At 69.8% G+C, this 112,121-nt stretch carries 112 protein-coding genes and 2 pseudogenes (2 of these 114 running past the window's edge); 44 read left to right on the top strand and 70 right to left on the bottom strand.

Going from position 1 to position 112,121, the window contains the following annotated elements; genetic code table 11:
* On the top strand, positions 1–598 hold the 3' end of the coding sequence (gene aceE, locus ACTWOL_RS11255) for a pyruvate dehydrogenase (acetyl-transferring), homodimeric type (RefSeq protein ID WP_474296490.1). It extends 2,150 nt beyond the left edge of the window; 598 of the gene's 2,748 nt are visible here — the last part of the coding sequence; the start codon falls outside the window, past its left edge; its stop codon occupies positions 596–598.
* A gap of 101 nt (positions 599–699) precedes the next feature.
* Positions 700–1,563 (top strand): potassium channel family protein, encoded by an 864-nt coding sequence (locus ACTWOL_RS11260; protein ID WP_474296491.1) that lies wholly within the window; start codon positions 700–702, stop codon positions 1,561–1,563.
* On the opposite strand, the gene ACTWOL_RS11265 is transcribed toward ACTWOL_RS11260, so the two are convergent.
* Complete coding sequence (locus ACTWOL_RS11265) at positions 1,544–2,029, bottom strand: peptidase inhibitor family I36 protein (RefSeq protein WP_474296492.1); 486 nt, start codon at positions 2,027–2,029, stop codon at positions 1,544–1,546. The two genes, ACTWOL_RS11260 and ACTWOL_RS11265, sit on opposite strands and share 20 nt — an antisense overlap.
* A 346-nt stretch (positions 2,030–2,375) precedes the next feature.
* Here ACTWOL_RS11265 and ACTWOL_RS11270 point away from each other — a divergent pair, with 346 nt between their 5' ends.
* From ACTWOL_RS11270 to ACTWOL_RS11290, 5 genes are all read left to right on the top strand, one after another.
* A complete protein-coding gene (locus tag ACTWOL_RS11270; protein WP_474296493.1) occupies positions 2,376–3,587 on the top strand; it encodes an alpha/beta hydrolase in 1,212 nt (403 codons plus the stop codon).
* Positions 3,588–3,671: 84 nt separating this feature from the next.
* Entirely contained in the window at positions 3,672–4,541 is an 870-nt protein-coding gene (locus tag ACTWOL_RS11275) for a DUF4429 domain-containing protein (protein ID WP_474296494.1), read from the top strand.
* Between the two features lie 181 nt (positions 4,542–4,722).
* Positions 4,723–6,102: a sensor histidine kinase gene (locus ACTWOL_RS11280; protein WP_474296495.1), complete on the top strand. Its 1,380-nt coding sequence runs from the start codon at positions 4,723–4,725 to the stop codon at positions 6,100–6,102.
* A 7-nt stretch (positions 6,103–6,109) separates the two neighbouring features.
* Complete coding sequence (locus ACTWOL_RS11285) at positions 6,110–6,754, top strand: response regulator (protein ID WP_474301142.1); 645 nt, start codon at positions 6,110–6,112, stop codon at positions 6,752–6,754.
* An 89-nt stretch (positions 6,755–6,843) separates the two neighbouring features.
* The gene (locus ACTWOL_RS11290; RefSeq protein WP_474296496.1) at positions 6,844–7,665 is read left to right on the top strand and encodes a serine hydrolase domain-containing protein; all 822 of its coding nucleotides are present in this window, start codon (positions 6,844–6,846) and stop codon (positions 7,663–7,665) included.
* A gap of 104 nt (positions 7,666–7,769) precedes the next feature.
* On the opposite strand, the gene ACTWOL_RS11295 is transcribed toward ACTWOL_RS11290, so the two are convergent.
* From ACTWOL_RS11295 to ACTWOL_RS11315, 5 genes are read right to left on the bottom strand one after another with little or no spacing between them, the layout of a single operon-like run.
* Entirely contained in the window at positions 7,770–8,435 is a 666-nt protein-coding gene (locus ACTWOL_RS11295; protein WP_474296497.1) for a hypothetical protein, read from the bottom strand.
* Positions 8,432–9,991, bottom strand: a complete 1,560-nt coding sequence (locus ACTWOL_RS11300; RefSeq protein ID WP_474296498.1) for a sensor histidine kinase — start codon at positions 9,989–9,991, stop codon at positions 8,432–8,434. The genes ACTWOL_RS11295 and ACTWOL_RS11300 overlap by 4 nt, the downstream gene beginning before the upstream one ends.
* Positions 9,988–10,671, bottom strand: coding sequence for a response regulator (locus ACTWOL_RS11305; protein WP_474296499.1), 684 nt, complete (start codon positions 10,669–10,671; stop codon positions 9,988–9,990). Before ACTWOL_RS11305 ends, ACTWOL_RS11300 begins: the two co-directional genes overlap by 4 nt.
* A gap of 25 nt (positions 10,672–10,696) precedes the next feature.
* Positions 10,697–12,610 (bottom strand): murein biosynthesis integral membrane protein MurJ, encoded by a 1,914-nt coding sequence (gene murJ, locus ACTWOL_RS11310; RefSeq protein WP_474296500.1) that lies wholly within the window; start codon positions 12,608–12,610, stop codon positions 10,697–10,699.
* Positions 12,607–13,803 (bottom strand): lipid II:glycine glycyltransferase FemX, encoded by a 1,197-nt coding sequence (locus ACTWOL_RS11315; protein WP_474296501.1) that lies wholly within the window; start codon positions 13,801–13,803, stop codon positions 12,607–12,609. The genes murJ and ACTWOL_RS11315 overlap by 4 nt, the downstream gene beginning before the upstream one ends.
* 214 nt (positions 13,804–14,017) lie before the next feature.
* Between ACTWOL_RS11315 and ACTWOL_RS11320 the strand changes: the two genes are divergently transcribed.
* The 4 genes and pseudogenes from ACTWOL_RS11320 to ACTWOL_RS11335 all read left to right on the top strand — a co-directional run.
* Entirely contained in the window at positions 14,018–15,211 is a 1,194-nt protein-coding gene (locus ACTWOL_RS11320) for a L,D-transpeptidase (protein ID WP_474296502.1), read from the top strand.
* A 150-nt stretch (positions 15,212–15,361) separates the two neighbouring features.
* A complete protein-coding gene (locus ACTWOL_RS11325) occupies positions 15,362–16,210 on the top strand; it encodes a helix-turn-helix domain-containing protein (protein ID WP_474296503.1) in 849 nt (282 codons plus the stop codon).
* Positions 16,188–16,235 (top strand): annotated as a pseudogene (locus tag ACTWOL_RS11330) (DUF397 domain-containing protein); the annotation flags it as partial. The gene ACTWOL_RS11325 and the pseudogene ACTWOL_RS11330, both read left to right, overlap by 23 nt.
* A 30-nt stretch (positions 16,236–16,265) precedes the next feature.
* Positions 16,266–16,436 (top strand): annotated as a pseudogene (locus ACTWOL_RS11335) (DUF397 domain-containing protein); the annotation flags it as partial.
* A 25-nt stretch (positions 16,437–16,461) separates the two neighbouring features.
* On the opposite strand, the gene ACTWOL_RS11340 reads toward ACTWOL_RS11335, so the two are convergent.
* Positions 16,462–17,118 carry a pirin family protein gene (locus tag ACTWOL_RS11340; protein ID WP_474296504.1) on the bottom strand — a complete coding sequence of 219 codons (657 nt, stop codon included), beginning with the start codon at positions 17,116–17,118 and terminating at the stop codon, positions 16,462–16,464.
* A gap of 204 nt (positions 17,119–17,322) precedes the next feature.
* Here ACTWOL_RS11340 and ACTWOL_RS11345 point away from each other — a divergent pair, with 204 nt between their 5' ends.
* The 6 genes from ACTWOL_RS11345 (at position 17,323) to ACTWOL_RS11370 (ending at position 23,869) form a co-directional block, all read left to right on the top strand.
* Positions 17,323–18,519: a PucR family transcriptional regulator gene (locus ACTWOL_RS11345; RefSeq protein ID WP_474296505.1), complete on the top strand. Its 1,197-nt coding sequence runs from the start codon at positions 17,323–17,325 to the stop codon at positions 18,517–18,519.
* A gap of 89 nt (positions 18,520–18,608) precedes the next feature.
* On the top strand, positions 18,609–19,547 hold the full coding sequence (locus tag ACTWOL_RS11350) for an ACP S-malonyltransferase (RefSeq protein ID WP_474296506.1): 939 nt from the start codon (positions 18,609–18,611) through the stop codon (positions 19,545–19,547).
* An 18-nt stretch (positions 19,548–19,565) separates the two neighbouring features.
* The gene (locus ACTWOL_RS11355; protein WP_474296507.1) at positions 19,566–20,567 is read left to right on the top strand and encodes a beta-ketoacyl-ACP synthase 3; all 1,002 of its coding nucleotides are present in this window, start codon (positions 19,566–19,568) and stop codon (positions 20,565–20,567) included.
* A gap of 80 nt (positions 20,568–20,647) precedes the next feature.
* Positions 20,648–20,896 carry an acyl carrier protein gene (locus ACTWOL_RS11360; protein WP_010987188.1) on the top strand — a complete coding sequence of 83 codons (249 nt, stop codon included), beginning with the start codon at positions 20,648–20,650 and terminating at the stop codon, positions 20,894–20,896.
* A 79-nt stretch (positions 20,897–20,975) separates the two neighbouring features.
* Complete coding sequence (gene fabF / locus ACTWOL_RS11365; RefSeq protein WP_474296508.1) at positions 20,976–22,262, top strand: beta-ketoacyl-ACP synthase II; 1,287 nt, start codon at positions 20,976–20,978, stop codon at positions 22,260–22,262.
* Positions 22,263–22,660: 398 nt separating this feature from the next.
* Positions 22,661–23,869, top strand: a complete 1,209-nt coding sequence (locus ACTWOL_RS11370; RefSeq protein ID WP_474296509.1) for a hypothetical protein — start codon at positions 22,661–22,663, stop codon at positions 23,867–23,869.
* 183 nt (positions 23,870–24,052) lie between these two features.
* On the opposite strand, the gene ACTWOL_RS11375 is transcribed toward ACTWOL_RS11370, so the two are convergent.
* On the bottom strand, positions 24,053–24,736 hold the full coding sequence (locus ACTWOL_RS11375) for a hemerythrin domain-containing protein (RefSeq protein WP_474296510.1): 684 nt from the start codon (positions 24,734–24,736) through the stop codon (positions 24,053–24,055).
* Positions 24,737–24,837: 101 nt separating this feature from the next.
* Here ACTWOL_RS11375 and ACTWOL_RS11380 point away from each other — a divergent pair, with 101 nt between their 5' ends.
* On the top strand, positions 24,838–25,287 hold the full coding sequence (locus ACTWOL_RS11380) for a MarR family winged helix-turn-helix transcriptional regulator (protein ID WP_474296511.1): 450 nt from the start codon (positions 24,838–24,840) through the stop codon (positions 25,285–25,287).
* Between the two features lie 68 nt (positions 25,288–25,355).
* On the opposite strand, the gene ACTWOL_RS11385 is transcribed toward ACTWOL_RS11380, so the two are convergent.
* Positions 25,356–25,850 (bottom strand): DUF3145 domain-containing protein, encoded by a 495-nt coding sequence (locus ACTWOL_RS11385; RefSeq protein WP_474296512.1) that lies wholly within the window; start codon positions 25,848–25,850, stop codon positions 25,356–25,358.
* 446 nt (positions 25,851–26,296) lie between these two features.
* Here ACTWOL_RS11385 and ACTWOL_RS11390 point away from each other — a divergent pair, with 446 nt between their 5' ends.
* Both ACTWOL_RS11390 and ACTWOL_RS11395 read left to right on the top strand, forming a co-directional pair.
* Complete coding sequence (locus tag ACTWOL_RS11390; protein ID WP_474296513.1) at positions 26,297–27,022, top strand: SGNH/GDSL hydrolase family protein; 726 nt, start codon at positions 26,297–26,299, stop codon at positions 27,020–27,022.
* Positions 27,023–27,303: 281 nt separating this feature from the next.
* The gene (locus ACTWOL_RS11395) at positions 27,304–28,611 is read left to right on the top strand and encodes a hypothetical protein (protein WP_474296514.1); all 1,308 of its coding nucleotides are present in this window, start codon (positions 27,304–27,306) and stop codon (positions 28,609–28,611) included.
* A gap of 24 nt (positions 28,612–28,635) precedes the next feature.
* Here the strand turns inward: ACTWOL_RS11395 and ACTWOL_RS11400 are convergent, their stop codons facing one another.
* Positions 28,636–29,529, bottom strand: a complete 894-nt coding sequence (locus ACTWOL_RS11400) for an EI24 domain-containing protein (protein WP_474296515.1) — start codon at positions 29,527–29,529, stop codon at positions 28,636–28,638.
* A 152-nt stretch (positions 29,530–29,681) separates the two neighbouring features.
* On the opposite strand from ACTWOL_RS11400, the gene ACTWOL_RS11405 reads away from it, so the two are divergent.
* Positions 29,682–32,270, top strand: coding sequence for a M14 family zinc carboxypeptidase (locus tag ACTWOL_RS11405; protein WP_474296516.1), 2,589 nt, complete (start codon positions 29,682–29,684; stop codon positions 32,268–32,270).
* Positions 32,271–32,348: 78 nt separating this feature from the next.
* On the opposite strand, the gene ACTWOL_RS11410 is transcribed toward ACTWOL_RS11405, so the two are convergent.
* Positions 32,349–33,368: an NADP-dependent oxidoreductase gene (locus tag ACTWOL_RS11410; protein WP_474296517.1), complete on the bottom strand. Its 1,020-nt coding sequence runs from the start codon at positions 33,366–33,368 to the stop codon at positions 32,349–32,351.
* A gap of 92 nt (positions 33,369–33,460) precedes the next feature.
* Here ACTWOL_RS11410 and ACTWOL_RS11415 point away from each other — a divergent pair, with 92 nt between their 5' ends.
* The gene (locus ACTWOL_RS11415) at positions 33,461–33,895 is read left to right on the top strand and encodes a MarR family winged helix-turn-helix transcriptional regulator (RefSeq protein WP_474296518.1); all 435 of its coding nucleotides are present in this window, start codon (positions 33,461–33,463) and stop codon (positions 33,893–33,895) included.
* Between the two features lie 72 nt (positions 33,896–33,967).
* Here ACTWOL_RS11415 and ACTWOL_RS11420 read toward each other — a convergent pair whose 3' ends face one another.
* Positions 33,968–34,981, bottom strand: coding sequence for an SCO2400 family protein (locus ACTWOL_RS11420; protein ID WP_474296519.1), 1,014 nt, complete (start codon positions 34,979–34,981; stop codon positions 33,968–33,970).
* Between ACTWOL_RS11420 and ACTWOL_RS11425 the strand changes: the two genes are divergently transcribed.
* On the top strand, positions 34,961–35,509 hold the full coding sequence (locus ACTWOL_RS11425; protein WP_474296520.1) for a hypothetical protein: 549 nt from the start codon (positions 34,961–34,963) through the stop codon (positions 35,507–35,509). The two genes, ACTWOL_RS11420 and ACTWOL_RS11425, sit on opposite strands and share 21 nt — an antisense overlap.
* Positions 35,510–35,758: 249 nt before the next feature.
* Positions 35,759–36,796: a rod shape-determining protein MreB gene (gene mreB / locus ACTWOL_RS11430; RefSeq protein ID WP_474296521.1), complete on the top strand. Its 1,038-nt coding sequence runs from the start codon at positions 35,759–35,761 to the stop codon at positions 36,794–36,796.
* A gap of 78 nt (positions 36,797–36,874) precedes the next feature.
* Here the strand turns inward: mreB and ACTWOL_RS11435 are convergent, their stop codons facing one another.
* Complete coding sequence (locus ACTWOL_RS11435; RefSeq protein WP_474296522.1) at positions 36,875–37,303, bottom strand: Lrp/AsnC family transcriptional regulator; 429 nt, start codon at positions 37,301–37,303, stop codon at positions 36,875–36,877.
* Between the two features lie 70 nt (positions 37,304–37,373).
* On the opposite strand from ACTWOL_RS11435, the gene ACTWOL_RS11440 reads away from it, so the two are divergent.
* The 6 genes from ACTWOL_RS11440 to ACTWOL_RS11465 all read left to right on the top strand — a co-directional run bounded on the left by ACTWOL_RS11440 (position 37,374) and on the right by ACTWOL_RS11465 (position 43,459).
* Positions 37,374–37,997, top strand: coding sequence for a LysE family transporter (locus tag ACTWOL_RS11440; RefSeq protein WP_474296523.1), 624 nt, complete (start codon positions 37,374–37,376; stop codon positions 37,995–37,997).
* Between the two features lie 228 nt (positions 37,998–38,225).
* The gene (locus ACTWOL_RS11445) at positions 38,226–39,668 is read left to right on the top strand and encodes an acyl-CoA synthetase (protein ID WP_474296524.1); all 1,443 of its coding nucleotides are present in this window, start codon (positions 38,226–38,228) and stop codon (positions 39,666–39,668) included.
* Positions 39,661–41,235: a carboxyl transferase domain-containing protein gene (locus ACTWOL_RS11450; protein ID WP_474296525.1), complete on the top strand. Its 1,575-nt coding sequence runs from the start codon at positions 39,661–39,663 to the stop codon at positions 41,233–41,235. The genes ACTWOL_RS11445 and ACTWOL_RS11450 overlap by 8 nt, the downstream gene beginning before the upstream one ends.
* A gap of 183 nt (positions 41,236–41,418) precedes the next feature.
* The gene (locus ACTWOL_RS11455; protein ID WP_474296526.1) at positions 41,419–41,706 is read left to right on the top strand and encodes a DUF6400 family protein; all 288 of its coding nucleotides are present in this window, start codon (positions 41,419–41,421) and stop codon (positions 41,704–41,706) included.
* Complete coding sequence (locus ACTWOL_RS11460) at positions 41,690–41,938, top strand: hypothetical protein (RefSeq protein WP_474296527.1); 249 nt, start codon at positions 41,690–41,692, stop codon at positions 41,936–41,938. The genes ACTWOL_RS11455 and ACTWOL_RS11460 overlap by 17 nt, the downstream gene beginning before the upstream one ends.
* Positions 41,939–42,205: 267 nt before the next feature.
* The gene (locus ACTWOL_RS11465; protein ID WP_474296528.1) at positions 42,206–43,459 is read left to right on the top strand and encodes a S8 family serine peptidase; all 1,254 of its coding nucleotides are present in this window, start codon (positions 42,206–42,208) and stop codon (positions 43,457–43,459) included.
* A gap of 138 nt (positions 43,460–43,597) precedes the next feature.
* Here the strand turns inward: ACTWOL_RS11465 and ACTWOL_RS11470 are convergent, their stop codons facing one another.
* Positions 43,598–44,872, bottom strand: a complete 1,275-nt coding sequence (locus ACTWOL_RS11470) for an MFS transporter (RefSeq protein ID WP_474296529.1) — start codon at positions 44,870–44,872, stop codon at positions 43,598–43,600.
* A 241-nt stretch (positions 44,873–45,113) separates the two neighbouring features.
* Here ACTWOL_RS11470 and ACTWOL_RS11475 point away from each other — a divergent pair, with 241 nt between their 5' ends.
* Positions 45,114–45,467, top strand: coding sequence for a UBP-type zinc finger domain-containing protein (locus ACTWOL_RS11475; RefSeq protein WP_474296530.1), 354 nt, complete (start codon positions 45,114–45,116; stop codon positions 45,465–45,467).
* A 55-nt stretch (positions 45,468–45,522) separates the two neighbouring features.
* Here ACTWOL_RS11475 and ACTWOL_RS11480 read toward each other — a convergent pair whose 3' ends face one another.
* The 3 genes from ACTWOL_RS11480 to ACTWOL_RS11490 form a co-directional block, all read right to left on the bottom strand.
* The gene (locus ACTWOL_RS11480) at positions 45,523–46,491 is read right to left on the bottom strand and encodes a DUF5996 family protein (RefSeq protein ID WP_474296531.1); all 969 of its coding nucleotides are present in this window, start codon (positions 46,489–46,491) and stop codon (positions 45,523–45,525) included.
* Positions 46,492–46,622: 131 nt separating this feature from the next.
* Positions 46,623–47,615 (bottom strand): arsenic resistance protein, encoded by a 993-nt coding sequence (locus ACTWOL_RS11485; protein ID WP_474296532.1) that lies wholly within the window; start codon positions 47,613–47,615, stop codon positions 46,623–46,625.
* A gap of 242 nt (positions 47,616–47,857) precedes the next feature.
* Positions 47,858–48,379: a DUF4396 domain-containing protein gene (locus ACTWOL_RS11490; protein ID WP_474296533.1), complete on the bottom strand. Its 522-nt coding sequence runs from the start codon at positions 48,377–48,379 to the stop codon at positions 47,858–47,860.
* A 170-nt stretch (positions 48,380–48,549) separates the two neighbouring features.
* Here ACTWOL_RS11490 and ACTWOL_RS11495 point away from each other — a divergent pair, with 170 nt between their 5' ends.
* Positions 48,550–49,335 (top strand): LamG domain-containing protein, encoded by a 786-nt coding sequence (locus ACTWOL_RS11495; protein ID WP_474296534.1) that lies wholly within the window; start codon positions 48,550–48,552, stop codon positions 49,333–49,335.
* A 130-nt stretch (positions 49,336–49,465) separates the two neighbouring features.
* On the opposite strand, the gene ACTWOL_RS11500 is transcribed toward ACTWOL_RS11495, so the two are convergent.
* A complete protein-coding gene (locus ACTWOL_RS11500) occupies positions 49,466–50,128 on the bottom strand; it encodes a DUF305 domain-containing protein (RefSeq protein ID WP_474296535.1) in 663 nt (220 codons plus the stop codon).
* Between the two features lie 323 nt (positions 50,129–50,451).
* The gene (locus ACTWOL_RS11505; protein WP_474296536.1) at positions 50,452–50,895 is read right to left on the bottom strand and encodes a DUF6153 family protein; all 444 of its coding nucleotides are present in this window, start codon (positions 50,893–50,895) and stop codon (positions 50,452–50,454) included.
* A gap of 188 nt (positions 50,896–51,083) precedes the next feature.
* On the opposite strand from ACTWOL_RS11505, the gene ACTWOL_RS11510 reads away from it, so the two are divergent.
* The 3 genes from ACTWOL_RS11510 to ACTWOL_RS11520 all read left to right on the top strand — a co-directional run bounded on the left by ACTWOL_RS11510 (position 51,084) and on the right by ACTWOL_RS11520 (position 56,976).
* Entirely contained in the window at positions 51,084–55,376 is a 4,293-nt protein-coding gene (locus ACTWOL_RS11510; protein WP_474296537.1) for a molybdopterin-dependent oxidoreductase, read from the top strand.
* Between the two features lie 253 nt (positions 55,377–55,629).
* A complete protein-coding gene (locus ACTWOL_RS11515; protein ID WP_474296538.1) occupies positions 55,630–56,469 on the top strand; it encodes an SCO2400 family protein in 840 nt (279 codons plus the stop codon).
* Between the two features lie 99 nt (positions 56,470–56,568).
* The gene (locus tag ACTWOL_RS11520; protein ID WP_474296539.1) at positions 56,569–56,976 is read left to right on the top strand and encodes a nuclear transport factor 2 family protein; all 408 of its coding nucleotides are present in this window, start codon (positions 56,569–56,571) and stop codon (positions 56,974–56,976) included.
* 13 nt (positions 56,977–56,989) lie between these two features.
* Here the strand turns inward: ACTWOL_RS11520 and ACTWOL_RS11525 are convergent, their stop codons facing one another.
* Positions 56,990–58,726 carry a SpoIIE family protein phosphatase gene (locus ACTWOL_RS11525; protein ID WP_474296540.1) on the bottom strand — a complete coding sequence of 579 codons (1,737 nt, stop codon included), beginning with the start codon at positions 58,724–58,726 and terminating at the stop codon, positions 56,990–56,992.
* Between the two features lie 164 nt (positions 58,727–58,890).
* Between ACTWOL_RS11525 and ACTWOL_RS11530 the strand changes: the two genes are divergently transcribed.
* Positions 58,891–59,130, top strand: coding sequence for a DUF6480 family protein (locus ACTWOL_RS11530; RefSeq protein ID WP_474296541.1), 240 nt, complete (start codon positions 58,891–58,893; stop codon positions 59,128–59,130).
* Positions 59,131–59,176: 46 nt separating this feature from the next.
* The gene (locus ACTWOL_RS11535; RefSeq protein WP_474296542.1) at positions 59,177–60,037 is read left to right on the top strand and encodes a hypothetical protein; all 861 of its coding nucleotides are present in this window, start codon (positions 59,177–59,179) and stop codon (positions 60,035–60,037) included.
* Here the strand turns inward: ACTWOL_RS11535 and ACTWOL_RS11540 are convergent.
* From ACTWOL_RS11540 to ACTWOL_RS11560, 5 genes are all read right to left on the bottom strand, one after another.
* Complete coding sequence (locus ACTWOL_RS11540; RefSeq protein ID WP_474296543.1) at positions 60,034–60,306, bottom strand: hypothetical protein; 273 nt, start codon at positions 60,304–60,306, stop codon at positions 60,034–60,036. The two genes, ACTWOL_RS11535 and ACTWOL_RS11540, sit on opposite strands and share 4 nt — an antisense overlap.
* A gap of 119 nt (positions 60,307–60,425) precedes the next feature.
* On the bottom strand, positions 60,426–61,133 hold the full coding sequence (locus ACTWOL_RS11545; protein ID WP_474296544.1) for a hypothetical protein: 708 nt from the start codon (positions 61,131–61,133) through the stop codon (positions 60,426–60,428).
* 451 nt (positions 61,134–61,584) lie between these two features.
* Positions 61,585–62,277 carry a hypothetical protein gene (locus tag ACTWOL_RS11550; protein ID WP_474296545.1) on the bottom strand — a complete coding sequence of 231 codons (693 nt, stop codon included), beginning with the start codon at positions 62,275–62,277 and terminating at the stop codon, positions 61,585–61,587.
* 272 nt (positions 62,278–62,549) lie between these two features.
* Positions 62,550–62,903 (bottom strand): DoxX family protein, encoded by a 354-nt coding sequence (locus ACTWOL_RS11555; RefSeq protein ID WP_474301143.1) that lies wholly within the window; start codon positions 62,901–62,903, stop codon positions 62,550–62,552.
* A gap of 177 nt (positions 62,904–63,080) precedes the next feature.
* Positions 63,081–63,575 carry a cupin domain-containing protein gene (locus ACTWOL_RS11560; protein ID WP_474296546.1) on the bottom strand — a complete coding sequence of 165 codons (495 nt, stop codon included), beginning with the start codon at positions 63,573–63,575 and terminating at the stop codon, positions 63,081–63,083.
* 81 nt (positions 63,576–63,656) lie between these two features.
* On the opposite strand from ACTWOL_RS11560, the gene ACTWOL_RS11565 reads away from it, so the two are divergent.
* Both ACTWOL_RS11565 and ACTWOL_RS11570 read left to right on the top strand, forming a co-directional pair.
* Positions 63,657–64,517 carry a LysR family transcriptional regulator gene (locus tag ACTWOL_RS11565; RefSeq protein WP_474296547.1) on the top strand — a complete coding sequence of 287 codons (861 nt, stop codon included), beginning with the start codon at positions 63,657–63,659 and terminating at the stop codon, positions 64,515–64,517.
* Positions 64,518–64,641: 124 nt separating this feature from the next.
* Positions 64,642–65,205: an isochorismatase family protein gene (locus ACTWOL_RS11570; RefSeq protein ID WP_474296548.1), complete on the top strand. Its 564-nt coding sequence runs from the start codon at positions 64,642–64,644 to the stop codon at positions 65,203–65,205.
* A gap of 215 nt (positions 65,206–65,420) precedes the next feature.
* Here ACTWOL_RS11570 and ACTWOL_RS11575 read toward each other — a convergent pair whose 3' ends face one another.
* Positions 65,421–65,567, bottom strand: coding sequence for a CBS domain-containing protein (locus ACTWOL_RS11575; RefSeq protein ID WP_474301144.1), 147 nt, complete (start codon positions 65,565–65,567; stop codon positions 65,421–65,423).
* A gap of 704 nt (positions 65,568–66,271) precedes the next feature.
* On the bottom strand, positions 66,272–67,276 hold the full coding sequence (locus ACTWOL_RS11580) for an STAS domain-containing protein (RefSeq protein WP_474296549.1): 1,005 nt from the start codon (positions 67,274–67,276) through the stop codon (positions 66,272–66,274).
* A gap of 134 nt (positions 67,277–67,410) precedes the next feature.
* Here ACTWOL_RS11580 and ACTWOL_RS11585 point away from each other — a divergent pair, with 134 nt between their 5' ends.
* A complete protein-coding gene (locus ACTWOL_RS11585) occupies positions 67,411–67,749 on the top strand; it encodes a helix-turn-helix transcriptional regulator (protein ID WP_474296550.1) in 339 nt (112 codons plus the stop codon).
* Positions 67,750–67,880: 131 nt separating this feature from the next.
* Here the strand turns inward: ACTWOL_RS11585 and ACTWOL_RS11590 are convergent, their stop codons facing one another.
* A complete protein-coding gene (locus ACTWOL_RS11590; RefSeq protein WP_474296551.1) occupies positions 67,881–68,555 on the bottom strand; it encodes an HAD family hydrolase in 675 nt (224 codons plus the stop codon).
* A 422-nt stretch (positions 68,556–68,977) separates the two neighbouring features.
* On the opposite strand from ACTWOL_RS11590, the gene ACTWOL_RS11595 reads away from it, so the two are divergent.
* Complete coding sequence (locus tag ACTWOL_RS11595) at positions 68,978–69,268, top strand: GvpL/GvpF family gas vesicle protein (RefSeq protein WP_474296552.1); 291 nt, start codon at positions 68,978–68,980, stop codon at positions 69,266–69,268.
* Between the two features lie 689 nt (positions 69,269–69,957).
* Here the strand turns inward: ACTWOL_RS11595 and ACTWOL_RS11600 are convergent.
* From ACTWOL_RS11600 to ACTWOL_RS11645, 10 genes are all read right to left on the bottom strand, one after another.
* The gene (locus ACTWOL_RS11600; protein ID WP_474296553.1) at positions 69,958–71,562 is read right to left on the bottom strand and encodes a PepSY-associated TM helix domain-containing protein; all 1,605 of its coding nucleotides are present in this window, start codon (positions 71,560–71,562) and stop codon (positions 69,958–69,960) included.
* 222 nt (positions 71,563–71,784) lie between these two features.
* Positions 71,785–72,447 (bottom strand): hypothetical protein, encoded by a 663-nt coding sequence (locus tag ACTWOL_RS11605; protein WP_474296554.1) that lies wholly within the window; start codon positions 72,445–72,447, stop codon positions 71,785–71,787.
* 628 nt (positions 72,448–73,075) lie between these two features.
* Complete coding sequence (locus tag ACTWOL_RS11610) at positions 73,076–73,717, bottom strand: superoxide dismutase (RefSeq protein ID WP_474296555.1); 642 nt, start codon at positions 73,715–73,717, stop codon at positions 73,076–73,078.
* Positions 73,718–73,908: 191 nt separating this feature from the next.
* Positions 73,909–75,252, bottom strand: a complete 1,344-nt coding sequence (locus ACTWOL_RS11615) for an MATE family efflux transporter (protein ID WP_474296556.1) — start codon at positions 75,250–75,252, stop codon at positions 73,909–73,911.
* Positions 75,249–76,271, bottom strand: coding sequence for an LLM class F420-dependent oxidoreductase (locus ACTWOL_RS11620; RefSeq protein ID WP_474296557.1), 1,023 nt, complete (start codon positions 76,269–76,271; stop codon positions 75,249–75,251). Before ACTWOL_RS11620 ends, ACTWOL_RS11615 begins: the two co-directional genes overlap by 4 nt.
* A gap of 48 nt (positions 76,272–76,319) precedes the next feature.
* Entirely contained in the window at positions 76,320–77,735 is a 1,416-nt protein-coding gene (locus tag ACTWOL_RS11625) for a YcaO-like family protein (RefSeq protein ID WP_474296558.1), read from the bottom strand.
* Between the two features lie 115 nt (positions 77,736–77,850).
* Positions 77,851–77,976 carry a hypothetical protein gene (locus ACTWOL_RS11630; protein WP_474296559.1) on the bottom strand — a complete coding sequence of 42 codons (126 nt, stop codon included), beginning with the start codon at positions 77,974–77,976 and terminating at the stop codon, positions 77,851–77,853.
* A 269-nt stretch (positions 77,977–78,245) separates the two neighbouring features.
* A complete protein-coding gene (locus tag ACTWOL_RS11635) occupies positions 78,246–79,094 on the bottom strand; it encodes an ABC transporter ATP-binding protein (protein WP_474296560.1) in 849 nt (282 codons plus the stop codon).
* On the bottom strand, positions 79,091–80,194 hold the full coding sequence (locus tag ACTWOL_RS11640) for a FecCD family ABC transporter permease (protein WP_474296561.1): 1,104 nt from the start codon (positions 80,192–80,194) through the stop codon (positions 79,091–79,093). The genes ACTWOL_RS11635 and ACTWOL_RS11640 overlap by 4 nt, the downstream gene beginning before the upstream one ends.
* Positions 80,191–81,180: an ABC transporter substrate-binding protein gene (locus tag ACTWOL_RS11645; protein ID WP_474296562.1), complete on the bottom strand. Its 990-nt coding sequence runs from the start codon at positions 81,178–81,180 to the stop codon at positions 80,191–80,193. The genes ACTWOL_RS11640 and ACTWOL_RS11645 overlap by 4 nt, the downstream gene beginning before the upstream one ends.
* Before the next feature lie 162 nt (positions 81,181–81,342).
* Between ACTWOL_RS11645 and tsaD the strand changes: the two genes are divergently transcribed.
* Positions 81,343–82,419: a tRNA (adenosine(37)-N6)-threonylcarbamoyltransferase complex transferase subunit TsaD gene (gene tsaD / locus ACTWOL_RS11650; RefSeq protein ID WP_474296563.1), complete on the top strand. Its 1,077-nt coding sequence runs from the start codon at positions 81,343–81,345 to the stop codon at positions 82,417–82,419.
* 5 nt (positions 82,420–82,424) lie between these two features.
* Positions 82,425–82,880 (top strand): GNAT family N-acetyltransferase, encoded by a 456-nt coding sequence (locus ACTWOL_RS11655; RefSeq protein WP_474296564.1) that lies wholly within the window; start codon positions 82,425–82,427, stop codon positions 82,878–82,880.
* Between the two features lie 571 nt (positions 82,881–83,451).
* Here ACTWOL_RS11655 and ACTWOL_RS11660 read toward each other — a convergent pair.
* The 3 genes from ACTWOL_RS11660 to ACTWOL_RS11670 are packed head-to-tail and all read right to left on the bottom strand — an operon-like array spanning position 83,452 to position 87,981.
* Positions 83,452–84,279, bottom strand: a complete 828-nt coding sequence (locus ACTWOL_RS11660; protein ID WP_474296565.1) for a hypothetical protein — start codon at positions 84,277–84,279, stop codon at positions 83,452–83,454.
* Positions 84,279–87,065: a CHAT domain-containing protein gene (locus ACTWOL_RS11665; RefSeq protein ID WP_474296566.1), complete on the bottom strand. Its 2,787-nt coding sequence runs from the start codon at positions 87,063–87,065 to the stop codon at positions 84,279–84,281. The genes ACTWOL_RS11660 and ACTWOL_RS11665 overlap by 1 nt, the downstream gene beginning before the upstream one ends.
* The gene (locus ACTWOL_RS11670) at positions 87,055–87,981 is read right to left on the bottom strand and encodes a hypothetical protein (protein ID WP_474296567.1); all 927 of its coding nucleotides are present in this window, start codon (positions 87,979–87,981) and stop codon (positions 87,055–87,057) included. Before ACTWOL_RS11670 ends, ACTWOL_RS11665 begins: the two co-directional genes overlap by 11 nt.
* A gap of 877 nt (positions 87,982–88,858) precedes the next feature.
* Here ACTWOL_RS11670 and ACTWOL_RS11675 point away from each other — a divergent pair.
* Positions 88,859–89,227 carry a tyrosine-type recombinase/integrase gene (locus ACTWOL_RS11675; protein WP_474296568.1) on the top strand — a complete coding sequence of 123 codons (369 nt, stop codon included), beginning with the start codon at positions 88,859–88,861 and terminating at the stop codon, positions 89,225–89,227.
* Positions 89,228–89,873: 646 nt separating this feature from the next.
* Here the strand turns inward: ACTWOL_RS11675 and ACTWOL_RS11680 are convergent.
* The 29 genes from ACTWOL_RS11680 to ACTWOL_RS11820 all read right to left on the bottom strand — a co-directional run.
* Positions 89,874–90,998 carry a hypothetical protein gene (locus ACTWOL_RS11680; RefSeq protein ID WP_474296569.1) on the bottom strand — a complete coding sequence of 375 codons (1,125 nt, stop codon included), beginning with the start codon at positions 90,996–90,998 and terminating at the stop codon, positions 89,874–89,876.
* Between the two features lie 245 nt (positions 90,999–91,243).
* The gene (locus ACTWOL_RS11685; protein ID WP_474296570.1) at positions 91,244–91,990 is read right to left on the bottom strand and encodes a hypothetical protein; all 747 of its coding nucleotides are present in this window, start codon (positions 91,988–91,990) and stop codon (positions 91,244–91,246) included.
* A gap of 69 nt (positions 91,991–92,059) precedes the next feature.
* Positions 92,060–92,248 (bottom strand): DUF4314 domain-containing protein, encoded by a 189-nt coding sequence (locus ACTWOL_RS11690; RefSeq protein WP_474296571.1) that lies wholly within the window; start codon positions 92,246–92,248, stop codon positions 92,060–92,062.
* Positions 92,249–92,338: 90 nt separating this feature from the next.
* Positions 92,339–93,391, bottom strand: coding sequence for an N-6 DNA methylase (locus ACTWOL_RS11695; protein ID WP_474296572.1), 1,053 nt, complete (start codon positions 93,389–93,391; stop codon positions 92,339–92,341).
* Positions 93,392–93,472: 81 nt separating this feature from the next.
* Entirely contained in the window at positions 93,473–94,072 is a 600-nt protein-coding gene (locus ACTWOL_RS11700; protein WP_474296573.1) for a hypothetical protein, read from the bottom strand.
* 45 nt (positions 94,073–94,117) lie between these two features.
* Complete coding sequence (locus tag ACTWOL_RS11705; RefSeq protein WP_474296574.1) at positions 94,118–94,462, bottom strand: hypothetical protein; 345 nt, start codon at positions 94,460–94,462, stop codon at positions 94,118–94,120.
* A gap of 111 nt (positions 94,463–94,573) precedes the next feature.
* Entirely contained in the window at positions 94,574–94,729 is a 156-nt protein-coding gene (locus tag ACTWOL_RS11710; protein ID WP_474296575.1) for a hypothetical protein, read from the bottom strand.
* A 51-nt stretch (positions 94,730–94,780) separates the two neighbouring features.
* Entirely contained in the window at positions 94,781–95,113 is a 333-nt protein-coding gene (locus ACTWOL_RS11715; RefSeq protein ID WP_474296576.1) for an HU family DNA-binding protein, read from the bottom strand.
* Positions 95,114–95,151: 38 nt separating this feature from the next.
* A complete protein-coding gene (locus ACTWOL_RS11720; protein ID WP_474296577.1) occupies positions 95,152–95,541 on the bottom strand; it encodes a hypothetical protein in 390 nt (129 codons plus the stop codon).
* Between the two features lie 20 nt (positions 95,542–95,561).
* Complete coding sequence (locus ACTWOL_RS11725) at positions 95,562–96,014, bottom strand: hypothetical protein (RefSeq protein ID WP_474296578.1); 453 nt, start codon at positions 96,012–96,014, stop codon at positions 95,562–95,564.
* Positions 96,011–97,507, bottom strand: a complete 1,497-nt coding sequence (locus ACTWOL_RS11730; protein ID WP_474296579.1) for a DNA cytosine methyltransferase — start codon at positions 97,505–97,507, stop codon at positions 96,011–96,013. Before ACTWOL_RS11730 ends, ACTWOL_RS11725 begins: the two co-directional genes overlap by 4 nt.
* A gap of 70 nt (positions 97,508–97,577) precedes the next feature.
* On the bottom strand, positions 97,578–98,060 hold the full coding sequence (locus ACTWOL_RS11735) for a hypothetical protein (RefSeq protein ID WP_474296580.1): 483 nt from the start codon (positions 98,058–98,060) through the stop codon (positions 97,578–97,580).
* A gap of 59 nt (positions 98,061–98,119) precedes the next feature.
* Complete coding sequence (locus tag ACTWOL_RS11740; protein WP_474296581.1) at positions 98,120–98,275, bottom strand: hypothetical protein; 156 nt, start codon at positions 98,273–98,275, stop codon at positions 98,120–98,122.
* Positions 98,276–98,279: 4 nt separating this feature from the next.
* Positions 98,280–98,432 (bottom strand): hypothetical protein, encoded by a 153-nt coding sequence (locus tag ACTWOL_RS11745; RefSeq protein WP_474296582.1) that lies wholly within the window; start codon positions 98,430–98,432, stop codon positions 98,280–98,282.
* Positions 98,432–99,085 (bottom strand): hypothetical protein, encoded by a 654-nt coding sequence (locus tag ACTWOL_RS11750; RefSeq protein WP_474296583.1) that lies wholly within the window; start codon positions 99,083–99,085, stop codon positions 98,432–98,434. The genes ACTWOL_RS11745 and ACTWOL_RS11750 overlap by 1 nt, the downstream gene beginning before the upstream one ends.
* Positions 99,086–99,163: 78 nt before the next feature.
* Positions 99,164–99,592: a hypothetical protein gene (locus ACTWOL_RS11755; RefSeq protein ID WP_474296584.1), complete on the bottom strand. Its 429-nt coding sequence runs from the start codon at positions 99,590–99,592 to the stop codon at positions 99,164–99,166.
* Between the two features lie 98 nt (positions 99,593–99,690).
* Positions 99,691–100,671 carry a helix-turn-helix domain-containing protein gene (locus ACTWOL_RS11760; protein ID WP_474296585.1) on the bottom strand — a complete coding sequence of 327 codons (981 nt, stop codon included), beginning with the start codon at positions 100,669–100,671 and terminating at the stop codon, positions 99,691–99,693.
* 77 nt (positions 100,672–100,748) lie between these two features.
* Positions 100,749–101,879 carry a PD-(D/E)XK nuclease family protein gene (locus ACTWOL_RS11765; protein WP_474296586.1) on the bottom strand — a complete coding sequence of 377 codons (1,131 nt, stop codon included), beginning with the start codon at positions 101,877–101,879 and terminating at the stop codon, positions 100,749–100,751.
* 31 nt (positions 101,880–101,910) lie between these two features.
* Entirely contained in the window at positions 101,911–103,002 is a 1,092-nt protein-coding gene (locus tag ACTWOL_RS11770) for an AAA family ATPase (RefSeq protein WP_474296587.1), read from the bottom strand.
* A 23-nt stretch (positions 103,003–103,025) separates the two neighbouring features.
* Entirely contained in the window at positions 103,026–103,370 is a 345-nt protein-coding gene (locus tag ACTWOL_RS11775; RefSeq protein WP_474296588.1) for a hypothetical protein, read from the bottom strand.
* Between the two features lie 217 nt (positions 103,371–103,587).
* The gene (locus ACTWOL_RS11780; RefSeq protein WP_474296589.1) at positions 103,588–104,151 is read right to left on the bottom strand and encodes a hypothetical protein; all 564 of its coding nucleotides are present in this window, start codon (positions 104,149–104,151) and stop codon (positions 103,588–103,590) included.
* Between the two features lie 176 nt (positions 104,152–104,327).
* Positions 104,328–104,582 (bottom strand): hypothetical protein, encoded by a 255-nt coding sequence (locus ACTWOL_RS11785; RefSeq protein ID WP_474296590.1) that lies wholly within the window; start codon positions 104,580–104,582, stop codon positions 104,328–104,330.
* 25 nt (positions 104,583–104,607) lie between these two features.
* Positions 104,608–105,459 carry a peptidoglycan-binding protein gene (locus ACTWOL_RS11790; RefSeq protein ID WP_474296591.1) on the bottom strand — a complete coding sequence of 284 codons (852 nt, stop codon included), beginning with the start codon at positions 105,457–105,459 and terminating at the stop codon, positions 104,608–104,610.
* A 35-nt stretch (positions 105,460–105,494) separates the two neighbouring features.
* Positions 105,495–105,815 (bottom strand): hypothetical protein, encoded by a 321-nt coding sequence (locus ACTWOL_RS11795; RefSeq protein WP_474296592.1) that lies wholly within the window; start codon positions 105,813–105,815, stop codon positions 105,495–105,497.
* Between the two features lie 67 nt (positions 105,816–105,882).
* Complete coding sequence (locus ACTWOL_RS11800; protein WP_474296593.1) at positions 105,883–107,214, bottom strand: glycoside hydrolase family 6 protein; 1,332 nt, start codon at positions 107,212–107,214, stop codon at positions 105,883–105,885.
* 19 nt (positions 107,215–107,233) lie between these two features.
* Positions 107,234–109,525, bottom strand: coding sequence for a hypothetical protein (locus tag ACTWOL_RS11805; protein ID WP_474296594.1), 2,292 nt, complete (start codon positions 109,523–109,525; stop codon positions 107,234–107,236).
* Between the two features lie 2 nt (positions 109,526–109,527).
* Positions 109,528–110,619 carry a hypothetical protein gene (locus tag ACTWOL_RS11810; protein ID WP_474296595.1) on the bottom strand — a complete coding sequence of 364 codons (1,092 nt, stop codon included), beginning with the start codon at positions 110,617–110,619 and terminating at the stop codon, positions 109,528–109,530.
* Positions 110,619–111,548 carry a hypothetical protein gene (locus ACTWOL_RS11815; RefSeq protein WP_474296596.1) on the bottom strand — a complete coding sequence of 310 codons (930 nt, stop codon included), beginning with the start codon at positions 111,546–111,548 and terminating at the stop codon, positions 110,619–110,621. Before ACTWOL_RS11815 ends, ACTWOL_RS11810 begins: the two co-directional genes overlap by 1 nt.
* Positions 111,549–111,561: 13 nt before the next feature.
* Positions 111,562–112,121: the 3' portion of a phage distal tail protein gene (locus tag ACTWOL_RS11820; RefSeq protein ID WP_474296597.1), read on the bottom strand. The gene runs 340 nt beyond the window's last position; the window shows 560 of its 900 coding nt (coding positions 341–900); its start codon lies beyond the right edge, outside the window; the stop codon is at positions 111,562–111,564.

Raw genomic sequence — 112,121 nt, forward strand, 5'->3', positions numbered from 1 at the left:
GATCCAGCACCCGGCCGAGCCCGCCGACGTCGACGTGGACGGCATCCTCAAGGGCATCCACCGCTTCAAGGCGGGCGAGGCGGGCCAGATCCCGGCACAGATCATGGCGTCCGGTGTCGCGGTGCCGTGGGCCGTGGAGGCGCAGCGGATCCTCGCCGACGAGTGGGACGTACGGGCCGACGTCTGGTCGGCGACGTCCTGGAACGAGCTGCGGCGCGATGCCGTGGCGGTGGAGGAGCACAATCTGCTCCACCCGGAGGAGGACCAGCGCGTCCCGTACGTGACGCAGAAGCTCGCCGCGTCCGAGGGCCCGTTCGTGGCCGTGTCGGACTGGATGCGTTCGGTGCCGGACCAGATCTCGCGCTGGGTCCCGGGCCGCTACACCTCGCTCGGCGCGGACGGATTCGGCTTCGCCGACACGCGCGGCGCCGCCCGCCGCTACTTCCACATCGACGCGCAGTCGATCGTGCTGGCGGTGCTCACCGAGCTGGCCAGGGACGGCAAGGTGGACCGTTCGGCGCTGAAGCAGGCCGTGGACCGCTACCAGCTGCTCGATGTGGCGGCGGCCGACCCGGGCGCGGCCGGCGGCGACGCGTAGGTCCCGGGTGGGACCCGCGGTCGCGGGATACGACGGTGGGGGGACGGTGCCGGGCACCGTCCCCCCACCGCGTGCCCCGACCGCCGCTTACGATGCGCGGCATGAAGGAACGAACGGCGCAGATGCGCTGGGAAGCGCGCGCACAGGGACCCCTGCTGGGTCTCGCGCTGGCGTTCGGGCTGGCGTACGCGGTACCGATCGTGGCACCGGACGCCCGGCCATGGGTGCACACGCTCTGCCAGACGGTGGAGTGGGTGGTGTGGGGCGCGTTCGCCTGTGACTACCTCGTACGGCTGACGCTGGCCCCGCACAAGTGGCTGTTCGTCCGCAAGCACCCGGTGGATCTGCTGGCGGTGGTGCTGCCGCTGGTACAGCCGCTGCGGCTGCTGCGCGTGGTCTCCACACTGCTGCTGGTCGGGCGGCGGGCCCGGATGGCCCCGCAGATCACGCTGACCACGTATGTGGCCGGTGCGGTGGTGGGGCTGATGATGTTCGGCTCGCTCGCTGTGCTGCACGTCGAGCGGGACGCACCCGACGGGAACATCAAGACGCTCGGCGACGCCGTGTGGTGGTCGTTCACGACGATGACGACCGTCGGGTACGGCGATCACGCGCCCACGACGGGCCTCGGGCGGGTCCTCGCGGTCGGGCTGATGCTGTCCGGCATCGCCCTGCTGGGTGTGGTGACGGCGAACATCGCTGCCTGGTTCATCGCCCGCTTCGACCGGGACGACGCGGAGGAACGCCGCCAGACCGCGCTCCTCGAGGCCCTGACCAGGGAGGTCGGCCTGCTGAGGGCGGAGGTGGCGCGGCTGTCGAAGACGGGGACGGGGACGGGGGCGGCCGCCCCGGTGATGCCGGTCCAGGCACCCGAGCCGGCACCGGTCCTGGAAGACGTCGGCACGCTTGGGACGGCACTGGCGCCGGATGGCGTCCGGACAGGACCTAGTTCTCCCACACCTTGAACGCCCGTACCCGGTAAGGCGATTGGGGCACCCAGGTCCCGCCGCCCGGGTACGTCTCGAACTCGCCCGTCTCGGCGCACTCCGCCGACTGATAGGTGGTGACGGGGCGTCCGGTGCGGTTGGCGAGGGCCTGGGCCGTGCCGGCCGCGGGTAGCGGGACGCAGGACTCGATGTCGATGCCGGACAGCTCGTGGACCTGCCGGGTCCCGGCGAAGTCCGGCCGCTCCCACAGGCAGAGCTCGCCGGACGCGCAGACGCCGAGTCGCGGCGGCCCGACGGCAAAAGCGGAGACGGGGGAGGCGGCGGAGGCGGGGGAGGCCGGAGATGGCCCGGCTGCGGAGGGCACCCGCGGGGCCCCGGGAGCGGCGGCGGCCGCCGGTACCACGGCCGGGGCCCGGCCGAAGGCGGCAGCGAGGGCCACGCCCGTGGCGAAGGCCAGGGCGGTGGCAAGAACGGTCGTACGCATGGATCAACCCCCGTGTCGGTGCGTGTGCCGGTGCGCGCGCGTGCGCTGTCGTGCGTGCGCCGTCGTGCATGCGGTGCCGCACGCGTGGTCCGCACCTTGGCCGGTGGTGTCGGCGTGGCGGAAGACCTTCCATACCGGTTCATCCTGATAGGCGGCAGTTGCGTGAGGCACCCCGACCGCAGCGGCACTACGGATGCTCCGGAGCCCGTACCACCCCCGCGGGCGCCGCAGCGTACGACTCGCGCATACGGAACGTAGCCGTGGACCGCGCTCCCCCCACGCGAACGCGTGATCTCTCTCACGGTGTGCACGACGCCCGTCGGACGGCCCCTAGGCTGTCCCCTCAGTGACTGCTCTCGACTCCTCTCCTCCACTGAACGTCTGGCGCGCCCTGCTCGCTCTTGCCGTCGTGTTCGTGCTGCTCGCGACCACCGGTTGGACCGCTGTACGACATCAGCGCAGTCCCGGCGAGCCCAGGGACATCGCACTCGCCGCCTGGAAGACGGACCGGATCGGGACGCACGGGCTGCCCGACGCCGGTGCGCCGCCCGCACGGCTGGCACGGTTCTTCGACTCCATAGGCGCGCGCGAGGCAGCCACACTCGCGGACCGCCACCCCCTCGTGGTGGGCAACCTCAACGGCGCCCCGGTCACGCTGCGCTACCGTGCCAACAGGGTCGCGCTGGCCCAGGCGCTGCGCACGGAGAAGGCACGGAGGAAGGACCCCCGGCTCTCCGCGGTCGGCAGGGACGAGGCCGTGCGGCGGATGCACCGCTTCGAGTCGCTGCTACAGCCCGGCCGGCAGATCCTCGCCTTCGACCCGTCGGGCAAGGGCCGCGCGGCCGAGGTCCTCGGGGACCTCGAGGGCGCACAGCGGGTCTCGGTCGTCGTCCCGGGCGTCGACACCAACATCCTGACGTTCGAGAAGAGCCGGCGCAGGTTCACGGCTCCGGTGGGCATGGCACGGTCGCTGTACGACGCCGAGCGGACCGCGTCCCCCGCCACCCGGACCGCGGTCATCGCCTGGGCGGACTACACCTCACCGACCGGTGTGGGCCTGGACGCCTCGACCGGCAGGCTCGCCGCGACCGGCGCCGACCGGTTGGTGGCCCTGACCAAGGCGCTGCCCGGCGCCGCGAGGGTGTCGCTCTTCTGCCACAGCTACGGCTCCGTGGTCTGCGGTGTCGCCGCCCGTGAACTGCCCGGGCGCGTGGGCGATGTGGCGGTCGCGGGCAGCCCCGGAATGCGGGCTGACAGCGCGGCACAGCTGAGGACCGGCGCCCGGGTGTGGGCGACGCGCGACAGCGACGACTGGATCCAGGACGTGCCGTATCTGGAGGTCGGCGGGCTCGGCCACGGCGCCGACCCGGTGTCGCCCGAGTTCGGGGCACGCGTGCTGTCCGCGGCCGGCGCGATCGGCCACGCCGGGTACTTCGAGCCGGGCACCGAGAGCCTCGCCAACTTCGCCGAGATAGGCGTCGGCGCCTACGGCGCGGTGACCTGCGCGGACGGAGTCGGCGCCTGCCGCCGTGGGCTCCAGGGCCTGAACACGGCCTGACGGGCGCCGATGCAGCCGGGCAGTGCACGACGACGACCCCGGGGAGGGGCGACGCGCGGGCGCACGCCGCCTACGATGAGGCACATGGGTGATGTTCTGGCCGGAAATCATGCCGCCTGGGAGTTCGAACCGGACTCCGTACTCATCCGCTTCTCACGGGGGGCCCGAGGCGCACCGAAGCTGTTCCAGGTGCTGGGTGAACGGCGCATCCCGCTCGAAGCGCTGGAGTCGGTGACGCTCTCCCCCGGCAAACGCGGCACGGTCGTACTGCACGCGGTGCCGAGACCGGGCGCCGATCCGCTGATGGACGCGGCCGACGGCCAGCTGCCGGAGAACTGCGATCCGTACCGGCTGGTGCTGCCGGCGGACCGCGAACTGCTCGCCGAGTACTACGCGGACCAGCTGCGCGCCGCCCTGCCCGGAGAGGACGCGGGGCCCGCCTCCTCGTACCTGGTCTCGTCGGTGGAGGCGCCGCTGCAGTTCAAGGCGTACGACGGGAAGGCCGTGTTCGACGGCGAGAAGGTGTCGTTCCGCTGGTCCTGGACGGGGGCCTCGTCCACCAAGTGGAAGGCGGGCGACCAGACCTTCGGCGTCGCCGAGCTGACCGGTGTGGAGTGGCGCTCCCCCGATGTCTTCGACGGGTATCTGCGCCTGCTGCGTCGCGGCGGTGACCCGGCCGCGGACGACGGTGCACCGCACGCGCAGCCGGACAAGGACCCGGCGGCGGTCGTGTTCGGCCTCGGCTACGGCCCGGTACACGAGTCACTGCCGTTCGCGGCGGCGGTCCTGGAGGCGGCCCGCAGTGCCTCGTCCTCGGTTTCGCCCCTGCCGTCCTCGCACGACCCGGCGGGAGTGGCGGAGCGCATACGGCATCTGGGAGAGCTGCACAGTGCGGGCCTGGTGACGGACGAGGAGTTCCGGGCGAAGAAGGCGGAGCTCTTGGCGGAGCTGTAGCCGCGCGGAGTTGTCGCGGCGCGGAGTTGTCGCGGCGCGGAGCTGTAGCCGCGCGGAGTTGTCGGGGCGCGACAGAGACTTCTGTACACGGCGAGGTGCGATGTCATACCGGGGTATGACATCGCACTCGGCTCCGCGGTATGACGCCCCCGCAGGGCCCGCGGCCTAGGCTGACCGGGCCATGTCCCAGATACCCACGCCTCCGTCCCCCGCGCAGTCGCCGACGCCTCCGCCCTCCGTGCGCCGGTACGCACGGGAGGCCCTGCGCGGCCTCGCGCATCCCTCGAACCCCGCGACCGCGCTGTTCGCCGACTCTCCGAAACGATGGCGGCGCAAGATCCCCTATGTCGTCGTGTTCGTGATCACCGTCATCCTGGTGCCCACGACGGCCTTCCACTTCATCGAGGTGTACGGGGCCAATCGCCGGCTCGCCGAAGTGCTCGCCGTCGGAAGCGCGGGCCCGCTGGTGCTGCTCGCACACCGGCCGCTCCAGGCCTGGTGGATCATCTTCCCCGTCGACATCATCTGTGCGCTGAACCTCGCCGGTACCGAGGATCAGACCATCTGGCCGTGGCCGCCGCCCGTCATCATCGGCTACCTCTTCCTGATGCTGGCTCTCGCACTGCGCGAACCGCGCCGCACCCTGGTCGCGGTCTGGCTGCTGACCGGTGTGATCGGTTTCTTCCTGGCTGCGACCGGCCCGACGTCGTCGAGTCCGGCCGCGGCCGGGGCGCCGTCGGGGGGACAGGTCGACAGCGCCGCAGACGTGCTGCTCTTCGTGCTGAGCGGGGTGGTGCTGTTCATCGGCGCGGCCCTGCGCGAACGCCGTGACGTACAGCGCAGGCTGGCGGAACAGGAGACCATCAGCGAGGCCGAGCGGGCGCAGCGCACCCTCCTGGAGGAACGTGCCAGGATCGCCCGGGAGTTGCACGATGTGGTGGCCCACCACATGTCGGTGATCACCGTGCAGGCCGACTCTGCGCCGTACCGGATCGAGGGTCTGCCCGACACGGCCCGCGAGGAGTTCTCGACGATCGCCTCCAGCGCCAGGGAGTCGCTGGCCGAGATGCGCCGGCTGCTGACCGTGCTGCGCAACGACGGCTCGGAGGGCGAGCGCGCGCCGCAGCCCGGACTCGACCGGATCCAGCAGCTGGTCGAGGCGACGGTAAGGGCCGGTGTGCCGGCCCAACTGTCGCTCCCCGCGGGGCTCGGCGACGTCCCGCAGTCGGTGGACCTGTCGGCGTACCGCATCGTGCAGGAGGCGCTCGCGAACGTCGTACGGCACGCACCCGGCGCACCGGCGCGGGTGTCGGTGACGGCCGACGACGCCCATCTGACGGTCCTCGTGGTCAACGGCCCGGCCTCCGAGTCGCTGTCCCTGCTGGAGACTTCGGGAACGGGGCACGGTCTGGTCGGCATGCGGGAACGCGTACGGTTGACCGGCGGCACCCTGGACACGGGACCGCTGCCGGACGGCGGCTTCCGGGTCGCCGCACGGATGCCCCTGACGACGAGCACGAAGGACGACCCCGTTGACCATCCGCGTGATCATCGTCGATGACCAGGCCATGGTGCGCGCGGGGTTCGCCGCGCTGCTGTCGGCGCAGACGGACATCGACGTCGTGGGGGAGGCACCGGACGGCCGCGAGGGTATCGCCGTCGCCCGCTCCACCCACCCGGACGTGGTCCTGATGGACGTACGGATGCCGGAACTCGACGGACTCGCGGCGGCCCGGGAGATCCTCTCGCCGCCGCCGGGCGTGGTCCATGTGCCGAAGGTGCTGATGCTGACCACCTTCGACGTGGACGACTACGTCTACGAGGCGCTGCGCGCGGGAGCTTCGGGCTTCCTGCTCAAGGACGCACCGCCGGCGGACCTGATCTCGGCGGTGCGGGTGGTCGCGGGCGGCGAGGCGCTGCTGGCGCCGTCGGTCACCCGCCGGCTGATCGCCGACTTCGCGGCGCAGCGGCCCGCACCCCGCGGGGGCAGCGCCGCGCTGCGTCTCGGCGGCCTCACGCCGCGCGAGACGGAGGTGCTGGAGCGGATCGCCCGCGGGCTGTCCAACCAGGAGATAGCGGAGCAGCTCGTGGTCGCCGAGCAGACGGTCAAGACCCATATCGGGCGGGTGCTTTCGAAGCTCGGGCTGCGTGACCGGGCGCAGGCGGTGATCTTCGCGTACGAGTCGGGACTCGTCACCCCGGGTGACCGCTGAGGGTCGCGCGTGGTCCCGGACACGGGCCCGGCAGGGCACCGCAGGACCGCGGTGAGGCTCCCCGGCGGCCGTACTTTAAGGTCATAGGCATGCAAAGCCTGGCGCTGACCGAGAACTGGCCCGTCACCACCGCGGCCGCCGCCGTGGTCCGCGCGGACGGCACCGTCGCCGGGACGTACGGTCCCACGACCCGGCACTTCCCGCTCGCCTCGGTCACCAAGCCGCTCGCCGCGTACGCCGTGCTCGTCGCCTACGAGGAGGGTGCGGTGGAGCTCGACGAGCCCGCCGGGCCCGAGGGGTCCACGGTGCGCCATCTGCTGGCCCACACCAGCGGTCTCGCGTTCGACGAGCATCGCGCGATGGCCGAACCCGGCACCCGCAGGCTGTATTCGAACGCGGGCTTCGAGGTGCTCGGCGACCATGTCGCGAAGGCGACCGACATCCCGTTCGCGGAGTATCTGCGGCAGGCGGTGCTGGAACCGCTCGGCATGACGTCGACGACGCTCGACGGCTCGCCCGCGAAGGACGGCGTCTCCACGGTCGACGACCTGGTGAGGTTCGCCGCGGAGGTGCAGGCCCCGCGGCTGCTCGATCCGCGGACCGTTCTCGAGGCGATGTCCGTGGTCCACCCGGGGCTGTCGGGAATCCTGCCGGGTTACGGACACCAGAAGCCCAACGACTGGGGACTCGGCTTCGAGATCCGGGACGCCAAGTCCCCGCACTGGACGGGGGCGTCCTCCTCGCCGCGGACCTTCGGGCACTTCGGCCAGTCCGGCACCTTCCTGTGGATCGACCCGGATGTGCGCGCGGCGTGCGTGGCTCTGGCCGACCGGGCCTTCGGCCCCTGGGCGGTCGAGGCCTGGCCGCCGTTCACCGACGCGGTCCTGGCGGAACTGCGCGGGACGGCCTGAGCCACCTCGCACCGCCCGAGCCCCCGGCTCCGGAGCCACAGCCGCGCCTCCCGGCACACCCCGAGCCGCGCCTCCCGATCCACAGCCGCAGCCGCGCCGTACGGCTATCCGCCCCCGCCGGACGGTCCTGCGCCGCCGTCCTGCGCCGGCTGCACGGTCCCCACACCGGCTCCGGCCGGGATCGGCAGCGATTCGCTGCCGGAATGGATGTCGAGGCCGCAGGTACCGGGCGTCATCGATCTGTCCTGTCCGACCAGCTGCACCGTGACCTCGCCATCGGGATCCTCGGCGTAGGCGATCGTGCAGATCAGCTGGCGCAGCGCCGTCTCGTCCAGCCCGCCCAGGGCGATCGGCACCGTGGCCGTGACATCACTCTGCTGCGAGGACTGGACCTGCACGGACCCGCCGCGGGAGGCACGGGGCAGGCTGGTGCCGAGCCCCGCCGCCCGTTCCTCCTTGCCCGGTCCGCCGAGCAGGGTCACGATCGCTTTCGCCGTCGTCTTGGGGGGCAGACCCGAAGGACTCTCGTACCCGGGCCCGAAGCCACTCCCGTTTTCCCGGATCACGGGAATCAGGTGCCCGTCGGGAGAGCGGAAGAAGAGCAGCGTATCGATGTCGCGGTTCAGGAAGCCCAGCATGGTGGCAGGACCGCCGGCCTCGATGACACCGGTCTCCTGGACGCCGCAGCCGGCGAGCAGCAGCGCGGCCGGCACCACTGCGGCGGCCCATCGGGACCGCACGGGTGCACGTCCCGCTCGCGTACGTCTCATCCGGTGGCCTCCTCCGGGCAGAGCGGAATCCCGACGGTGAAAACGGCGCCGCCACCAGGCAGGTTCCCCGCGCGGACGGTCCCGCCGTGCAGCCGGACGTTCTCCTGGGTGATCGCCAGTCCCAGGCCGCTGCCCGCCGAGCGGGTACGGGCCACGTCGGCCTTGTAGAAGCGGTCGAAGATATGCGGGAGGACCTCGGGCCGGATACCGGGGCCGCTGTCGCAGACCTCGGTGATCAGCACGGGCACACCGTCGGAGCGCACCTCGGTGCGCAGCCGTACGGTGACGGGCGCGCCGCCGTGCCGCAGGGCGTTGCCGACGAGGTTGGCGACGACGACGTCGAAACGGCGCGGGTCGAGCCGGGCGCGGATGCCGTCGGGCAGTTCGGTACGGACCCGCTCGTCGGTCCAGTGCCGGTTCTGCAGGGTCTTGCGGATGGCCTCGGCGGCGTCGACCTCGTCGGTGTTCAGCTCGGCCGCGCGGGCGTCGAAGCGCGAGATCTCCATCAGGTCCTCGACGAGCACGGCCAGTTTTCCGGTCTCGGTGCTGATCAGACGGACGGCCCGGGCGGTGTCGGGGTCCAGGCCGCCCGCGTCCTCGTCGAGTACCTCGGTCACGGCGAGCATTCCGGCGAGGGGCGTGCGCAGTTCGTGCGAGACGTCGGAGGCGAAGCGGCGGGCACGGGCCTCTGCCTGCCGCAGTTCGTGTACGGACCGTTCGAGCTCGCCCGCGGAATCGTTGAAGGTGTGGGCCAGTTCGGCGAGCTCGTCGCTGCCCCGCACCTGAATGCGGGTGTCGAGCTTGCCGCTGCCCATGCTCTGGGCCGCCTTGCGCAGTTCGCGCACCGGCCGCAGCACACTGCGGGCGGCGAGCAGCGCGGGCAGCAGGGCGATGGCGAGGCCGGGCAGGGCGCCGTCACGGGCCGCCGTGACGAGTGCGTCGACGTTGACCTGCTCTTCGCTCATCCGCATGACGGCGTAGAGGACGAGCCGGCTGGGGAGGACCCCGGCCGGGCCGGTCTTGAACACGACGGGCATGCCGATGGTGAGGTAAGGGACCCCGTCCTTGATCACCCGTTGGAACACCCCGTGGGGGGTGTCCGCGGCGGCACGGCGCAGCTCGGGTGTGATCACGGTGGAGACGGGGCTGGTGCCCGACGATACGCGGATCGAGCCGTACTCGGCGAAGACCACCCAGGGTCGGGGTTTGCCCTTGCGTGCGATCTCCCGGAGGGCTTCCTGGAACCCCTCGGGCCGGATGGGCAGAGTCGTACCCATCAGCTGCACCTGATCGCGGAACGACGAGACGGCGGTGTCCTGGGCCGTCACCAGCAGGGCGTTGCGGGCCTCTCGGTAGGTCAGGGCGGCGGTGGTACCCGCGCTGACCACGGCGACCAGCAGGAACGCGAGCACCAGCCGGGTGCGCAGCCCGAACGCCGCGGTCCGCGCCCGGTGCACCCGCAGACGGTCCGTACTCGGCGCGAGGGACGCACCGGCACGCGCGGGCGCCGCGCCGCCGTCGCCACCGGACCTGCCTGTGGCACCGCGCGTGCTCACAGCGGTCCGAAGCGGTAGCCGAAGCCCCGCAAGGTCTGGATGTAGCGGGGAGAGCCCGCCTCGTCCTCGATCTTGTTGCGGAGCCGTCTGACACAGGCGTCGACGAGCCGGGCGTCGGCGTGGTACTCGTGCTCCCAGACGTGCTCCAGCAGCTGCTGTCTGCTGAACACCTGCTCCGGCGCGGCCGACAGATGCAGCAGCAGCTTCAGCTCGGAGGGTGCGAGCGGGACCCGCTGTCCGGCCTTGGACACGGTCAGCCCGGCCCGGTCGATGGCCAGGTCGCCGTGCGTTTCGACGGCCGCCCGGCCCTGGCCGGAGACCTCGATACGGCGCAGTACGGCCCGGATCCGGGCCTCGATCACCTCGGGGCGGGCGGGCTTGACGATGTAGTCGTCCGCGCCCGCCTCCAGCCCCACGACCACGTCGAAGTCGTCGCCGCGCGCGGTCAGCATGATGATCGGAAGCTGGCTCTTCTCCCTCACCCTCCGGCAGACCTGTACACCGTTCATCCCGGGCAGCATCAGGTCCAGCAGCAGCAGATCGGGGCGGAAGTCGCTCAGCGCGGCCAGCCCGGCCTCACCCGTGGCGGCGGACCGTACGTCGTGGCCGCGGCGGCGCAGCCCGAGCTCGACCCCTTCGCGCACGGAGGGGTCGTCCTCGATGAGGAGCACGCGGGGCATCAGGATCTCCTGGAGGGTGGTGTGGTCAGCGCCGGGTCAGCCGCCGGCGTACACCGGTGAGCAGCGCGTCGAGTTCGGTGAGCCGTAGCGGGCGGGCGAGCAGGGCGAAGACGAGCACGATGGCCGCCGCTCCGGCCGCGGTGGCGGCCAGGGCCCCCGCGGGTGCGCTGCCGAGGGCCGCGAGATGGCCGAGTGCGGCGGCGGGCACCGCGGCGAGCAGCAGCCGGGCGTGTGCGGCGGCGGCGGATGTCCGCAGCGGCCGGGTGACGGCGAGCCGGCGGCCGAGGACCCGGGCCGTCACCGCCCAGCCCGCGCACAGCGCCAGCGAGTACGCCGCGGCCATGCCGGTCACGGCCCATCGCGCGGAGAGCAGCTGGCAGGCGGCCAGGGAGAGGCCCGCGTTGAGGCCGGCGATCACCAGGTTGAGCAGGAAGGGGGTGCGGGTGTCGGAGAGCGCGTAGAAGGTGCGGGAGAGGACGTACTGGCCGGACATGGCGATGAGCCCGGGCGCGAAGGCCATGAGGATTCCCGCCATGGCCGCGGTGTCGTCGGCGCTGGTCCTGCCGTGGCCGAAGACCAGGGCCATCACCGGCTGGGCGAGGGCGAGGAGCATGCAGGCGGCGGGGACGACCGCGGCGGCGGCGCCCCGCAGCGCGGAGGAGACGTCGGCGCGCACGGCCGCGGTGTCCGCGTCGGCGGCGGCCGCGCTCATCCTCGGCATCAGTGCGGTGACCAGGGAGACCGTGATGATGCCGTGCGGTACGACCCACAGCACGTAGGCGTTGTTGTAGGCGCTGAAGCCGGGGCCGCCGTCGAGGCCCGCGGTCGTGGCCAGCCGCGTCGTGACCCAGTAGGCGGCCTGGTTGGCGAGCACCAGCAGCACCAGCCAGCCGGCCGAGCGCAGCGGGCGGGTCAGCCCGCTGCCGCGCCAGTCGAAGCGGGGCCGCCAGCGGAAGCGTGCCGCGCGCAGGGCGGGGACGAGAGCCAGTGCCTGGACGGCGATGCCGGCGGTGGTGCCCCAGCCGAGCAGGGCGGTCTCCCCTGCGGTGAGCGTGCCTCCGCCTCCGCTTCCGTCTCCGTCGCCCAGGGCCAGGGCCAGATAGAGGCCGAAGACGGCGATGACGACAACGTTGTTGAGGACGGGGGTCCACATCATCGCGCCGAACCGGCCGCGGGCGTTGAGCACCTGCCCGAGCAGCGTGAACAGTCCGAGGAAGAAGATCTGCGGCAGGCAGTAGCGGGCGAACGCGACCGTCATGGCGGCCTGCCCGCCGGTGTAGTCGGTGTACGCGTCGACGATCGCGGGCGCCGCCCACACCGCGATCGCCGTGATCGCCAGCAGGGCGACGGTGCAGACGGTGAGCAGCCGGTCGGTGTACGCGGCCCCGCCGTCCTTGTGCTCCTTGGCGGCCTTGACCAGCTCGGGCACGAAGACGGCGTTGAGCGCACCGCCGAGGAGGAGCATGTAGACGATCGTGGGGAGGGAGTTGCCGACCGCGTAGCCGTCGGCGACCGGTCCGATGGTGCCGATCGCGGCGGCGATCACGGCGGACCGGGCGAAGCCGGTGGCGCGGGAGACGATGGATCCGGCGGCCATGACGGCACTGCTGCGCAGGGCGGAGTCCGGTTTCGCCCCGTCACCGGGCGCGTGGCCGGCGGTTCCGTCACGGTCACCGCCGCGGTCACCGTCACGGCCTGCGGCTGCGGGGGTGGCGAGCCGCTCGTGGTCCGTTCCGGCGGGGTACGGGTCCGCGGCGCTGCCGCCCGGGTGCCCGCCGCGCGGAATCTGCCGGGGGACCGTGCCGCCCGTCCCGGAGTGCGCGGTGCCCACGCCCCCGTGGCCCACACTCCCCTGACCCACGCCCCCGTGCCCCACGTCGCCGTACGCCCCGGATCCGACGCTCCCCGGCTCCTGGCCGGGGTTCGGCGTCGTCGTCATCGGCGGGCCAAATACGCCTGGAAGGCGCGGTACAGCGTGTGGTTGGCGGTGCCGCCCAACGGTTTCTCCCATTCCCCCAGCGTCTCGACGACCTGTCCGCCGGTGCCGAGCTTCCACCGCAGCAGTCCGTACGCACGTTCGTCAGGGTCGAGTGTGGAGGGTACCCCGCGCATGTCGTAGACGTCGGCGCCGACCGCGTGGGCGTCGAGCAGCATCCGCCACTGCAGGGCGTTGGAAGGCCGGACCTCGCGGCGGTGGTCGGCGGAGGCGCCGGTCTGGTACCAGACGCGCCGGCCCACCGTGATCATGGTGTGGGCGGCCAGGATCTCCCCGCCGTGGCGGGCGAGGTACAGCTTCATCCGGCCCGGCTCCTCGGCGTTGAGGGCCGCGTGCTGGCGCTCGAAGTACGTGAGCGAGCGGCCGAGCCGGAAGCCGTCGCGCTCCTCGGTGATCCGCAGCAGCCGGTAGAACTCGGGGAGATCGGCGGCGCTGCCCACCACCACGTCCACGCCTTCCTTCTGCGCGCGGCGGATGTTGCGCCGCCACTCCTGGTTGAGCCCCGACCACAGATCGTCACGGGAACGCCCCGCGAGCGGCACCTGGAAGACATGGCGCGGCTGGGCGTCCCCGTCGCCGCCCGCCCCGTCTCCGCCGCAGCGCCGCCAGTGGCGGGCGCGCAGCCGTTCGGTGACCGCGGTGCCGAGCGGGTCGACCTCGCTGGCGAGGACGTCCGGCAGGCGTCTGCCCGGGCCGGTGAGCGGCTTGAGCAGGGCGGCGTCCCAGCGCCGGTACGCGGGCGAGGGGCCGATGCGTACGGCGAAGGCACCCGCGGCCCGCAGATGATCCAGCAGCGGGGTGAGCCAGCCGTCGACGTCCGGGTCGCTCCAGTCGGCGACGGGCCCTTCGGGAAGGTACGCGAAGTACTTGCGGGTGCCGGGGAATTGCCGGAGCAGGACCAGGGCGACGCCCTCCAGCTCTCCGGCTTCGGGGTCCGGTCCCCAGCCGAGCAGCTGGGCCCGCCAGCCGTCCTTGACCTGCGCCCAGGAGGGGCACTGCAGGAATCCTGCGCCGAGGGCGCCACCTGCCGGGGACGCGAGGAAGGCACGGTAGGTCTCGGCGGTGACGGATGCGAGGCGGTGTGCCCGGTCCCGTCCTTCGTGACCGCGACCGGGCGGCACCAGCAGTGCTGACACAGTGTGAGCCTCTCTTCCTCCCCGGCCCTTCTGCGGGGACACCGAGATGCTCACAGCCACCCGTGACCGTCCCGCTCGGCGAATGTGACGGGACCATGACCGTTCCTCACCAGTCACCGTCACACTGCGCTCGGGGAACCCTCCTGGAAATTTCCGGCTCTACAGTCACAACAACCGCCTTGTCGCGGACTCGATTTCAGCCACGGAGGTCCTGTTGCCCCGCAACCGTGTACGCGCCCACGCCCGGGGTCGGCTGCAAGCTGTCGCCGCCGCTGCCCTGCTGGCGCCGCTCGCCGCCTGCTCCTCTTCCGGCACCGCCCCCGCGTCGGACGGCAAGGCGGCGGACGACCGTCCCGTCACCGTGTCCGTCACGCCGAAGGGAAAGCAGGCTCCCGCGGGTGAGCCGGTCAAGGTCACCGCGGCGGGCGGCAGCCTCACCTCGGTGACGGTCGCCGACGCCAAGGGCCACAAACTCACCGGCAAGGTCTCGTCGGACGGCCGGACCTGGACCTCGGACCGCAAGGCCGCGCCCGGCACGGCGTACGAGGTCACGGCGGCGACCAAGACCGAGGGCGGGACCACGGGCACGGCCAAGTCCTCGTTCGCCACCGCCGAGGCGGAGAAGGTCAACAAGGTCGACTGGCGGCCGGGAGCGGGCGCCACCGTCGGCATCGCCCAGCCGATCTCGCTCGTCTTCGACAAGCCCGTCAAGAACAAGGCCGAGGTCGAGAAGCAGCTCAAGATCACCACCTCGAACAACACCGAGGGTTCCTGGGGCTGGATGCGCGACCGGTCCGGCCAGGACCGGGTGGACTGGCGGCCGAAGACGTACTGGAAGTCCGGCACCAAGGTCACCCTCAACGCCGAGCTGAACGGCACCGACTCGGGCGGCGGCTGGTTCGTCCGCGACTACACGACGACCTTCACCGTGGGCGCGCAGCAGATCGTCAAGGTCGACCTCGACAGCCACCAGCTCACGCTGATGCGCGACGGCAAGTCCGTACGGCAGATCCCGGTGTCCGGCGGTACGCCCGGCGGCGACAAGCGCTCCTGGCGCGGCACCGCGGTGCTGATCGCCAAGGAGGGCACGATCAACATGAACTCGGAGACCGTCGGCCTCGGCGACGCCTACGACAAGATGGTCGACTACTCGATGCGGCTGACCTGGTCGGGGATGTACGCACACGCCGCCCCGTGGAACGCCGACTACTTCGGCAAGGCCAACCACAGTTCGGGCTGCATCGGGATGAGCACCGAGAACGCGTCCTGGTTCTACTCGCAGGTGCGTCCCGGCGATCCGTTCGAGATCAAGGGCGAGGAGACCAAGGGCACGGTCGCCCCGGAGAACGGCTACGGCGCGTGGAACCTGTCGTGGGAGGAGTGGCGGCAGAAGAGCGCGCTGCGCTGAGGCCTTGCCCCTGGCGGCTGTCGGCCGCGGCTCCTGTCCCCCGTACGGGGTCTTCATGTGATTCACGCCACCCGCGTGCGACGGCCCGACTACGCTCGGCTACGTCCCGAGGAGAACGCCGCGAGGCGTGACAGGCCGGAGGTGCCCGCCGTGGTCAACATCCAGTCGCTCGATCCGAGCGCTTCCCCGCTGGACTACTACGGCGGGGAGCTGCGGCGCCTGCGAGAGGCCCACGGTCTCCGACAGGCCCAGTTGGGCGAGATCATCTTCTGCACCGCCTCGCTGATCGGCCAGATCGAGACGACGAAGAAGGTCCCCACGCGCGACTTCTCCGAGCGCGTGGACGCGGCACTCGGCACGGACGGGTTCTTCTCACGGCTGATCGGCCTGGTCCTGCGCAGCCAGCTGCCCAACTGGTTCCAGCCGTACGCGGACATGGAGTCACGCGCCACGTACATCTCCACGTACCAGGCGCAGGTCGTGTACGGGCTGCTCCAGACCGAGGAGTACGCGCGGGCGGTGCTGGCCACCGGTCTGCCCGACGACCTGGACAAGCTGGTGGCGGCGCGCATGGAGCGCCAGCGCATCCTGGGGCGCGAGCGGCCGCCGCTGGCCTGGGCGGTCCTGGACGAGGCGGTGCTGCACCGGCCGGTCGGCGGCCCCGAGGTCATGCGGAGGCAACTCGCCCACTTGCTGGACTTCGTGAGCCAGCGCTGGATGCGTATCCAGGTGCTGCCCTTCTCGGCAGGTGAACACGCCAGTCTGGACGGGTCGTTCAACCTCCTGCGCTTCGACGACAACCCGGACATCATCTACACCGAGGACCTCATCTCCGGCCATATGACCGCCAACCCCGAGACGGTCAGGGAAGCCGCGCTCCGTTACGCTCACTTGCAGGCCTCCGCCCTCTCCGTCGAGGATTCGGCGGCACTGATCACCCGTGTGATGGAGGAACGCTATGGCGACCGGCACCGAACTGACGAACGCGCAGTGGCGTAAGTCGAGTTACAGCGGAAGCACCGGCGGAGACTGCGTCGAATGCACCGTCACCGACGGCGCGGCATGGCGCAAGTCCAGCTACAGCGGAAACACCGGCGGCGACTGCGTCGAGGTGGCCGACGGATCCTGCGGCTCCGTCCCCGTCCGCGACAGCAAGAACCCGGCCGGCCCCGTCATGGTCGTCGGGGCCGGCGCCTGGCAGACGTTCGTGGACGGACTCCGCTAGGACCTGGTCCGGGCGGGAATGGGCCTTAGAGAGTCAGCTCCCACACCAGCACCTCCGCCGCGGCCCCGGCGATGAGCTCGAGGCCCGCCTCGTCCGTGATCCGCGCGGCGTCGCCCGGGGCGAGTTCCTCCCTGGCCAGCCGCACCACACCACGCACGACGTGCACATACGTCAGAGGCGCGTCCGGGATCGCGGTGCGCTCGTCCGCGGCGAGCCGGCGCACGTGCAGCATCGCGCCCGCCTGCGGGAGGGCGTAGGGCGTGGAGTCGGCGATCCCCCGTACGACCTCGTAGGACGGCTCACCGCCGGGCGCCAGCGGCGAGAGCCACATCTGCACGAAGGTCAGCGGTGCGGCGGTGTCGTTGCGCTCGACGTGGCGCACCCCGCCCGCCGCACTCAGCCGCTGCACATCGCCTGGGCGCACGACGGTGGCCCGGCCGGTGGTGTCCCGGTGGGTCAGCTCGCCCTCCACCACCCAGGTCACGATCTCGGTGTGGCTGTGCGGATGCTCGTCGAAGCCCGCGCCCGGTGCGAGCCGCTCCTCGTTGCAGGCGATGATCGCCCCGAAGCGCAGATTGTCCGGATCATAGAAATGTCCGAACGAGAAGGCGTGCAGCGATTCGACACCGGTGGAGTCGTCCCCACCCCGGTAGCGCCCTCCGGCGCGCCGTACGGAAATCACACGTTCCACGGTAGACCGCCGCCGGGCTTCCCGTGACCCGTCCGCCCGTCCCGGCACCCCGGCCGGGAGCCGCCCGGCCCGTGCGGTGTCCGGGGCGGAGCCCGTCGGGCGGGCGGGAACGGGGCCGGAATGCGGTAGGCGGACGGAGTCCGCCCCGGACCCCACTTCTCCGCATGGGCGTCCTGATGAGGCACTCTTGTCCCCGTGCCCCATCCCGAACCGGCTCTGCCCGCGAACGCCGCCCATCCGCACTCCGCGACCCTGAAGCGACTGGAGCAGTCCTCAGGGCGGCTCGCCGCGAACGCCATCGCCCGCATGGACGAGACGCTGCCGTGGTACCGGGCGATGCCCCCGGAGAACCGGTCGTGGATCGGCCTGGTCGCCCAGGCCGGTATCGCCGCGTTCACCGAGTGGTTCCGGCACCCCGAGACCCCTCAGGCGATCTCGACCGACGTCTTCGGCACGGCACCGCGCGAGCTGACGCGTGCGATCACCCTGCGGCAGACGGTGGAGATGGTGCGTACCACCATCGAGGTCATGGAGGTGGCGATCGAGGACGTCGCCGCGCCGGGTGACGAGTCGATTCTGCGCGAGGCGCTGCTGGTGTACGCGCGGGAGATCGCCTTCGCGACCGCGCAGGTCTACGCCCAGGCCGCCGAGGCGCGGGGGGCCTGGGACGCCCGCCTGGAGTCGCTGGTGGTGAACGCGGTGCTGTCCGGCGAGGCCGACGAGGGCGCCGTCAGCAGGGCCGCGGCGCTGGGCTGGAACTCCCCGGAGCATGTGTGCGTGGTGCTCGGCACCGCCCCCGACGGGGACAGCGAGCTCACCGTGGAGGCCATCCGGCGCGCCGCCCGGCACGCCAAGCTCCAGGTGCTCACCGGTGTGCTCGGCGACCGGCTGGTCGTCATCGCCGGCGGCAGCGACAGTCCGCTGCATGTCGCCAAGGCCCTGATCGGCCCGTATGCCGCCGGTCCCGTGGTGGCAGGACCGGTGGTGCCCGATCTGCTGGCGGCGACACGCTCCGCACAGGCCGCCGCCGCGGGGCTGAAGGCGTGTGCCGCGTGGCAGGATGCCCCGCGTCCGGTTCTGGCGGACGATCTCCTGCCGGAACGCGCCATCGCGGGCGACCCTGCAGCACGCGAGCAGCTGGTGGAGGAGATCTACAGACCACTGGAAGAAGCCGGCTCGGCACTGCTGGAAACCCTCAGTGTCTATCTGGAGCAGGCCAGCAGTCTCGAGGGGGCGGCCAGGATGCTCTTCGTCCACCCCAACACCGTTCGCTACCGGCTCCGACGTGTGACTGACGTCACCGGCTGGTCACCCTCCGATGTCCGCTCGGCGTTCACTCTCCGGATCGCACTCATCCTCGGGCGTCTGGTAGACGGCGATCTCCAGCTCTAGTCTTTTGTCGAACACCAACAATTCCCCTGACGGTTCTTGGTCCCTGTCCCCACGGGCGGCCCGGACCGTCCACAAGAGAGAGTGTGAGGGTGCTCGTACTCGTCGCTCCCGGCCAAGGCGCTCAGACGCCCGGCTTCCTGACCCCCTGGCTCGAACTCCCCGGTGCCGCCGACCGCATCGCGGCCTGGTCCGACGCCATCGAACTCGACCTCGTCCACTACGGCACGAAGGCCGACGCGGACGCGATCCGCGACACGGCCGTGGCACAGCCCCTGCTCGTCGCCGCCGGTCTGCTGTCGGCTTCCGCGCTCGGTGACATCGCACCCGGCGCCGTGGCCGGCCACAGCGTCGGCGAGATCACGGCCGCGGCGTTCGCCGGTGTCCTCGACGACGCCGCGGCGCTGCGTCTGGTGCGCACCCGCGGGCTGGCGATGGCCGAGGCCGCAGCCGTCACCGAGACGGGTATGTCGGCGCTGCTGGGCGGCGACCCCGAGGTGAGCGTCGCGCATCTGGAGAAGCTGGGTCTGACCCCTGCGAACGTGAACGGCGCGGGCCAGATCGTGGCCGCCGGCACCAAGGAGCAGCTGGCCGCGCTGGAAGCGGACAAGCCCGAGGGCGTGCGCAAGATCGTGGCACTCAAGGTGGCCGGGGCGTTCCACACGCGGCACATGGCCCCCGCGGTCGCGAAGCTGGAAGAGGCCGCCAAGGCGCTGGCCCCCATGGACCCGAAGGTGCCGTACGTCTCGAACAAGGACGGCGCCGTCGTCACGGCGGGCGACGAGGTCGTCTCCCGCCTCGTCGGCCAGGTCGCCAACCCGGTGCGCTGGGACCTGTGCATGGAGACGTTCAAGGAGCTGGGGGCAACCGCGATCATCGAGGTGTGCCCGGGCGGCACCCTCGTCGGTCTCGCCAAGCGCGCCCTGCCGGGTGTGCAGACACTCGCGCTGAAGACCCCCGACGACCTCGAGGCGGCCCGCGCGCTCATGGCGGCCTCCGCCGCTGACGCGGCCGGCTCGCACAGCGCCTGACGAAGGAGCCGTAAGCGCATGTCGAAGATCAGGCCCAGCCAGGGCGCCCCCTATGCACGGATCATGGGTGTCGGCGGCTACCGCCCCACCCGGATCGTGCCCAACGAGGTGATCCTCGAGACGATCGACTCCTCGGACGAGTGGATCCGTTCGCGTTCGGGCATCTCGACCCGGCACTGGGCGAACGAAGAGGAGACCGTCACCGCCATGTCGGTCGAGGCGGCCGGCAAGGCGATCGCCGATGCCGGGCTGACCGCTGAGCAGATCGACGGCGTGATCGTCTCCACCGTCTCGCACTTCAAGCAGACCCCGGCCGTCGCCACGGAGATCGCGGACAAGATCGGGGCGGGCAAGCCGGCCGCGTTCGACATCTCCGCGGGCTGCGCGGGCTTCGGCTACGGGCTGACCCTGGCCAAGGGCATGGTCGTGGAAGGTTCCGCGGAGTACGTGCTCGTCATCGGTGTCGAGCGGCTCAGCGACCTGACCGACCTGGAAGACCGTGCGACGGCCTTCCTGTTCGGCGACGGCGCGGGCGCGGTCGTCGTCGGCCCGGCGAACGAGCCGATGATCGGCCCGACCGTCTGGGGCTCCGAGGGCGACAAGTCCGAGACCATCAAGCAGACCGTGCCGTGGACGGACTACCGCGACGGCTCCGTCGAGCGGTTCCCGGCCATCACGCAGGAGGGCCAGGCGGTGTTCCGCTGGGCCGTCTTCGAGATGGCCAAGGTCGCCCAGCAGGCCATGGACGCGGCCGGCATCACGGCCGACGAGCTGGACGTCTTCATCCCGCACCAGGCGAACATGCGGATCATCGACTCGATGGTGAAGACTCTGAAACTGCCGGAGCACGTCACGGTTGCCCGCGACGTGGAGACCACCGGCAACACCTCGGCCGCCTCGATTCCGCTCGCGATGGAGCGGCTTCTGGCGACCGGACAGGCGAAGAGCGGCGACACCGCGCTCGTCATCGGCTTCGGGGCGGGTCTCGTCTACGCCGCGTCGGTCGTTACCCTCCCCTAGGCAAGCATCCGGATCTTCCGGATATCCGGGCATCCGGGCAAGCCAGTTCAACCCTCAGCTACACACCGAAGGAGCGCCACATGGCCGCCACTCAGGAAGAGATCGTCGAAGGCCTCGCCGAGATCGTCAACGAGATCGCCGGTATCCCGACGGAGGACGTCCAGCTCGACAAGTCCTTCACCGACGACCTGGACGTCGACTCGCTGTCCATGGTCGAGGTCGTCGTCGCCGCGGAAGAGCGCTTCGACGTCAAGATCCCGGACGAGGACGTCAAGAACCTCAAGACCGTCGGCGACGCCGCCGACTACATCCTGAAGCACCAGGCCTGATCCAGGCCGATCAGGTACGCCACCCAGCGGTGGCGCCGCTGATTCACGCAACCGCTTAGACCGTGGAGAAAGAATTCCTGTGAACTCGACCAATCGCACCGTGGTCGTCACCGGTATCGGCGCAACCACACCGCTGGGTGGCGACTCCGCATCGACCTGGGAAGGTCTGATCGCGGGACGCTCCGGCGTCCGTCGGCTGGAAGACGAGCGCTTCGCCGACCTGCCCGTCCGTATCGCCGCCCCGGTGGCGGTCGACCCGTCCGAGGTACTGCCCCGGCCGCTCGCCCGCAAGCTCGACCGCTCCGCCCAGTTCGCACTGATCGCCGCGCGTGAGGCGTGGGCCGACGCCGGCTATGCCGGCCCGGCCGGTGCCGAGTCCACCGACGGCGATGAGCAGGGCGCGCGCGTCGCCCCCGAGCGGCTCGGCACGGTCATCGCCTCCGGCATCGGCGGTGTGACCACTCTGCTGGACCAGTACGACGTGCTGAAGGAGAAGGGCGTACGCCGTGTCTCCCCGCACACCGTGCCGATGCTGATGCCCAACAGCCCCTCCGCGAACGTCGGTCTGGAGGTGAACGCCCAGGCGGGCGTGCACACTCCGGTCTCCGCCTGCGCGTCGGGCGCCGAGGCGATCGGCTACGCCGTCGAGATGATCCGTACCGGCCGCGCCGATGTCGTGGTCGCGGGCGGCACCGAGGCGGCGATCCACCCGCTGCCGGTCGCCGCGTTCGCCAACATGATGGCGATGTCCAAGAACAACGACGAGCCCGAGAAGGCCTCGCGCCCCTACGACAAGGCCCGTGACGGCTTCGTCCTCGGCGAGGGTGCCGGTGTGGTCGTCCTGGAGTCGGCGGAGCACGCCGCCGCCCGCGGCGCCCGCGTCTACTGCGAGGTGCTCGGCCAGGGGCTGTCCGCGGACAGCCACCACATCGCCCAGCCGGAGCCGAGCGGCCGCGGTATCGCCGCCGCCCTGCAGAACCTGCTGGACTCGACGGACCTCAAGCCGGCGGAGGTCGTCCACCTCAACGCCCATGCGACGTCCACTCCTCAGGGTGATGTCGCGGAGATCAAGGCACTGCGCAAGATCCTCGGCGACGACCTCGAGCATGTCGCGGTCTCCGCGACCAAGTCGATGACCGGGCACCTGCTCGGTGGCGCGGGCGGCATCGAGACCGTCGCGACGGTCCTCGCCCTCCACCACCGGCTCGCCCCGCCGACCATCAACATCGACGAACTCGACGACGAGATCGACGCAGACATCGTCCGCGGCGAACCCCGGACGCTGCCCGAGGGCACGATCGCGGCGATCAACAACTCGTTCGGCTTCGGCGGTCACAACGTGGTGCTGGCCTTCCGTACGGTCTGACGCACCACCGGACCGGCGCACCGGACCACGAGAACGGGGCCCGACTCTCTCAGGGGAGTCGGGCCCCGTTCTCGTGGTCCGTGGGATCCCGTCTCATGGCCCATGGGATCCCACGCCGCTTCCGCGGGAATTCGGGCGGGCTGATGGGGCACCAGAGGCGGACTGCGGCATCGGTGTGGCGCTGCCCTGTCCATGGGGCGTGTTGAGGGCGGGGTTGCCCGGCGGTCCCTACGGTGCTCGTGATCCCTCGCCTCTGGAGATGTCATGAGATTCGTTCCGAGAGCGGGCGGTGCCTGCGCTCTCTGGCCTTCGGCCTCGTCGTCGTGCCGGCCCCTTCAGCGCAGGCCGGGCCTTCCCGGCCGCCATCCGTGGCCATCGGCTGCAGTGTCGCGGCCCTCGTGGACGCCATCGACGACGCCAACGCCGCTGGGGGCGGCACCATCCGGCTGGCTCCCCGGTGCACCTACCTGCTCACGCAAGTGAACAACATCGGTCCCGGCGGCGAAGCCAACGGCCTGCCGCTCATCACCACCCCCATCACCCTCATCGGCGGCAGGGACACCGTCATCGAACGCTTCTCCGCCGCACCCGAGTTCCGCATCTTCGAGGTCACCGGTCCGGCAGGCGCCCTCACCCTCGACGGTTCGGGCAGCGGCCGGGACCACGGCAAGGGCCGCGACCGCCCGGGCCGCGGTGACGGCCGGGACCACCGCCCGGGCAGGGGCGACGGCCCGGGCCGCGGTGACGGCTGGGGCCTCGCCACCGCACTCCTCAGCGGTACCGACCGCTACGACCGCTACGACCGCGACCGAAGCTGCCGGAACGGCCCGGGACTGACCATCCGCGGCGGCAGCAGCACGGACGACGGGGGTGCCGTCTTCGTCGACGCCGACCGCAGCCTGACCCTCGAGTGCACCACCCTGACCGGCAACCACGCCGACGACGACGGCGGCGCTGTCCACGCGGAGAACAGCACCGGGATCACCGCCACGTCCAGCCGCATCAACAGCAACACCGCCACCGGCAACGGCGGCGGCATCAACATCTTCGCCCTCCTCGAGGGCGACCGGCGCACCTTCAGCCTGAACCTGAAGTACACCGAAGTGAACAGCAACACCGCCGGCGACTTCGGCGGCGGCATGTTCATCGCCGCCGGCGTCGAGGGCGACGCGCACGCCTTCACCATCAACCTGAAGAACACCAAAGTGAACAACAACACCGCCGGTGACAACGGCGGCGGCATGAACAACGTCGCCAACGCCCAGATCGGCAGCACCCTCGGCATCAGCCTCGAGGACACCAAGGTGAACAACAACACCGCCACCACCGGGGACGGGGGCGGCGTGAACAACCAGACGAGCAACGGCGTTCTCGAGATCGACAGAACGACCCTGACGGAGAACCGTGCCGGATCGCGGGGCGGCGGTCTGTTCCACAGCGGTGGAAGCGCCACGCTGACCGACTCCACGGTCACCCTCAACACGGCCGCAGACGGCGGCGGCATCTACGAAGCCGCAGGCGACGTCATCCTCAACCAGACCGCCGTCACCAACAACGCCCCCAACAACTGCGCACCGCCCGGAACCGTCCCCGGCTGCGTCGGCTGACGCCGATGCGCACCTGACCGGGCATCCCGTCACAGATCACCCCGGCCGGCACGGGCTGACCCCGGTCAGCCCGTGCCGGCCGGGCACGTCCTCGGCCGAGGACGTGCCCCCGACGCCGCGGCCCCGGCTGATGCTGCACAGGCGTCCGGGACGACACGGCACGGCATGCCGGTCCGTAGGCGATCAGCACACGGCCCATGCCTCGGCGACGCACAGGTCCCGGTAGAGCCGGGCGCGCTGGCCGGGGGCGAGTGTCGTGGACAGCGCGACGAGGGTGCCGCCCGCCTCCTCGTCGGACACGGCGGCGAGTGTGGCGCGGGCGATGGCGGCCCGGGCCGCGGGCGGCAGGGCGGGCAGCATCCTGCGCAGATCGGTCATGCCCTCCTCGGGGGTGCGGGAGGCGCGGAAGGCGCCGAACACGCCGTTCAGCGCGTCGTCGTCGCAGTGCTCCCACAGGGCGGGCATCGCGACGGTCTCCTCGGCGTGCAGATGCGCGAGATAGGCGCTGATCAGTTCGTTCAGGGCGAGATAGAGCGTGTGCTGCGTCTCGGAGCGCCGCCCGGCGGGCACCTCGGGCAGCGCCCGTGCCCGCCGGTCCAGGGCGGTGAGCGCCGCGTCGAGCCTGACGTGTTCGGCATCGAGCGCGTCGGCCGCAGCGGGTGCCCGGTCCCGCAGCAGCGGGTGGATGAACGTGTCCTCGTGGTCGGCGTGCTCGCGCAGCTCCCGGGTCATGGCCAGACAGCGCCCGGCCAGTGCCTCAACCGCGCCCTGCTCCGCGCTGTCGGCGGCACCGAGCTCGACGGCGAGCGCGAACAGCCGCTCGCGCTGGCCCATATGAACGTTCCGGTAAAGATCGACTCTGGGCATGGTGTCCTCCTGGAGGCCCCCCGAACGAAGGCTAGAATGACAACAGATTTACAGACAGACAATATATTGTCAATGTGCGCCGTGCGGACCCTGGAGGAGCGTTGCCCACCGACGAGATGGCCCTGCTGGTGGCCGATGTGTTCGAAGCCGCGGGAGCGCTGCGCCGGCTCGGCGAGCGGACCGCGCAGACCGAGGGCCTGACCCAGGCCCGCTGGCAGGTGCTGAGCGTGGCCTCGGCGGAGGCACTCACCGTGCCTCAGGCGGCGCGCCGGCTCGGGGTCACCCGGCAGAACGTGCAGCGCGTCGCCAACGACCTGGTGGAGCTCGGGCACGCCGTCTACGCCGCCAACCCCGAGCACCGGGGCTCACCTCTGCTGACGCTCACCCCCGGCGGCCGGGAGGTCCTCGCGAGCGTCACGGAGCGGGCGGCGGCACGGCACCGTGCGCTGTTCGAGACCCTGCCGGGACGGGAGGTCGCCGCCACGCGGGCGTTCCTGAGAAAGCTGCTCACCGAGCTCGACCGGCAGGAGGAGGCACCCGGGAAGCGCTGACGGCGCGAGCCGAACCGGCGGCACGAACCGAACCGGCGGACAAGCGGACTTGACCGGATACCTCGGCGTCAGACGACCTGATGGAGCCAGCGGACGGGGGCACCCTCGCCCGCGTACCGGAACGGCTCGAGCTCGTCGTCCCAGGGCTTGCCCAGGAGGCGTGAGATCTCTGCCTCGAGCTCCGTCTCACCCTGCACCGAGCGGGCGAGGGCGGCGCGCAGCCGGTCCTCGGGGATCAGGATGTCACCGTGGATGCCGGTGACGGCGTGGAAGATACCGAGGCCGGGGGTGGCGCTGTAGCGCTCGCCCTCGGCGGCGGCCGAGGGCTCCGCGGTGACCTCGAACCGGAGCATCTGCCAGCCGCGCAGTGCGGACGCGAGTTTGGACGCCGTGCCCGCCTCGCCCTGCCAGGAGAATTCCGCTCTCCACGTGCCCGGCGACGCCGGCTGCCTGATCCAGTCGAGCTGGACCCGCACGCCGAGTACGCCCGCAACCGCCCATTCGACGTGCGGGCACAGCGCGCGCGGTGCGGAGTGAACGTACAGAACGCCGCGTGTCGTCACCGGGACCTCCAGTGTGGGACGAGGTTCGCCTTTCGCCAGGGGCCTCAGTAAACAGCATCAGGCGCGAAACTCCGCAAAACGGACAGCATGTGACGTGATGTAATTTACCGGAGCCAGTGGGCCAGGTGCCTCTGGTTCGACGGGGGCAAAGCTACCGTGCGCCGGGCGACCCGGGGTGTCGTGGCGACCGGCGGAAGTGCCGGACACACAGAGCTTTCACCCGGCAGGACGCCGAAGCGGGGGGCAGGATGCGTGAAAACCGGCGGAACGGGCGACGGACACGTCGCCCGAATGCCGTCGTCGCCGTATTGACGGCGGCGGTGCTCGCCGGGGCCGCGGTGGTGACGGGCTGTGATGCTCCGCCCTCCGCGCCACCGAGCGGCCGGCCCGAGGCACCCCGCCCGTCCCCCTCCCCCACCCCGGTCTGGGACCGCACACCCGCCTCGGTGGCCGCCGTCGGCGACTCGATCACCCGCGGTTTCGACGCCTGTGCGCTGCTGACGGACTGCCCCGAAGTTTCCTGGGCGACCGGAAGTGGCACCGGGGTACGCAGCCTCGCGTCGCGGTTGCTCGGCCCGGCCGCGGCGGAGCGCAGCTGGAACCACGCCAGGAGCGGGGCGCGGATGGCGGATCTCCCGGCGCAGATGACCCAGGCGGCGGCGCGCCGCCCCGAGCTGGTCACGGTGATGGCAGGCGCCAACGACGCCTGCCGCGACTCACCCGATCTGATGACCCCCGTTGCGGAGTTCACCGCGTCGTTCGAGGCGGCGATGGCCGCGCTGCGGCGCACCGCGCCCAAGGCGCAGGTGTATGTGTCGAGCGTGCCGGACCTGAAGCGGCTGTGGTCGGCCGGACGCACCGATCCGCTCGTGCGGCAGGTCTGGAAGCTGGGCATCTGCGCCTCGATGCTCGGTGACGCCGAGGACATGGGCGGGGCCGCCGAGCGGCGCAGGGCACGGGTGCACGCGCGGGTGGTGGCGTACAACCAGGCGCTGAAGGGCGTCTGCGCGAAGGACCGGCGCTGCCGGTACGACGGAGGGGACGTCTTCGACTACCGGTTCACGGGCGAGCAATTGAGCCCCTGGGACTGGTTCCACCCCGGCAGGGACGGCCAGGAGCGGCTGGCGGAGATCGCCTATCGGAACGTGACCGCCGAGAAGCCGCCGACGTAGTCGTCCGGGCGACGGGGCCCGAGGGAAACCCCGGGGCGGCTGTCAGGGGACCGCCCCGGGGTCGCACAGGGTGCCTCACACTGCCGGGCAAGAAGGTCCAGGATGCCGCTTGCCCGCCATGGATCCCGAAGGCGCGCCGGAGCGGGGACGACCGATGTGCTCGGCGCCGCTCCAGGATCCCCGGGGCACTCCCCGTGTCCCGTGAGACGCTCTGTTCACGGCCGAACTCCTTTCCGATACTGGCGACTTCAGGTTGAACAGTACCGGCGAAAGGATCTCGCGTGCGGCGAATACGGACCTCGGCAGCGCTGGCCGTCTCGGCGGTTGTGGTGGCGGGCGCGGTGCTCGGCACCACGCCCGCCTCGGCGTCTGCCTCTGCCTCGACCAAGCCTGCGGCTGCGGCGCCCGGGGAGGGTGCACCGTGGCCCGTCACCGTGGAGGAGCGGCGACTGGAGTCGGCCGTACCGCAGGAGATCCTGCGGCGCAGCGGATTCGACTCCCGAACGAGCGCGTTCACACGTGCGCTGCGCGCGGCGGACTCGTACGGGGAGGCGTGGCGGGCCGTCACCCGGCACGGCACCGGGCTCTGGCGCGGCGCCGTCGACCGCGCCCAGGGCAGAGGCCCGGCGACGGGCGATCTGAGCCGGGACGACGACAGGCCGCTGTACTGGGCGCGGCTGGCGATGACCAGGGAACTGCGCCGGTGGCAGCCGGAGTTCGGCATCGGCGACACCGCACGGGCCGCGCTGCTGGACCGGCTGGAGCGGACCTCACGCGGCCAGGACGACATGGACTTCCCGCGCGGAAAGGGCGTCAGGCGCATCGTCATGACGGGCTTCGACCCGTTCACGCTGGACCGCGACATCCGGATCAGCAACCCGAGCGGAGCGACGGCGCTCGCCCTGGACGGCACCTGGGTGCGCACCGCCGACGGACGCCCGGCGCGGATCGAGACGGCGGTCTTCCCGGTCCGCTGGTCCGACTTCGCGGCCGGTACGGTCGAGCGGACGCTGGTCGGGCGGCTCCCGCAGGCCGACCTGTTCACGACCGTGAGCCAGGGCAGGGTGGGCCGGTTCGACATCGAACGCACCAACGGCGCCTGGCGCGGCGGCTTCCCCGACAACGAGAACCTGTCGCGTACCGAGACGATCCCGGTCACCGCCCCGCTCACACAGCCCCAGTGGACGTCGACGACCCTGCCGTACGTGGCCGTCGTCGCCGCACATACGGGCCGCTTCCCCGTCTACGACAACACCTCGGTCACCGAGATACCGGCGGGCGGAGCCGGTCCCGTGGTGCGTCCCGACGGCCCGACGCCCGGTTCCACGGCCCGCGCGGGTGGGGGCGGTGACTACCTCTCCAACGAGATCGCCTACCGGGCGACGCTGCTGCGCGACCGCCTCGGTCTGCACGACACACTTCCGGGCGGGCATGTCCACACCCCGGTGCTCCAGTTCGGCTCGGGCAACACCGACCCTGCGAAGGGCACCGTCACCGACCCCGAGTTCGTCCGGAACCGGCTGGACATCATCGCCCAGGTCAGGTCGATCATCACGGTCGCTGCGAGCGATCGGGAACGACGGGACTGACCGAAGCCGGCGGCGCGGTGGGCGTCACTGACCCTTGCCGAGGCCGTACGGGGCCCCGGGGGCATACGGTCCCTGGGGCTGCGGCGCATAGGGGCCCTGCGGTGCGTACGGGCCCTGCGGTGCCGACGGAGACGGCGACGGAACGGGGTGTCCCGCTCCCGCCTGCGCCTCCGGCTCGTCAGGGGCGCCCGTCAGATCCCGTACCAGCAGCGTCGCTCCCGCCACCGCGCCCGGCATCAGGAAGACCGCGACGAACGGCACCACGAAGGCCAGGGCGAGCGGGACACCGAAGCCGAGGGTGAGCATGCGGCGGCCGCGCAGCAGGGCGAGGCGTTCCTTCAGTTCGACGCGGCGCCGCTGCAGCGCCACCGCCGTGAGCTCCTCGGCGAGGAAGAACCCGGAGACCAGGAAGCCGATCACCGGTACGACGGTCTGCCCGATGACCGGGACGAAGCCCAGGGCGAAGAGCAGCACACCGTAGAGGGCGACCCTCAGGACCACCTTCAGGCTGTCCCGGGCGGAGATCCACAGCTCGCGCCAGAGCGGCAGCCCGGACTCGGGCACCTCGCCGCCCTCGGTACGGTCGACCTGTTCGGAGAGGGACTCGTAGAAGGGCTGTCCGACGAGCAGGGTCACGGCGGTGAAGGTGATCACGGCCAGGAAGAGCCCGAAGACGAACAGCAGCGCGGTGAGGAAGCCCCGGAACAGCGTCAGCCACGCGGACGACCAGTCGTCGGCGAACGGTGTCGCCCACGCCACCAGGTCGTCCGCTCCGTAGGCGAGGCCGACGAGCGCACCGGCGTACAGCACGAGGGTGACCAGTCCCGGCAGCAGTCCGAAGCCGAACCACCGGCCGTGCCTGCCGACCCACTTCTGGCCCTTCACCATGTAGCCGAAGCCCGCCCCGAAATCACGCATGCCGCACAGCTTATCGGGTGGCCTGAACACGCCGGCCGTGACCCGCACAGGAGCCCCGAGTGCCTCAGGGGGCCCTCAACCCCCTCTTGTTGTTCGGGAGTTGAGCAGGTAGACCTGCGTACCGATCATTTCCGACCCGGAGGTCGCTCCGTATGGCTATGTCCCGAACCGCCCTGGCCGCCACCGCGGGCAGCGCTGCCGCCGCCGTCCTGGGCGCGCTGCTGCTGGCCCCAGGCCAGGCCGTCGCCGCCCCCGGCCGCGACGGCGCGGACCCGAGGCCCCACCCGGTCCGGGAGGGCGGCGGGCGGGACACCGGCGAGACCGCCGCGCCCGCTCCGGCCGGGAGCTCCGCGCTCCGGGCGCTGGAGGACGCGGCCCCCGCGCTGCGCAAGGAAGGCGGCTATCCGCGCAGGACGGTGCTCAAGGCGCCGCCCGCCAACCCCTCGGACAGCGCGATCAAGCTGGGCCTCGCCCCGTACCACGCCCTCGCTCCGCGTCTGAACACCCTGCAGAGGCTCGGCGACCGGGTCAGTGTGGAGGTCGCCGGACGCTCGGCCGGAGGGCACGAGCTCTACCTCGTCACCGTCACCGCTCCGGAGACAGCCCGCCAGGCCCGTGACCAGGAGCGGATGCGCGAGCTCATCGAGAACCGGCCCGCGGTCGCGGCCGGGGACCGGCACATCAAGGCCGCGTACAAGACTCCGGTCTTCATCAACAACAACATCCACGGCAACGAGTGGGAGGGCACGGACGCCGCCCTTCGGCTGATCGAGGAACTGGCGAAGGCGAAGGACGCCAGGACCACCGGACTGCTCGCCCGCAACCGCGTCTACTTCAACGTGACGGCGAATCCGGACGGGCGGATCGCCGGGACGCGTGCCAATGCGAACGGCTTCGACCTCAACCGCGACTTCGTCACCGCCTCACAGCCCGAGACCCGCGCGATGCGCCGCATCGCCATCGACAAGCAGCCCGCGGTGATGCTGGATCTGCACGGGTACGTCAACGGCACGCTGATCGAGCCGACGACCCCGCCGCACGGCGAGAACTACGAGTACGACCTCTTCCTCAAGAACGCCTACGCCAACGCCCTGGGCATGGAGAAGGCCGTCAACGGTCTCGGCTACACCGAGGCGAAGGACGGGGTGAAGCCGGCGACGATCCCGTTCCGGGACGAGAAGGAGGGCTGGGACGACTGGCCGCCCGTCTTCACCCCCCAGTACATGCCGTTCCAGGGCGCGGTCGCCTCGCACACCATCGAGATCCCGATGGCGGTGAACAACGAGGAGTACGCCTCCCTGCCCGTCGCCGAACTGCGCCGCCGGGCCACGATCAACACGCGGGTCGCGGGTGCGGCGATGCGCGCCGCGCTCGACTACACCCACACCCGTCGTACGTCCGTGCTCGCCGACCAGATCGAGACGTTCCGGCGGGGCGCGGCAGGCGAGGCGCAGCGGCCTGTGTCGGAGAAGACGGTGCCGGGGGTGCCCGGCATCGGGCCCGAGGACGTGTACACCACGAGATTCCCGCGCGTGTACGTGATCCCCGCGGGCCGGCCCCAGAGGAGCGCGACCTCGGCGGCCCGGCTCGTGGACCATCTGATCGCGAACGACGTACGGGTCGAGCGGGCGCGCAAGAGCTTCCGGCTGGCAGGACGCCTCTATCCGGCCGGGTCGTACCTCGTCGATCTGCACCAGCCCAAGCGCGGAATGGCGAACGCCCTCCTCGCGAGGGGCCGGGACATCAGCGCGGACGTCTCGACGATGTACGACATCTCGGGCTGGAGCCTCGGGCTGCTGTGGGGCGCGACCGTGCACAGGGTCGACCGGGTGGCGGGCGGTGACCTGCGGGTCGACAGCCGCCCGGTGACCGCGGCCACCCCCACGGGTCTCGTGGCACGGCACGGCGATCTGCGGCTGCGGCTGGACGACCCCGGGGAACTGGCCGCGTTGAACGCGCTGCTCGCCGAGGGCGTGAAGGTGCGCAGGTCCTCCGGCTTCGGGGCGGTGGTGGTGCCGGGCTCGGCACGCGCGCGGGCCGAGGCCCTGGCGAAGCGTTACGGGGTGGTGTTCCGGGCGACCTCGGAACGCGGCGGTGCGGTGCTGGAGCGCACCAGGGTCGCGGCCGCGATCGGCGCGGGCGAGATGTTCGCGCTGCGCGAGATGGGCTTCAGCGTGATCCCCGTGTCGACGCGGGTGCTCAACGCGGGCTTCGACTGGTCGAAGGCGGACGCCCTGTTCGTGTCGACGGATCTGGACCACGCGAAGCTGACCCCGGCGGCCCGCGGCGCGCTGTCCCGCTTCCTCGCACGCAAGGGCACGAGCGTGGTCGCCCTGGGGGCCGACGGCGCCGCCTTCAACGCGGCGGCGGGGCTGCTCGAGGCACACGCGGTGCAGGGCAACGGGGACGCCAACGGCGTCGTCCGCATGGCCGGTTCGGGCGGGCCGGTCACGTCGGGGACCCCGGCCCACAGCTTCGTCTATGCGCCGCTGTGGTTCACGGACCTCGGCAGGGGGGTGCGGACGGAGCAGTCGTACGCCGCGGGCAACCCGCTGGTGGCCGGGCACTGGCGGACCGGCACCGGCGGCAAGGGCGGGCCGAAGGACGCCGCGGGGAAGGCTGCGGTCGTCAGCGGCACGACCGCGCGCGGGGCCTTCGTGGCCCTGTTCGGCACCGAGCCGCTGTTCCGTGACCACCCCAAGGGCGTGTTCGCCCAGGTGGGCCGGGCGCTGCTGGGCTGAGGGCGAAGACCGTGCCGCACCCCGGTGGTCGGGGTGCGGCACGGTGGCGTGGCGCACAGTCGCGCCGGCACGACCTGCTCAGCGGTTGAGGGAAACGACCATCTTTCCGGTGTTCTCACCGCGGAGCATTCCGAGGAACGCGTCGAAGCCGTTCTCGATGCCCTCGACGACGGTCTCGTTGTACTTGAGCGCGCCGGAGCGCAGCCAGCCGGCGACCTCCTGGACGAACTGCTGCTGGAGTCCCGCATGGTCGGAGACCAGCAGACCCTGCAGCCGCAGCCGCTTGCCGATCACCATCGCGAGGTTGCGCGGGGCGGGGGTGGGCTCGGTCGCGTTGTACTGGGCGATCATTCCGCAGAGAGCGGCCCGGCCGTGGGTGTTCAGCGAGGAGATCGCGGCCTCGAGGTGGTCGCCACCGACGTTGTCGAAGTAGACGTCGATGCCGTCGGGGGCAGCCTCCTGCAGCTGCTGGGCGACGGGGCCGTTCTTGTAGTTGAACGCGGCGTCGAAGCCGTACTCCTCGACCAGCAGCTTGACCTTCTCGTCGGAGCCGGCCGAGCCGATGACGCGCGAGGCACCCCTGAGCTTCGCCATCTGGCCGACCAGGCTGCCCACGGCACCGGCGGCGCCGGAGACGAAGACCGCGTCGCCCTCCTTGAAGGAGGCGACCTCGAAGAGGCCCGCGTAGGCGGTGAGGCCGGGCATGCCGAGCACACCCAGGTAGGCGGAGAGCGGGGCGGCGGACGCGTCGACCTTCGTGGCGTGCGTGGCGGGAACATCGGCGTACTCACGCCACCCGAGACCGTGCAGGACGTGGTCGCCGACGGCGAAGCCCTCGGCGTTCGAGGCGACGACCTCGCCCACCGCGCCGCCCTCCATGGGCCGGTCCAGCTGGAACGGCGGCAGGTAGGACTTCATGTCGTTCATCCGGCCACGCATGTACGGGTCGACCGAGAAGTGGAGGTTGCGGACGAGGATCCGGCCTTCGCCCGGCTCCGCCACCGGGGCTTCACGCAGGGCGACGTCCTCCGGCTTGGGCCAGCCGTGGGGACGGGCGACGAGGTGCCATTCACGGCTGGATGCGGGAAGTGCGGACATGGCTGCGATGCCTCCTAGAGAAGTTTCAGGACCTGAAACAACCATGCGACTGGATATTTCAGGTTGTCAAGTTTCTGGGTATGCTTGCTGCCATGGCCATCACACCACCGGACCCGCTCACCCTCGAGGTCGTCGATCTCATCGGCTCGGTCGTGGCCCGCTACCACGACGAGTACGAGGCGGCCGCGGCGCGGCACCATCTGACCGGAGCCCAGGCACGGGTGCTGGGACTGCTCGCCATGGAGGCCACCCCCATGCGCAGGCTCGCCCTGCAGCTGAGGTGCGAGCCGTCGAACGTGACGGGGATCATCGACCGGCTGGAGACCCGGGGTCTCGTCGAGCGGAGACCGGATCCGGCCGACCGGCGGGTGAAGATCGCCGCGGCGACGGCAGAGGGCCGGGAGACCGCGCGGCAGCTGCGGGAATCCCTGCACTTCGCCCGCGAGCCGCTGGCGGAGCTGTCGGCTCAGGAGCGGACCGTGCTGCGGGACCTGCTCAAGCGGATGCTGGGCGAGACCACCGGATAGGCCGCCTGCGCCGGCCTTCAACCCGACCCCTGCCCTGCCCCTTGTCCTTGCCCTTGCCTCTGGAGCAGGGCCTCATGTGCACCAGAAGAGGAACCAGGTGCACGTCTCGCTGGGAGCCGGGGTCGGCGTGGGCGTCGGCACCTGAGGTGCCAGCGGCTGAGAAGGCGCCGGTTCCGATCGAGAAGGACCGTCGCCGGGGTCCGCGGAGGGCGATGAAGAAACGTCACTGCTCGGATCCGAAGCAGGGGCGGACGCACCGGACCGCACCCCCCTGGAGGAGGACGCGACGGCCGTGGGGCGCGCACCGCTTCCCTCCGTACCGGTGGTGCCGACCGCGCCGGGACCGGATCCGGCCGCGGCGGACCGCTTGGCCGGCGGCTCGCTGACCTCGCTCGGGCCGTCGGCGGGCTCGTCGCTGACGGTCGGCTCGGGTATGTCGTCGACCGGGAGCGGCTCGTTCTCCTCACGGACCTCCACCGAGGCACCGTCGTTCCACACGGCCTCCCTGGCCAGCTCCGCGAGGCTCAGCGCACCCGCGGCGAGCGCCAGTCCCACCGTGCCGATCACCACCTTGCGGCCGCGCTTGCGGCGCCTGCGCGTACCGGCGGACCTGCGCGCCCGGCCGGCGGCGGGGGCACGACGATGCCCCGACGACGGACGGACCTCATCGCGCACACCGGCGAGCTCGATGACGACGTCATCCGCGGGCACGGCGGGGCGATGGTGCCTCAGCTCCTCCGCGGGGGTACCGCATCCGGCACACGCCAGAGCCCCATTGAGGTGCCGACGGCACGGGTAGCAGTAGTCCATGGCGCCCGCAGCGTACGCAGGCGAGAGGCACCGGAGATAGCCGGGACTGTGAGGATCCTGTGTGGAATCGAATATTCCGCAGCAATGTGCCTGGCCAGGCGGACCGTCCCGGCGCAAGGCCCGCTGCGGATTCCGCGGCGGGGCGCACGGGGCCCACGGCGGGCCGGACACGAGTCCCTCGTCCGTAGGCGGAACGTCAGCGACAGCAGCGAAACGACAGCGGAACGACGGCAGCCGCCGGGCACGATGGACGGCATGCACAGCTTCGGGCCCCATGAGTTCCAGCTCGTCCTGCTCCGCCGGATGGCCGACCACCAGCCGGAGCTCGTCGAGGACGCCCGCCGCCTGCTGGGGGCTTCGATCACGGACATGCGTGAGGCGAACCGCCGCTGGCAGGCGATGACACGCTCACCCCGGGCGCGCGCCGCGCTGTCCCGTTACCGCTCCGTGCTCGGCGAGCCGGAGTCCGCCACCCGCCGCCGCATTGGCGATCTGGAGTGCGAGGCCCTGCTGTGGCCCGTTCCGCTGTGGCCGGACCTGCGCTTCGAAGTGCTGGCGGCACCGGGCGGAGCCGTGTGGAACGCCTGGCTGGTCAGGGCGCCGGGCGCGAAAGGACCCGAGCTTCGGTCGGAGGCCGATCTGCTCCCCTGGTCCTGCACGGTCGACGAGGTGGCCAGGGCCTTCGCCCCCGTACGCCCGATGGAGGGTACGGCTCCGACCCGTTGGCGGCTCGCGTTCACCTCGCCCCGAGGAGGGCCGTGCGTCGCGGAGTTCACCTGGGGCCTGCTGCAGCGCCTCATGTGACACGGACCCGTATCCGGCCGGCGCCGGGGCGCCCTGCGGAGGGCCGTGGATCCGCGGGACTCGGAGGGCCGTGGATCCGCGGACTCGGAGGTCGTGAACCGGCGCGGTGCGCGCGGATTCACTGATGCGCCGTCAAGGACGACACGCTGCCGGGCCGGTGACGGCACACCCCGAGCGGATCAGCCCAGCGCGCGCCCCGCGCGGTGCGGTCGCAGGATGCGAGGAGGAACCGACCACGGGAGGACCGCCGTGACCGTCAGCCTCGACCAGTTGCGCCGCTGCCATGTGGCCGTCGACATCGGCGCCGCGCGGACCCGCGTCTTCGTCAAGGGCGCCGGCCTCGTCGTCGACGAGCCCAGCGTGGCGGCCGTCAACATGCGCAACGGGGCGCTCATCGCCGTCGGTGAGCTCGCCCAGAAGATGACCGGCCGTACCCCTGACTACATCCGGGTCTTGCGTCCCGTGTCCGGCGGCACCGTCGTGGACATCGAGATGGCCCAGCGCATGCTGCGGCACCTCCTCGGCGAGAAGCTCCGCCGCCAGTTGCGCCGCAAGCCCCGGCTGCGCGCCGCGGCGTGCACCCCGCACCAGGCCGATCCACTGGCGCAGCGTGCCACCGTGGAGACACTGGTCGGTCTCGGTGCCCGGCGCGTCGAGCTCGTCGACACCCTGATCGCGGCCGCCGTCGGCTGCGGGCTCCCCGTGGAGCAGCCCACGGCCACCATGATCATGGCCTGCGGGGCCGCCACCACCCAGGTCGCGGTGCTCTCCCTGGGCTCGATCGTCACGGCCGTACGGATCCCCGTCGGCGGCGACGCGGTCGACCACGCGGTGATCCAGCACTTGCGCCACCAGCACGCGCTGATGCTGCCCAGCCAGTCCGTACGCCCGCTCCAGCTCGCGCTGAACGAGAACGGGCTCACCACGCGGGGACCCGAGTCCACGGAGATCCACGGCCGCGATGTGGCGACCGGGCTCGCGCGTTCGGTGAAGGTGGACACCGCGGCCGTGCGCGACGCCATCCACACCCCGCTCACCGCCGTGCTCGACGGCATCGGGAAGGTGCTGCGCGAGTGCCCGCCCGATCTGGTGGCCGACCTCGCCGACCGCGGGATCATGATGGTCGGCGGCAGTGCGCTGCTGCCGGGACTCGACCAGATGCTGCGCGACGAGACCGGTATGCCGGTGCACATCGCCGAGCAGCCCGACGTGTGTGCGGTGCTCGGCCTCGGGGCGATGCTGGAGGGGCGGGTGCCCTCGGTGGTCCTCAGCCCGCTCACGGCCTGAACGCCGCGCTGCCCGGCATCCGTGGCCGGCCCCCGTCCCCCCGGCCCCCGGCTCAAGGTCCGTCCGCCCGGTCGCCCGTCACCGCGCGGCGCGCAGTGCGATCCGTGTGCTCGACTGGGCCACGCCCGCCTCCCGCTTGAGACGGCGCAGCAGGCTGTCCAGGGCCGAGGGGTCGGCAGCGCGGGCACGCACCAGATAGTCATGGGCACCCGTGACGTGGACGACCTCCGTGATGCCCGGGAGACGCAGCACCACCTCCTCGAACTCCTCGTTCGTGGTGTCCAGGCGCAGGGTGATGTCGATGAACACGACGAGGCCCTCGCGGCTGCCCGCCGCCGCCGGGTCGACAAGGGTCGTGAAGCCCCGGATCACGCCCTCGCGGCGCATCCTGCGCACTCGGTCGGCCGCGGCGTTCGCGCTCAGCCCGACCCGTACCCCGAGATCGCGGTACGAGATCCGCGCATCCTCCTGTAGCACTCCGAGGATTTCACTGTCGATGCGGTCCATGCCGCGATTGTCGCAGCAGAGACCGTAATCCGGCCGCGTCGGTCGCGGACGCAGCCCGATGGTGTGCGCCATGAGCGAGATGTGGACGACAGCGGTCGCCGGCGCGGCCGCCGGTCTCGGTGTGGCGATGCCCCTCGGCGCGGTGGGTGTACTGCTGATACAGGAGGGGATGCGGGGCCGCCGGAGCGCCGTCGCGGCTGCGGCGGCCGTGGCGGTCGTGGATCTCGCGTACGCCGCTCTGGCGACGGCCCTCGGCCCGCTGGTCGCATCCGCCCTCTCCGGGGTGGAGGCATGGGTGCGGCTGGTGTCCGCCGCGGTCCTGATGGCGATCGCGGTGCGGGGACTGTGGGCGTCGCGGCACCCGGGCGACGGCCCCGCCGTCGTCGCCGAGGCACCCGGTGGGGCCATACGGACCTTCGCGCGATTCGCCGCGCTCACCCTCGTCAACCCGACCACCGCGCTCTACTTCGCCGCGCTCACCACCGCTCAGGGCGCCACCCTGAGCAGTGGCACCGCCGGTGCGGTGTTCGTGGCCGGGGTCTTCGTCGCCTCGCTCGTCTGGCAGCAGCTGCTCGTCGCGGCGAGCGGAGTGGCGGGGGCGCGGATCGGCGCACGGGCACGGGCCTGGACCTTCCGGGCGGGCTTCGGGCTGGTGGCGGTGTACGCGCTGCGACTGGCGCTGCCCCTGCCGTGACGCTTCCCGCCAGGTCGCCTTCCCGTCCTCGCTTTCCCGCCCGGACGTCTTCCCGTCCTCGCTTTCCCGTCTCCTTCGCACGAGCGGCGTCGCATCCCGAGCCCATTTGTTACGCACGAGTAGACGCGGAGTGGGGAGAATGGTCAGGGCTGCGGGTGCGGCCTGCGGGCATGGACCGCAGGCGTGCACGAACGGCCCCGTGCGGACCCGACTTGAGGAGGACGACTCGTGGGTGCTCTGTTCCCGGCGCTGGCCGCAGGGCCGGACCGTCCCGCCCTGCGGTTCGGCGACCGTGCGCTGACGTACGGCGAACTGGCCGCGGCGGCGGGGTCGCTGGCGCGGCGGATCTCGGGCTCGGGACGGGTCGCGGTGTGGGCCACGCCCACCCTGGAGACGGCGGTCGGTGTGGTCGCGGCGCTGCTCGCGGGGGTTCCCGCGGTGCCGCTGAACCCGAAGACCGGTGAGCGGGAGCTGGCCCATATCGTCGGGGACAGTGCGCCGTCGCTGGTGCTCGCGGCCCCGCGGGACGAACTGCCCCCGGTACTGGCCGGGTTGGAGCGGCTGGACGTCCCGGTGTCCGGAGAGCCTGACGGTACGCTCCCGGCCGAGCCCGGACCCGAGTCCCCGGCTCTGGTCGTCTACACGTCGGGGACGACCGGACCGCCGAAGGGTGCCGTGCTGCCCCGGCGGGCGATCGCGGCCTCACTGGACGCGCTCGAGGATGCCTGGGCGTGGACCGGGGACGACGTACTCGTCCAGGCGCTGCCGCTGTTCCATGTGCACGGGCTGATCCTGGGGATCCTCGGGCCGCTGCGCCGGGGCGGGTCGGTGCGGCACCTCGGGAGGTTCTCGCCGGAAGGTGTCGCGCGGGAGCTGGGTGCGGGCGGGACGATGCTGTTCGGGGTGCCGACGATGTACCACCGGCTGGCCGAAGCGCTCGATGACGACGCGGAGTTGGCGAAGGCCCTGGCGGGTGCCCGGCTACTGGTCTCCGGCTCGGCGGCGCTGCCCCTGTACGACCACGAACGGATCGCGGCAGCCACCGGACGGAGGGTCGTCGAGCGGTACGGGATGACGGAGACGCTGATGAACACCAGCGTCCGCGCCGACGGCCAGGCACGGCCCGGGTCGGTGGGCGTACCGCTGCGGGGCGTCGCGCTGCGGCTGGTCGAGGAGGACGCTTCCGAGATCACGGAGTACGACGGCGAGACGGTCGGCGAGATCCAGGTGAAGGGCCCGAACCTGTTCACCGGGTATCTCCACCGGCCCGACGCGACGGCGGCGGCGTTCGACGGGGAGTGGTTCCGCACCGGCGACATGGCCGTACGGGACGCGGACGGCTCCGTACGGATCGTGGGCCGCAAGGCGACCGATCTGATCAAGAGCGGTGGCTACAAGATCGGGGCAGGCGAGATCGAGAACGCGCTGCTGGACCACCCGGATGTGCGCGAGGTCGCGGTGACCGGCGAGCCGGACGCGGATCTCGGCGAGCGGGTCGTGGCGTGGGTGGTGGCGGCGGATCCGGAGCGTCCGCCGTCCCCGGAGGACCTCGCCGGCCATGTCGCCGCGCAGCTCGCCCCCCACAAGCGGCCCCGCACGGTCCGCTTCCTGGAGGCACTGCCGCGCAACGACATGGGCAAGATCATGAAGCGGGCGCTGCCCCATGGCTGACGGACTGACCGCGCGGGCCGCGATAGCGCTCGTCACCGACACGTTCGAGGAGGCTCCACTGCCGCCGTCGGCAGCGGAGGCGGCGGAGTCGGACGCGGTGGAGTCGGATGCGGCATCCGCTGCCCCGGACCCGGGCTCCTCGTCCGCTCCCCCGCCGCCCCCGGCACGTCCCTGTCCGGACGGGCCCACCGGCTGGGACGGGTACGGGGCCTCACGGGCCCGGGCGGCGGCCCGCAGCGGCGAGGAGGAGTCGGTCGTCTGGGGCGTGGCGCACATCGGCGGGCGCCGGGCCGTGGTGGTCTCCTTCGAGTTCCGCTTCATGGGCGGTTCGCTGGGCGAGCGGACCGGGGACCGGCTGGAGGCGGCGTACGCGCACGCCCGTGCCGAGTGCCTGCCCCTGGTCTCGCTCATCGCGACAGGCGGCAGCCGGATGCAGGAGGGCATGATCGCCCTCGGCCAGCTGCAGCGTGTGGCGCGGGCCGCCGCACTGACCCGTGCGGCCGGGCTTCCGCAGGTCGCGGTGCTCCGGGATCCCACGACGGGCGGCGGATGGGCCACTCTCGGCGCGGGCGCGGATGTGATCCTGGCCCTGCCCGGCGCCCAGATCGGCTTCGCCGGGTCACGGGTCCGGCCGCCGGACGCCGACCCCTGGGCCTATACGGCCGAGGGCCAGCTGGCCGCGGGCCAGATCGACGCGATCGTCCACCCCGGGGAACTGCGTTCCACGCTGACGCTGTGGCTGACGCTGCTGACCGGCGGATCACGGACCGCGGACGGCACGGAAGGGCGAGACGCGGGCGGCGCACCCACGACGGACGGCGCCGAGGACCGCGGCGAGGGCGGTGCTTCCCGGGCCGCGAGCCCGGCACACGGAGCCCGGGACCGGGAGCGCCGGACCGTGGGCGAGCCCGCCCCGCCGCCCCCGGCCGTCGGCGGGACCGGCCGGGCGCCGACCGGATGGGACGCCGTCCAGCGGGCGCGCTCACCGCTGCGGCCGCGCGCCCGCGCCTATCTCGACGCGTACTTCGACGAGCGGCTGACCGTCCAGGGCGACCGGCGCGGCGGCATCGATCCCGGCATGCTCTGCGGGTTCGGGCTGCGGGCAGGGCGGGCGGTGGCCTACGCCGCGCAGGCGGGGACCGCGACCCGGCCCGCCGGGTACCGGACGGCGGCCCGGCTGATCCGGCTCGCGGACCGCCTCGGGATCCCCGTGCTGACGCTGGTGGACACCCCCGGCGCCGCGAACGACGCGGAGGCCGAGCGGGAGGGGGCGGGCGCGGCGATCGCCGACGTCTTCGCCGCGATAGCCGAGGCACGGGTGCCGGTGACGACGCTGGTCATCGGCGAGGGCGGTTCCGGCGGTGCGCTGGCGCTGGCAGCGCCCGGCAACACCTGGGCCACCCCCGACAGTTACTTCTCGGTCATCGCGCCGGAACTCGCCGCGGCGATCCTCAAACGCCCACCCGCCGAGGCACCCGCGACCGCCGACCAGTTGCGACTGCGACCGGAGGACCTGGTGGAGCTGGGGGTGGTGCGGGGGATCGTGGCCCCGGCGAAGCAGCCATGAAGTCCGTCACAGCGGAGCGGAACACGCTTATCGGTCACAGCAGGACAGACAGCCCGATAAAGACGGTTCACTATGCCCGATATCAGGCGACTTGATGGCCTTCTTCGCTGCGAGGTACGGCGGACATTCGCCCCGTACGCCACTTAGGCCACCCTTCCCCCGGCGCCCCGCCCTCTGGTACACGTGACAGTTCCCGAAAGCACCACCGGAAGTCGCGCCATGGACCAGGACCGCACCCCTGACCACATACCCTTCACGATCGACCTGACCTTCGAGGAGGCCCGGCGACGGGCCGAGGTCGTGGCCGCGCTCGGGCCCGAATGGGACCCGGTGGCCGCGCTGCGGGACGAGGAGGCGGCGTACTCGCTCCTCTACTCCGGACTCGACGCCGAGCAGCAGCGCACCTACGACATGCTCGTGGCCGCCGGCGTCCTTCCCGGAGGGGAGACCGGCCGTGCGCCTTCCCATTGACCCGCAGGCGGACATCGCCCGGCGCGCCTGGGTGCCCTGCCCGCGCTGCGACGACTCCCGGGGCTGCGCGGACTGCGCGGAGCAGCGCAACTGCCGCGACCACTGGCGCTATCTGATCTCCAACAGGGGTCCGGTCGTCCATCTCCAGTGCCCCGGCTGCACCCACATGTGGTCGCTCGACACCCGCCCCGGCGCACGACGGCCCGACGACGGCCCCACCCCCTGCCGCTGACCTGGGGGCCCCTGGACGGCACCCCGGCGCACCCCGGGCCGTGGCGGGTGACCGCCACCGGTCGAGGTGAAACGTCACGCCAGCAACTCGACACGGCCACATGGTGGACATGCCTTCGGGGAATTCCCCACTCGCCGGATGTCGGGACGGCTTGCTACGGCAACAACTGCTAGGCCTTTGGGCGCGCAAGCGAATCGGACATTCGACTACATACTCGAACTCGCCGCCGATTCGCTCCCACTGACTCGTCTTCGAGAAAGGTCCGGGATGCCCAAGATCTTCGGCGTCGCCCTCCTTGCCCTGGCCCTGGCGGCCGCTTCACCGAATCCCGCGGTGGCCACCGCGCCCGCGCAGTCCGATCAGGTCCCCGGCCGGTACATCGTGACCCTCAAGGACGCCGCCACCCAGGCGGACGCCTCGGCCACCGTCGACTCGGCCGTCGCTTCGGCGTCCGCCATGGGAGCCGTGGTGCGGCACGTCTACCGGCACGCCCTCCACGGCTACGCGGCGTCCATGAGCCAGAGCGCCGCGGCCGCGGTCGCCGACGACCCGCGCGTCGAGTCGGTCCGGCCCCAGCGGCTGGTGCGGGCCGCCGCGCAGACGGTCCCGACGGGTGTGGACCGGGCGGAGGCCGACCTCAGCCCGACGGCCGCCATCGACGGCAAGGACACCCGGGTCAACGTCGACGTCGCGGTGATCGACACCGGTGTCGACGCACGGCACCCGGATCTGAACGTGTACGCGGCCGGCGCCAAGAACTGCTGGCTGCCCCAGCTGCCCGTCCTCGACATGCACGGCCACGGCACCCATGTCGCGGGCACCATCGGCGCCCTCGACAACAGCACCGGAGTCGTCGGTGTGGCACCGGGCGCCCGGATCTGGCCGGTCCAGGTGCTCAACCCGCTGGGGATGGGCACCGACGCGGACGTCATCTGCGGCATCGACTACGTGACCCAGCACGCCGACCAGATCGACGTCGTCAACATGAGCATCGGCGGCTCGGGCACCGACGACGGCAAGTGCGGCACGGTCAACAAAGACGCCATGCACAAGGCGATCTGCGCGTCCGTCGCCGCGGGCGTGACCTATGTGGTCGCGGCCGCCAACGACCATGCCGACGCCAAGAACACCGTACCGGCCTCCTACGACGAAGTGATCACCGTCAGCGCCCTGGCGGACTTCGACGGCAAGCCCGGCGGCCTCGGCCAGGCAACCTGCCGCAGCGACCGGGACGACACCTTCGCCGACTTCTCCAACTACGGCGCCGACGTCGACCTGATCGCCCCGGGGGTGTGCATCCGTTCCACGTTCACGGGCGGCGGCTACTCGGTCATGTCCGGCACATCGATGGCCTCGCCGCATGCCGCGGGCGGGGCGGCCCTGTACAAGGCGACGCATCCCGGCGCGTCCCCCGCAGCCGTCAAGGCGGCACTGGTGGCGGCCGGCGGCATGGACTGGACCTGGCCGTCCGAGGACGGCGACGGCACCAAGGAGCCGCTGCTGAGGCTGCGCGGCTTCTGATCCTTCTGATCCGGCATCAGCCCGGTACGCGCGAACGTCTACCGGGCCCGGTGTGCGCGACCTCGTGAGCCGGGGCCTTCGGGCTTGCTCACGGGGTCGGCCGTTTCCGGCTCCCCGCCCGCGCGGGCGGGGAGACGTTCACGGAGTCGGCTCGCGGGCGTCGTACCGTACGAACCCCCCGCCGCGCAGGGCGAGCAGACCGATCGCCAGCACGCACGCGAGCCCTCCGCCGGTGACCGCGACCGCTGGAGAGGTGAGGTCGGCGACGGATCCGGCCAGGAAGTCCCCGAGGCGGGGACCGCCGGCGACGACGACGATGAACACACCCTGGAGGCGCCCGCGCATCTCGTCCGGCGCCGCGGCCTGGAGCATGGTGTTCCGGTACACCATGGACACGGTGTCGGCGCAGCCCGCGAGGGCGAGGAAGAACAGCCCGAGCCAGAGGTTGCGGGTCAGCCCGAACGCGGCGATGGCCGCACCCCAGGCGGCGACGGCGAGCAGGATCGCGACCCCGTGCCGTCTGATCCGCCCCTGCCAGCCGGAGAACACCCCGCCCAGCAGCGCCCCGACGGCGGGAGCAGCGACGAGCAGACCGGTGGTACGGGCGTCCCCGCCGTACCAGAGCACGGCGACGGCGGGGAACAGCGCACGCGGGTGCGCCAGGATCATCGCGCAGAAGTCCGAGAAGAACGTCATCCGCAGATTGGGCCGGGTGGCCAGGAAACGCAGCCCGTCGAGGACCGACGCCCGTCCGGCGTGGCTGCCGTCGCGGTCGGGCAGCATGGCCGGAAGCCGCCACATGGCGTACAGGGCGGCCCAGAAGGCGACGGCGTCGACGAGGTACGCGGCCTGGTAGCCCCCGTATCCCACGATCAGTCCGCCGAGCATGGGCCCGATGAGCATCCCGGACGTCATCGTCATCGAGCCGAGCGCATTGGCGGCGGGCAGTTGCTCGGGCGGAAGCAGGCGCGGGATCATCGCGCTGCGGGCGGGTGCGTTGAGTGCGGCGCACACGGCTTGCAGGGCGACCACGCCGTAGAGGAACCAGACGTGGTGGAAGCCGGCGAACGCGGCGGTGGCGAGCGCGGCCGACAGTGCGGCCGAGCCGCTCGCGCTGAAGAGACCGAGCTTGCGCCGGTCGACGGTGTCGGCGACGGCGCCGCCGTACAGCCCGAAGACGATGAGCGGGACGAGGGAGAAGAGTCCGACGAGCCCCACGGAGAACGTGGAGCGGGTGATGTCGTACACCTGGAGCGAGATCGCGAGGGTGGTCATCCCCTGTCCGATCCAGGACACCGTGTTCCCGAACCACAGCCGCCGGTAGTGCACGGATGTACGCAGGGGTGTCAGATCGGCGAGGATACGACGGCGGTCGCGGGCGGGGGCGGGAGCCGGGCTGCCGGTCGTGGTCATCCGGCGTCGGCCGTGGGTTCGGGCAGCGGGCGGCGAGCGCCTCCGGAGGCTATGGGCGGCATGGGGGGAAGTATAGGACCCCTTCCGACTTGGCCCCTTACACGTGCTTCCCGTGCCCCTTCGGTCCCCCGGCCGTACGATGCAAGAGACCGGGACCACCAGGCGACCCGCGCACCCGCACGCGACGCGTGCCGGTCGGGCGACGGCATGGTCCGCGAGCCTCGTCAGGGAGGCATCTGCCATGGCACAGGACCGGATTCGGGGTATCGATCCCACGGTGGCTCCGAGCGGCACCGGCTGTGTGGAGTGCACGGCCGGCGGCGGCTGGTGGTTCCATCTGCGCCGGTGCGCGGAGTGCGGCCACATCGGCTGCTGCGACTCCTCGCCCGAGCAGCACGCGACGAAGCATGCGCACGCGGCGGGTCACCCGTTCCTGACCAGCTTCGAGCCGGGCGAGAACTGGTACTGGAACGTCGAGACGGAGCAGTACTTCGACGGTCCCCCGCTGCCACCACCCACCGCGCATCCGGTCTCCCAGCCGGCGCCCGGCCCCGCGGACAGGGTCCCCGTGGACTGGCAGCGTCAACTGCACTGAAGCCGACGCGGCCGGTCAGCACATCGGGACCGCCGGGATCGGGCCTGACGCGGCACTAGCGTCCCGCATCCACGACCGGCAGCCCCTGGGGGACCGGCAGGCAGGGATCCGTGACCCCGCCGGGACAGGCGAGCCCGGGAATGTCCCATGCGGCGCGCCTGGCTCCCGCGCGGTAGGCGCTCTCGTAGAAGGCGAGTACCGCGGCACGCGGATCGGCCTCCGCACGGGCCGCGTCGTACCGCAGCACGGCCAGATGGCTGCCGCCCCGTTCCGCCCAGCCCGCGGAGGCGGGCCGCAGCGGCTCGTCGGCCAGGCCGGCGGGCTCGGGAGCGGTGTACGAGTAGAAGGCCGGCTCGGCGAAGTTGTCGTCACCGAACCAGAAGCCGAAGCTGATCACTTCGCGTGAGTACGCCTCCCGGGTCACCGGGTCGACCTGCGGTGGCTGCTCGATCCTGCGCTCCGAGAACCGGGTGTGGGCGATGTCGAAGGTGTGCCAGAAATGGTGCACGGGGCTGACCTTGCCCGAGTAGCCCGACGCGAACTCCTCCAGTACGGACGCCACTTGGCTGAGGACCCGCCAGTAGCGGTTGGCCCACACGGGGTCGTAGGCGGCGTGCTCGGTGTCCTCGGCGAACGGCCGGGCGGTGTCGGGCAGATCGAACGGCCGGGGGACGCTGATCTCCGCGCGGACGCCCAGTGCGGCGAGCGCGGCGAGTGTGTTCTCGTGGAACGACGCCACCGACTGGCCGGGCAGCGGGAAGGACACCGCCTTGCCGTCGAGCGTCGTGACGACGAGTAGGTGACCGACGAAGTCGAAGTCGATCGTGAAGAGTTGCCTGCTCCCGGGCTCGCTCATGGGGCGGGTGGTGATCCCGCGCCCGGTGAGATGGAACGGGGCGTTCCACCAGTGGTTGCGCCGGGGGCTCGCGGCGAGGCGGATCTTCCCGACCACCTGCGTGAAGCGGTGCAGCGTCTCTTTGGTGTCGCGCCACTCGGCGAGCGGCATCGGCGGGAACGGCTCCATCGCGATCCTCTCCCTGATCCGCGGTCGTCCGGCAGTTCCATGATGGGCACGGCGGAGAAGAGGGGCACCTCGGCGCCCTCCCCCGGTGCGCTGAGCTGCAGAGACCTCATCCTGCGCGGACCGGCGCCGGTTCAGTGCGCTTCCGGGACCTGCCGGGCCGGGACCAGGCGGGGCACCAGCCGTACGTACGCGACCAGGCCGATGACCTCGACGAGGGTCTGGGTGACGACGACGACCGGGGCGACGGCCAGTTGGCCGGGCAGGGCGAGGGCGAGCGGGAGGACCACCAGGGAGTTGCGGGTCGCACCGCAGAAGACGACGGCCCGGGATGCGGCGGTGTCCAGCCGGAAGAAGCCCGCCACGGCCCGCCCCACGAAGGCCATGACCACCAGGAACAGCACGTAGAACGGCACCACGGCGGCGACGTCGGACAGACTCGAGTCGAGCTTGGGCGCCTGGGAGGCGACGACGACCAGGAGGGTCGCGGCCATCAGCGGCACCGTCGTCGCCGTCGCCGCAGCGCACACCTTCCGCCCGGCGGGCGTGTGGGCGGCCCACACCTGGGTGGCCCAGGCCACGGCCAGGGGGATGACGATCAGGTACAGGAAGGCCGCCACGAACGGGGCGACTTCGACGACGTCGGCGAGATCGGAGCCCATGAAGAGGAAGAGGTACAGCGGCAGCAGCACCATCTGGACGACCAGCAGCAGGGGGGTCGCGGCCAGCAGACGACGGCTGCTGCCGCCCGCCAGCCCCGTGAAGACGATGACGTAGTCCACACACGGACACAGCAGGACCAGCAGCACACCGAGACGGACGGCCTGGTCGGCCGGCAGGAACGCGAACATCGCGGCGACCACGAGCGGTACGGCGACGAAGTTCACGACCAGCGTGGCGGCGATGAACCGTCCGTCGCGCAGTGAGCGGACCAGCTCCGCGGCCGGCACCTGAAGGAACGTCACATAGAGCAGTGCGCCCAGCACCGGATTGATCGCATGCTCGAGCCCCGGCCCGAGGCCCGGCGCCGCCCAGCCGAGCAGGGCGCCTACCGCGATGGCGCCGAGATAGCCGGCGACCTGGTGGCGCTCCATACGTCCGGCCAGACCGTGCGGGCCCTGTGACACGCGGGTTGCTCCTCGCTGTGAGCCGTGCTCTGCCCATCGCCGGCCGGGACGATCACGGGCCGGATCCCGGCTCATTGTGGCAACAGTCGGCAACGGAAGGTCTTCGGGCTCGAAGTGATGCGTATGTGCACCCGTCGGGGCGTGTCCCCTGGGCGGGCGTGTGCCTCGTGCCGCGCGCCCTCCCGGGGCCCGACGGCCGGAGGGGCGGGGGCGCGGGGGCGCGGGGGCCCGCCGGAGCGGTGTCAGTGGTAGGCGTGGACGACGGCGTGCCCCTTGCCGCGGCCGATCATCCACTTGTTCACCGGTGTCGTGATCAGGAACGCGACGACGAAGCCGCCCAGCAGCGAGGACCAGAACAGCCCGTCGGCGAGGTGGGCGTCCATCGCTCCGGGGACCAGCGCGATGATCCCGTTGTCGACCAGCTCCATCACGGCGATCGAGACGGTGTCGGCGGCCAGGGCGACCTTGACGGCGGCCTTGAGGCCGAGACCGGCGCGGCGCACCGCGAACAGGGTGAACGAGTAGCCGAACACGAACGCCAGGGCGATCGCCAGGATCATCGTCGCCACGTTGCCCCACATCAGCGCGGTGCCGATGACCATGCCGAGGATCTCACCGATGGCACAGCCGGTGAGGCAGTGCAGCGTCGCCTTCGCCGCGGTGCCCCAGGACGCCCCGCCCGGCAGATGGCCTTCGTGGCCACCGTGCCCCTGGGGCGCGGTGCCGGTGTGGGCGGCTGCGTCGGTGTGAGCGGTGTGGTCCATGACGTGACTCCCTCTCCCTGTCCAGTGTGTCCCGCCGGGCGGCCCGGCACCCTACGAGAACTGCATACCCCAGGGGGGTATTCCCTCCGTTTGTTGAACGCGTTCTGAACCACTTCGCGACGGCGTCCGTCCACCCGAGCGCGCAACTCGTTGAACTTTTGGAGGGACTCATGACGCGCAGATGGTCACTCATCGCGCTGATCGTCGGACTCAGTGTCGCCCTGGCCTTTGTCATCGTCGACATCGTCCTTGACGGGGACACCGGCACGTCCGACAAGAACAAGGCGTCCGTGACAGCGAGCGCCAGTCCCTCGGCCGCAGCGGAGCTGAAGGGCGTGGCCTGGTGGCAGGCGCACGAGAAGGACGGGGAGGTGCTCAAGGACAGCGTCGGGGGGCGGAACGCGACGCTCCTCGGGGGCGCGGGCTGGACCCCCGGCCCCAACGGCGGTGCGCTGCACCTGGACGGCAGCAGTGGATACGCGGAGGCGGGCGAGCCCATCCTCGACACGGACACCAATGACTACTCCGTGGCGGCCAGAGTCCGTCTGGACGCCAAGGGCTTTCGCGCCGCCGTCTCCATCGACGGCGAGAAGGCCAGTGCCTTCTGCCTGTACTACGCGGAGAGCGCCGCACGGTTCGCTTTCGGCTTCCCGACCTCCTCGGCGGTGGCCAGAGGCGCTCCCGCTCCCGAACTGGGCCGCTGGTACCACCTCGTCGGCACATACAACCAGCAGACGGGAACGCTGAAGATCTACGTGGACGGCGTACTGGCCGGCACCGTCCAGGAACGCAGCACGGAGTCGCCCACCGGGACCCTGGTCATCGGGCGCGCCAAGATCAACGGCAAGCCGGATTACTTCTGGAAGGGCGCCCTCGCCGATGTGCACCTCTTCAACCGGGAGCTGAGCCGCGACGAAGCCGCCTCCCTGGCCGCGCGCGAACCGGGAGGAGCGTAGCCACCCGCCGGGCATGGGAGGGTCCCGCTCCGGGCAGGGCAGGGTCCCGCTCCCGCGTGACGACCGGCTCACTGCCGTACGCGTCCCGCAGGGCGGGGCACCAGGGTGCCCCGCCCCGGGAACGGCCCGGTCAGCTCGCGCTCAGCAGCTTCTCCATCTGCGCGATCTCGGCGCTCTGCGAGGTGACGATGTCACCGGCCATCTTCGTGGCGGGCCCGTACAGACCCTCGGCCTGTTCCGTCCCGGCCATCGCCACGGCACCCTGGTGGTGCTTGATCATCAGCTCCATGAAGGCGGTGTCGAACGCGGTGCCGGAGGACTTCCCGAGCCGCTCCATCTCCCCGGCCGTCATCATCCCGCCCGCACCGTGCCCGGAGTGGCCGGCCTCCGTGGCGCCCTCGGCCGGTGCCTTCTCGCCCCAGGCGGTCAGCCACCCGGACAGCGTCTCGATCTCCGGACCCTGCGCCTTCCTGATGGCCTCCGCGAGCTTCTTCACCTCGGCCGACCCCGCCCGGGAGGCGGCGAGGTCCGCCATCTCCACCGCCTGGCGATGGTGCGGGATCATGCCCTTGGCGAAGGTGACGTCGGCGGCGCCGTGCGTTTCCCCGCCCGGGGCCCGGGAAGCGCGGGCCGAAGGGGTCGGCGCGGTGGAGGCGTGACCCTCGTGGCCCGCCGAGCCGCCGGATCCGGCGGAGCTGTCGTCGTTCGACCCACAGGCCGTGAGGACGAACGCGGCCGCGCCGGCCGTCGCCACGGCGACGGCACGGCGGATGAGACAGCGGTACATGGTCATTTCGTGCAACTCCTTGGAGCGCGGCCCTGGAGCGGGCACGCGCGTGCGGGGAAAGCGGATGAGGGGTGTGCCGCGGTGCGCCGCCGCTCGATGCCGAGGCCGAGGCCAGGACAGGGGCGACGCATGGGGCGTTCTAGTGCCGTGGCTAGATAGGTTTGCCGGGAAGCTCGCGGCGTCCGGTGCGGTGCATCGCAAGGCGGAGAATCGCCCTTGTACTGGATGTACTTGGGTGATTCGACAACGCAGCGTGGGGGGACCTCCCAGCGGTAGCTGGGGGAGCCGTGCAGGGCGCCGCGAGCCGGTGAACCTATCCGGCCACAGCACTAGATCCGCAGGAGTTGCAGCTCTGCCAGGTCTGGTGGTGCCCGCCCGGCCTCCGTCGTCGTGCCGCAGCCGCCCGGCGCCAGGAGCGTGGACGCGGTGGCGCCGCCGGCCGCGGCGAGTGCGGGTGGTGCGTACGGTGTGCTGATACCGCTCGCCGCGCAGGTCGCGTCGGCATGCTCCGCATGGCCGCTCGCGCCGCCTGCCGTGTGCGCGCACTCCTGCCCCGCGTGGTCCGCCGTGGCAGCCCCGGCCTGGTGCGGGACGGCCCCGGCCTGATGCGGGACGGCGCCGTGCGCCGTGTGGGCGCCCGTATGCGCGGCAGCGTCGGCCGACGCGACCGGTGCCAGGCCGTGCATCGCCAGCAGGCCGGCCAGAACGGCCAGGACCAGCAGCAGGCCACGCGCGGCCGCGCGTTGGCTCGTCCGCTGCCGGCTGCTGGTCACGGCGCCATGGTAGCGAGCCGGGTGCCGCGCGCCACGGGCGGCGTATGAGCCTCGTCGGCTGCCTCACCGACCGGCACAGCCCCGTGTGTGCGGGGCGTAACCCTGGTTGATCGACTGGTGTGACCTCCGCGTAACGCGCGTTTCGTACGGTCGGGCACACGAGCCGACGGGAGGAGAGGGGGCGCCGGGTGACCACAGGGGACTCGCAGAGTGGCGCCACCCAGGTGCGGACGGTCTGCTCCTACTGCGGGGTGGGCTGCGGGATGGTCCTCGATGTCGCCACCGGACCGGACGGCCGTCGCAGGGTGGTCAGGGCGTCCGGCGACAAGGCACACCCCGCCAACGCCGGCCGGCTGTGCACCAAGGGCGCGACCACCGCCGACATGCTGGCCGCCCCGGGTCGACTGACCACCGCACTGGCGCGTGCCGAACGGGGGGCGGAATGCGCACCGTGCGGTGTGGACGAGGCGATCACGACGACGGCCGCGCGGCTACGGGCCGTCGTCGACGAACACGGACCGGACGCCGTGGCGTTCTATGTGTCCGGGCAGATGAGCCTCGAGGCGCAGTACCTCGCGAACAAGCTCGCCAAGGGCTTCGTCGGCACCAACCAGATCGAGTCCAACTCCCGGCTCTGCATGGCGAGCGCGGGAAGCGGCTACAAGCTGTCCCTCGGCGCCGACGGCCCGCCCGGCTCGTACCAGGATCTCGACCGCGCGGACGTCTTCCTGGTCATCGGCTCCAACATGGCCGACTGCCACCCGATCCTCTTCCTGCGGCTGATGGAACGGGTGAAGGCGGGCGCCAAGCTGATCGTCGTCGACCCACGGCGCAGCGCCACCGCCGACAAGGCCGATCTCTTCCTGCAGATCGCACCGGGCACCGATCTGGCCCTGCTCAACGGACTGCTGCACCTGCTGATGGAGAACGGTCACACGGATGACCGGTTCATCGCCGGGCACACCGAGGGCTGGGAGGCGATGCCGGAGTTCCTGGCGGACTATCCGCCGGCCGTGGTCGCCGGGATCACCGGCATCCCGGAGGAGGACATCCGTACCGCGGCGCAGTGGATCGGCACGGCCGGGGAATGGACGAGCTGCTGGACCATGGGGCTCAACCAGAGCACCCACGGAACGTGGAACACCAACGCCCTGATCAATCTGCACCTGGCGACCGGGGCGATCTGCCGTCCCGGCAGCGGGCCGTTCTCCCTCACGGGACAGCCCAACGCCATGGGAGGCCGGGAGATGGGCTACATGGGCCCTGGTCTGCCCGGGCAGCGCTCGGTGCTCGTGGACGAGGACCGGGCCGACATCGAGGAGCTGTGGGGGCTCGCGCCCGGCTCGCTGAGGAAGGACGGCTCCGGACAGGGCACCGTGGAGATGTTCCGGCGGATGGCCGACGGCGAGATCAAGGCGTGCTGGATCATCTGCACCAACCCCGTCGCCTCGGTCGCCAACCGCAGGACGGTCATCGAGGGTCTGGAGGCGGCGGAGTTCGTCGTCACCCAGGACGTCTTCGCCGAGACCGAGACCAACGCGTACGCCGATGTCGTCCTGCCCGGCGCCCTGTGGACGGAGACCGAGGGCGTACTGATCAACAGCGAGCGCAATCTCACCCTCGCCCAGCAGGCCGTGGACCCTCCCGGCGAGGCACTGGCGGACTGGCGGATCATCGCGCGCGTCGCCTGTGCGATGGGATACGAGGACGCCTTCTCCTACGCCGACGCGGAGGAGGTCTTCGAGGAGATCAAGCGCGCATGGAACCCGAGGACGGGCTACGACCTGCGCGGTGTGACCTACGAGCGGCTGCGCGACACGCCCGTCCAGTGGCCGGCAGCGAGCGAGGACGGTCCGGACCGCAATCCGATCCGGTACATGGCCGGGGGCGGCGCGGACGCGCGCGACCGCCAGGGCAACGACCGCCGCGACGGCGACAGCACCGGCACCGGCACCGGCACCGGTCCGGTGTTCCCGACGGAGAGCGGCAAGGCGGTTTTCTTCCCCCGCCCGCACATCCCGGCGGCGGAGATGCCCGACGACGACTTCCCGTTCGTCCTGAACACCGGGCGTCTCCAGCACCAATGGCACACCCTCACCAAGACGGGGAAGGTCGGCAAGCTCAACAAGCTGAATCCGGGGCCCTTCGTCGAGGTGCACCCGCGGGACGCGCAGTCCCTGGGCATCGCCGAGGGTGACGCGGTGGAGGTCGCGTCCAGGCGCGGACGAGCGGTGCTGCCGGCCGTGATCACGGACCGGGTGCTGCCGGGATGCTGCTTCGCGCCGTTCCACTGGAACGACCTGTTCGGGGAGTACCTCAGCGTCAACGCCGTGACCAGCGACGCGGTGGACCCGATCTCCTTCCAGCCCGAGTTCAAGGTGTGTGCGGTGTCGCTGGCACGGGTGGCCGCGGCGCCGGTGGCGGCGGAGCCTGCCGCCGTGATCCCGGCGGTCCCCGCGCCCTCCGCCGTTCTCCCGGCGGTCCCCGCGCCCCTCGCCACACCGCCGGGCCAGGCCGTGGCGCCGCCCGGCCCCGCCGCAGGGGTGTTCGGATTGGAGAGCACCCCGCCGCCCGTGCTCTCCGAGCAGGAACGCCAGTATCTGATCGGGTTCCTCGCCGGCCTCGAGTCGGGCGCACCGGGAGTACCCGTCCTGCCGCCGGGAGCGCCGTTCTCCGACGAGCACGCCCGGTGGGTGAACGGTGTGCTCGCCGGGATGTACTCCCGGACCCCGGATACCAACACCATGCCCCAGCCCCAGCCGACGTCGCCCACGCCGGGCCGTGAGGTGATGGTGCTGTGGGCCTCACAGACCGGCACCGCCGAGGAGTTCGCGGCGACCGCCGCCGAGCGGCTGGCCGCGGCGGGGCACCGTGCGGCCCTCGCGGGCATGGACGCCACCGACCCCCGTGCACTGCCGGCCGCTGCCGATCTCCTGCTGATCACCAGCACCTTCGGTGACGGGGACGCACCCGACAACGGCGCCGGTTTCTGGGAGGCCCTCGCGGCTCCCGACACCCCCCGCCTGGACGGCAGGCGCTTCGCTGTCCTCGCCTTCGGCGACTCCTCGTACGACGACTTCTGCGGCCATGGCCGGCGCCTGGACCAGCGCCTGGACGAACTCGGCGGGGTGCGCCTGGCTCCCCGTACGGACTGCGAGCCGGACTACGAACCGTCCGCACTCGGCTGGCTCGACCATGTGCTCACCTCGCTGACCGAGCAGACCGGGCAGACCGGGCAGGCCGAGCAGACCGGACAGCACGCGCCGACCGGGCAGATCACGCCGACCGGGCGGACCGCGCCCCCGTCCGCCCCGCTCCCCGTGCCCCGGGCCGCGCGCAGCACCCGGCCCGCCCCCGTCACCGCCCGACTCACCGGCAACAGGCTGCTGAGCCTGCCGGGCGCGGGCAAGGAGGTCCGCCGGTTCACCTTCGACACCCGCGACGCCGACGCCGCGGTTCCGCTCGCGTACGAAGCCGGTGACGCCCTCGGCGTCCAGCCCCTCAACTGCCCTGAAACGGTGGCCGAGTGGCTGGCCGTCACCGGCCTGGACTCCCATGCGCCCGTGGACGTGACCGGTGCCGGTCCCGTCCACGTCCCCGTCCCATTCGCCGAAGCCCTGCACCGGCATCTGGACATCACCAGAATCACCCCCGCCCTGCTCACGTTCGTCGCCGAACGCACCGGCGACCGCCATCTGAAGAAGCTGCTGCGCCCTGACAACAAGGGCGAGCTCGCCCAGTGGTCATGGGGCCGCCAGGCCGTTGACGTGATCGCGGAGCACCCCGTCCGCGCCACCGCCGAGGAATGGGCCGGTGTGCTCAAGCGCCTGCAGCCCCGGCTGTACTCCATATCCTCGAGCCCGCTGACCGACCCCCACCTGGTGTCGCTGACGGTCTCCGTCGTCCGGTACGAGAACCTCCACGGCCGCTCCCGCAAAGGCGTATGTTCGCCCTTCCTCGCCGACGCCGCCACCGACGCTGCGGTACCGGTCTTCGTCCAGCGCTCCCCGCACTTCAGGCCTCCGGCCGGCGCTGGCACCCCGATGGTGATGATCGGCCCCGGCACCGGAGTGGCACCGTTCATCGGCTTCCTCGAGGAACGCAGGGCCCGCGGACACCACGGTCCCAACTGGCTCTTCTTCGGCGAGCAGCACCGCGCCACCGACTTCTACTACGAGGACGAGCTGTCCGCCTTCCTCCAAGACGGCTCGCTGACCCGCCTGGACACGGCCTTCTCGCGCGACCAGCGCACCAAGGTCTACGTCCAGGACCGTATGCGCGAACACGGACCCCAGCTGTGGTCATGGCTCCAGGACGGCGCGCACTTCTATGTGTGCGGCGACGCCTCGCGCATGGCGAAGGACGTCGACCGGGAACTGCGCGCGATCGCCGTCACCCACGGCGGCCTCGACGAGGACGGAGCCACGGCGTACGTCAAGCAACTGGCCGCGGACAAACGGTACGTACGCGACGTGTACTGACTCCGCGCCACTCCGGTTGGCCGTGGACGTTACGTATCCCACGTTTCGGCCGGGAACTGAGCATGCACTCGCGGCACCCCGTTGATCCCGGTAACCGGTGATCCACCCTGGGCCGGTGAGTGAGCGAGGTTCGCACATGCCGAGGATCCTTCCGCGCAACGCCATGCGTCGCCCCGTGACCGCGGTCCCCCGTGCGGTCAGGCCGGCCGACCACGGTCCTGTCCGGCGGCCCACGGACTGAGCGGACGAACCCATGAATTACTGCGTTCCCTGCCGCCGTCCCCTCAACGGCACGGTCACCTGCCCTGAATGCGGGGCGTTCGACACCGGCATGGCACCGGCGGTCGACGGAACCGGCGACACCCCGGCCCTCGATACCGCGGCCCTCGATACCGCGGCCCTCGGCACCCCGGCTCTCGGCACCGCGACCGTGGAGGCCCTCTTCGACGGACAGCCGGACCAGGCCGAACCGCCCGGGGGCCCCGTGGCCCGGGTGACTCCCGTGGCCCCTGTGGCTTCCGTTGCTCCCGTGGCACCCGCCCCCGCCCCCGCTCCCGAAGTGCCCGCGCTCCCCCGCCACCGTTCACCGCGGTGGAAGAAGTACGGCAGCCGGAGCATGGCCGCGGCCACCTTCGCGATGCTGGGCGGCCTGGCCACCGCGGCTCTGCTGCCCGGCCACTCCGCCGGTGTTCCGCAGGCGGCACCGCACCCGGAGCGGTCGTCCCCCGACGAACAGCCCCAGGGGCACCTCACCACCCCGCCGAAAGCCTCACACTCGCCGGAGCGTCCGGCCACGCACCCGGCCCGGGGAGCCACTCGTGACCGGAGCAGCGCTGCGCCCCGCCGGCCTGTCGGGGCCGCTCCCAGCCGGGAAACGCCCGCTCCCCGTACTCCCGCCACCACCGCTCCACCACCCGTCAAGGCCACGACCCCGGCTCCCCGGCCGTCCAGTGGCCGCCCCAGCCCCTCGTCCTCGCCGACCGCGACGCCCTCCCCGAACCCCACCGGCAGTGCCGGCGCCACGCCGTCGGGCAGCCCCTCGCCGAGCGCCACGGCGGCATCGCCGGACCCCGAGCGTCCGGCCGAGAGCTGAACCGGGGCGGTGCCGACCCCGGTGTGTGGACATCGCCGTCCGGCGAGGAACGCGAGGAATTCGCTGGGCTCCGGGGAAAGCCGTCCGTAGGGTGCCCGCATGGCGGATGAGAACGAGCGGGCTGCCGTGCAGGCGGCCATCGACGGGGAGCTGCGACTGCTCGATCCCGAGGTGCGTGCTTCCCCGGCCCGCGTCCTGGAGCTTCTGGACCCGGAGTTCACCGAGTTCGGGTCGTCGGGGCGCCGCTGGGACGCGGAGTCGATCCTCACGGTGACGAGCGGCGGCGCGGCGTCCCCGCAATCACCTCAGCCGGCTCAGCCGGAGTCGCCTCAGCCGGAGTCGCCGGTCAAGGTCAGCGAGATGTCCGGGGTCGTCCTCGCCGCGGGCGTCGTTCATCTGACGTACCGCACCGACGACCAGGGCCGCCGGGCCTGGCGGAGCTCCCTGTGGCGCCTGACGGAGACGGGCTGGCGGATGTACTTCCACCAGGGCACTCCGTCCGCCTGAGGGCGTACGCACGTCATCCGGCCGACCCGGAGGACGGCGTACGCAGCGCCAGGAACGCGACGTCGTCGTCGTTGTCGTCCGGACGGGCCTGAGCCAGCAGGGAGTCGCTGAAGGAGTCGAGCGGACGGCGGGCCAGGGAGGCGGCATATCTGCGGAGCCGGTCCATGCCCTCGTCGAGGGTGTGCCGGCGGGACTCGACGAGTCCGTCGGTGTAGAGCACGAGGGTGGACCGCGGCGGCAGAGTCAGGACGGCGTCCGTTCGGGGACCGGTGTGACCCGTGCCGAGCAGTATGCCGTGCCCGCCCGTCAGGAACCGTGTACGGCCGTCGTCGGTGACCAGCAGCGGGGGCGGGTGACCCGCGTTGGTCCAGTGCAGCCTCCAGAGCCCGTCGTCGCCCATGGTGAGCCGGGCCACGACCATGGTGGCCATCGGCTCCTGGGCGATGTGCATGACGGCCTGGTCGAGGCAGGCGACCGCGGTGCCGGGCGAGCCGGGATGCATCCAGACGAAGGCGCGCAGCATGTTGCGGATCTGGGCCATTCCGCCCGCGGCATCGAGGTCGTGGCCCACGACGTCGCCGATCGCCAGCGCGGTCGCGCCGTCGGTCAGCGCGAAGGCGTCGTACCAGTCGCCACCGACCTGGGAGGCATGCGGGGCGGGCACGTAACGAGCGGTCATCTCCAGCCCCGCCACCGTGGGCATCTGGGGCAGCAGATGACGCTGCATGGTCTCGGCGACCTTGCGCTGCCGCTGGTAGAGGCGGGCGTTCTCCAAGGCCAGGCCCGCCCGCCGGGTGATGTCCTCCAGGAGCGGCAGATCGGAGACGGTGAAGGGCTCGGGCTGGTCCGAGCGGCCCAGGGTCAGTGCGCCGAGTACTTCGCGCAGTCCGCGGATCGGGGCGATGGCGGCCGAGTGCATGCCTGTCTCCGTGAAGAGCCGCTGCTGCTCGACGGCGATGCCGGAGTCCGGTGGCCCGTGATACGTGGAGGGGCTGACGACGTTCGAGGCGGCGCCGCGCAGAGCCCGCGACAGCGGCATCGGCGATTCCTGCGGCACCGGGGGCATCGGACCCTGCAGGTCCACGCGCTCCACCAGAACGCCGTCCGCATGCTGCACGACCAGCGCACGTCTGACCTCGTCGACCTCGGTGATCAGGTCGACGACCGCCCAGTCCGCGAGCCGGGGCACGGTGAGTGCCGCCAGACGGTGCAGCGCCTCGTCGACGTCCAGCGTGGAGGTGAGCTGTGTGGTCGTCTCGGCGAGCAGTGCGAGTCGATCGCGTTCCGTCAGCTTCGTGGAACTCCCGGCCTCGCTCTCCTCGGCTTCTGTCCGTTCCTGCGGCTGATAGAGCAGCACCAGCGCGCCCGGCGTTGCGGCGCCGATGCGGTAGGGGGTGATGAGCCAGGACAGGCCCAGCACCGTGCCGTCCCTGCGGACGAACCAGTCCAGGTCGCGGTGCCTGGTGCTGTGCGTGAGGAGGGCGATCCTCAGTCCGCAGCGGGTCCGGGGCAGGGAATGCCCATGCCGGTCACGGTGGAGCAGATCGTGAGCGTCGTGGCCCACGAGCTCGTCCGCGGACCGCTGGAACAGCCGCTCGGAACGGGCATTGGCAGCGACGATGATCCCCTCGTCGTCGACCGCGAAGGCGGCTGCCGTGATGCCCTCCCATATTCCACTCGGCAGTCGCAGGGTCCCTGGCCCTCGCTCCTGGAACGAGGATCCTCCGGTATCCGACGCAGCGATGATCATGCCCCCTCCTCGTCAAGCTCCTCATTCCCTGGTTTACCACCGCACCGACAACCCACACAGGCCCCTGATCGCCTACCGCACCTCCGGTCACCCACCGTGACGAGGCCGGGGGAAAGTGCAAGGATCAAAGACTTAAACGAGACCAAATGGGGCATTTCCTTTGTATGACAGGCAACCATCCCGAGTACAACCCGGACCCCGACCCCCGCCTGACGGCCGGCCTGCACGGCGGTTCGGTACCCGCAGGGGAGACCCCACCCGCGGAGTCGAGCACCTCCTCCGGCGCCGGCCCGTACGAGACGCCCACCCGAGGCTGGGCCAAGGGGCCGCTGGCGGCGATCGCCGTGGTCGTCCTGCTGTTCGCCGCGTTCTTCCTCGTGTACGCGATCGTGCTGATCATCTGACGCCGCACGGAGCGGAGCGGGCCGCGGAGCGCACCCCCTCGCATTGGTGACAACGACCACCGGCGAATACTGTTACCGATGGCCGAATAGCGAATCCATCAGCGGGGGCACAGTGATCAGGCGAGTAGGGTTCTTTCGCGAGTTCGATCCCCAGAAAGTGGACCACTCCGGTCCGTCGATTCACGATGCCGTTCGACCGCATGAGATGGATGACGAGTCCGGAGTTCTGGCCTATCTTTCAGCGGGGACCGAAATCTTCAGCACCATGGGGGCGGACCAGGATGTCATCAGCCGCGACAAGTGGATTCCCGGAGCCGGATCGCTCATCACCGACGGCACGTGGATATGGCCGGTCGAACTGCACCATTACGTGAAGCGGTACCACGCGGAATTGCCGGAAGACTTCCTGGCGACGGTGCGCTCCACGCGCTATACCGCTCCGGCGGTGTCACGCGACCGCACCGAGGAGATCGTGCGGGAGGTTTTCGGCGGAATGCCCTTCGCTTCCAGGGCGGATGACAAAAAGGGCGCGGGCGATTTCGTCTCCTGGTACATGTCCGATCTGACACCACAAAGCTGCAGCAGACTGCTGAAGAGTCTCGACAGCGCAGGGCTGAAGGCCCAACATCCGCTCACCGGCGCCATCTCGTTCTCCCGCACGGGCAACGGTGGTGGAGACGCCCCGCCCGTGCACGGCACGAAGGACCTCGCCGACCTCCTCGCCGATCCCGGTGATGTCCCGATCGCCCTCCATCTGTGGTTCGCGTCGGACACCACCACGGTGGTCCGGGTGTGCCGAAGGGAAGACGGCACGGCGGTCGTCGTTCACGAACTCGGCGACCTGCAGGAGCCGGAACGTCAGCATGTGATGGCGGCCCTGGTCAGAGCGCGCGACCACGCCGGCTAAGCCGCCCGGCAAGCCCGCCGCGCCCGGCCCCACACGGTCGTGGCGGTGAACACCGTCGCGCTACCCGCGGTGGCCGCCAGCAGGACGAATCCCCATGTGTAGTCACCCGCGGCTCCGTAGACCACGCCCATGGCCAGAGGCGGGAAGAAGCCGCCCAGTCCTCCGGCGGCGCCCACGACACCGGTGACCGAGCCGACCTGCTCCGGGGGCACGAGGCGGGCGACGAGGGCGAACAGGGCGCCCGATCCCGCGCCCAGGGCGGCCGCCATGCCGAGGAAGGCGAGCGTGCCGAGCGGGATCAGCGGCAGTTCGAAGGTCGGCTACCTGTTCCGGCCGTACATCGTCTACCGGTCCCGGCGGGTTGCCGGTGGTTCGCTGGAGTTGGTCGTCAGGCGAGGACGTTGACGGCTCGCGCGATCACGAGTCCGAGGATGAGCAGGGAGCCGAGGGACTGTACTGCCATGGCGATCTTGGCCCAGGGGGCCAGGGGCATGACGTCGGTGGGGCTGAAGGCGGTGGAGTTGGTGAGTCCGAGGTAGAGGTAGTCGATGTAGCGGGGGCGCCAGTGGCTGGCGTTCAGGTCGGAGCTGAGCTGCTGGGGGAAGGCGAGCTCGGGGGTCGCGGGCACGTGGTGCGCCCGGGCCGCCGGCCCGCCGCTGTCGAGTTCGAAGTACAGCAGGGAGAAGGCGAGGATGGTGGACGCCCAGACGCTGCCGCCGGACTGCAGCAGGGCGGCGGGGGAATTGGTCTCGGGCCCGCCGTGCATGAGGTCGTCGGTCAGCCGGACGGTCGACCAGATGACGCTGAGCGCCAGGACGCTGACCAGGGCGACCGACAGTGCGCGCAGGGCGGTCGAGCGGCGGTCGATCCGGCCGGGGTCGCCCGCGATCAGCGCCAGCAGGAGCAGTCCTTCGGCAAGAGGGAGCAGCCAGCGGGGCCCCAGACGCAGGTCGTCGGGCAGCAGTGTGGTCAGCACCATCGCGGCGACGACAGCCCCGGCCATCGGCCAGCGGGACTCGCCCACCGCACCCTGCTGCGGTTCCGGCTCGTGGGGACTGCTCGGACCGTCGGCGTCGACGGGGCGGTGTCCGGTCATCTCCTGCTGCTGAGCGGGGCCGGGGCGCGGGTGCCTGCCTGCGGCTCCGGCCGCATCGCACAGGGCGCTGTCGCTACGGAGGAGGCGTGCCGGTCCGCCGGGACGGCCCTGTCCGTGTCGGGCTCCTTGTCGGACCCCGTGTCAGGATCGACCTCGCCCGCCCACCTGGTGTTGCCGTCTGGCCGGCGGCTCACGGGCTCGTGCGGCATTGCATCACCCCGGTCTCTTCAGGGGGCCGGGCGGCACCCCCGCCCGCTTCGTCACCGAACGTACCTCGAAGACGTGCGAGGACACCTGCTGCCGGATGCGCGTGTCCGGGGCCCTCCGATCGAATAGCCCGGGTCGGTAAGCGCAGCCCGCCGGGTGTCGGTCGCAGACCAGACGCCTACGAACAGACTGTCGATCGGCGGCGGGCGACACCATGGCAAGCTGCCAGGGCTCTCCGGCTGCGTCACCCGGTCACCCATCGGATGATGGCGATCACTGCCCCTGTCAGACCTCCCACCCCGGCGAGCATGGTCAAGGTGATGGTCACAACGTCAAACTTGCCGGCCTTGTCACTGTCCAACTTCGCGGCCAACTTCTCCAGGGAGTCGGTCCGGGCTTCCAGCTTTGCCATCGCCACCACGTGGGTCACGCTCGCCGTCTCATCGATGAGGGCATTGGTCGCTTCGACCGACTCCTTCTCAAGCCGAGACGACAGCTCCTTCTGCATGGCGGCGTGCTCGTCCAACGCCTTGAGCAGCTGCTTGCGGATTGCGGGGTCGCCCACCGTCTCCTCTACCTCTGCGCGAAACCGCTCGATCTGCGCAGCCGGCTGAAGAGCCTTGATGCAGCCCAGGATGAGCGCCTTACGCTCCAAGAGGATCGGCACAATTCCAACCTCGAGATGCGCCTCCGTCGTTGCTGCCGCCAGCACCACCGCGCTGGCTCTCGCGTTGGCGGTGACCTTCATCAACCCGAAGGAATCCGGATGACGGAGGGCGTCGTTAACAGTCTCAAGCGATACCTGGAGCTGCTCCAAGGATTGGCCCCTGATCTGCTCGACTGTCAGGCCGAGCTTCTTCAGAGACGGCTCGAAGAACTCGCTCGTCGCTTGCTCTAGCTGCTGATACATCGGATGGAACCGGTCAACCCTGCCCACGCCCGCCTCCCATTACGCTGCGCATCGCACCATGCATCACGCTGTCACCGCGGGAGATCAACTGGCAATAGCTCTGTCGGGCCATGGAAGGGCCGGGACGGCAGACGGAAAGGCGCGGCCGTGTGCCGCCCCACCGACTCAGCAGGCGGGTTCCGTGGCGGTGGGAGCCGTCCGGCGCTTCTTGCGAAGTCGCGGGGCGGGGGCCGGGGTCGGCTTGCAGACGGCTTCCGGGTCCTGCGGGGTGGAGTACGCGGCTTGAGGACCGTGCTCGATCATGGCCTGGTAGCCAACCAGATGGTCATGGCTGCGGTGGCGGTGAGCCCGACGTTGAGTGTGATCCGGCGGTCTTCGCCGGTCAGGTGGACGGCGATCGCACCGGTCTGCAGGAGGACGAAGCCGATGGCCGCTGCCGGCGCCAGCGAGGGAGCGATGCCGGTCAGCGGGGGCAGGATCAGGCCGGTCGCGCCGAGTATTTCGACCGTCCCCAGCGCCCTGAGGGCGGACAAGGGTATGCGGTCGACCCAGGCCATCATCGGTCGGAGCTGATCGCGGCTGCGGATCACCTTCAGCGTGCCTGCGTAGAGGTAGAACATGGCGAGCAGTCCCGCGACGGTCCAGTAGGCGATGTTCGTGGTTTCCGTTCATGGGCCACCGGTTCGCGGGGCCCGTCGATTGCGTCGACTGCGAGGCAAGCCCCCGGAGAAGGCCCGGTCCGTCGTCCGAGGGGTCCGGACAGAAAGGCGGGAGCGCCACGGCACTGCCGGTCGAGGGGAGGGCGGCCGGGCCGTTCCGTCCCGTGGGCTTCAGGCGAGGCCGGTGGCGGGCTCGGTCGCGTAGCGGCTCATCGCGTCGGTGTTGGCCTGTGGCGTCAGCGGCTGACCGCCGGCGAGTACTTCCTGGAGGTCCCGGAAGTACTGCACGTACAGGTCGGGGGTGAATGTGCTGAGCATGACGGCGGGTTGGCCGGTCAGGTTGGCGAAGGTGTGCGGGGTACCGGGGGGAACCATCACGAGCGTGCCCGTGGCGGCGTCGTAGTCCTCGTCCCCGACGGTGAACCGCACGGTGCCGGACAGGACGTAGAAGCCCTCGTCGTGTCGGCCATGGCGGTGCTGCGGTGGTCCCTGGGTATGCGGGGCGAGGACGGACTCGGCGATCGCGAGGCGATGCCCGGTGTGGCTGCCGTCCTCCAGAACCCGCATGCGCGTGGTACCCAGAACGATCACCTCGCCATCGCCGGGGCCCATCACCGATACGGCGGGGTCGGCCTGCCGTTCGCCGTTCTTCGCTTCTTCGGTCATGTTCACGAGTTCACCGCCGGGGCCCCAGGGCTGTCCAAGACCTGTCCCGCAGCGCCGATACCTCGTGGGTATCGTTGCAGTGTGGAGCTACGGGAGCTACGGACCTTGCGCTACTTCGTGGCGGTCGCCGAGGAACTCCACTTCGGCCGGGCCGCCACCCGACTGCACATGAGTCAGCCGCCGCTGAGCCGGGCGATCAAGCAGTTGGAGGCCGATGTCGGGGCCCTGCTCTTCGCCCGCTCGCCTGCCGGCGTCACGCTCACTCCGGTGGGCACGGTGCTGCTCGAGGAGGCGCGAGCCCTACTCGACCATGCCGACCGCGTCCGTGTACGTGTGAGCGCGGCGGTCGGCGTCGCGACCATCACCGTCGGCATCCTGGGCGACGGCACCGACCCGGGAGTGGCCAGGCTGGCCGGGGCCTACCGCCGACACCACCCCGGCATCGACATCCGCGTCCGCGACACCGATCTGACCGATCCGACGTGCGGGCTGCGCGCCGGACTGGTCGACGTCGCCCTCACCCGGGCGCCGTTCGACGAGACGGCCCTGACGGTGCGTGCGCTGCGAACGGATCCGGTCGGTGTGGTCCTGCGCGCCGACGATCCGCTGGCCCGACGCGACCGGCTGCGGCTGGCCGAGCTGAGCGACCGCCGCTGGTTCCGGTTCCCGCAGGACACCGACCCCATCTGGCAGTCGTACTGGAGCGGCGGCAGGCCACGCGAGGGACCAGTGGTGCGCGCCGTCCAGGAATGCCTGCAGGCCGTGCTGTGGAACGGCACGGTCGGCCTGGCCCCGCTCGGACACGACCTGCCCGCGGAACTGGCCGTGGTACCGCTGACCGACATGGCGCCGAGCCGAGTGGTAGCGGTGTGGAACGAAGGTGACACCAACCCGTTGATCCGATCATTCATCGAGATCGCGACAGCCGCGTACCGTCGCTGAGCACGGGCAACCGATGCTGCCGCGGCTCGTGAACAAGCGTCGACCGCGGACGTCGCGGTGCTGTCGGTGGCCCGGTCTACGGTTGAGGTCGACACAGCATCCGTGACGAAACCCAGGAGTTCCCTTGACGACTTTGCCCGATCGGCCGAACACTGCGCTGCTCGTCATCGATGTCCAGAATGGGGTGGTGGCAGGCGCCCATGACCGTGACAGCGTGATCGCGAACATCAACACACTGGTAGGCAAGGCGCGTGCCGAGGACGTGCCGGTGGTCTGGGTGCAGCATTCCGACGACGATCTCGAGCGGGACAGCGAGCCCTGGCAGTATGTGTCGGAGTTGGTTTGCCGAGACGGTGAGCCTCTCGTCCACAAGACCTACGGTGACTCGTTTGAGGGCACTGCGCTGGAGGCGCTGCTCGCCGAGCGTGGGGTGGGCCGGCTCGTCGTGACCGGTGCCCAGAGCGACGGGTGCATCCGCGCCACTCTTCACGGGGCTTTCGTCCGTGGGTACGACGTGACCCTCGTCGGCGACGCGCATACGACACAGGACCTCAGCGAGTACGGCGCACCGGCCCCGCACCAGGTGATCGCACACACCAACCTGTACTGGCAGTGGCAGGGCGGACCCCGACGCCGCGCGGAGACCGTCGATACCGCAGAGGTGACGTTCTCTGCGGACGCGGGCTGAACCGTCCCGAACAGAACCTGGTCTGCCGCGCTCGTCTCCGGTTGGCTTCCTCAGTTGTCCTCGGCGTGTTCCCACCGCAGAAGTTGAGCCGGAACCGCTTCTCGCGTACAGAGCCAGAGAATTGAGGCCCAGCCCTCGCGACCAACGTCTGGACAAGGGTGCCCGCCCAGACGTTGGTTGGTTATCGGTAGTCCTCTTCCAGGCGCCTGTGCTTCTCAAGTGGAAAGGGCCTGGAGGAGGTCGCCGACCTTGGGGTCGGGCAGGGCGCGGGCGACGTCGGCCTGGGCCACGATGCCGACCAGGGTGTGGCCGTCGATGACGGGCGGGCGGCGTACTTTGTGCCGGCTCATCGTCCGCAGGATCTCGTCCGAGTCGTCGGCGGCGCTGAAGGGCTCTTACGCCGCTGGTGATGACCGCCCCCCACAGACAGGCACCACCAGCGACGGTCCCCTCTCCGGAGGGAGAGGACGGGGCCGAAGCAAGGAGGCGGCCCTCGGCACGCGTACCCGAGGCTCACACGCAAACACTCCCCCCACCTGATGCCGGGCCGAAAAACCTTCAGACGGCATGGCCTTGCGCCATCAGCGAGGGCGTTGATGACGTCGATCAGCCGCCCAGGGCGCACGGTTCCTCCTCCATGGTCGACGTGAATGCCGGGGACTATCCGGCGCTGCCTTGAGGTGCGCTTCGAGGCGCGGCCGTACTTCGTCCGGTGAGGGCCCATGGGACGGACGCGGTGATTCTTCGGACATCGGGCTCTTCCCCCGGCCTCGTGCCGCATCAGCGAGACACCTCCGGGCATCTGCTCAGTAAGGCGGGGGGTGGAGACGTTGCGAGACGACAGTCACGAGGAGGACCGCACATCCACTGAGGGATGCCTTGGGGACGTCCCAGATGAGGAGTACTGGCGAGCGGCATGGCGGCTCGCCGAGAGTGTCCGGGGACTTCCCCCGGTCAGGAGCCTGCCCGCCCGTACACCGCCTGCCTGGAGCTCCTTCCCGGGGCAAGGCACGCGGGTCCGTGTGAGTTGCGGGCACGGAGCAAGTGGCACCGCCCGCCAAGCCCGCTAAGAGGGGTCGGAATCTTCCGGAACCGAACGGGTGACGAGGCTCGATTCCAGGCCTTCCCGGATGTCGTCCGCTATGAGACCGGTCTCCGCCCATACGACGAGCGACTCCGCGACCTCGGTCAGTCGGATGCCGGTGCGGTGGGCGATGTCCTCGAGGAGGATCCTGCCCTCGATCGGGTCCAGGCCGCCGTGCGCAGCCACAATGCCGATGGCCTGGCCGATGGCTGCAGTAGCCCCGATGGACTCGGCCGCGTGCTTCTGGATCCGCTCGACCTGCTCCTGCACGGCGATGGCCGCATCTGGCGGCTTCCCGTCGGTGACCACGATCTCGTGGGCACCCGGGTGGTCCTCCGTAGCCAGGCCGGCGTCGTTCAGCACAGCGATCACCGCTGTGTGCAGGGCCCGGTGGATGTTGAGACTTGTGTCCAAAGCGGCGCTTGTGTCTCCACCGTGGGCACGCGGATCCTCATGGGGCGTCCATCGGATGATCACGCGGCGCAGCTCCGCTCTCACCGTCAGCCCCGACGGCTCGAGGACTCGATGCGCCGTGGCGCCCGTTGCGGGTTCCTTTCCGCAGACCTGGAAGCCGACGCGGGTCAGGATCGAACACACCCGAAGCAGCAAGTCGTGGCATTCCACGCCCTGTCCTTCGTGGACAGCCGACAAGGCAAGGAGGTGAGCAGCCCCCGTCTGCTCCATCACGGCACGTACCTGCGGCCCTGCGTGCACTATCGCCAGCACCCGACCTGCGGCAAGGGCGCGGTCGTGCAGTTCCATGAGCAGCTCAGGTGCGGACGGATCGCAGCAGGACACCCCGGTCAGGTCAACGGTCAGGCACCTCGCGGAATCCAGGGCAGCGGTGAGTACCCCACCGAGGTCAGCCGCACCCGCCCGGTCCATCTCACCGGTGATGACCGCGACGGATCGATGATCGTCTCCTCGCGTGACGATCACGGCCACCGAGTGGCGGCTGTTCAACGGCATATCGGACGGAGAGCTCATGGCCGACCCTTCCTTGTCCTGGTTTCATCCTCGTTTTCTGGTTAGGTGACGGTCAAGGCATTCATGAGAAAATTTTCAGGTTTCGCGATGCATGAACGATATGCCCTACTCTCTTCTTAGAAAGGGCGGAGGCCATGCGCAGCACGTGGACGTTCCTCACCAATCACACGCGCGTACTCTCGGCGATCGCCCGTGACCCCTGGGCGCGCGTCCGTGATCTCGCAGACACCCTGAATCTGACCGAGCGGACCGTCCATGCCGTGGTCGCCGATCTCGAGGCCGCCGGCTACCTCACCCACACGCGCGAAGGACGGCGCAACAAGTACCAGGTGCTGGAAGGCGGCCGGTTCCGTCACCCGGCCGAGGACAACCGGCACATCGCCCCCCTGCTCGAGATCCTCGCCCTCCCAGACGCCCCGGAGTCACCCGCCCCGAGTGACGGCCCAGGCGACGAGCAGCCACCGGCCAACTGAAGCACGCGCGCCGTCTGCCTCGTCTTCGCCGAAGCGGCGGGCGTGGCCGCGACCGCCAAGCCTTCCCGCCCGGCGGCGGCCCGAACAACCAGCGTCGCGCCTCTTCACGCGCGGGACTTTCGTGCCATGCATCAGGCGCGGCGCTCGTACTCCGCGAACAGGCTGCCATCCAGGTGCGACAGAAGGTGTGCCGGGTCCTGATAGACCGCGGCTGCTCCGGCCTCTTCGAGATCCGCACGGGGGATACCGCCCGACAGCAGCGCCACGGCCCGGACGCCCGCCCGGGTGGCTGCCTTCATGTCCCACACCGTGTCCCCGACGAAGACGGCCTCCGCGACGGCCGCTCCGACGAGGTTCAGAGCCTGGTGAACCGGGTCGGGTGCGGGCTTGCCGGCCTCGACGTCATCTGCCGAGGCCACGCCGGCGATGACGTCATCCGCGTCGACGGCCCGCCGCAGAGCCTTGAGTTCCGCTCCCCCGGCCGACGTGGCCAGCACCACCCGCCAGCCCCGGTCCGCGAGCGTACGCAGCAGATCCTGGGCTCCGTCGAGAGCGGGGAGCCGGTCGAACCATGTGCCGTACAGCGTGTCGTGGGCGGCCGCGAGGGCCTCGTCCTCGTCCCCGGCCCGGTCGTCGCCCAGCAGATGGGCGATGAGATCGGTCGCACTGAGTCCGATCGACCGGTGGATCTCGCGCATCGCCACATGGTGCCCCGCCTGCCGGAACACCTCCCACCAGGCGACGACGTGAAGATGATTGGTGTCGGTGAGAGTGCCGTCGACGTCGAAGAGAGCCGCGCGTGGCATGGGCGTCTGCCTTTCAGACCGGAGAAGTGGATCCGCGGGAGTATCGGGCGCGGAGCAGGACTGCCGGGCAGGCCTGCTTAGACCAGCTCAGCGTGATCGGCCTGCGGGCCCGTGTTCTCCGTGCAGCAGCCCAGGGCTCGAAGGACTCTCCGGGTGAAGGCCGCCGCGGATGCCTCCGCGCCGCCGCGGGAGGCAGCGGACCGGTAGGTTTCCTCCCCGGCGACGCTGACGGGGCCGGATTCAAGCAGGTCAATGTCTGCAGCGATGAGCACCCCCCTTCAGTAGCAGATGGCCACTGAAGTCGCCTGACGTTGAGGACTCCCCCGCCCATACGGCCCAACTGCGCACCATTCTTCCTCGGAGTCGTTCCGGCCCCCTTGAGGGTTTCGGTCACGGCGTCCACGGCGCCGCTGAGGGCACCCTTGGACTTGCCCTTGGCTCCGCTCTCGATGGTGTCGCCGACGATGGTCACCCACGAGGTGCAGGCGCGACAGGAGGCACTCGCCGCGGAGGTGGTAGAGGCGCTACGCCCGTTCACCCGGGATCAGGAGACCTCCCAGCCGAACGGGACCGACTTCCTCAGTGTCTCGTTCCTGGTGCACACGGACCAGGAAGAGACGCTCCTGACCACGCAGTTGAGCCTCGCCAGCCAGATGGGCGAAGAGTTCCGGTTCCGCCTCAACGGACCGCTTCCCCCCTACAGCTTCGTCTGAAAAGCGTGAAGCGGATACGCGACCAACCGCACCGCACACGACGTGGAGCTGGTCCGGGAGAGGACTTCAACGACCGGTACCTTCCCGCTCACGGGTCGCCCGCTCCGAGTCTCCGGACGTGGAGGATGGGAGCTGCCGACGGGCCTGCCGCCCGCTGTCGGCCGAACCGCTCAGCGGACCACGCGGAGGAGTCGGAAGGCGGCGTGAGGGCTGTTGCGTCCCCTGGACCGACCCCGTGTCCCCTGTGTGTCCCCGGGATCTTGGTCCGAACGCAGGAACGGGGGTCGCCACGCGCGTGTGGCGACCCCCGTTCTCACGTTTCCGCACGTAGAAACGATCCTGCGGCACCGCTCTGCGGTGGGGCGGGTGGGACTCGAACCCACGGCCGACGGATTACGAGTCCTTTGGGGATCTTGGCGGCCCTTGCCGATCAACGCTTGTTCGCGACGTTTTGGCAGGTCAGGCGCGGTGAGCTGTGTCGGAGCCCGTTCGTTTTTGTCAGTCTGTTCCCATCCTTGTGTCCCGACCGTGTCCCGAACGCGTCCCGGATGGACGGGCCAGCGCACGCGCAGCCCATGCGGCAGCTCGGGAAAGGGTTCTTCGACCTCCCTATTCGAGGGCGTGGCGCGGCCTACGTCGTTGTCTCCGGCGTGGGCCGCGGCTGTCCACGGACCAGACGTGCGGCGGCGTCAGGCGTGGGCAGTGCCCCGGGTGGTGCGCTGCTTGTGGATCAGTGCGAGCACGCCGTCCAGAACGAGGAAGGCAAGCAGCGACCAGCCCAACAGAGGAAACGCCCACCCGAGGGCGATCACGAAGGGCACGCCCACCGCAAGAGCCAGCCAGGGCAGGTGGCGCCAGGTGCCCCGCGCGGGTGGGCGGCCGACCCAGGCGCGGCGGTCGGTGCGGGTGGGCCTGCGCTTCCACCACATGCGGTAGCCGAGGACGATGCCTGCGCTCAGGCCCAGGGCGATGACCGCGAGCACGATCTGGTTGACCAGACCGAAGAGCTTGCCCATATGGGCGCGTACGCCGAGCTTGGTGAGTTTGGCGAGCACCGGGTAGTCCGCCCAGTCGGAGCGCGAAGTGATCTCGCCGCTGTGGCGATCGATGGCCGCCTGGTCCATGCGGACCGGCCACTGGTCGTCGATCTGGGCAACGCTCCAGGTGCTCTTGTCGTCGGCGGGGGTGGTGATCTCGACCGGGCCGTCGAGTCCCGCGTCGCGGGCCTTCGTGAGGATCTGGTCGATGGCCAGCCCGTCCGGCAGTCCGGCCGCCCCCGTCTCCTTGTTGGTGTGGTGGGCGCCTGCTTCCCCGTTGTGCGATGCGCCTTCCTTGGCGGTGGGGGCCGTGGTGTCCAGCTCGGGCGGGAACGCGCTGAGCGAGGTGCGCAGGTCGGTGAAGCGTTCACCCGCGTAGGCGGACCAGGTCAGTCCGGTGGCGCTGAGGACGAGCAGGCCAACCGAGATCCACACGCCGGTGACCGCATGCAGGCTGCGGCTACGGCGCACCCCGCGTGCGCCGCGTTCGGGCAGCACGGTGTTGCGCGCCGAACTGCCCGCGCAAGTCCGGCGCCGTCCGAACCACAGCATGAGGCCGCCGAGAACCAGGACCCACAGCCAGCTCGCGGCGAGCTCGGAGTAGAGGCGGCCGGTTTCGCCCAGGTGGAGGTTGCGGTGCAGGTCGTCCAGCCAGGTGGCCAACGGGGTCGAGCCCCACCAGGTGGTCAGAGAGCCGCGCACCTCGGCGGTGTAGGGGTCGACGTAGACGGTGCGCTGCTTGTCCTGGTCGGCGAGCTCGGGCACCGAGAGCACGATCTTGGTCGTGTGGTCGGGTTCGGCCGGCGGGACGACCGAAGCGATGCTGCCCTCGGGGTGGGCCTTGCGGGCAGCGGCTATCTGCTCTGTCAGCGGCTTGGGGCTCTCGCCGATCTTCTCGACGCGCAGCTGATCGCCGTACACGAGCTGGTCGAGCTGGGGCACTGCGGTGTACGCGAGCCCGGTCAGCGCCGCGACCAGCAGGAACGGGGCGACCAGGATGCCCGCGTAGAAGTGCAGTCGGGTCAGCAGGGGCCACCAGGTGGTGGCGGGGCGGCCGTTTCGGCTCTGGCTTTCCCCGGTGCGCGTCGATGTCGTGGGGGTTTTGGAGTCGGCTCCGGGGGCCGGGAGGGCCTCTGATTCGGTCGCGCCCTCGATTTCGGCTCTGGCTTCGGTCGCTGCCGCGCCTTCGGCCTCGGTTTCGGCCGCCGTAAGCGGGTCGGGAGGGCCGCCGGGGGTGGTTGCGGGAGGGGTGCTCATGAGATTGGTCTGGCTCCTGGGTCCGGGCACGGCTGCCTTGCGGCGCCACGCCGTTCACGCGCTGTTGGACACGGGTCTCCTGGCGTGCGGGCGTGGCGCATGGCCTGCCCTGATCGGAGACATACGTGTGGGGGCCGCGACGCGCAGCCGGAACACACCGGGGCACGTGCGGCGGGGACACCGAGAACCTTGACGGTGCGTGAGCACCGCCCGGGACTGGGATCAGCGGATGAACGCGGCGGGCGGACCGCGCCGACCGATGCAGTGCTCCAGTACCTGTGTCCTGCACGGAACGATCGCCATCGCACGGCGCAGCGCGGACGCCGGGCGGCACGGAGGCAGGACCACCCCACGCAGCAGCACCAGGGCCCGCAGCATCGATGACAGTGGCGTGCCGAGCTTTCGGCACAGCCTCCACACCAGGGCCTCTCCTTGGCGCAGCCACCAGGCGGCGCCGAGCCCGGCGCCCAGGTGCGCGAGCAGCATCAGGGGAGTGAGGTGTCCTGAGGAGATCAGCGTCGCCGGCCCGGCGGTGCCCGACGGCTCCATGGTGACCATCTCACCCATGGATACCTGATGCCATATGTGTCCGGTGTGCCCGGCATGTGCTGGGGGTGTGGCCCCGAGCCGGGCGGGATCGGCGTAAGCGAACAGAAGATGCAGCGCGCCTTGGACGACTGTCACCGCGCCGCCGATTTCGGCCAGTGTTCGTTCGCGGCCCGCAAGCCGCCCCGCGATGATCGCTGCGACGACACCGCCGACCGCCAGCAGCGCCAGCGGCGGGTGATGTCCGGCCGCAGCACCGTGGCCGGAAGCGGCGAGCAGCACACAGACCAGGGTGAACGCTGCGACTCGCGCGCTGCGGAGCATGCCCTGGTCAGCCATCACCCCTCCTCGCGGCCGCTCGGGAACCCGCCGCCTGTCCTCCGGTACTACGTCTAAGGCCCCCATAACGCTCAGTTCCAGCCACGAGATTTGCGCGACTGAGGTCTCGGTGTGGTCACGAGGCTTGGCGCTCATGGTGCCGACATCTCCGTAAGGGCGGCCTGAGCTTACCCGGCGCTGGCCTGAAAGTACTCCATCGGTCCGGTAGGGGCGGGGTCGGACGAGGATGGTCCGCGACGAGCCGCTGACCGCGAAGGGGGCTGCGGTGACGGGCTCGACAGAGCCGGCCGCGCACCTACTGGTCAACGTGGTCGCCAGGGCCGGTGCCCTGCTGCGCCATCACCGGGACGTGCGACTGCGCAGCCGGCATGGCCGACGCCTGGTGGCCGGGCCGGGCGCTGTCGCTGCTTCGACGAAGCCGGTACGACGAAGGCTGCGGGAGAGGGGGAAGGGGGCCTTTGGCTCCCTTGTGCACGTGATGGTCGATGCGAATCCCGAGTCTCGACCGTGTGTGGGAAACGGGAAGGCTCCCGCAAGCAACGTGCTTGCGGGAGCCTTCCGTTGTGCCGCCTGCCGGCGTGAAGGGTGAGAAGACGATCACGGGCAGGCCGCCCTCGGCTCTATGCCATCACGGCGCGAGCAGCAGGCTGTCGCCGCGCTCCCTGGCGGCGGCGTAGCGTCGCGCGACGTCCTGCCAGTTGACGACCTGCCACATGGCCTCGATGAAGTCCACCTTCTGGTTCTTGTACTGGAGGTAGAAGGCGTGCTCCCAGGCGTCGAAGACCAGGATCGGGGTGGAGCCCTGACCCACGTTGCCCTGGTGGTCGTAGACCTGCTCGACGATCAGCCGGCCACTGAGCGGCTCGTAGGCGAGGACGCCCCAGCCGGAGCCTTGGGTGGTCGCGGCGGCCTTGGACAGCTGGGCCTTGAACTTGGCGAAGGAGCCGAAAGACTCGGCGATCGCGTCTGCGAGCTCGCCGACGCCGTCCTTGTCCAGGGGCTCACCGCCGCCGTCGCCGGTCATGTTGTGCCAGTAGATCGAGTGCAGGATGTGGCCGGAGAGGTGGAAAGCCAGGTTCTTCTCCAGGCCGTTGATCGAGCCCCAGGCATCCTTGTCCCGCGCTTCGGCGAGCTGCTCCACCGTGTCGTTCGCGCCCTTCACGTACGCCGCGTGGTGTTTGTCGTGGTGCAGCTCGATGATCTCGGGGCTGATCACCGGGGCGAGCGACGCGTAGTCGTACGGAAGCTCCGGGAGCGTGTAAAGCGCCATGTCCAACGCGCTCCGACGTAATTGCCACTGATGTGCAACTGCATGCTAGCAGCGAGAGGGGGTGCTGGTAGATCAGGCGTTGGTCCTACGACCGTGGTCGCGTCGGAGCGGAGCTGTCGGCCTGACGGCGTTCAGCATCCGGTGGGCGGAACGGTTTGTTCATGGCCCCCGGCTCGGCCGAGTAGCAGCGTTCACCCGTCGGCCGAAGCAGCAGCGGGAGGTTGTGACGGTGCCGGGTTCGGGAAGCCGCGTCTGTACCGCACGTGGAGCATGGCCGCATACAGGACAGCGAATGCTGTCCAGGCGAGGTAGATGCCGGGCAGGCCGAGGCGGGCGTGTACGCCGAGGAGCCAGCCGAGCGGTATGAGGAGGACGTAGTCGCTGGTCACGGAGGCGATCATGATCGCTTTGGTGTCCCCGGCGGCGCGCAGCAGGGCGGCGTGGGAGATGGCGAGTGCCAGGGGCGCCATGCTGATTAGCGCCAGTGGGGTTGCGGCCCAGGCTCGTTCGAGGACTTCCGGGTCGGTGGTGATCTGGGAGAGGAGGGAGCGGCCGAGGGCGAGGGCTGCGGCGGAGGGAAGGGCAAGCATGAGAAGGAGCAGCCGGAGGCCGGTCCAGTGCCAGGCGGCGGCGCGTTCGGGGTGGCCGCTGCCGAGTTCCTGGCCGGCCAGGACGGTGATTGCGGTGCTCGCTGAGGCGAGGCAGGTGAAGACGACGAGGGTCAGGTTGTCGACGATGCGGTAGGCGGCGAGGTCGTGGGTGCTCATGCGGGCGGCGAAGCCGGCCATCAGGGCCTCGTTGATGTAGCCGATGCCCAGGGTGCTCATTTCCGGCCAGCCGATGCGCCACAGTTCCTTGGTGACGTGTGCAGTGTCTGGTTTCGTGGTCTGCCGGGGCAGCCGGGTACGGCAGTGCAGGATCAGGTAGCCGGTTCCGGTGGCTGTGGCGGCGAGGGTGGCGAGGGCGGCGCCGGTGACGCCGAGGTCGGCGTGGAAGATGAGGAGCAGGCCGAGGGGGAGGTTGACGAGGTTGACGAGCAGCGCGGTGTACATCGAGGGGCGTGTTGCTCCGATGCCCGCGCAGGCGGCCTGGAGGGTGAAGGAGACGGCGGCGAACGGGACGGCGAAGGCCAGCAGCCGCAGGTAGGTGGTGCCGGGCCCGAGGACGTCGTCGGGTGCGCCCAGTGCGGCCAGGGCGAGTGGGGCTAGGGCATACAGGATGACGCCGATGGCCGCACCCGCGGCGACGGAGGTGACCAGTCCGGCGCGTACGACGTGGGCGACCTCGTGGGCACATCCAGCGCCGTGGCGTCGGGCGACCTGGATCTGGACGGCGGTGGCCCAGCCTCGTACGACGATCAGGGCGATCAGGTACACGGGGGCGGCGAGCGCGAACGCTCCGAGGGCGCCGGTGGACAGCCGGGCGAGCATGACCGTGTCGACGATGTTGACGGTGATCTGGGTCAGCCCGGCGATGAGCAGTGGGTAGGCAAGGGTCCATGCGCGGCGCACTGTGGGGCGTTCGGGGGGGTTCACAGTGCGGCCTGGGCGGCTTCCAGGAGCTCGGTGTCGCGGTCGAGGAGGATGAGGGTGTCCACGCGTGAGTCCTTCCAGGCCAGGATCCTGTCGATGATGGCGGGAAGGGGGCCCGGTAGCGCGACCTGGTCGAGCAGCGTGTCGGGGACCGCCGCGATGGCGTCGGGCTTGTGGCCGTCGGCGAGGCGTTTGCGGATGGTGTGGGCGGGGCCTTCGTATCCCATCTGGCAGGCGACGTCGAAGTAGGTGTTGCGTCCTCCCGGTCCGACTGCTCCGATCAGGTGCGCGAACAGCGGCCGGAGCCGGTCGCGGCCTTCCTCGAGGGTGTCGGCGCGGGCCACGTACAGGATGGGGCTGATCTTGATGTCTGCGGGTCTGCGGCCGGCGCGGGCGAGTCCTTCGTCCAGGGGCCGGGTGAGGGCGGCTTCGTGTTCGGGGGCGTACATGCCGGCCAGCCAGCCGTCGGCGATCTCTCCGGTCAGTGCGACGTTGCGGGGCCCGATGGCGCCGAGGTGGAGGGGGATGTCGGTGCGCAGGGGTTTCATGTCCGACTTCACCGGCCGGGCGGTGCCGCTGGATCCGGGGCCGCGGTAAGGGAGTTGGTAGATCTCTCCGTCGTGTTCGACGCGGGCGGTGTGGGCGAGGGCTTTGCGGACGATGTCGACGTACTCGCGGGTGCGCTGCAGCGGCCTGTCGTAGGGGCGGCCGTGCCAGCCTTCGACGATCCACGGGACGGACAGCCCCAGGCCGAGCTGGAATCGTCCGCCGGAGAGCATGTCCAGTGTCATGGCGGTCATGGCGGTGGCGGCCGGGGTGCGGGCCGGGATCTGCATGATGGCGGTGCCGAGCTTGATACGGCTGGTGGTGGCGGCCAGGTAGCCGAGAACGCTTACGGCGTCGGGCCCGTACTCTTCCACGCTCCATACGGAGTCGACACCGATCTGTTCGGCTCTGTGGACGACGGGGAGGATCTCTTCGACGGGCTCTCCGCCGTAGCCCAGGGCCAGCCCGAGACGCATGTGGTGACTCCTTGTCGTGTGCCGGGAGGTTGTGGGTCGATTCGACTGTCAGGAGAACGGCAGTGGGGCGCGGACGAGCTCGTTCTCGGTGGGCGGTCGGGGAACCCAGCCGCGGGCGGCGGGTTCGCGGGCGAGGCGCCTGCCGCCGAGGAAGGGGAAGGCAGCGGGGGCGTTGCAGGTCAGCCCGGGCACCATGACCCGGGCGACGTGCAGTCCTGCGGCTCGCACCTGTGGGGTGGTGAGGTCGACGGTGATGGCACGCAGGCCCTGGGCGGCGAGCATCTGGAGGTAGTCGTCCAGTCCGGTGGTGCGGCGGTCGTCGCCCTGGTTTGCGTGGCTGGTGGTTCGCGGTGCGCGGAGCCTGTGCAGGTGAGCGCCCTGTATGGATGGGTCGAGATACAGCTGCAGGTGCAGGCGTACGTCGTTGATGTCGCGCCAGTCGTGGCGGAAGTCCTGCTGGTAGGCGCGGTCGTGCCGGTGGGGTCGGTAGGGGCGGTGGTCGATGCGTCGGGCGCGGACGGCGCTCCAGAAGCCACTGTCGTGTTCCAGCAGGTCGAGACCGGTTTCGTGCGTGCCGAGTGCCTCGGTGAATGCCTTGGCCGCAGCCGCCTCGGCCGTGGAGCGACAGGCACTCCCGAAGGCGACCAGTCGCCGCGCCGGATCCTCGATGAACGCGCCGGCGACCGTGATGTCGAAGGTGGACGGGATCCGCAGGAAGGTCACGTGCAGTCCGGAAGCGGTGGCCTCGCGCACGGCGACATCGAGCAGTTCGTTCGCCTGCAAGGGTATAGGGGCTGCCGGTGCGCCGCTGAGCCACCACAGGGTGACCGCGTCGCGTTCCAGCACCTCGCGCAGTGCGGCGAGTTGAGCATCCTGCGGACTCGCTCCGGCCGCTGTTCCGGCCAGGACCGGGTAGTTGGTGGGCGGTTCGGCACGGCGTGGGCCACGGAAGTGGTTGACGTAGGTCAGGGAGGCGGGAACGAGGATGTCCTCGCCGTCGTGGAGATTGCGGCCGGTCACCCAAGTGATGCGCAGGTCGGGGGCCATCGCGACGAACGGAAAGCCACGTTGGGCGTACTGCCCAGATGAGTAGAGGGCGAAGTCGCGGGGATCGACGGCCGGCCGGCCCGCCCGGGACAGCTCGGCGTATGAGGCGCTCGGCAGAGCGTCCGGGACGAGGTTTCCGCAATAGCGTTCGACGGCTTCACCGATGGCGGCGCGACGTGCCTGGTCGTGGTCACCGAGGGCGGCGCCGCCGGTGACGGTGTCGATCGCGCCCGGGGCAATGTCGGGGTTCCTCGACAGGTGGGCGCTGTAGGAGATGCAGCTCGGCACGGTCTGTACGCGGGGACGGTCCTGGACCACGCGTTGGATCAGCGTGAGTCCGGTGTCCGCGCCACGACCGACCGGGGCGGCGCCCGACTCCGTCCCTTCCACCGGTACCGTTCGGCCGGATGGTGCCACGGGCAACTCCCCCACTCCTTGTTATGCGGAATCGGACGGTGCGCGCGGCGGGGTCATTGCCCACGCGTGACGTGCGGTGGGAGGCGACAAAGGCCGTCGCCTCCCACCGCCCGGTTCAGCTCGCGGTCTGCTCGTCCTCGACGTCCTCACGCCACTCGAACGGCGCGTCGACGGCCGGGGTGTGGGACTTCAGGCAGCCCGACTGCGGCTCTTCGGGTTCCTGCCAGCCTGTGTGTGCCATGTGCGTCCTCCTTGAGCTCGACACAGGACGCCCTTTGTTGCATATCCTGTGCAGTTACAAGTGACATGCAGAAGATTAGGGGCGGGATGCGTCGGTGCTCAACACCGCGCATGGCCAGGGTGGGTGGTTTCCGGACAGGAGGCTCATGCCACGGGCAGGGGTACGCCGTTGCCGCCTGGAACGGATGGGGCAGAGAAGGTGGGTCAGGCGCGGGAGGCACGGACCGAGGCAGACAGCGGGCATGGCTCCGGCACTGTGCCCGCGTCACCTCACCGTGTGCGGATGGCCTGATTTCCTCCGTCCCGGCGCTCCTTGCCGGCCGTGTCGGCGCAGGGCAGCACGGTGACGTGGGGGATCCCGGTACGGGGGTGCTCGGTCACCTCCGCCTCCACGCCGTAGACCTCCGCGAGCAGTTTGGTGGTGAGGACCTCCCCCGGCGTTCCGGTGGCGATCTCGCGGCCGCCGTCCAGCACACAGATCCGGTCGCAGAAGGCCGCGGCCAGGTTGAGGTCGTGCAGCGCGATCACAGCGGTGACGCCGAGCCTGCGGACCAGCCGGAGCGTGTCGAGTTGATGGCGCAGGTCCAGGTGGTTGGTCGGCTCGTCCAGCACCATGGTCCCCGTGCGTTGTGCGAGCGCCCGGGCGATCAGGACGCGCTGCTTCTCCCCGCCGGAGAGACGGTCGAAGGGTGCGTGTGCGAGGGCGGCGACGTCGAGTTCACCCAACGAGTCCAGAATGATGCCGCGGTCCTGGGCGTCGTCGCCCGCGAAGGCCCGTTTGTGCGGGGTGCGGCCCATGGCCACGACGTCGTACACGGTGAGTTCGAAGTCCCCGGCGGTTTCCTGCAGTACGGCCGCGAGCCGCTGGGCCAGGCGTTTGCCGGGCATCCGCCAGACGTCGTCGCCGTCCAGGAGGATCCGCCCCGTTGTGGGGCGCACCGCTCGGTAAATCGTGCGCAGCAGGGTGGACTTGCCCGCGCCGTTCGGTCCGACGAGGCCGACGACCTCACCGGGTTTCACGTGCAGGGAGACCTGCTCCACCAGGGGTCGGCCATTGACGACGACGGAAACGTCTTCGGTTTCGAGAGCGCTGGGTTTGCTCGCCGCCAGGTCCTTCATCGCGCCGCCTTCCGTCGCATGAGCCAGAGGAAGAAGGGGCCACCGACCAGGGCGGTGAGGATGCCGACGGGTATCTCTTCCGGGCTCATGAGCGTGCGCGCGGCGAGGTCGGCTGCGATGAGGAAGGCCGCTCCGAGGAGAGCGGCGGCGGGTAGGGCGCGGCGATGGTCGGCGCCGACCAGGAGCCGTACCACGTGCGGCATGATCAGGCCGACGAACCCGATCTGGCCGCTGACCGCGACGATGGTGCCGATCATCAGGGCGACCAGCGTGAACAGCGCACCGCGGAAGCGGTGGACGTCGAGTCCGAGGGCTGCCGCCGCCTCCTCCCCCGCCAGCAGCAGGTTGAGCGGACGGCACACGCCCAACAGGACCGCCGTCCCGAACAACACGGCGGCGACGGGGATCCACACCGTCGTCCAGGTGGTGCCCGCCAGTCCGCCGAGCATCCAGCGCAGTGCGGACTGCGTCTTCTGCGGGTCGTTGGAGGTGACGACCAGGAAACTGGCCACGGCCGAGAGCACTTCGGCCATGGCCACGCCCGCCAGAACCAGCCGCACCGTGGTCATCCGACCGCCGGACCGGGCCAGGAAGTACACGGCGAGCAGTGCGGCCAACGCCCCGCAGAATGCCGCAGCGGGCAGGGAAAACACGCCGAACAGCGTCACGTTGAGGACAAGGACGAGGACCGCACCGACCGAAGCGCCCGACGACACCCCGAGGAGCATCGGATCGGCCAGCGGATTGCGGACCAGGGCCTGAAGCGCCATTCCGGCGACCGAGAGACCCGCGCCGACGACGCCGGCCAGCAGGACCCGGGGCAGCCGTACGTCGACGACGATCGTCTCGCGGACCTGCGTCCACGTCGGCTCGGCCAGGGCCGGATGCACGCGGTGCAGCACGATTCCCCAGACCTGGTCGGCGGGAACGCTGATCGATCCGGCCGCGACCGCGACCGTCGCGCACGCCGCGACGAGAAGGCCGAGGAGCGCGAGGACTACCGGATAGGGAAGGCCGCGTCGGCGTTGCGGAGTGGCGTCGGCTTCGGTCCGTATGCCCGTCCCCTCTCCTGCCGCGGTCGCCTGCGTCGTCCCGGTCACCGGAAGCGTTCCGGGTGGATCTGACGCGCCAGCGACTCCACCGCCGCCGGCACCCGCACGCCGAGGACGGTGGACGACAGCGGCAGCACCGCGAACCGCTTGTTCTTGATCGCGGGCACGTCCTTCAGCGCCGGGTTGGCGAGCAGGAACTTCTTCTTGTCCTCGACGGGCTGATCACCGTAGTCGTAGATGACGACGACCTCGGGGGCGCGTTCGGCCACCTGCTCGAACGAGACGTTCCCGAACGCCTTGTCCACGTCGGCGAAGAGGTTCACCCCACCAGCCCGCTTGATCATCTCGTTGCCAATGCCTTTGCCGCCTGCGGTGAAGGCGGTCTTGTCGCCGCTGTCGTAGACGAAGAGCTTGGTCGGGGCGATACCGGTGAGCCTGGTCTCGACGTTCTTCAGCGTGCTGTGGAGTTTCTGCACCTGCTGCTCGGCACGGTCCGGTACGCCGAAGATCTTCCCGACGGTGCGGATCTCCTCGTCCATCCTGTCCATGGTCACAGGGCCGGTGGAGCATTCCTCGATGTTGAGGTGGGTGCTGATCCCTGCCTTGGTGAAGGCGGCACGGCTGCGTCCTTCCTTCTCGTCGAAGGTGGTGGAGAAGCCGCCGTAGACGAAGTCCGGTTCGGCGGCCAGCAGCGTCTCGAAGGACGGGTACTCCTTGGAAAGGACCTTGATGCCGCGGTAGGCGGCCTGATACTCCGGCAGGATCTTGTCGTCGAGATAGCCCGTTCCCACCATCGACTTCTCGAGTCCCAGAGCGAGCATGACCTCGGTCGCGTGCTGGTTCAGTGACACCGCCCGCTGCGGCGGTCGCTGATAGGTGGTCTTGACGCCGCAGTTGTTCACCGTGACCGGGAAGCCTTTGGCCGGGGCTCCTTCGGAGCCGGCGTCACTGCGGGTCGCGGTACCCCCGCAGCCGGATACCAGCAGGGCCGTTGCCGCAGCCGCCAGCAGGGACCTCGTGCGTATGGCCGTCATGTCGCGCGTCCTCTCCCCCGCCCGGGACCGCCTCCAGCCGGCCCTTCCGGTCATCGCCCGGGTCTGTTGCAAGTTATGGGCCACTCAGGGCTTGTTGCAACTCCTTCGCAATTACATTTTGCAGGCAGTAAGGCGGGTGGTAGCGAGAGAAGGAGTCCGGCCATGCGACGCGCGCCGGTGGTACTGGGGATCGAGTCGTCGTGCGACGAGACGGGTGCCGGGATCGTGTCCGGCGGCCGTCTGCTGGCGCACGCCGTGGCGTCGAGCATGGATGAGCACGCCCTGTTCGGCGGGGTGGTGCCGGAGATCGCCGCCCGCGCACATCTGCAGTCGTTCAACCCGGTGGTGCGGGAAGCACTGGACCGGGCGGGACTGTCCCTGGCGGACGTCGACGCAGTCGCGGTCACCACCGGGCCTGGGCTGTCCGGCGCCCTCCAGATCGGGCTCGCCGGGGCCAAGACCCTTGCGTACTCCCTTGGCGTGCCGCTGTACGGAGTGCACCACCTCGCCGGTCACGTGGCCGCCGACACCCTCGAGCACGGGCCACTGCCCGACCCCTGCGTGGTGCTGATCGTCTCCGGTGGTCACACGTCCTTGCTGCTCGTACGGGATCTGGTGCGCGATCCGATCCTGCACCTCGGCGACACGGTGGACGACGCCGCGGGCGAGTGCTTCGACAAAGCGGCAAGGGTGTTCGGGCTGCCTTATCCAGGAGGCCCGGCGATCGACCGGACTGCCCGGGACGGCAATCCGCGTGCCGTGAACTTCCCTCGCCCGCTCACGGGTGCGAAAGACGATCCGTACGCCTTCTCCTTCTCCGGACTGAAGACGGCCGCGGCCCGCTGGGCGGAGCAGCACCGCGTGCGGGGCGAGGAGGTCCCCCTGGCGGACGGCGCGGCCTCGCTCCAGGAGGCCGTCGCCGACGTGCTCACCAGGAAGGCTCTGGCCGCCTGCCGGGAGTACGGCGTCGGAACGCTCGTCGTGGTGGGCGGAGTCGCCGCGAACTCCCGGGTGCGCGTCCTGGCCGAGGAGCGGTGCGCCGCGAACGGGATCACTTTGCGCGTCCCGCCGCTGAAGCTCTGCACCGACAACGGCGCCATGATCGCCGCAGTCGGCGACCTCCTTGTTAGGGCCGATGCGGAGCCCGCCCCGTTGGACGTCTCAATTGATCCGTCGGCGCCACTGGAGTACGCGGCCCTGCACCCGGTTGCTCCGGCCGCCGGCGTCCGGGCGGCGTGAGGGCAGTGGGCGTCCAGGTCTTCAGGGACGAGCGGCTGCTGTCCTACGCCGCCGGGATTCGCGCCGTCTATGCGGGCGCCTTCACCACTCCTCCGTGGAACGAAGTGGAATCCGCGGCAGATACCTATCTGGAGCGGGTGGCCAGGGATCTGACGAGACCGGGCTTCGCCGCCGCCCTCGCGCTGGACGGACCGACGGTCCTGGGCTTCTGCACCGCCTGGCGCACCCCCGCCGCTCTTCCCGAGGACCGTTGCTACACCCAGGTGCTCGCCACCCTCGGCCCTGACCGGACGCGGGACTGGCTGTGCGGCGCACAGGAGATCGACGAACTCGCCCTGCATATACGGGCGCGGGGAAGGGGACTGGGCGCGGCCCTCCTCGACGCGGTGACCAAGGATGCCCCCGACGGCCGTTCCTGGCTGCTCACATCCGTGCGGGCCGAGTCCGCGATGCGCTTCTAGCAACGCCTCGGATGGCATCAGGCGACGTATCCCGCTCCTCAAGGCGCAGGAACGGCGGTGTACCTGGGACCCCATCACCCGGCCGCCCCTTCGACAGCTGGTTGGAGTGGTGCATGCCCCGTTCCACCGGTGGCCGATGACCTGACGAGGACGACCGCAGTTCGCCATCCGCAGCGCCCCGTCGACGGGGGGACGGCCGTGAACGGCCCGTGGCACCGGGCGGATGAGGACCGCCGGACGACCGCGCACCCCGCAGCGGATTGCCCTTCCCACGCGCACAGGCTCCTCACCCGGTGATGGGCCGAACCTCCAGGCAGTTTCCGCGGGCTTGCGGTGCAGCGCCGGTGAGGTCCGCCAAACCTACAAACCGTACTCGGGCCGCAAGAGCTTGTGGGCGGCGTGGCTCACCCACGGCGGCGGGCTCATTCCCGGAAGGCGCCCGCCGTCAGACCGAGCGAGTACTCGGCATGGCGGGTGGTGACGCGGGGCGACCGGTCCCGCTCCGCGAAGACCGCCGACGAAATCCTCGACAATGCCGCCGCTTGCTGCCAAGAATCTCCGGCTCAAAACACTAGGCGGTCCCTTCGTCAGAGGCGGGAGCCGGCTGGTCGGGGAACTCTAGGACGACGTCAGGGCTTTCCCTGATCTCGTCCAGGACGTCCGTCGGCACGTCGGGCGGCCGGTTCGCCGAGGTACGCAGCGTCCGCACGTCGCCGTACACGCCCTCGATCCCCCGGATGAACCTGCGCCGCAGACGCAACACGCGGTAGAACGGCGTCACCTGCTTGCCGAGCAGCTCCAGTTCCAGTCCGGAGGAACGGGCGCCGCGCACGCCGGCCGCGAGGTCAGCCAGCGCAGCCGGGGCCTCGCCGAGCGTGACCCGCGCGCGCATCTCGATCAGGGCACCCTTCTCACCCGCGAGGAGCACGGTGCCGGACTTGGCCGTCACGAGATGGCTGATCACATACCAGTCGAGCTCCCAGGTGCCCGCCCAGTAGCGTTCGATCAGCTCCCTGGCGAGGAGCGGCTGGTCCGCCAGACGATGCTCGGTCAGTCCCTGGTAGGCAACCAGCAGGGCGTTCTCACGGGAGAACTCGACCAGGGCGCCCGCCTGAGCGTCGGCCAGCGCGGCGAACGGGCCACCCGTCTGCCCCGCCGACTTGTAGGTCACGCTGACCCCACCCCTGGTACGCCAAGTCAACTCATCCCGGGTGATGGGAGTGACCTGGGACGTCGCGATGCCGATCTCCTCGAGGCTGCTGATCGGCACGAGCCCCGGACCCCGAGCCGTGCCCACGTCGCCGAGGCGGTACCGGGCCGAGGGGTGCCAGGTCACCCAGTAGCCGTTACCCCAGACGCCGGACAGCGCGCGGATGAACAGGCGGGACGGATCGGGCATCAGTCGACTCCATAGTGTTGGAAGCAGTCGGTGTACACGCTGTCCGCGAACGGCGGGTCGAACGGCGGCAGATCCTCCGTGCCCAGGAGGGCGACCGCCTCTGCACGACTGATCGAGGCGAGCCTCTGCCGTGCCGTGGCAAGCGCAGCGGAGGTCGCCGTGTGCGAGGTGGCCTCTGTGTGGAAGGCGTTCATAAGCAGTGCCGCGGCCGCGTCGTGCGCCGGCCACAGGGACGCGATGACATTGCGGGCCCCGGCGGTCAGGAACGCGCCCGGCAGGCTGGTGAACTCGCTGGCCGCGTGGTGCCGGGGCAGCCCGGAGTCACAGGCCGAGAGCACCACCAGCGCGCAGTGCGGCAAGAGCAGCCGACCGGTGATCTGAGCGGCAGTGAACAGTTCGAGGCCTGCTCTCTGCTGTTCCTCGCGGGCCCCTAGCGGATCCGGTACCGGCGACGGGGCGACCTCGAGCCCGGAACGGTAGGCGCTGTCGGGGTCGAAGTGACCGTGGCACGCGAAGTGGATCCGGCCCGCGCCGGGCAGGGCGGCGAGCAGAGCCTCGGTCTCGGGAGGGCACGACTGGTAGCCCAGTGACTCGGGGATGTCCCGGGCCGTGTGGCGAAGGGTACGCGAAGGGTCCGAGACTGAGATCCACGGCCGTCTGCCGTCGCGGCATCGCGCCCGCAGCAGGGGCAGCGCGCCCGGGGTCGGCAGCACACTCACGGCGCAGCCTGGCAGCAGACCGGCCAGACGCCAGTACGGAAGTTGGAACAACTCGTTCTCCGGACTCATGAACAGCCGCACAGGAGGCTTGGAGCACACCTCCCCCACGGCCTCGGCGATGGCGGCGAACAGCCCTGCATCGAGCCGGGAGGCACTCTCCTCCGCCAGGGCGCGGGTCTCGTGGAGATCGTCAGGATGCGCATTCAGATACTCGCGACGCGCCCGTTGCAGGCGCACCAAGGTGCGGCGTCGTGTCCGGGCACCCCACTTGAACAATCGGCTCGTAGTGCTGCCGTCACCGGTGAGGCAAGTGATCGTCACAGCTGCGGCTACCGCCAGAAGATCGACCAGGACCTCACCGGGGGCGAGCGCGCCGGCCAGTTCCTCGGCGGGCACCGGATCGGCGTTCACACGGAGTGTTCTGCCCACGCTGGCGGCGGCTCGCTCTAGTTCGGCCGCGGCGTGCTCCCGCTCCGCGATCGGCTGGGTCAGGCCCCTGAACTCGGCGGCGGCGAGCTGAAGCGCGGCCTCGGCCGCGCGCAGCCGGAGAACCGCAGACCCAAGCCCATGGCCCGCGCTGGCCTCCACAACGTCCCCGACGCGCAGTGCCTCCGTCAGGGTTGCGGCCCGGGCCCGCTGCCCCAATTCGAGCAACAAGCGCGGTCGCGAAGGCGACTCCGCCGTACCGTTGCTTATGTCAACCTGCTTATCCACCTGGTGCAGTACGGCGGTCACGAACACTTCCGCGTCGTAGGCCTCGGCCAAGGCCACGGCGACGCTCTGCCGCAGCTCGATGGTGGCAGCCTGGGCCCGCAACTGCTCGCCGAGCTCGATGGCTGGGGCCAGTTCTACCAGGGCTTGGTGGGCCTTGATCTGCTGGATCAAGTTGCGCACCAGGTCGATGCGGAAGCGCACGACGCGCAGCGTGTCACCGTTGCGCTCCGCCACCCGGACAGCGGTGCGCAGGGCGACTTCGGCCTGCGCCCGGTTGCCGGAGAGGTCGTGGGCGATCCCGAGTGCGTGGCGGGCGTCGGCCTCGTACGCGGGGTGGTGGAGTCGGCGTGCCTCGGCGATGCACATTCTGAGCAGGGGGACGGCCTCGGCGGCATACTCTGGTTGCCGCTGGATGATCGCCGAAGCACGCCTCCAGGCCCATCCCTCCTCGTTTCGGTCGTCCACTCCGTCCGCGAACTCGCCGCGCCACTCGGTCGCCCAGTCGTGGAGGCCGAGTCTCTCGGCCTCCACCGCCGCCCGCTCGACCATCCGCGCGCTCCGCTCCCTTTCGCCGAGGAATTCCCAGGTGCGTCCGGATTCCCTCAACATTCGGGCGGCCAAAGCGGGGTCACCGGCCGAGAACGCGAGTTCCCGGGCTTCTTCGAGCACCTCCACGGTCTCCTCGAACAGACCTGCCTGCCGAGCGATCAAGGCGTGCTGGTAGGCGAACGTCGCCAGGGAGTACACGGGGCCCTCATGATGTGACTGCACCGTGCCGCGGACACGCCGAGCCGTCCGTACGGTGTCGAGGGCGGTTCTCACGTCACCGGTCTCGGCCATGACATCCGCCTGGTCCATGAGAGTCATGCTGAGGTCCACGGGGCTGCCTAGCCGTTCCGCCTCCGCGACGACGGAAGGACCATCGCGCCGGAACTCCTCGCGGCGGCCCATCAGGACAAGGGTGTGCAGTCGAAGCCGACGAGCCCTGAGTCTTATCGGTTCATCTGCCTCCAGTGCACTCACAGCCCGCTCCAGGAAGTCGAACGCGGGCGCGGGGTCGTCGAGCGCGATGAGCCGCTGAGCACCTTCCGTCAGGATGTATCCGCTGGTCTCGACGGGAAACAACGCCGCAGCCGCGACGCCGAGTTCGGTCATGGTCAAGGCGTGCAGCGCGGTGGAAGCCGCTCCGATACGGTCCATGAGTTCCATGAGCTCCTGCCGCCGGGCCTCATGGAAGAAAGGGTTGTAGTCTGCGGGATCGCCCTCGAGCCGCTGCTTAGCCTCGGGCAGCGACAGCCGTCCCTCAAGTACGTCCATCACCACCCGGGCCACCGTGTCGCCCTCACCGGTCATGGCCGAAGTCCTCCGGCAACTGCTCGACGAGGGAGACGATGCGGACCGTGAAAGGAGGAGGCAAAGGAGCGAACACCGCGGCGCACACCTCGTCGGGGTCGTCACCTAGCGCCTCGGCCAGCGTCCTCGTGGCGTGCATGCTCCACGCGGTGTGGGTGACGACGTCGTCATCGTCCAGATCCAACCGGCCCTCGGAGCAAGCGTGGGTCGGCGCCAGGCACGCCAGCCACATGAACAGCGATCCGCTGTCCTGCGGTTTGAAGTAGTAGGGCAGATAGGGCATCTGCTCGCAGAGTTGCTCCACGTAGGACCGGATCTCGGGGATCTCCCACACCGCGCGGGGATCGGAATCCGGAACGTCGAAGGTGACCACAAACCTCCCCCGCAGCTTCCTGAGCGCGGCGATCCGCTCGGGCCCGAACTCCTGTGCGCTGGGGGAGAACTTGACTACGAAGGGATAGACGTCACCGGCCTCCACGCGATCGAGGGGCACCGGGAACAGAACTGGCCCCTCGTCCGGTGGTTCCGGATCCTGCTCGGGAGGGATCACCTCGGGTTGGCGGACTGTGATTCCCGCAGCGTCGAGCTCCGTTTCCACCCATTCCGTCAAGGTGTCGTCGTCGAACTCCAGGTCATAGAGCGCGGCGATGACGATGGCCAGTTGAGCGAAGGCGTGCCAGGTGCCTGTGCGTGCCCTGGCCTTGTCGAGCAGACACCGGCAGGCCAAGGCCGACCGTTCGGGATCGGAGGCGACCAGCTCCCGGAACGCCTCGATGTTCATCTGCTGAGTGCCGTCCCCCGTGGGAACCGCAAGGGCCTCGATCCGTTCCAGGAACGCGGTGAGAGCCTGCTCGTCGACACTCTGTTCCTCGGCGTTCTGACCTGCGGAACGCCGCTCGTTCGCTTCCTCGGGCATGTCCGACCCCCGTTCCGGACACGGGCGACGGGGCGTACGTCACCCTGCTGGAATTGTAGGTTGGTTACCGAGCCTGGTGGCTGTCTTTCCGGCGGAACTCCTGAAGGACAGCCCGCGCTGCGGGACGGCTTCGCCGCACGGACACAGGCACGGTCGCGGGACAGCGAGTGCGGACCGGACCTGCCGTTCCCCCGGTACGGCGAGCTGCTTGCGCTGCTGGTCTGGGCTTGCTGAGCCGTAAGTGGCTCAATGCATCTCACGGGGCAGCTGGCATTCGGCTGGCTCATGCACCACCGACGCCTCACCCGCGACTACGAAACCCACCCCCACCGCTCCGAAGCCATAATCCACGTCGCGATGATCAACCTCATGAGCCCCACCCAGGAATGGGTCTGCTGCACGATCGGGTGTTTGGGTTCCAGCTGCGGTGGCTAACTGGCGGCGTTACCGGTGATCCAGAGTTGGACGGTTGCTCCGCCGAAGATGGGGCGGAAGCTGATGCCTCGTCCGTCGCTGTAGATGAGGTGGGCTGAAAGCGGGGTGAGTACTCAACCAACTTGGCCGTGATGGTCGAGCTGCCGGCGGTCAAGCGACCCAAGGCACTGGTCTGGACACCGGAGCGAGTCGAAGGGTGGAAGCGCACGGGCCGGAAGCCCAGTCGCGTCATGGTCTGGACGCCGGAGCAGACCGGCCAGTTTCTCGACTTCGTCCACGGCGACCGGCTCTGCGCGATGTGGCACGCCTTCATCTTCCGTGGCCCGCGCCGCGGCGAGTTGTGCGCCCTGTCCTGGCCTGAGGTCAGCCTGACAGGCTCCTGGTTCCGCATCTCCGCGAGATCGCCTACCGCCAGTACGACGAGGCCCCGAAGCGGGACAGCGTGCGTATCGTCACGCTCGACTCCCAGACCCGCGAGCTGTGGCAGGAGTGGCGGATCCGCCAGGACTGGGAGCGCCAGCAGTGGTCCGCTGAAAAGGCGTGGGTCGAGACGAACCGGGTGTGGACCCATGAGAACGGCGAGCCCCTTCATCCTGACCGGATGAGCCGACGCTTCAAGCGGCTCGTTGAACTGTCCGGGCTTCCGCCGATCCGCCTGCACGACACGCGGCATCTGTCGGCAACGCTGGCGCTGCTGGGGAAGGCGGACATCAAGGTCGTCCAAGAGCAGCTGGGGCATAGCGCCCGCCGGATCACCTCGGACACTTACACAAGTGTCCTGCCTCAGCTCATGACGGCCGAGGCGGAGTAGACGAACGCAGTCGTGCCGCGCCCTCGGGGGGCTCGCCCAGTACGGAAGGCGCCCCGGTCGAAAGCCCAGAAGGCAAGCCCGGAGGCTGACGGCCATGATCCGGACGAGGGACTGCGTCTCGCCGCGTGACCTGCGTCCCCAATTTGTCCTCATGATCATGAAACCATGATCAAGGTGGGCCGCCAGGACCTTGCTGCAATCGGCTCCGACCAACATTTCCGCTGGTCGGAACGTTTCTGCGTCACCACTCTGTGGTGGGGCGGGTGGGACTCGAACCCACGGCCGACGGATTATGAGTCCTTTGAGGATCTTGGCGACCCTTGCTGATCAACGCCCGATCTTGCTGTTTTGGCTGTTCAGGAGGGCTGTCCCATGCGGGCACCCCTTCGCCTTTGTCGATCCGTTCCTATCGTTGCGGCCCAACACTGGCCCAACACCGGGCCCACGCAGCCCTGTTCTTGCAGTGACTCTGGGCTACCTGGTGTGTCGTGCCAGCTCAGCGCGTCGGTTCGAACCCTGCTCCAGCGGATTTCCCTTCCAACGTGTAGAGGCTCTGCCCCTGTATCCGGGGCAGAGCCTCTACGGCCATTTCCGCAGGCCAAAAGTGTGGCCTGATCATATCGGCCGTGCGGCGCTCCAAACAGGGTCAGCTGCGCTCTTCTGATTGCGACGAGTCGCCAGTCACTCCGGTCGAACGCTGCTGCGGCACCGTCCTGGGTTCGTCCGGCTGCTGCGGATGGGCAGCTACGGCTGCTTCACACCGACAGCTAGACCGGGCTCCGCCGCCCCGACTCTTCAATCCGGAGCATGAGGGACAGATGACATAGCGGCCGGCCGTCGCACAGGCAAAGCACATCCAGGAACGGCAGCGAGGGTTGCCGGCCGTGCGCACGTCCTTGATCACTGTGCCGTCAGCAAAGCAGGATGGGCATTCGTGGGAATCAATGAGGCTTTCGTAGTCTTCCGGCGCATGAAAGGCGCTTCTGTACCGGTACGCGACGTCACTGGGGCTGCTCCATTTCCTGTGACAGAAGGGGCAGGATTGCGTCTCAGAGCCTGCACGGACGACGAAGGTCCATTGATAGCAGGCTGGGCACTTAACAGTTACCTGCTCCAAGCCTGCGAGCGCAGCTCCTAGCTCGTTCATACGGATCTTGACGAATGCCTTGCTGAGGTGCAGCTGGTTACGAACATGGTCCAGTGAGCGGTGGACGATGCTCAGGTCTTCGTGCTCAATGTGGCGCAACAGGTGTGTGGAGATGAAGGCAATGAGGAAGTCCAGAACCCGCACGACGCGGTGCTCAGCGACCTTGCCGGAGATCTTCAGGCCGTAATGCTGGAGGGCGTTGCGGGTCGCGGCTAACTGAGTAAGGGCCTTCGCCTCCTGCTCGCTGATAGGCAGCCCGACAATGTTGCGGAGTCGGTCTACTGCCTCCCGAGTGGTACAGGTCTCGAAGTCGCCAGCCTCAAACTTGTCACGCTGTGCCTGTCGGAAGTCTTTGAAGACGAGCGCCCAGTGTTCGCCAACGAGTCGGGCCTTGAGGAGCACCTCGACAGCGGCCTGAAGGTGGAGGATGGAGTACTTCAGGTTTCGTGGCGTCGGGTCCGCAAGGCGGCCGATCACATCAAGTAGGTACTCGATGCCGTTAAGCACGGGGGTGTAGTGCAGGTCCTGCACGTGCCCCTTGCCCACCCTGCGAGTCCGCCGCTCACTCAATTGATCCGCAAGAATCCGATTCAATACGGCGTATCTGTCAGCTTTCGCGCTCACATCTCCCCATCCCTGCGGTGAAGCCTGACGGAGGGCCGGTAGGCACTCCTCGGTACCACAAACATCTCTGCACCCGGACAGCATCTGACGAGCAAAGCAGTTACCGAGCGTCGCATGGTCGAAGGGGTCACATTGAGCGAACCAGGGAAATCGCCTACGTGGGGACCGCTGGCAGTAGGTGCCGGTCTCGCTGTTCATGGCGCTCAGGGAGGAGCGCGGCAGTGCGCTGCGCCCCTCCCGTCGAGTCAGGAGGCGTGTTCCGTGGCGGTGGTCGTCGTCCGGCGCCTCGGGCTTCGCTTGCGGGGCGGTCGGGCGCGGCCGGGGGTCGACTCGGGGGCGGGCAGGCTCTCCTCGCTGTTGTCGGCCTCATCGGCTGCCGGTTCCGTGGCGGCCTCCGCGTCTGGCTCGGGGTTCGGGGGCGCCTCGAGGGCGGCTTCCGGGCTCTCCTCGGCTTGAGCTTGTTCGGTGCCTTCGTCCGGCTGCGGCTTGGCTTCGACTGCGGAGTTCTGCTCTTGGTCGTCGGGGGCTGGCGGGGTGTCGCGTTCGGCAGTGACGGCGGCAAGGGCGTTGTGGAAGAGGTCTATCCACGGTCGGTGGCCGACGTAGCGGGGCTTGTAGTCGAAGGCGGGGAGCAGGTGGTCTTCGAGGGTGCGCAGGATGATGTCAGCCGGTTCATCGTCGGTTTCGGTGACGAGGGTGGTCGCCTTGTTGTAGCGGTGACCCTCGGGGAGGCCGGCGGCGATGTGCGCTTCGCGGGCGGCTCGTTCGTCAGGGGTGGCGCCGTCAGGAAGCACAGGGGCCGGGGAGCCGGTGATCCAGAGCTGGACGGCGGCTCCGCCGAAGATGGGGCGGAAGCTGATGGCTCGGCAGTCGCTGCAGATCAGATGGGCTGCGCCGTCGGCGGGTGCTTCGGGGTCGAGGGTCCAGTCTCCTCCGAGATTCTGGGCAAGGGTGACCGCTGTTTCTCGGACTGCGGCGTCGGTGATGAGCATGGTCTTGTCTCCAAGAGGTCTGCTGGTGGGCCGTCGGGCCCGTCCCGGCGTGGGACGGGCCCGACGGGGTTACGCGGGGCGTACCTCGTCGCCGTCGTCCAAGAGCAGCGAGAGCGTGGGACCGGTGCCCCACTCGACGGAGAGCTGGGAGAGGTTGGCGTCGTACCGCCGCGCGGTCCCCTCGTCTCCTGCGGTCAGGGTGGTGTGCGGGTCGGTGGTGTGGACGAATGCGACGTGGTCGCCTCGTTCGTAGAGCATCGGAAGCCTCCTTTCATTAGTTTCATTCTATATGCATTTAGATAGAGCCAAGATCACCTACAAGAGATACGAGGGGAGGGTTCGCCCTGGTCAGGCAGCTATTCCATGCACCAGAGCCTCGACCTTCCGGATCGCCGCGAGGATGGCGGCCTGCGCGTGCAGTTCGTCGCGACGCTCGAAGGAGTCGCGCGCTTCCTGGGCAGCCTTCGCGGGCAGGTTGCCTTCGTGCAGGGTGTCGCCGCAGGCGATCAGGACGTGCGGGCCGAGGTCCCAGATGATCGCGTTGACAGCAGCCCCGGCGGCAGCGAGTTCGTCAATGTCGGTGAGCGACCATCCGAACTCGTGGGGGTCAATGCCTCGCTCGCGCATGACCTGTGCTGCCGCTCGGTACATCCCACCGGTTCCGCCAGTGGGCTCATCGAACTTCATCCCTGGCTTGAGGTTGTCGTCGAGCATCATCCGGGCCATCAGTTCGGCGACCTCCGGCGGCGTGTGAACCTCCGCAAGAGCGTCATGGGCTCCCTTCGAACGCATGATGGTCAACAGGGCGCCCATCACGTCCGCGGTGGACCGGTGGTACGCGTCGTCGCTGCTGGTCAGGTGCAGCAGACCTTTGGTGAGAGCGGCCTCGACCACCGCCCTGACTGCACGGGCGCGCGTTGGGCGGGGCTTCTCGTCCTCAAGCCACTTGTGCAGCGGGGTGGCTCGGTCGATCAGGTCCGGGCGCTTGATCCACCATCGTGCCCAGCACTCGCGGAACGCGGTGAGCAGGTCGGCGTCATCGAGGCTGAGCCACCAGTCGGCGGCGAGGTAGGCGTCCGGGCCGCGCAGGGGCCACAGGGCGAGTGTGGCCACCACGCCGATGGGGACTTCGATGCCCGGGCCGCCTTGGGCGTGGTGCCAGGCGTAGCTGACGGCCTCGGCGATGTCGAAGGCGGTCCGGTGAGGGTTGCTGAGCGAGGGGCGGTAGTGGCCGAGCGCGGGTTTGACCACGGTCGGCTTGGTGCGGGGCTGGGCCGAGATGGTGGTCGGGGTGGGTGCCGGCGGAAGGTCGGCGAGGTACCTGCGGGTCGCTGCGGGGATGGGCGGGGCCAGGGGCTCGCTGTGAACGTTGGCGTCGGCGAACAAGTCGAGCTGGCTCATGGTGTTCTCCAGGGTCAGTGGACATCGGGCGCGTGACTGTGCGGCGGCCCGCCCGTTGCGCGGGCCGCCGTACAGAGGGGGTCAGCGCGCTCCGCGCTGCATGCAGCGGCAGGTGCCGGTGGCGTCCTCGGTGCGACCTGCCGCCAACAGGGCGGTGTGTCGCAGCAGCTCGGTCAGGTCCTCGGTGGTGACCTGGGCGAGGATGGCGGTGAGGCTCAGGTGCCGCTGGTGGTGCGCGCGGTACGGGTATCCGGTGGCCAGCGTGAGCACGATGTTCGGTATGAACTGGTCGATCTGCTCGTCGCTGAGGTCGAGTCGGCGCCCGATGCAGTGGATGGCGTCGGGGTTGCCGAGGAGGGTGGTCGGCGGGACGGCCTGGTGGGCGCGTTTCGCGGCTGATATCTCTCGCTGGAGGTACGCCTCCCAGTTCAGGCGGGCGTCAGCCTCCCGGCCGTCGGCGAGGAGTGCCGTGGTCGAGAGGGTGGCCGCGAAGCGGAGGGTCTGCATGGCCGTGTCCATGTACTCAGCCGGCGTGAGTCCGGCGCGGACGACGGCAGGGTCGTGGGACTGGGCATGGAAGTGCTCAAGGGTGGCGAGCAGTGCGCTCTGGGCGGCGGCGGGGTGGACGCCCAGTCGGTTGACCAGGCTCGCGCAGAGGATCTCCGACGCGATGGTGTGCATGTACGTCTCCAAGGGGGTCTAGGTGATGCGGTGGTTGTGGAGGGGTTAGCCCTGGACCTTCGGCGGGGCGTAGTGGATGAGGAGTTCGGCGATCTCGCGGGCGACGTGATCCATGAGGGTGCGGATCTGCTTCCTGTCGCCGCCCAGGTACAGGGCCAGGTCGAGGATCTGGGGGGCGGCGGCGTAGTCGAGGAGCTGCCGGTACTGCCGCTGGGTGAGCGTTCCGAGGTCGTCGGGTCGCAGCGCCCAGGACGCGGTTGCGGCGTTGTCCACGAGGTGCACAGCGGCACGAAGGGTCGCGTCGTCGGGGGCGCGGGTGAGGATGACAAGGGACATGGCGCCGAGATGGTGTTCCGGCGTGTTGATGACCGGCGTCGGACGTGCGGGCATCGAGGCCTCCGATTCGGGTGGGCGAAACACCCCCTGAATGCTTCTTTTCTATATGCATTCAGGAAATGGTGCGGCCTTGATCAGGACGGAAAGAGGGGGGCTAGCTTCGGGCTAGCTTTGAAGTCGTGCGCCGTTGACGTGGAAGCCGACACAGCACAGCTGGCCGGGTCGGTCGGAGTCGAGGGCGGTTCCGTGCTTCTTTGCGACGCGTATGGCCGCAGCGAAGGAGGCGATGCCGCCGCTGAACTGTATGACGTGATCAGTCATCTACTACTCCGGGATGGACGCCGCCCGGGGGGCCCGGGCGGCGGGTCAAGGTCAAGCGCGCGGCGTCTTGGGGGCCTTCTTGATGGCGCTGCCCTCTTCCGGGAGCGCCTTGGTGCCGTCGACCAGGGCCTTGAAGGAGGCACCGGGGCGGAACCGGACCGCGCGGGTGGCCTTCACGAGGACGCGGTCGCCGATCTGGGGATTGCGCGCGAAGCGGGCCGGGCGCTCCACCGGAGCGATGGAGCCAAAGCCGGTGACGCGGACCCTCTTCCCTTCGGTGACCGCGCGGACGATGGAGTCGAAGACGGCTTCGACTGCCTCCGCCGCGGCGGCCCGGTCGCCGATCTTGGATGCGACCTCGTCGATGAGGAGGTTCCTATTCATGGTCTTCCTTGTCGTGAGGGGTGGTGGCGGGCAGAAGGTCAGGCTGTAGATGCTCCGAGTGCCAAAGCCCAGTGGCTGGCGGCCGGAGGTGCGGCGTCGAGTACGGCCATGGGCAGGTGGGCGAGGGCTTCCACGGGGATGTCCGCATAGCTGCCGTATGTACGGCGGCACAGGTTGCCCTGCGGCGTCGGTGCCGGGAGGGTGTGCGAGTCGGGGTCGTTGCTGCCGATTAGGTGTGCCCACCGCTCGTAGACACCGGCGGGAGGCTGGTGCATGTGCAGCCGGACTCCCATGCCGTACTCCACGCCGTCGTGGAAGATGGCTGCAAACTCGATGCCCGGCGCGGGCAGGTCGGGGTTGAGCTGGGCGATGAGCGCCACGGCCGCTACGGGGCCCAGCAGTTCGCGCATCGGTCGGTTGTAAGGCATGCGTCCTTCTCCTTGATGGTTCAGGCGACGTCAGGAAGCTCGAGCTGCTGCGCGTCGTCCTCGTCGTCCAGCGGATTGGGGCCGTGCCGGTAGAAGGGCTGGCACCGCGGGCACTGCTGCTCGACTGCGCGCCGATGGGCGCGAGACCCGGCGGCGGTGCCGCACGCCTTGCGGATGACCGCCGGCGGCAGCTCGGCGGGGTCGGCGTCCGGCAGGGCATGGACGATCACGCCGTTGAGCCAGATCCGCCCGCCGCAGACGCCGTCGAAGTCGTTCTTGGCCGGGAGGACCTGCCGAATGCAGGCGGCTCGGTAGGGGCAGCCGCCGCAGACGTAGAGGACTGGTTCGCAGATGGCGACCAGGTCCTTGCCGGTCTTCCAGCGGTTGTCCGCCACGGCGAAGTCAGGATCGCCCCAGCAGGGGGCGTGGTCGGTGACGTGTGTGCCCGGCAGCGCGCTGCGGGATCCGGTCACAGGACGGGCTCCAATCGCTGGCCTATCCATCGTGCGACGTTGACCGAGACCGCGTTGCCTGCCTGCATGGTCTGTTCTGCCTGGTTGCCGTAGACGACGTACTTCGCGGGGAACCGCTGCCCTTCGAGCTGTTCGCGGGGCTTGAGCATCCGGAAGTAGCAGTCGTTGATGTCCGGGGCGGAGCGGACCAGGGCGGCCGAGTCGCGCGTGGAGAGGGTGTGGACGGGTTCGGCGGCCGTCTTCACTGCGGCCTTGCGGTACGGCACGACGAGGGTGTTCCTCGCCCGCTCGGGCACTTGGCCGGCGTGGGTGACCAGGCCGTGGTGGTTGCCCTGCGCGGTCACTCCGCTGAGCGGATTGGCCGCGGGGCTGGCGGTGCAGTGGTTGCGGAATTCGACGATGAACGGGTCCACCGTCAGCAGCGCCTCGCTCTCGCGGGTAGTGCGGGTGCGCAGCGGCACGTCGACGGGGACGGCGTCGGTGTTCCACGAGCCGCCGGTCGGTACCAGGAGGGCGTCACCCTGCTTGGCCGTGCGGGTCGGCAGGGGTCGGTCCTCGACGGCGTACGCCCGGTCGCCGCCCTCCTTGCCGTGGGTGAGGGTGATGGAGCTGGGACGGTAGGGGAACTTGAGGAGGCCCGCGCGGATGCGGTCCATCGTGGTGTCCACTAGGGGCTTCTTGCGGTCGCCGATGCGCCTGCCGAGGTCGTCCCAGTTGATGATGTCGCTGGCCGGGCGGACGTAGGGCTCGACCATGGCGTGGCGGCAGCGGCTGTTGGGGCAGCGGTAGATGTAGTCGCGCCGGTACTTCCCGATCCTTACGCCCGCGACGTTCCACGACTGGATGGCGTGTACGTCTTCGCCGCAGTCCAGGCAGGGCGCGAGGGGCCTGGGCGCAAGGTCCGGCTTGCACATGGTCTTGAGGGTGAAGACCACGTACATCCGGTCGCGCCACTGCGGGGCGCGCAGATTCACGTCGTCGCCGATGTGGGCGCTGCTGACGCAGACGATCTGGTACTGGTAGCCGAGCAGTTCCATCGCTTCGAGCCACTTCGGGAACAGGATCCAGTCGAGACCGAACTCGACCACGTTCTCCACGACGATGGCCTTGAACCGCTTAGCTTCGGCTGCTCGGACGACGCACCAGCCGGTGACCCGGGTCCGTTCGAAGGCGTCCTTGGTCAGGGCTTCCCAGTCCTCGCCCTCGTCGATGAGATCGAGCAGGTCCATCTGGTGGGTCTCGCGCCGCCGCCCGCCCGCGGGACTGATCTCGGTACAGATGACCGACGCCCACAGGACATCGGCGTTGGGCAGGTAGCGCATCGGGAAGCCGGAGATGTCGATGCAGGCGTGGTCGGCGTTGCGGTGGTTGGCGGCGTGCGTGTCGATGGCGAGCTGCCAGTGGTTGATCCCGAGGATCAGTTCGTAGCCGGCTTCGACAAGCCCGGTGCTGCTGCCTCCTGCGCCGCACAGCAGGTCGATAACTTTGGCCATGGTGGTGGTTGGTTCTCCAAGAGGTCTGCATCGCCCGGCCCCGGCGTGCGGGGCCGGGCGACCGCCGGGATCAGTAGGTGCGGAAGCCGCCGTGCGTCTGGGCGCGACGCAGGAAGGCAGTCCAGTAGCGCCATGTCGGATCACCCATGGGCATCTCGGCGATGTCCACGTGGGGGTGGGCCTCGTAGGCGGACAGGGCGGCGCTGATCTCGGCGACAGTGGTGAGGAAACCGTCGTTGAACTTGAGCTTGTAGGCCGGGATGCCGGTCGGCGCTGACTCCGCAGCGTCCAAGACTGCCTGGTACGCGGCTCGAAACTCGGCGATGCGGTTGGCCATCGCCTGAGCGGGCTGGGCGCCGGGCGCGAAGTCCTTAACCGTCAGCCCGTAGGCGGACAGGGTCGGCGCGGAGGGAACGGGCAGCTCAGTGAGCATCCCAAAGTTGGCCATTGCGTCGAGGACTCGCGGCATTTCGAAGTACCCGAGGCGGAAGTAGTTCTCGTCGCCTTCGGCCAGCTTGCCGTCGGCAGCCTGGATGTAGATGTCGTATCCCACGGGGTGGTCTCCAAGAGGTCTGCGGTTGTCCGGCCCCGGGCGAGCGGGCCGGACAGTGTTCAGCGGTGGGCGGCGTGGCGGCGGTGCTGTTCGACGCAGGTGGTGCACCGCGGGAGCCGGTTGCGGGCCTCCCAGCGCAGTTCGGCGACGACGATCACGGCGAGACCGGCGGCCCCGCCGACGGCGAGCGCGAGCAGCGCGAAGATGGCGGTCATCGCGTCACCGGCTCGTCGCGCGGGTCAGCGCGTTGTCCAGCGTCGCCTGCACGTGGGCTCGCTCTTCGCCGGTCTGCACGTGGGCGATCACGCAGGTGCACGGGTGCTTGGCGGTCTCCTCGGCCGTGCTCGGCTGACCTGTGGCCGTGCCGGGCATCAGGCGGTGACCTGGCCGACGTGGGCGAGGTAGACCGTGGCCACCTCACCGTTCAGCTCCCACACGGTGAGCGGCCAGTCCGTGCCCCCCTGTTCGTGGACGCACCGCCAGCCACGCTGCTCGAGGTCGTGGGTGGCGTAGCCGTACTCCTTGACCGCCGCGTGGCGGTCGTCGAAGGGCCCTTGGACGAGCTTGCTGATACGCCCGTGGTCCTTTGTCACGCCGTCGAGCTGGACGGACATGAGGTCGATCAGCTTGGGTGCGAGACGCCGCTCAGCGACGAAGACGGCGATCGCCTGGACGAGGGGAACGGCGTTGTTGCCGTGCTGCGAGTGCTCGCCGTCCTCGGTGGAGTTGTAGACCATCTCATCGACGGTCGGGTTGTCCTCGTGGGCGCGCCTGACGTGCCAGCCCTCGACCTCCGAGGGGTCGAGGGGCAGTTCCTCGACCGAGGAGATCCACAAGTGCGACCCGTCGGTGAGCTGCGCGGTGATGCCAAGCATGCAACCGGAGATCTCGACGTCGACGACGAGTGGGATGCGCCGCAGGGCGGTGATGACCGGCTCATAGGCGTTCCACAGCTTGCGCCACAGCGGGTCGTCGGTGTTGCTGTGCACGGGCGTCGGGGCCATCTGCGCGAGGTCGTTGCTCACGGTCTCTCCAAGGAGTCTTATGCCTGTCAACAGTACAGAGTTGGGATCTATTTTGGAATGAATTGAAACACGCACCGGTCAGCAGACGGGGGGCCTCCGGCGCTCCTCCCGCGCGCCACGGGCGACGGCAGCCAGGACCGCCAGCCCGTCGGCGCGCTGCCGGGCCGAATCGGCGATGCGCTGCGCCTGAAAGGCGAGGCTGCGCGCCTGCATGAGGGCGTGGTGGTTGTCGCGCGGGTCGAGGTGGATCTCTGCGCCGCCGATCTCGTTGAGGAGTTCGGTGACGATGCCGTCCCGCATATGCTCCGCGTGACCGAGCCCGCCGAGGTCGCGCTCCCGCTCGGCCTGATCCTTGAGGTCGGCGATCCGGATGAGCATGTCGCCGACACCCTCGGGGTCTTCGCGGTACAGGTCGGCGAGTGTGCGGATCCGCTCGTGGGCGGCGGCGCTGTCGTCGAGCACGATCGCGCCCTTGTGCGCGCGGCGAAGCATGGGCAGGTAGCTCATGTCGTCCTTCCAATCCGAGGGGCCTTTCCCCTTCTGGTTCTATTCTATATGCAATTCCAGGCATGTCCAGATTCCTGGCGAAATATTCGTTTGGGAGTCTAAGTTTCTTGCTGCCTGCGAGCCTTGGATTCCCGTACCGCCTCACGCGCAGCCCTGCGGGCGGAATCCACCGAATCCGTCCTCTCCTCGAACTGCTGACGGCGGCTGGCCGCTTCCTCGCGCCACCCTTCCCAGAAACGACCGTGCGCCTGGTGCTCCACCGCCTTCGCCTCCTCCCGCTCCCTCTCGCGCGCTGCGCGCGGGTTGGTGCCGCACCCACGACAGGAAGCAGCAGGGCGGCCCCGGTGTCGCGCACAGCCCCTCTGCGGCACATCACGGTCCGGCGTCGGGATGTGTGTCGGAGCGGGCGCAGGCTCCCCTACGGCGTCAGCCGTGGGGGTAGGGGGGAAAGGAAGGACAGAGGAAGAACCAGGAAAGGAAGGGGTTTCACCGCTGGAACCCACTGGGTTCCCCGCGTGAAACTCATCGGGTTCCACCGGTGAAACCCGGCCCTTTGCCTCTCCCGGGTTCCCCTCGTGGAACCCTGCTCTCTCCCCAGGGTTCCCCCCGTGGAACCCTGCCTCCACCTGCGGCTCTTCCGCCTTCTGCTGACGCTCGACCTCACGGGCCTCGATGTCCTGGTACGTCATCGCGGGCTTGGCTGGAGCCGAACGCAGCACTCCGGACCGGGCCTTGCGGGGGTTCTTGGGGGCGGCCCTGCGGGCTTCGGCAGCCGCCTTGAGGTCCGGTGTGGTCGGCGTGGGCGGTACGCCGAGCGGGAAGACGCGGTAGACGGCAGATCGACCCGCCTTGCCGGTCTCGACGCGTTCCACGAGTCCCTTGGCTATCAGCTCCGTGACGATGGTGATGGCGCGCTTGTCGGTCACGCCGACCCAGGCGGCGAGGCGGGTGAGGCCGGGTCGCGCGAGGCGCGTCTCGTCGTCCGCACTGTCGGCGATCTTCATGAGGGCGAGCTTCTGGCTCTGGCTGAGCACTTCGGGCGGCAGATACGCCGCAGCGATCATCAGTTGGATGGACACGGTTCCCCTTGGGCGGTGCAGGACGGGGCGCCCCGCCCGTCGTTCACGGGCGGGGCTGAGGAGTCAGGGGTTTCGGGTCAGGCCGGCCCGACGTTGATGACCGGCGCTGTCTTCTTCCCGGTCTTCCGCCGTGGGACGGGTAGCCCGGCGGCCTTGAGGTTCTTGACCATGCGGTCCGCGTCCGGCTTCATCGGTACGGGGATGCTGGCGATCTCGTGGAGGTCGACCATCGCTTCCACATCGTCCTTCTCCTCGTCGTTCCCGCCGCGCCACGCCAGCCTGTTCGGGCCGTAGATCCCGGCCGGGGACTGGTCCAGCTTCTTGCGTGCGAACGTCTTGATCCGGTTGCCCTCGCTGGCGAGTTCGTGTCCCTTCACATAGTCGATGAGTGCCTGCTCCCGGTCGGCGTCGTTGTGGATGAGCGCCGTCTGCTCCGGTACACCCGGCGCCGCCCCCGGCCAGCACAGGGAGCGGAAGGGGCAGTAGTCGCAGATGGCATCCAGGCTTGGCCCATTGAAGTCGCGCGGCATCTCTTCGGGGTCACTGGTCTCGCGCACGCGCTCCACCCACCACTGGGCCTCGGCGGCCCGCTGGGGGTCGAAGTCGATCTCCTGGATGTGCTCCGCGCCGCTGTCACGGTTGATGAAGCGGAAGCGGATGCGGCCGATGCTCAGCGGGCCCAGGCGTGACAGGTACCGCTGGCCCGGTACGTCTTCGAAGCCGACCTCGTGCAGCGCCCCCGCGTACAGGTGGACCTGGCGCAGCTCGGCGGCCGTGGCGCCGTAACGGAGGACGCGGTCCCACAAGTAGGTGGACTTCGTCTTCACGTCCTCCACGGTGAGCACGTCTGCGGGTATCGCCGGTCTGTGCCGGGCAGGCAGGCGATCGGCGGTCGCCGCGTCAAGCTGGACGACGTCGACGTGTCCCCGGATCAGGTCGTCCTGGACGCTGCGCTCGACCAGCCATCCGTACTCCGTGCGCGCCGACTCCAGCAGGCCGAAGTGGATGAACGTGCCGAGGATCGCGGCGCGCTTGTCGGCGTGGTCGGTCGGAGTGACGCCGTGCAGGATGTAGGCGGCGCGTCGGCCGCACACGGTGTCGGACGCCCCGAGCTGGGTCTGAACGGAGCGGGGGCGGCGCGCGTCGACGTGGTGTGCGGCGTCCCAAATGGAAGGTGCGACGCCATCAACGATGGTGGCTACGGACATGGGAGTCCTCCAAGAGATGCTTGCGGGCCGGTCACTGCTCGGCGTCCGCGTCCTGCGCGGCGGCCTTGCGTTTGACGGCGGCGCGGAGCTTGTCGGCGTCGGTCAGCGGTCCCTCGCCCATCTCCAGGCGCGGATTGTCGAGTTCGGCCGCCCTCTGCTCGGCGGCGGCCCGGACGGTGGCGATCTCCTCACGACTGAGGCGGTTGGCCGGGTCCGGGACGGAGCGCCACAGCGCGCCAAGGGCTTCCTTGTCGTCGAGCTCGGCGATGCGGGTGAGCCAGGGCTGCACCAGGTCAGCGACGAGCGCGGGCATGACACGTGGCTGGGACTCGACGGAGCAACCGAGCCCGTTGAAGACCAGGTCCTCGATGCTGAAGTTCCTCAGGGTCAGCGGCTTCTTCTGCTCGACGCGCATGCGCAGCGACCGGACCTTGATGATGTGCGGGTCGGCGTTGCGCTTCATGCGCACCCAGCAGGTGGAGTCGAAGCCCAGGTCCTTCTGGGCTGAGACCTTCCACTCGCTCTTGTTCTGGATCGGCTGGCCATTGTCGTCCGTCGCGCTGACCTGCTTGCCGCGGGCCAGGACGATGGCGATGCCGGGCAGGGTGCGCAGCAGGTAGATGATCCTGTTCCACCGCTCCAACGCGTCATTCCACAGGTTCCTGCCGATGTCGTAGGCGGCGTCCGGGTCCTCTTGGAGCAGGGACCGGTTCTTCCTGGTCCGGCGACCCCGCTCGTACGTCCAGTTGGTGAGCATGCGCCATAGGGCCGACCCGGAGTCGATAGTGAGAACGACCGGTGGCTCCCCGGCTGCCGCCGCCCGCCGCGCCTCGGCATGCACAGCTTCGACCTGTTCGAGGATGTCTCGGTAGGTGCCGTCGTGCTCGATGATCAGGTAGTTCGCGCCTTCGATGGCCGCGTACTCATCAGCCGACCCCTCATCGAGGTCAATCCAGTACATCTGGCCGATGCGGTCGCTGCTGGAGAACTTGGCGGCCGAGTAGGTCTTGCCGGCGCCCTCCTCACCCTCGATGAGCAGGAGGGGCCACGGGACGATGCCGGTGGGCTTGCGGGTCTTTAGCTTGATGGCAGGCGGCTTTGCGGCGCCCGCAGATGCGTTCACGATCTGGCTCCAAGAGGTCGTGGTCAGTCCGCGCGCAGGGCCCGGACTTCGAAAAGCTGGGTCCACTCCGGGTGTTCGATGAGCAAGAGGCGCACGTACCGGGAGCGGTAGGAGTTGTTCAGCGCGAACTCGTCGCCTCGGGTCGCCGCGCCGTACTGGTAGCGCAGGAGCTCAAAGAGCATCCCGATGCCGATGCGGGCGAACCCCTTCTCGGCGCAGTCCGCGGTCATCCGGGTCAGCGCCCTGAGGACCCAGGGGTTGAGGGCGTGGAATGCCTCGAACCGCTCCTGGATGGTCAAATCGCTGACGTCTGCGGGGTGGCGAACGGGCTGGATGGTGCCGAACAGCGGCGGCTGTTCGATCAGCAAGGCTCCCCCTCAAAGATAGTACCGACACTCTAGAGTGTTGGAATCTATCTTTGAGGAGGGTTGATTGTCGATCGACAACACCACCGGCGACGATCCGGCGGCCCCCTGGAGCACCGCATCACACCTCCGAAACAAAGAAGCACGCGCCCCCTCGGACGCGCTTCTATTCTATAGGCAATCAGGGGTCAAATCAAGAACAAGTCACCCTGACCTGCGGTTACTTGGACGACTGACCAGCGGCCTTGCCGCGAGGCACGATCCTGGACCCGGGACCGTCATAGCTGCCATTACGCAGCCCAGCCAAGACCTCTTCGTCGATCGCCCATTCAACCCCGCGCGCACCGGCCTTGAGCGCGGCCGCGTCTTCCACTACCGGCTCAAGGAGCCAGATCGGCGATCCGGACAGGGTGTAGTCGGCGGGACGGAAGCGGCCCGTGCCGATCGCCTTCCTCAGCAGGGCGCCGGACGGCAACTGGAACAACGCCACCAGCTCAGCTTGTCCCACGAGCGGCGGAAGCTGGTCGACCTGCCCGACCCAGTACCCGGGGTCCTGCTCCTTCACCAGTCGGGCAAGCTCGACCTCGTTGAGGTGCTTCGTGCGCGGGGTGGTCTGGCCGAAGCCCTTCACGAACTGGAGAAGCCAGTAGGGCGACCCGCTGATGATCTTGGCGTATCCGTAGTCGAGCGTGTGGTCACGACTGATCCACTGACTGACCTGGAGCCGCTTCACGTCGTACAGCGCGGCGAACTCGGCCCCGCCAGCCAGGTACGGCTTCTTCACCGTTGGCCTCTGATCCCCTGCCACTCCATTGCCTCCCGCTCGCGGCATCTCCGCATATAGATTGTAACCAGCATGGGAGCGGAGTCCGTATCCCCCGGATACCCGGTAGTGTGAGTGCTTCCAAGAGGTCGAAGGCCCCCGTCGCGAGACGGGGGCCTTCTTCCTGTCCTGACGGATCAGTGCAACCGCAGCGAACGCCGACGGTCCGGGTACTCCGGGGGGCGCGCAAAGCCCAGAAGCCAACCGAACCGTGGCGACAGATACTTCTCTGCCAGCCGGAACACGGCGTAATAGACGAAGACGCAGACCGGCGTCAGAACACCGGTGAGTGCCGTCGAGTCAAGGTCAAGGCCGTATCGGGTGGACAGGGCCAGCAGCCACCCGACGAAGGCGGGGATCCCAGTGCGGAGGAGGGAGGCGTACAGATTCACGTCGTGCCTTTCTCGGTAGTGGCGATCAGGCGAAGAGTCGTCGCCAGGTCTCGGGGCCGGGGTAGCCGTCCGCGTCGGAACCGCTCCAGTTCTGAGCGCGCTGAAATTCCTGAACGTTGAGACGGTCTGCTTCGCCCCAGTCGCGTGACGGCCCGACCTTGTAATGGGAACCGAAGCCCTTCTTCACAAGCTGTCGGCCCAGGAGCAGGATCGAGTCATTGACCTTGCCGGGACCGAAGGCACCCTTACCGGGAAAGGGGGGCGGAGTCGGCGTTGGCTTGGGCTTCCCGCCGGCTGCGGGCCAATCCGGCATGGGGCCAGGATCGTTGTGGTCGTTCTCCGGAACTTGCCCATGCGCATAGTGGCCACCTTGTGAGCCCCACACCCGCTCGCTGCGGTTCGCTTGCCACGTGGGCTTGCCCATGGGCCAGTTGTCGGGGACACCCCAGCTACGTGCCCAGGCCAGGATCTTGTCGAGCCCCTTGGCGGGCGTATCGCGGACGGTCGCGTACGACTTGCCGTCGACCCGGCAGTACGGGAAGAAGAGCGTCTCGACCTGGAGCACAACCCGTCCGGCCCGGTTGGTGCGCGTGCCGCCCGGCGAGTCCACGACGCTCTTGCTCCGCGAGTTCGCCGGATAGAACTGAGCGATCCTGCCGGTGAACGGGTCCCAAAGCAGATGGGGCGCGGACGCCCGCCCTGCTCCAGTGAAGTAGCGGACCAGATCGTCGAACGGCACGAGATCGGCCGGCTTGGCTGCAGTCGCATTCTTGTCCCAAGTGATGTGCCAGAGCACCTTGGGCGGGTACTGGGTGTCGGTCGGTGCCGTGTCGCCGAGCGGGTGTCGTTCGGCGCCGGGCAACCAGATGTCGGGCATGGCGCGTCCTGCTTCTCCCCCGCGCCAAATGGGTGCTACAGACCAAACATTGCCGTCAGTACAGCGACCACTACTGCCACCACGATCGGTGCAAGCAGTGCCGACACTGCAAGTCGGCGGTTCGTGCGTGTTTCCTGCTGTTCGTCTTCGTGCTGCTGTTTGAGGGCTCGCACCTCACCCTCCAGGCCCTCGATGCGCAGATTGGCCGCGCGCTGGTCGGCCGCGTACACGTCCTTCGTGACGGTCTGATCCATGCGGGTATTGAAGGCCCCGAAGTCGGACCGCAGGTCGTCGCGAAGCTGCTGGATGGCACGCAGCAGTTCCCACGGTGTTGGGTCCTGGGTGGGCGCGGTCACGTCGAGCCTCCACTAGTGTTCCCGCACCAGTGATCAGTGTACGGCGGCTGACGAAAGGGGCGGGACGCTACCTTCCAGCGATGAGGTTCTCAGCGAGGAACGGTGAGAAAGTGCCCGCCGGAACCGTGGAGGCCGTCCCGCACAGGCCATCCGAGTCGCCCGGAGCCTTGATCCACAGCAGGAACTCCGCGCCTCCCACTCCTACCGACGACGGCACGCCAAGTCGACGGCCCCCCGGGTTGCAGAAGTCAACGTGCTGCCCCCTCTCGTCCAACGCGCCGTGGCCGTTTCGCGAGGTGTCTACGACGAACCGCGCACCTGAGACGCCGAGGGCGGCGAGGGACTTCGCCACCTGCTGACCGTAGGTGCACGAGATGTCGGTGGCGTCGAAGTTCGCGACACCCACGGCGAACCCGCGTACGGCATCCACCCCGGCACCCGCGAGACGTGCCGCCATCTCCTGGGCAGCAATCCATGTGGCGTTGCCTGCGTCAAGGTACGCCTGCACCAACGGTCTGGCCGCAAGCGCCGTGGCCACGTAGGCGACCAGCGCAGACCGTTCGCGACGCGCCGCCTCGGTGGCAAGGCGCCCCAGTTGGCCGAGGGAGTCTGGCTCAACCACGACAACGGCAGGCCTGTCACCGATACCGGCGCAAAAGGCGTCGATCCATGCCCGGTACGCCTCCGCGGATCGCGCCCCACCACTGGACTGGCCGCCGTTGTCCCGGTTGTACATGTTGTAAGCCGTCAGGAGAGGCAGATGCCCCGCCGCCGCGGCGGCTGACACGTACGCATCCACCTCTTCCCGGATGCTTCGGTTCCAGTCGCCGAACCACTTGGCGGTCGGGCGCTCTGCCAGGGCCCGTCTCACGATGCCACTCCGAGGGTCTTGCGGATTCGCGGCGACCCACTTGGCGGCGTTGGACTCCGGATCGACGTAGAAGCCCTCACGGGCCGTGCAGCATGTCACCCGGACTTCCGTCAGAAAGATCGTTACGGCCGTTCCCTGCCCGAACTGGAAGCTGATCTGTCCCGCCGGACTGTCGATACGCGAGCTGAAGCTGAATACGAAGTGCGTGTCCACCGTGGACAGCTTCACCATCCGGTTCAGGGCTTCGGTCCAGGGCTCGGCACCGAGTCCCACGTACACGCGCAGTGAGGTGCCTGGCTGGCTGGCGCGGGCTGTGAAAGACAACGTGTAGGCGCTGCCGGCGCGCAGCACGATGCCGTCCTGTCCGAAGACGGCGTCCCATAGCTCGACGGCCTCTGTGGTAGCGGACGCCTCCGCGCCATTGCCGGTGGCCTCCAGTCTGACCATGGCAGGATCGCCGTACCACCAGCCCGTGGTGCCGGCAGTGAAGTGTCCGTTGGTGACGAGGTCTCCGTAGAGGGCGGCCACAGGTCGTCTTTCCTCTCTGCTACTTGATGTACGTGATGCGCAGCTGCGGGGGGTGAGACATCCCAACCCCGTCGAAGCGGCCGTAGGACGTTTGGTTCGTCGTGGCCGGGTCGATGGCCAGGCCTCTGAACGTCGTCGAGTCAAAAATGTCCGTGATATCGATCCACCGTCCACAGGCTCGGGCCCAGCCAGTGATCGTCCTGGCCTCGGGGTCACAGGTGAATTTGGCAGGTCGCGCGGCGTGGCCATGAGCCTTGATAACGGCTGTCCCACCTGACGCGAAGTACCAGTGATTGGCGTAGAGATACGCCTCGACCTTTAGCAGCTTCGCTCCGTTGAGGTCGGCAGCGAGGGTACCGCCGAACCCTACGAGGGCAGCCTGTACTCCGTGGTTGGACGAGTAGTATCCGCCGACCATCTGGTTGCCGTAGTAAGCGTTGTAGCCGGACCTGCCTGCGTAACTCCCCGACCAAGTGGCCTTATATGTGCGGGTGACTTTCACCGGGGGGTCCGGGACGATCGCGCCGCCGGTGTTGTAGGCGCTCGTGTCCAGCACACGGCCGCCGATGTCGTGCACGGAGAACTGGCCGGGGCGACCCACGGCTCCAACGAGCGAGATCTGCTGTCCGGCTGGTGCACCGCTGTCGCTGGTGAATGTCAGGAGGAGCCTGTTGCGGCCAGGACGGATGGGGTCGTTGGGGCCGCAAGGGCTCGTGAACTCCAGCCGCACCTGTCGACGAACGGCGTCGGGGAGCGGAAACCGGGCTTCCTGAAGCTGGGTGGAGGACACCAGCGGCGCGGCGGCGTGCCCGGTACGCAATCGCAGAGCGACTGAGCCGCCGGCAGGTGAGCACTCCGCTGCCCCTACGTAGACGATCCGGTACATGCGGTCGGAAACGGCGTCGAAGGCGATCTCGACGTAGCCCATTTCGGTGCCGCTGGTTGTCTTGACGGTCTGAGTGGTCGAGCCGACGGCTACGAGACCCCACGGCCCGCTGTTCAAGGTGGCAAGGTCGTCCCCGCCGATGGTGACCTTCCCGGCCACGTGCAGGTTCTGGAACGAGGCGTCACCGGTCGATCCGATCGCGGCGACCCGAACTTCGCCATCTCGCATGGTCAGGTAGTTGGCCTGCCCTGACACAAGCGACACGACTTCGTCACCGCCTTCGTCGAAGAGACGCAGTCCTCGAGGGCTAATCTCGGCGCGCGCCCCGCCGGTAGCGTCTCCGAAGATCGTGTGCGCCTCCGCGTTGTCGAACACCACCCACCCCCGGCTGGCGGCCGAGGCCTCCAGGCACAGGACAGCCTGTGTGGTGCCCTGCGGGGCTGCTACCTGACCGGTGATCCGGCGCCATGCGCCTGCTTCGGGCGCGGTCAGCTCAGCGACGCCGTACCCCAGCGCCTTGCCCGTGCTGTCCTCCCAACGCGCCAAGATCTTGACCGCTTGGGCGACCAGATCCTCGGAGGCGAGGACATCGATCCCCAGAAAGAGCTGCGAGGAAGCCAGAACCGGCACGGTCGCCAAGGGCAGCGTGCGGTAGGTCGGCGCTTTCGCGGTGCAGTCCACCCTGATACCGACACCCGTCCGGTTGCCCGGCGCGAAGGACCAGGCCGAGCCGGCCGCGGCGACGGCATTGGCGCTGGCGGCACCTTCGAAACCGGGGTCGGGAATCAGATTGGTTCCTTGCCCGACGGCGATCCGGTCCGGCGTGACCGAGCCGACAGCCAGGTGCGGTGTGATCACTGCCCCTGCTGCGATGTGACCTTGCTGGACCGTGCCGTTTCCGAGGTCTCGAGGCTGCGTTCGACGAGCTCCCGCCCGTGCCGCGGCCGACGGCAGTCCGGGAATGCCGGACGTGTTGATCGCGATAAGCCGCACCCACAGGTCGTGGTAGTCGTTCAGCGCGATCGTGACTGTGGCGCCCGAGGCGGACTCGACCGTCGCCGTCGGCGTCCGGACATCCGGTACGGCTTCGGCAGAAGCCAGCAGGTGCACCTGAATGCGCGACAGGTCCAGCGGCGCGGCTAGCGTGTTGGTGAATGTGCCGTCCCACGTGACCTTGAGGCCTGCCAACACCGGTTCGACCACCGGCGCCGTCGGTGTCGGCGGCGGCGGCCCGTTGACGACGACCACCCCGGTCGTGCCGTCAGGCTGCTGTCCGATGACCCCTCGGATACCGCCATCATCGTCGTACACGTTGATCGCGCCGCCTTCGATGCTGCTGTAGGCAAGCTGCGCTGTGCGAGTCCGTGCCAGCTGCCGCTCGACCTGAGCAAGCCGGGCAGCGAACTGGCGGATAATGTCGGTCAAGGTCAGCCTCCGTACGTGAAACGGTCCGCTCGCTGAAGCTGGACGACCATCTGCTCCTGGGTTTCGCCGGTCGATGGCTTGATCCGCCAGCTGACGATCCGCGCCCAGCCGTCGAAGTCAGTCCACTGGTCGTGCAGGCGCAGCCGCACCTCATCGCCGATCTGGAAGCTGCCTATGGGGGCAGCTGGGTGATCACGCAGCACCACCTCGGTCACCTCCCCGATCACCTGGCGGGCGGTGCGCTCGGTTCGTGCCCGTACAGCCAGGCGGTCGTTGCCCTTCTCCGAAGGGATCTCCACGACGTGCTCAAGACGAAGCCGGCCGTCTCGCACCGCATCCACAGCCCGCCGGCGGCTGCGACCCTCCCCAGCACCCAGGGCGATGACGACTTGGGCGTAGGAGTCAGCGTCGTATTCGACCGGTACAGCCGAAGCGATGTTGATGCCGCTCGTGAAGGCGATGTCCGTTCGTCTCGTCCCCAGGCGCGGCCAGCCGAGTCGAATTCGCACTGTCGGTTTGCCGTCGGCACCCCAACTGACCGCCTCAGTCCACTCTGGCGCGTTCTCGACCGCCGTCATGTCGTCGATGACCGAACCGAGAGTGGGTACCTCCCACCAGTCGACGGCGTATGGCTCGGCAGGTGTGCCGACGGTGGCCTTCGATGCGGTCGCGTCGACGGCAACGCGCAGATTGCTGTCCGGCTGTTCCTGGCAGTAGGCCCACACGTCCCGGATTACCTTGCAAGGGTCGGTGTGCACGTAGGGCCCGCGACCGCCCAGGTTTCCGTGGAGGTCGTGGCGTCGGTGGGGGTACGACCCGAAACCGGCTGCTTCAATGCGAAGCTGCTGGCCTTCTGGATCCGCGCGCCACACGATTCCGCCCCATAGCAGGCTGTTGTCCCTCTCAGCGAAGATCAGTGATGTCCCGGGGTCGAGCTGTTCGCGTGCCAGGTGAGCAAGACGTGGTTCAACGACTGCGGTCAGCGAGCCGGAACCGGAAAGCTCTGGCCCGAAGTCGACCTGTGAGAGGGGCAGGTCCAAGGCCAGGATCGAGCTGGTGAGGGCGTGCTGTGTCAGGTAGCGGTACGACGGCATCAGACGATGCCCTCAGTGAACTCCACGTCGAGGGTGAAACTCGTGGCGCCATCAACGACCAGATCGCCGGTCTCACTCTTGTACATGTAGGTGTCGAGGTAGACGGGCACGCTCGCGCCGCGCATCGCGGTGGGGATGGGCAGGGTGTCGGCGATGATGACGGTGTTTCGGCGGCTGCCGCTGCCCTGGTCGTCGTCGATGGCGATGTGCTGACTGGTGACCCCGCCGATGACGTTCCGCATCAAAGCGAACACGTCGGCGCGCTTCAGGGCGAGGCCGGCGACCATGGTGATCAGCTTCGCCTGGGTCGCCCATGGCGGTACGGCGATGTTCCATCGTGCTGCCGTCGGCCAGGTGTGCCACTTGTTGTCCGAGTAGCCCAGCGTCGACGAAGCGGTGGGGAACGAGGTGAAAAGGCTGCGAGTGCGTCTCGGATTGGCGATGACTCGCAAGTCGTTGATCATTCCCGCGGTGATGGTTGCCGTGTTGGGCGGGATGTCGAGCCGCGCGAGTGGGATTGCGGTCATTCCGGCCGGTGGCGTGACGGCGTTTGCGGATACGCCACTGATCACGTGAAAGTAGCCGATGTCCTGGCTCGCCGGATTGCGTGTGCCTTCGTATTCGGGGTCTTCCACCCGCAGGCAGAGGAGATCGGATCGGGCGGAGGCTCCTGTTGGCGCTATGGGGACCGTGGCATCTCCCACGTTGTACTGGGTGTAGCTGCCCTGACCCCAGCTGGCGCCGCGCACGATGCCCGAGCCGTCGCCGACACGGACGCCAGCACCTGGAGTAGTGAGGGGGTTGACCTTCAGGTCGTTGCCCTCGGTCACGCCGGAACTGCCGCGGGCGAGGTCTCGGATCATCATGCGCATCGCCCTGGCGGGGTGGGTACCGCCGTGGACCATCATCGGGGGCTGGATCAGCGCCATGGGGTACTCCATTTCACAGGGCGGTGTAGGCGTCGCGCCACGACACAGCGAGACGGCAGGTAGTCGTGTAGTCGGCGGCTGTCCACCGAAGCTCGGAGCGGCCGGGCGGGATCTGGAACAGGTCGAGTCGAGAGCTTGCGGTCAAGGCGGAGTGCGCGTTGCCGCTGCCGTTGCGGAGGACCCAGCGCGTGCCGGGCCGGGTGTCGATGTCGACGGTTTCGCCTTCACCGAGCGTCATCGACAGTTCCAGCGAGCACCCCGTTTCGACGATCCACAGGCGTGGGTTGGTTACGGGGCCGGTGATGCGAATCGACGGGCAGGCGGGGAGGTCTCCGGTGTTCGTGACCCAGCCGGGCCGAGTAGCCGGGTTGGCGACTCCCGTGGTGATCGGGACAGTCAAAGGTGCCTTGAAGCCCGGGACGTTTTGCGAGATGTCCAGCGGCATGATCAGCGATTGCCGCGCGTCGTCGTGGAAGCGTGGGTCGGTCGCAGCGAATTCCAGCTCCAGCGGGACCCAGCCGAAGATGGTCTGCGCGGTAGAGACTGCGTCGGCTCTGCGGACACGCCCGTAGA

The sequence above is a fragment of the Micromonospora sp. IBHARD003 genome (assembly GCF_056106285.1).

Excerpts from the sequence above, each read along its gene's own strand:
- ACTWOL_RS11260 (WP_474296491.1), top strand. The coding sequence starts at position 700 with ATGAAGGAACGAACGGCGCAGATGCGCTGGGAAGCGCGCGCACAGGGA.
- ACTWOL_RS11265 (WP_474296492.1), bottom strand. The coding sequence starts at position 2,029 with ATGCGTACGACCGTTCTTGCCACCGCCCTGGCCTTCGCCACGGGCGTG.
- ACTWOL_RS11275 (WP_474296494.1), top strand. The coding sequence starts at position 3,672 with ATGGGTGATGTTCTGGCCGGAAATCATGCCGCCTGGGAGTTCGAACCG.
- ACTWOL_RS11280 (WP_474296495.1), top strand. The coding sequence starts at position 4,723 with ATGTCCCAGATACCCACGCCTCCGTCCCCCGCGCAGTCGCCGACGCCT.
- ACTWOL_RS11285 (WP_474301142.1), top strand. The coding sequence starts at position 6,110 with ATGGTGCGCGCGGGGTTCGCCGCGCTGCTGTCGGCGCAGACGGACATC.
- ACTWOL_RS11290 (WP_474296496.1), top strand. The coding sequence starts at position 6,844 with ATGCAAAGCCTGGCGCTGACCGAGAACTGGCCCGTCACCACCGCGGCC.
- ACTWOL_RS11295 (WP_474296497.1), bottom strand. The coding sequence starts at position 8,435 with ATGAGACGTACGCGAGCGGGACGTGCACCCGTGCGGTCCCGATGGGCC.
- ACTWOL_RS11305 (WP_474296499.1), bottom strand. The coding sequence starts at position 10,671 with ATGCCCCGCGTGCTCCTCATCGAGGACGACCCCTCCGTGCGCGAAGGG.
- murJ (WP_474296500.1), bottom strand. The coding sequence starts at position 12,610 with ATGACGACGACGCCGAACCCCGGCCAGGAGCCGGGGAGCGTCGGATCC.
- ACTWOL_RS11355 (WP_474296507.1), top strand. The coding sequence starts at position 19,566 with ATGTCGAAGATCAGGCCCAGCCAGGGCGCCCCCTATGCACGGATCATG.
- ACTWOL_RS11360 (WP_010987188.1), top strand. The coding sequence starts at position 20,648 with ATGGCCGCCACTCAGGAAGAGATCGTCGAAGGCCTCGCCGAGATCGTC.
- ACTWOL_RS11375 (WP_474296510.1), bottom strand. The coding sequence starts at position 24,736 with ATGCCCAGAGTCGATCTTTACCGGAACGTTCATATGGGCCAGCGCGAG.
- ACTWOL_RS11400 (WP_474296515.1), bottom strand. The coding sequence starts at position 29,529 with ATGCGTGATTTCGGGGCGGGCTTCGGCTACATGGTGAAGGGCCAGAAG.
- ACTWOL_RS11405 (WP_474296516.1), top strand. The coding sequence starts at position 29,682 with ATGGCTATGTCCCGAACCGCCCTGGCCGCCACCGCGGGCAGCGCTGCC.
- ACTWOL_RS11410 (WP_474296517.1), bottom strand. The coding sequence starts at position 33,368 with ATGTCCGCACTTCCCGCATCCAGCCGTGAATGGCACCTCGTCGCCCGT.
- ACTWOL_RS11415 (WP_474296518.1), top strand. The coding sequence starts at position 33,461 with ATGGCCATCACACCACCGGACCCGCTCACCCTCGAGGTCGTCGATCTC.
- ACTWOL_RS11425 (WP_474296520.1), top strand. The coding sequence starts at position 34,961 with ATGCACAGCTTCGGGCCCCATGAGTTCCAGCTCGTCCTGCTCCGCCGG.
- ACTWOL_RS11420 (WP_474296519.1), bottom strand. The coding sequence starts at position 34,981 with ATGGGGCCCGAAGCTGTGCATGCCGTCCATCGTGCCCGGCGGCTGCCG.
- ACTWOL_RS11435 (WP_474296522.1), bottom strand. The coding sequence starts at position 37,303 with ATGGACCGCATCGACAGTGAAATCCTCGGAGTGCTACAGGAGGATGCG.
- ACTWOL_RS11440 (WP_474296523.1), top strand. The coding sequence starts at position 37,374 with ATGAGCGAGATGTGGACGACAGCGGTCGCCGGCGCGGCCGCCGGTCTC.
- ACTWOL_RS11450 (WP_474296525.1), top strand. The coding sequence starts at position 39,661 with ATGGCTGACGGACTGACCGCGCGGGCCGCGATAGCGCTCGTCACCGAC.
- ACTWOL_RS11465 (WP_474296528.1), top strand. The coding sequence starts at position 42,206 with ATGCCCAAGATCTTCGGCGTCGCCCTCCTTGCCCTGGCCCTGGCGGCC.
- ACTWOL_RS11470 (WP_474296529.1), bottom strand. The coding sequence starts at position 44,872 with ATGACCACGACCGGCAGCCCGGCTCCCGCCCCCGCCCGCGACCGCCGT.
- ACTWOL_RS11475 (WP_474296530.1), top strand. The coding sequence starts at position 45,114 with ATGGCACAGGACCGGATTCGGGGTATCGATCCCACGGTGGCTCCGAGC.
- ACTWOL_RS11480 (WP_474296531.1), bottom strand. The coding sequence starts at position 46,491 with ATGGAGCCGTTCCCGCCGATGCCGCTCGCCGAGTGGCGCGACACCAAA.
- ACTWOL_RS11490 (WP_474296533.1), bottom strand. The coding sequence starts at position 48,379 with ATGGACCACACCGCTCACACCGACGCAGCCGCCCACACCGGCACCGCG.
- ACTWOL_RS11495 (WP_474296534.1), top strand. The coding sequence starts at position 48,550 with ATGACGCGCAGATGGTCACTCATCGCGCTGATCGTCGGACTCAGTGTC.
- ACTWOL_RS11500 (WP_474296535.1), bottom strand. The coding sequence starts at position 50,128 with ATGACCATGTACCGCTGTCTCATCCGCCGTGCCGTCGCCGTGGCGACG.
- ACTWOL_RS11515 (WP_474296538.1), top strand. The coding sequence starts at position 55,630 with ATGAATTACTGCGTTCCCTGCCGCCGTCCCCTCAACGGCACGGTCACC.
- ACTWOL_RS11520 (WP_474296539.1), top strand. The coding sequence starts at position 56,569 with ATGGCGGATGAGAACGAGCGGGCTGCCGTGCAGGCGGCCATCGACGGG.
- ACTWOL_RS11525 (WP_474296540.1), bottom strand. The coding sequence starts at position 58,726 with ATGATCATCGCTGCGTCGGATACCGGAGGATCCTCGTTCCAGGAGCGA.
- ACTWOL_RS11530 (WP_474296541.1), top strand. The coding sequence starts at position 58,891 with ATGACAGGCAACCATCCCGAGTACAACCCGGACCCCGACCCCCGCCTG.
- ACTWOL_RS11540 (WP_474296543.1), bottom strand. The coding sequence starts at position 60,306 with ATGGCGGCCGCCCTGGGCGCGGGATCGGGCGCCCTGTTCGCCCTCGTC.
- ACTWOL_RS11545 (WP_474296544.1), bottom strand. The coding sequence starts at position 61,133 with ATGACCGGACACCGCCCCGTCGACGCCGACGGTCCGAGCAGTCCCCAC.
- ACTWOL_RS11560 (WP_474296546.1), bottom strand. The coding sequence starts at position 63,575 with ATGACCGAAGAAGCGAAGAACGGCGAACGGCAGGCCGACCCCGCCGTA.
- ACTWOL_RS11580 (WP_474296549.1), bottom strand. The coding sequence starts at position 67,276 with ATGAGCTCTCCGTCCGATATGCCGTTGAACAGCCGCCACTCGGTGGCC.
- ACTWOL_RS11585 (WP_474296550.1), top strand. The coding sequence starts at position 67,411 with ATGCGCAGCACGTGGACGTTCCTCACCAATCACACGCGCGTACTCTCG.
- ACTWOL_RS11590 (WP_474296551.1), bottom strand. The coding sequence starts at position 68,555 with ATGCCACGCGCGGCTCTCTTCGACGTCGACGGCACTCTCACCGACACC.
- ACTWOL_RS11600 (WP_474296553.1), bottom strand. The coding sequence starts at position 71,562 with ATGAGCACCCCTCCCGCAACCACCCCCGGCGGCCCTCCCGACCCGCTT.
- ACTWOL_RS11605 (WP_474296554.1), bottom strand. The coding sequence starts at position 72,447 with ATGGCTGACCAGGGCATGCTCCGCAGCGCGCGAGTCGCAGCGTTCACC.
- ACTWOL_RS11610 (WP_474296555.1), bottom strand. The coding sequence starts at position 73,717 with ATGGCGCTTTACACGCTCCCGGAGCTTCCGTACGACTACGCGTCGCTC.
- ACTWOL_RS11620 (WP_474296557.1), bottom strand. The coding sequence starts at position 76,271 with ATGCGTCTCGGGCTGGCCCTGGGCTACGGCGGAGAGCCCGTCGAAGAG.
- ACTWOL_RS11630 (WP_474296559.1), bottom strand. The coding sequence starts at position 77,976 with ATGGCACACACAGGCTGGCAGGAACCCGAAGAGCCGCAGTCGGGCTGC.
- ACTWOL_RS11635 (WP_474296560.1), bottom strand. The coding sequence starts at position 79,094 with ATGAAGGACCTGGCGGCGAGCAAACCCAGCGCTCTCGAAACCGAAGAC.
- ACTWOL_RS11645 (WP_474296562.1), bottom strand. The coding sequence starts at position 81,180 with ATGACGGCCATACGCACGAGGTCCCTGCTGGCGGCTGCGGCAACGGCC.
- tsaD (WP_474296563.1), top strand. The coding sequence starts at position 81,343 with ATGCGACGCGCGCCGGTGGTACTGGGGATCGAGTCGTCGTGCGACGAG.
- ACTWOL_RS11660 (WP_474296565.1), bottom strand. The coding sequence starts at position 84,279 with ATGCCCGATCCGTCCCGCCTGTTCATCCGCGCGCTGTCCGGCGTCTGG.
- ACTWOL_RS11665 (WP_474296566.1), bottom strand. The coding sequence starts at position 87,065 with ATGACCGGTGAGGGCGACACGGTGGCCCGGGTGGTGATGGACGTACTT.
- ACTWOL_RS11670 (WP_474296567.1), bottom strand. The coding sequence starts at position 87,981 with ATGCCCGAGGAAGCGAACGAGCGGCGTTCCGCAGGTCAGAACGCCGAG.
- ACTWOL_RS11685 (WP_474296570.1), bottom strand. The coding sequence starts at position 91,990 with ATGCTCATCACCGACGCCGCAGTCCGAGAAACAGCGGTCACCCTTGCC.
- ACTWOL_RS11690 (WP_474296571.1), bottom strand. The coding sequence starts at position 92,248 with ATGCTCTACGAACGAGGCGACCACGTCGCATTCGTCCACACCACCGAC.
- ACTWOL_RS11695 (WP_474296572.1), bottom strand. The coding sequence starts at position 93,391 with ATGAGCCAGCTCGACTTGTTCGCCGACGCCAACGTTCACAGCGAGCCC.
- ACTWOL_RS11700 (WP_474296573.1), bottom strand. The coding sequence starts at position 94,072 with ATGCACACCATCGCGTCGGAGATCCTCTGCGCGAGCCTGGTCAACCGA.
- ACTWOL_RS11705 (WP_474296574.1), bottom strand. The coding sequence starts at position 94,462 with ATGCCCGCACGTCCGACGCCGGTCATCAACACGCCGGAACACCATCTC.
- ACTWOL_RS11710 (WP_474296575.1), bottom strand. The coding sequence starts at position 94,729 with ATGACTGATCACGTCATACAGTTCAGCGGCGGCATCGCCTCCTTCGCT.
- ACTWOL_RS11715 (WP_474296576.1), bottom strand. The coding sequence starts at position 95,113 with ATGAATAGGAACCTCCTCATCGACGAGGTCGCATCCAAGATCGGCGAC.
- ACTWOL_RS11720 (WP_474296577.1), bottom strand. The coding sequence starts at position 95,541 with ATGCCTTACAACCGACCGATGCGCGAACTGCTGGGCCCCGTAGCGGCC.
- ACTWOL_RS11730 (WP_474296579.1), bottom strand. The coding sequence starts at position 97,507 with ATGGCCAAAGTTATCGACCTGCTGTGCGGCGCAGGAGGCAGCAGCACC.
- ACTWOL_RS11740 (WP_474296581.1), bottom strand. The coding sequence starts at position 98,275 with ATGACCGCCATCTTCGCGCTGCTCGCGCTCGCCGTCGGCGGGGCCGCC.
- ACTWOL_RS11745 (WP_474296582.1), bottom strand. The coding sequence starts at position 98,432 with ATGCCCGGCACGGCCACAGGTCAGCCGAGCACGGCCGAGGAGACCGCC.
- ACTWOL_RS11755 (WP_474296584.1), bottom strand. The coding sequence starts at position 99,592 with ATGAGCTACCTGCCCATGCTTCGCCGCGCGCACAAGGGCGCGATCGTG.
- ACTWOL_RS11765 (WP_474296586.1), bottom strand. The coding sequence starts at position 101,879 with ATGTCCGTAGCCACCATCGTTGATGGCGTCGCACCTTCCATTTGGGAC.
- ACTWOL_RS11790 (WP_474296591.1), bottom strand. The coding sequence starts at position 105,459 with ATGCCCGACATCTGGTTGCCCGGCGCCGAACGACACCCGCTCGGCGAC.
- ACTWOL_RS11810 (WP_474296595.1), bottom strand. The coding sequence starts at position 110,619 with ATGCCGTCGTACCGCTACCTGACACAGCACGCCCTCACCAGCTCGATC.
- ACTWOL_RS11815 (WP_474296596.1), bottom strand. The coding sequence starts at position 111,548 with ATGGCGCTGATCCAGCCCCCGATGATGGTCCACGGCGGTACCCACCCC.